112 protein-coding genes and 2 riboswitches (2 of these 114 only partly in view) are annotated in these 113,640 nt (G+C 63.7%); of the genes, 53 read left to right on the top strand and 59 right to left on the bottom strand.

What is annotated here, in order from left to right; translation table 11 throughout:
• Positions 1-951: the 3' portion of an amidase gene (locus tag AC1TQG_RS24110; protein WP_482140958.1), read on the top strand. 486 nt of this gene lie to the left of the window's left edge; only the last 951 of its 1,437 coding nucleotides appear in the window; the start codon falls outside the window, past its left edge; its stop codon occupies positions 949-951.
• A 91-nt stretch (positions 952-1,042) separates the two neighbouring features.
• Here the strand turns inward: AC1TQG_RS24110 and AC1TQG_RS24115 are convergent, their stop codons facing one another.
• The 5 genes from AC1TQG_RS24115 to AC1TQG_RS24135 all read right to left on the bottom strand — a co-directional run bounded on the left by AC1TQG_RS24115 (position 1,043) and on the right by AC1TQG_RS24135 (position 6,460).
• Positions 1,043-3,145 carry a RecQ family ATP-dependent DNA helicase gene (locus tag AC1TQG_RS24115; RefSeq protein ID WP_482140959.1) on the bottom strand — a complete coding sequence of 701 codons (2,103 nt, stop codon included), beginning with the start codon at positions 3,143-3,145 and terminating at the stop codon, positions 1,043-1,045.
• A 35-nt stretch (positions 3,146-3,180) separates the two neighbouring features.
• Positions 3,181-3,645 carry a hypothetical protein gene (locus tag AC1TQG_RS24120; RefSeq protein ID WP_482140961.1) on the bottom strand — a complete coding sequence of 155 codons (465 nt, stop codon included), beginning with the start codon at positions 3,643-3,645 and terminating at the stop codon, positions 3,181-3,183.
• Positions 3,646-3,895: 250 nt separating this feature from the next.
• The gene (locus tag AC1TQG_RS24125; protein ID WP_482140963.1) at positions 3,896-4,804 is read right to left on the bottom strand and encodes a DNA-3-methyladenine glycosylase family protein; all 909 of its coding nucleotides are present in this window, start codon (positions 4,802-4,804) and stop codon (positions 3,896-3,898) included.
• 6 nt (positions 4,805-4,810) lie between these two features.
• Positions 4,811-6,196 (bottom strand): dihydrolipoyl dehydrogenase, encoded by a 1,386-nt coding sequence (gene lpdA, locus AC1TQG_RS24130; protein ID WP_482140964.1) that lies wholly within the window; start codon positions 6,194-6,196, stop codon positions 4,811-4,813.
• Positions 6,197-6,292: 96 nt separating this feature from the next.
• Positions 6,293-6,460, bottom strand: a complete 168-nt coding sequence (locus AC1TQG_RS24135) for a hypothetical protein (RefSeq protein ID WP_482140966.1) — start codon at positions 6,458-6,460, stop codon at positions 6,293-6,295.
• Between the two features lie 179 nt (positions 6,461-6,639).
• Between AC1TQG_RS24135 and AC1TQG_RS24140 the strand changes: the two genes are divergently transcribed.
• Positions 6,640-7,833 (top strand): oxidoreductase, encoded by a 1,194-nt coding sequence (locus tag AC1TQG_RS24140; RefSeq protein WP_482140968.1) that lies wholly within the window; start codon positions 6,640-6,642, stop codon positions 7,831-7,833.
• Here the strand turns inward: AC1TQG_RS24140 and AC1TQG_RS24145 are convergent.
• Positions 7,826-9,643, bottom strand: a complete 1,818-nt coding sequence (locus tag AC1TQG_RS24145; protein WP_482140970.1) for an FtsX-like permease family protein — start codon at positions 9,641-9,643, stop codon at positions 7,826-7,828. The two genes, AC1TQG_RS24140 and AC1TQG_RS24145, sit on opposite strands and share 8 nt — an antisense overlap.
• Complete coding sequence (locus tag AC1TQG_RS24150; RefSeq protein WP_482140972.1) at positions 9,640-10,353, bottom strand: ABC transporter ATP-binding protein; 714 nt, start codon at positions 10,351-10,353, stop codon at positions 9,640-9,642. The genes AC1TQG_RS24145 and AC1TQG_RS24150 overlap by 4 nt, the downstream gene beginning before the upstream one ends.
• 107 nt (positions 10,354-10,460) lie before the next feature.
• Between AC1TQG_RS24150 and AC1TQG_RS24155 the strand changes: the two genes are divergently transcribed.
• Positions 10,461-11,747, top strand: coding sequence for a sensor histidine kinase (locus AC1TQG_RS24155; RefSeq protein ID WP_482140974.1), 1,287 nt, complete (start codon positions 10,461-10,463; stop codon positions 11,745-11,747).
• Positions 11,726-12,427 carry a response regulator gene (locus AC1TQG_RS24160; RefSeq protein ID WP_482140975.1) on the top strand — a complete coding sequence of 234 codons (702 nt, stop codon included), beginning with the start codon at positions 11,726-11,728 and terminating at the stop codon, positions 12,425-12,427. The genes AC1TQG_RS24155 and AC1TQG_RS24160 overlap by 22 nt, the downstream gene beginning before the upstream one ends.
• Positions 12,428-12,441: 14 nt before the next feature.
• Here the strand turns inward: AC1TQG_RS24160 and AC1TQG_RS24165 are convergent, their stop codons facing one another.
• Together AC1TQG_RS24165 and AC1TQG_RS24170 are read right to left on the bottom strand one after the other, a co-directional pair.
• Positions 12,442-13,653 (bottom strand): RNA polymerase sigma factor, encoded by a 1,212-nt coding sequence (locus tag AC1TQG_RS24165; protein WP_482141466.1) that lies wholly within the window; start codon positions 13,651-13,653, stop codon positions 12,442-12,444.
• A gap of 42 nt (positions 13,654-13,695) precedes the next feature.
• On the bottom strand, positions 13,696-14,064 hold the full coding sequence (locus tag AC1TQG_RS24170) for a YciI family protein (protein WP_482140977.1): 369 nt from the start codon (positions 14,062-14,064) through the stop codon (positions 13,696-13,698).
• A gap of 234 nt (positions 14,065-14,298) precedes the next feature.
• Here AC1TQG_RS24170 and AC1TQG_RS24175 point away from each other — a divergent pair, with 234 nt between their 5' ends.
• The 5 genes from AC1TQG_RS24175 to AC1TQG_RS24195 are packed head-to-tail and all read left to right on the top strand — an operon-like array spanning position 14,299 to position 20,613.
• Positions 14,299-16,341: a DNA/RNA non-specific endonuclease gene (locus tag AC1TQG_RS24175; protein WP_482140979.1), complete on the top strand. Its 2,043-nt coding sequence runs from the start codon at positions 14,299-14,301 to the stop codon at positions 16,339-16,341.
• Positions 16,342-16,355: 14 nt separating this feature from the next.
• Complete coding sequence (locus AC1TQG_RS24180) at positions 16,356-17,303, top strand: M43 family zinc metalloprotease (RefSeq protein ID WP_482140981.1); 948 nt, start codon at positions 16,356-16,358, stop codon at positions 17,301-17,303.
• Positions 17,300-17,560, top strand: a complete 261-nt coding sequence (locus tag AC1TQG_RS24185; protein WP_482140983.1) for a hypothetical protein — start codon at positions 17,300-17,302, stop codon at positions 17,558-17,560. The genes AC1TQG_RS24180 and AC1TQG_RS24185 overlap by 4 nt, the downstream gene beginning before the upstream one ends.
• 27 nt (positions 17,561-17,587) lie before the next feature.
• Complete coding sequence (locus tag AC1TQG_RS24190; RefSeq protein ID WP_482140985.1) at positions 17,588-18,580, top strand: M28 family metallopeptidase; 993 nt, start codon at positions 17,588-17,590, stop codon at positions 18,578-18,580.
• Positions 18,577-20,613 carry a prolyl oligopeptidase family serine peptidase gene (locus tag AC1TQG_RS24195; protein ID WP_482140987.1) on the top strand — a complete coding sequence of 679 codons (2,037 nt, stop codon included), beginning with the start codon at positions 18,577-18,579 and terminating at the stop codon, positions 20,611-20,613. The genes AC1TQG_RS24190 and AC1TQG_RS24195 overlap by 4 nt, the downstream gene beginning before the upstream one ends.
• Positions 20,614-20,634: 21 nt before the next feature.
• Here the strand turns inward: AC1TQG_RS24195 and AC1TQG_RS24200 are convergent, their stop codons facing one another.
• Positions 20,635-22,113, bottom strand: a complete 1,479-nt coding sequence (locus AC1TQG_RS24200) for a DUF2079 domain-containing protein (RefSeq protein ID WP_482140989.1) — start codon at positions 22,111-22,113, stop codon at positions 20,635-20,637.
• Positions 22,114-22,160: 47 nt separating this feature from the next.
• The gene (gene dinB / locus AC1TQG_RS24205; RefSeq protein ID WP_482140991.1) at positions 22,161-23,372 is read right to left on the bottom strand and encodes a DNA polymerase IV; all 1,212 of its coding nucleotides are present in this window, start codon (positions 23,370-23,372) and stop codon (positions 22,161-22,163) included.
• Positions 23,373-23,432: 60 nt separating this feature from the next.
• Here dinB and AC1TQG_RS24210 point away from each other — a divergent pair, with 60 nt between their 5' ends.
• On the top strand, positions 23,433-23,816 hold the full coding sequence (locus AC1TQG_RS24210; protein WP_482140993.1) for a hypothetical protein: 384 nt from the start codon (positions 23,433-23,435) through the stop codon (positions 23,814-23,816).
• A 25-nt stretch (positions 23,817-23,841) separates the two neighbouring features.
• Here AC1TQG_RS24210 and AC1TQG_RS24215 read toward each other — a convergent pair whose 3' ends face one another.
• The 3 genes from AC1TQG_RS24215 to AC1TQG_RS24225 all read right to left on the bottom strand — a co-directional run bounded on the left by AC1TQG_RS24215 (position 23,842) and on the right by AC1TQG_RS24225 (position 26,402).
• Complete coding sequence (locus AC1TQG_RS24215; RefSeq protein WP_482140995.1) at positions 23,842-24,663, bottom strand: hypothetical protein; 822 nt, start codon at positions 24,661-24,663, stop codon at positions 23,842-23,844.
• Positions 24,664-24,706: 43 nt separating this feature from the next.
• Entirely contained in the window at positions 24,707-25,675 is a 969-nt protein-coding gene (gene ppk2, locus AC1TQG_RS24220) for a polyphosphate kinase 2 (protein ID WP_482140997.1), read from the bottom strand.
• 163 nt (positions 25,676-25,838) lie between these two features.
• Positions 25,839-26,402 (bottom strand): DUF6764 family protein, encoded by a 564-nt coding sequence (locus tag AC1TQG_RS24225; protein ID WP_482140999.1) that lies wholly within the window; start codon positions 26,400-26,402, stop codon positions 25,839-25,841.
• 212 nt (positions 26,403-26,614) lie between these two features.
• Here AC1TQG_RS24225 and AC1TQG_RS24230 point away from each other — a divergent pair, with 212 nt between their 5' ends.
• Entirely contained in the window at positions 26,615-27,052 is a 438-nt protein-coding gene (locus AC1TQG_RS24230; protein ID WP_482141001.1) for an SRPBCC family protein, read from the top strand.
• A 5-nt stretch (positions 27,053-27,057) separates the two neighbouring features.
• Here AC1TQG_RS24230 and AC1TQG_RS24235 read toward each other — a convergent pair whose 3' ends face one another.
• From AC1TQG_RS24235 to AC1TQG_RS24245, 3 genes are all read right to left on the bottom strand, one after another.
• Positions 27,058-27,258 (bottom strand): DUF3263 domain-containing protein, encoded by a 201-nt coding sequence (locus AC1TQG_RS24235; RefSeq protein ID WP_482141468.1) that lies wholly within the window; start codon positions 27,256-27,258, stop codon positions 27,058-27,060.
• A gap of 158 nt (positions 27,259-27,416) precedes the next feature.
• Positions 27,417-28,052, bottom strand: coding sequence for a GntR family transcriptional regulator (locus AC1TQG_RS24240; RefSeq protein WP_482141003.1), 636 nt, complete (start codon positions 28,050-28,052; stop codon positions 27,417-27,419).
• On the bottom strand, positions 28,052-29,182 hold the full coding sequence (locus AC1TQG_RS24245; protein WP_482141005.1) for an LLM class flavin-dependent oxidoreductase: 1,131 nt from the start codon (positions 29,180-29,182) through the stop codon (positions 28,052-28,054). Before AC1TQG_RS24245 ends, AC1TQG_RS24240 begins: the two co-directional genes overlap by 1 nt.
• Positions 29,183-29,335: 153 nt before the next feature.
• On the opposite strand from AC1TQG_RS24245, the gene AC1TQG_RS24250 reads away from it, so the two are divergent.
• Positions 29,336-30,196, top strand: a complete 861-nt coding sequence (locus tag AC1TQG_RS24250) for a sulfurtransferase (protein WP_482141006.1) — start codon at positions 29,336-29,338, stop codon at positions 30,194-30,196.
• A gap of 29 nt (positions 30,197-30,225) precedes the next feature.
• Positions 30,226-31,068 carry a hydroxyethylthiazole kinase gene (gene thiM / locus AC1TQG_RS24255; RefSeq protein ID WP_482141008.1) on the top strand — a complete coding sequence of 281 codons (843 nt, stop codon included), beginning with the start codon at positions 30,226-30,228 and terminating at the stop codon, positions 31,066-31,068.
• Here thiM and AC1TQG_RS24260 read toward each other — a convergent pair.
• The 3 genes from AC1TQG_RS24260 to AC1TQG_RS24270 are packed head-to-tail and all read right to left on the bottom strand — an operon-like array spanning position 31,061 to position 32,778.
• Positions 31,061-31,489, bottom strand: a complete 429-nt coding sequence (locus AC1TQG_RS24260; protein WP_482141010.1) for a PPOX class F420-dependent oxidoreductase — start codon at positions 31,487-31,489, stop codon at positions 31,061-31,063. The two genes, thiM and AC1TQG_RS24260, sit on opposite strands and share 8 nt — an antisense overlap.
• Positions 31,486-31,887, bottom strand: coding sequence for a (R)-mandelonitrile lyase (locus AC1TQG_RS24265; protein WP_482141012.1), 402 nt, complete (start codon positions 31,885-31,887; stop codon positions 31,486-31,488). The genes AC1TQG_RS24260 and AC1TQG_RS24265 overlap by 4 nt, the downstream gene beginning before the upstream one ends.
• 6 nt (positions 31,888-31,893) lie before the next feature.
• Complete coding sequence (locus AC1TQG_RS24270; RefSeq protein WP_482141014.1) at positions 31,894-32,778, bottom strand: aldo/keto reductase; 885 nt, start codon at positions 32,776-32,778, stop codon at positions 31,894-31,896.
• A gap of 273 nt (positions 32,779-33,051) precedes the next feature.
• On the opposite strand from AC1TQG_RS24270, the gene AC1TQG_RS24275 reads away from it, so the two are divergent.
• On the top strand, positions 33,052-33,954 hold the full coding sequence (locus AC1TQG_RS24275) for a helix-turn-helix domain-containing protein (protein WP_482141016.1): 903 nt from the start codon (positions 33,052-33,054) through the stop codon (positions 33,952-33,954).
• Positions 33,955-33,976: 22 nt separating this feature from the next.
• On the opposite strand, the gene AC1TQG_RS24280 is transcribed toward AC1TQG_RS24275, so the two are convergent.
• Both AC1TQG_RS24280 and AC1TQG_RS24285 read right to left on the bottom strand, forming a co-directional pair.
• Positions 33,977-34,915: a pyridoxamine 5'-phosphate oxidase family protein gene (locus tag AC1TQG_RS24280; protein WP_482141018.1), complete on the bottom strand. Its 939-nt coding sequence runs from the start codon at positions 34,913-34,915 to the stop codon at positions 33,977-33,979.
• Positions 34,916-34,930: 15 nt separating this feature from the next.
• A complete protein-coding gene (locus AC1TQG_RS24285) occupies positions 34,931-35,392 on the bottom strand; it encodes a VOC family protein (protein WP_482141020.1) in 462 nt (153 codons plus the stop codon).
• 145 nt (positions 35,393-35,537) lie between these two features.
• On the opposite strand from AC1TQG_RS24285, the gene AC1TQG_RS24290 reads away from it, so the two are divergent.
• Positions 35,538-36,056, top strand: a complete 519-nt coding sequence (locus AC1TQG_RS24290; RefSeq protein ID WP_482141022.1) for a CGNR zinc finger domain-containing protein — start codon at positions 35,538-35,540, stop codon at positions 36,054-36,056.
• Positions 36,057-36,175: 119 nt separating this feature from the next.
• On the opposite strand, the gene AC1TQG_RS24295 is transcribed toward AC1TQG_RS24290, so the two are convergent.
• The 4 genes from AC1TQG_RS24295 to AC1TQG_RS24310 all read right to left on the bottom strand — a co-directional run bounded on the left by AC1TQG_RS24295 (position 36,176) and on the right by AC1TQG_RS24310 (position 39,698).
• On the bottom strand, positions 36,176-37,054 hold the full coding sequence (locus tag AC1TQG_RS24295; protein WP_482141024.1) for an aldo/keto reductase: 879 nt from the start codon (positions 37,052-37,054) through the stop codon (positions 36,176-36,178).
• 235 nt (positions 37,055-37,289) lie between these two features.
• A complete protein-coding gene (locus AC1TQG_RS24300; protein ID WP_482141026.1) occupies positions 37,290-37,619 on the bottom strand; it encodes an HNH endonuclease in 330 nt (109 codons plus the stop codon).
• Between the two features lie 48 nt (positions 37,620-37,667).
• Positions 37,668-38,423 carry a DUF222 domain-containing protein gene (locus tag AC1TQG_RS24305; RefSeq protein ID WP_482141028.1) on the bottom strand — a complete coding sequence of 252 codons (756 nt, stop codon included), beginning with the start codon at positions 38,421-38,423 and terminating at the stop codon, positions 37,668-37,670.
• A gap of 261 nt (positions 38,424-38,684) precedes the next feature.
• Positions 38,685-39,698, bottom strand: a complete 1,014-nt coding sequence (locus tag AC1TQG_RS24310; RefSeq protein WP_482141030.1) for an NADP-dependent oxidoreductase — start codon at positions 39,696-39,698, stop codon at positions 38,685-38,687.
• Positions 39,699-40,051: 353 nt separating this feature from the next.
• On the opposite strand from AC1TQG_RS24310, the gene AC1TQG_RS24315 reads away from it, so the two are divergent.
• On the top strand, positions 40,052-40,633 hold the full coding sequence (locus AC1TQG_RS24315) for a TetR/AcrR family transcriptional regulator (RefSeq protein WP_482141031.1): 582 nt from the start codon (positions 40,052-40,054) through the stop codon (positions 40,631-40,633).
• A 138-nt stretch (positions 40,634-40,771) separates the two neighbouring features.
• Here AC1TQG_RS24315 and AC1TQG_RS24320 read toward each other — a convergent pair whose 3' ends face one another.
• Together AC1TQG_RS24320 and AC1TQG_RS24325 are read right to left on the bottom strand one after the other, a co-directional pair.
• Positions 40,772-41,041 carry a WhiB family transcriptional regulator gene (locus AC1TQG_RS24320; RefSeq protein WP_482141033.1) on the bottom strand — a complete coding sequence of 90 codons (270 nt, stop codon included), beginning with the start codon at positions 41,039-41,041 and terminating at the stop codon, positions 40,772-40,774.
• On the bottom strand, positions 41,038-41,628 hold the full coding sequence (locus tag AC1TQG_RS24325) for a GNAT family N-acetyltransferase (protein WP_482141035.1): 591 nt from the start codon (positions 41,626-41,628) through the stop codon (positions 41,038-41,040). Before AC1TQG_RS24325 ends, AC1TQG_RS24320 begins: the two co-directional genes overlap by 4 nt.
• Positions 41,629-41,802: 174 nt before the next feature.
• Here AC1TQG_RS24325 and AC1TQG_RS24330 point away from each other — a divergent pair, with 174 nt between their 5' ends.
• Both AC1TQG_RS24330 and AC1TQG_RS24335 read left to right on the top strand, forming a co-directional pair.
• Positions 41,803-43,038: an LLM class flavin-dependent oxidoreductase gene (locus AC1TQG_RS24330; RefSeq protein ID WP_482141037.1), complete on the top strand. Its 1,236-nt coding sequence runs from the start codon at positions 41,803-41,805 to the stop codon at positions 43,036-43,038.
• Positions 43,035-44,381 carry an NtaA/DmoA family FMN-dependent monooxygenase gene (locus AC1TQG_RS24335; protein ID WP_482141039.1) on the top strand — a complete coding sequence of 449 codons (1,347 nt, stop codon included), beginning with the start codon at positions 43,035-43,037 and terminating at the stop codon, positions 44,379-44,381. Before AC1TQG_RS24330 ends, AC1TQG_RS24335 begins: the two co-directional genes overlap by 4 nt.
• 59 nt (positions 44,382-44,440) lie before the next feature.
• Here AC1TQG_RS24335 and AC1TQG_RS24340 read toward each other — a convergent pair whose 3' ends face one another.
• The gene (locus AC1TQG_RS24340; protein WP_482141041.1) at positions 44,441-45,112 is read right to left on the bottom strand and encodes a DUF4166 domain-containing protein; all 672 of its coding nucleotides are present in this window, start codon (positions 45,110-45,112) and stop codon (positions 44,441-44,443) included.
• Between the two features lie 110 nt (positions 45,113-45,222).
• On the opposite strand from AC1TQG_RS24340, the gene htpG reads away from it, so the two are divergent.
• Positions 45,223-47,175 carry a molecular chaperone HtpG gene (gene htpG, locus AC1TQG_RS24345; RefSeq protein WP_482141043.1) on the top strand — a complete coding sequence of 651 codons (1,953 nt, stop codon included), beginning with the start codon at positions 45,223-45,225 and terminating at the stop codon, positions 47,173-47,175.
• Positions 47,176-47,262: 87 nt separating this feature from the next.
• Here htpG and AC1TQG_RS24350 read toward each other — a convergent pair whose 3' ends face one another.
• On the bottom strand, positions 47,263-49,056 hold the full coding sequence (locus AC1TQG_RS24350) for a sigma-54-dependent Fis family transcriptional regulator (protein WP_482141045.1): 1,794 nt from the start codon (positions 49,054-49,056) through the stop codon (positions 47,263-47,265).
• Positions 49,057-49,240: 184 nt separating this feature from the next.
• Between AC1TQG_RS24350 and AC1TQG_RS24355 the strand changes: the two genes are divergently transcribed.
• From AC1TQG_RS24355 to AC1TQG_RS24405, 11 genes are all read left to right on the top strand, one after another.
• Entirely contained in the window at positions 49,241-50,902 is a 1,662-nt protein-coding gene (locus tag AC1TQG_RS24355) for an aromatic/alkene/methane monooxygenase hydroxylase/oxygenase subunit alpha (protein ID WP_482141047.1), read from the top strand.
• Between the two features lie 119 nt (positions 50,903-51,021).
• Positions 51,022-52,089: a 2Fe-2S iron-sulfur cluster-binding protein gene (locus AC1TQG_RS24360; protein ID WP_482141049.1), complete on the top strand. Its 1,068-nt coding sequence runs from the start codon at positions 51,022-51,024 to the stop codon at positions 52,087-52,089.
• Positions 52,090-52,147: 58 nt separating this feature from the next.
• Positions 52,148-53,284: an aromatic/alkene monooxygenase hydroxylase subunit beta gene (locus AC1TQG_RS24365; RefSeq protein ID WP_482141051.1), complete on the top strand. Its 1,137-nt coding sequence runs from the start codon at positions 52,148-52,150 to the stop codon at positions 53,282-53,284.
• Complete coding sequence (mimD, locus tag AC1TQG_RS24370; RefSeq protein ID WP_482141053.1) at positions 53,281-53,628, top strand: propane 2-monooxygenase effector subunit MimD; 348 nt, start codon at positions 53,281-53,283, stop codon at positions 53,626-53,628. Before AC1TQG_RS24365 ends, mimD begins: the two co-directional genes overlap by 4 nt.
• A 30-nt stretch (positions 53,629-53,658) precedes the next feature.
• Positions 53,659-54,729, top strand: a complete 1,071-nt coding sequence (locus AC1TQG_RS24375; protein WP_482141055.1) for an amidohydrolase family protein — start codon at positions 53,659-53,661, stop codon at positions 54,727-54,729.
• 2 nt (positions 54,730-54,731) lie between these two features.
• Positions 54,732-55,625: an iron-sulfur cluster assembly protein gene (locus AC1TQG_RS24380; protein WP_482141057.1), complete on the top strand. Its 894-nt coding sequence runs from the start codon at positions 54,732-54,734 to the stop codon at positions 55,623-55,625.
• Positions 55,622-56,647: an NAD(P)-dependent alcohol dehydrogenase gene (locus AC1TQG_RS24385; RefSeq protein WP_482141059.1), complete on the top strand. Its 1,026-nt coding sequence runs from the start codon at positions 55,622-55,624 to the stop codon at positions 56,645-56,647. Before AC1TQG_RS24380 ends, AC1TQG_RS24385 begins: the two co-directional genes overlap by 4 nt.
• Positions 56,648-56,701: 54 nt before the next feature.
• On the top strand, positions 56,702-58,351 hold the full coding sequence (gene groL, locus AC1TQG_RS24390) for a chaperonin GroEL (protein WP_482141061.1): 1,650 nt from the start codon (positions 56,702-56,704) through the stop codon (positions 58,349-58,351).
• A gap of 9 nt (positions 58,352-58,360) precedes the next feature.
• On the top strand, positions 58,361-58,897 hold the full coding sequence (locus AC1TQG_RS24395; protein ID WP_482141063.1) for a YbhB/YbcL family Raf kinase inhibitor-like protein: 537 nt from the start codon (positions 58,361-58,363) through the stop codon (positions 58,895-58,897).
• Between the two features lie 86 nt (positions 58,898-58,983).
• Positions 58,984-59,790, top strand: coding sequence for an alpha/beta fold hydrolase (locus AC1TQG_RS24400; RefSeq protein ID WP_482141470.1), 807 nt, complete (start codon positions 58,984-58,986; stop codon positions 59,788-59,790).
• The gene (locus tag AC1TQG_RS24405; RefSeq protein ID WP_482141065.1) at positions 59,790-60,989 is read left to right on the top strand and encodes a PP2C family protein-serine/threonine phosphatase; all 1,200 of its coding nucleotides are present in this window, start codon (positions 59,790-59,792) and stop codon (positions 60,987-60,989) included. Before AC1TQG_RS24400 ends, AC1TQG_RS24405 begins: the two co-directional genes overlap by 1 nt.
• On the opposite strand, the gene AC1TQG_RS24410 is transcribed toward AC1TQG_RS24405, so the two are convergent.
• Positions 60,986-62,185, bottom strand: coding sequence for an aminotransferase class V-fold PLP-dependent enzyme (locus AC1TQG_RS24410; protein WP_482141067.1), 1,200 nt, complete (start codon positions 62,183-62,185; stop codon positions 60,986-60,988). The genes AC1TQG_RS24405 and AC1TQG_RS24410 overlap by 4 nt on opposite strands.
• Positions 62,186-62,272: 87 nt before the next feature.
• Positions 62,273-62,385, bottom strand: a riboswitch (SAM riboswitch).
• A gap of 190 nt (positions 62,386-62,575) precedes the next feature.
• A riboswitch (SAM riboswitch) is annotated at positions 62,576-62,693 on the top strand.
• A 113-nt stretch (positions 62,694-62,806) separates the two neighbouring features.
• Here AC1TQG_RS24410 and AC1TQG_RS24415 point away from each other — a divergent pair.
• The 9 genes from AC1TQG_RS24415 to AC1TQG_RS24455 all read left to right on the top strand — a co-directional run bounded on the left by AC1TQG_RS24415 (position 62,807) and on the right by AC1TQG_RS24455 (position 73,062).
• Positions 62,807-64,498, top strand: a complete 1,692-nt coding sequence (locus AC1TQG_RS24415) for an ABC transporter substrate-binding protein (protein ID WP_482141069.1) — start codon at positions 62,807-62,809, stop codon at positions 64,496-64,498.
• Positions 64,495-65,505, top strand: coding sequence for an ABC transporter permease (locus AC1TQG_RS24420; protein ID WP_482141071.1), 1,011 nt, complete (start codon positions 64,495-64,497; stop codon positions 65,503-65,505). Before AC1TQG_RS24415 ends, AC1TQG_RS24420 begins: the two co-directional genes overlap by 4 nt.
• Positions 65,502-66,455: an ABC transporter permease gene (locus AC1TQG_RS24425; RefSeq protein WP_482141073.1), complete on the top strand. Its 954-nt coding sequence runs from the start codon at positions 65,502-65,504 to the stop codon at positions 66,453-66,455. Before AC1TQG_RS24420 ends, AC1TQG_RS24425 begins: the two co-directional genes overlap by 4 nt.
• A complete protein-coding gene (locus AC1TQG_RS24430; protein ID WP_482141075.1) occupies positions 66,452-68,134 on the top strand; it encodes a dipeptide ABC transporter ATP-binding protein in 1,683 nt (560 codons plus the stop codon). Before AC1TQG_RS24425 ends, AC1TQG_RS24430 begins: the two co-directional genes overlap by 4 nt.
• Positions 68,131-69,261 carry an N-methyl-L-tryptophan oxidase gene (gene solA / locus AC1TQG_RS24435; protein ID WP_482141077.1) on the top strand — a complete coding sequence of 377 codons (1,131 nt, stop codon included), beginning with the start codon at positions 68,131-68,133 and terminating at the stop codon, positions 69,259-69,261. The genes AC1TQG_RS24430 and solA overlap by 4 nt, the downstream gene beginning before the upstream one ends.
• Positions 69,262-69,263: 2 nt before the next feature.
• Entirely contained in the window at positions 69,264-70,166 is a 903-nt protein-coding gene (locus AC1TQG_RS24440) for a glutathione S-transferase C-terminal domain-containing protein (RefSeq protein WP_482141079.1), read from the top strand.
• Positions 70,167-70,175: 9 nt separating this feature from the next.
• Positions 70,176-71,351 (top strand): LLM class flavin-dependent oxidoreductase, encoded by a 1,176-nt coding sequence (locus AC1TQG_RS24445; protein WP_482141081.1) that lies wholly within the window; start codon positions 70,176-70,178, stop codon positions 71,349-71,351.
• Positions 71,336-72,052 carry a GNAT family N-acetyltransferase gene (locus tag AC1TQG_RS24450; protein ID WP_482141083.1) on the top strand — a complete coding sequence of 239 codons (717 nt, stop codon included), beginning with the start codon at positions 71,336-71,338 and terminating at the stop codon, positions 72,050-72,052. Before AC1TQG_RS24445 ends, AC1TQG_RS24450 begins: the two co-directional genes overlap by 16 nt.
• A gap of 263 nt (positions 72,053-72,315) precedes the next feature.
• Complete coding sequence (locus tag AC1TQG_RS24455; RefSeq protein WP_482141085.1) at positions 72,316-73,062, top strand: GAF and ANTAR domain-containing protein; 747 nt, start codon at positions 72,316-72,318, stop codon at positions 73,060-73,062.
• A gap of 393 nt (positions 73,063-73,455) precedes the next feature.
• On the opposite strand, the gene AC1TQG_RS24460 is transcribed toward AC1TQG_RS24455, so the two are convergent.
• The 6 genes from AC1TQG_RS24460 to AC1TQG_RS24485 form a co-directional block, all read right to left on the bottom strand.
• On the bottom strand, positions 73,456-74,151 hold the full coding sequence (locus AC1TQG_RS24460; protein WP_482141472.1) for a cation efflux transmembrane domain-containing protein: 696 nt from the start codon (positions 74,149-74,151) through the stop codon (positions 73,456-73,458).
• Positions 74,148-74,477, bottom strand: a complete 330-nt coding sequence (locus AC1TQG_RS24465; protein ID WP_482141087.1) for an ArsR/SmtB family transcription factor — start codon at positions 74,475-74,477, stop codon at positions 74,148-74,150. The genes AC1TQG_RS24460 and AC1TQG_RS24465 overlap by 4 nt, the downstream gene beginning before the upstream one ends.
• 803 nt (positions 74,478-75,280) lie before the next feature.
• Complete coding sequence (locus AC1TQG_RS24470; protein ID WP_482141089.1) at positions 75,281-75,940, bottom strand: DsbA family oxidoreductase; 660 nt, start codon at positions 75,938-75,940, stop codon at positions 75,281-75,283.
• A gap of 75 nt (positions 75,941-76,015) precedes the next feature.
• On the bottom strand, positions 76,016-77,008 hold the full coding sequence (locus AC1TQG_RS24475; protein WP_482141091.1) for an alpha/beta hydrolase: 993 nt from the start codon (positions 77,006-77,008) through the stop codon (positions 76,016-76,018).
• Between the two features lie 120 nt (positions 77,009-77,128).
• Positions 77,129-77,257 carry a hypothetical protein gene (locus AC1TQG_RS24480; RefSeq protein WP_482141093.1) on the bottom strand — a complete coding sequence of 43 codons (129 nt, stop codon included), beginning with the start codon at positions 77,255-77,257 and terminating at the stop codon, positions 77,129-77,131.
• Between the two features lie 503 nt (positions 77,258-77,760).
• Positions 77,761-79,179: a wax ester/triacylglycerol synthase domain-containing protein gene (locus tag AC1TQG_RS24485; RefSeq protein WP_482141095.1), complete on the bottom strand. Its 1,419-nt coding sequence runs from the start codon at positions 79,177-79,179 to the stop codon at positions 77,761-77,763.
• A gap of 65 nt (positions 79,180-79,244) precedes the next feature.
• Here AC1TQG_RS24485 and AC1TQG_RS24490 point away from each other — a divergent pair, with 65 nt between their 5' ends.
• Positions 79,245-79,490, top strand: a complete 246-nt coding sequence (locus tag AC1TQG_RS24490; RefSeq protein ID WP_482141097.1) for a hypothetical protein — start codon at positions 79,245-79,247, stop codon at positions 79,488-79,490.
• 199 nt (positions 79,491-79,689) lie between these two features.
• Here AC1TQG_RS24490 and groL (AC1TQG_RS24495) read toward each other — a convergent pair whose 3' ends face one another.
• Positions 79,690-81,315, bottom strand: a complete 1,626-nt coding sequence (gene groL / locus AC1TQG_RS24495) for a chaperonin GroEL (protein ID WP_482141099.1) — start codon at positions 81,313-81,315, stop codon at positions 79,690-79,692.
• Between the two features lie 255 nt (positions 81,316-81,570).
• Between groL (AC1TQG_RS24495) and AC1TQG_RS24500 the strand changes: the two genes are divergently transcribed.
• Positions 81,571-81,909 (top strand): hypothetical protein, encoded by a 339-nt coding sequence (locus tag AC1TQG_RS24500; RefSeq protein WP_482141101.1) that lies wholly within the window; start codon positions 81,571-81,573, stop codon positions 81,907-81,909.
• A 66-nt stretch (positions 81,910-81,975) separates the two neighbouring features.
• Positions 81,976-83,250, top strand: a complete 1,275-nt coding sequence (locus AC1TQG_RS24505; RefSeq protein ID WP_482141103.1) for an MFS transporter — start codon at positions 81,976-81,978, stop codon at positions 83,248-83,250.
• Here AC1TQG_RS24505 and AC1TQG_RS24510 read toward each other — a convergent pair.
• Complete coding sequence (locus tag AC1TQG_RS24510) at positions 83,213-83,995, bottom strand: DNA-formamidopyrimidine glycosylase family protein (RefSeq protein ID WP_482141105.1); 783 nt, start codon at positions 83,993-83,995, stop codon at positions 83,213-83,215. The two genes, AC1TQG_RS24505 and AC1TQG_RS24510, sit on opposite strands and share 38 nt — an antisense overlap.
• A 2-nt stretch (positions 83,996-83,997) precedes the next feature.
• Positions 83,998-84,717, bottom strand: coding sequence for a GntR family transcriptional regulator (locus AC1TQG_RS24515; protein WP_482141107.1), 720 nt, complete (start codon positions 84,715-84,717; stop codon positions 83,998-84,000).
• A 76-nt stretch (positions 84,718-84,793) separates the two neighbouring features.
• On the opposite strand from AC1TQG_RS24515, the gene AC1TQG_RS24520 reads away from it, so the two are divergent.
• Complete coding sequence (locus AC1TQG_RS24520; protein WP_482141109.1) at positions 84,794-86,020, top strand: benzoate/H(+) symporter BenE family transporter; 1,227 nt, start codon at positions 84,794-84,796, stop codon at positions 86,018-86,020.
• On the opposite strand, the gene AC1TQG_RS24525 is transcribed toward AC1TQG_RS24520, so the two are convergent.
• Positions 85,924-87,525 carry an ABC-F family ATP-binding cassette domain-containing protein gene (locus tag AC1TQG_RS24525; RefSeq protein ID WP_482141111.1) on the bottom strand — a complete coding sequence of 534 codons (1,602 nt, stop codon included), beginning with the start codon at positions 87,523-87,525 and terminating at the stop codon, positions 85,924-85,926. The genes AC1TQG_RS24520 and AC1TQG_RS24525 overlap by 97 nt on opposite strands.
• 207 nt (positions 87,526-87,732) lie before the next feature.
• Between AC1TQG_RS24525 and AC1TQG_RS24530 the strand changes: the two genes are divergently transcribed.
• Positions 87,733-88,179, top strand: a complete 447-nt coding sequence (locus AC1TQG_RS24530; protein WP_482141113.1) for a GNAT family N-acetyltransferase — start codon at positions 87,733-87,735, stop codon at positions 88,177-88,179.
• Positions 88,180-88,233: 54 nt separating this feature from the next.
• Complete coding sequence (locus tag AC1TQG_RS24535; RefSeq protein ID WP_482141115.1) at positions 88,234-88,572, top strand: hypothetical protein; 339 nt, start codon at positions 88,234-88,236, stop codon at positions 88,570-88,572.
• Positions 88,573-88,591: 19 nt separating this feature from the next.
• Here AC1TQG_RS24535 and AC1TQG_RS24540 read toward each other — a convergent pair whose 3' ends face one another.
• Genes AC1TQG_RS24540 through AC1TQG_RS24575 form a run of 8 tightly spaced genes read right to left on the bottom strand, consistent with a single transcriptional unit; the run spans position 88,592 to position 96,039 of the window.
• Positions 88,592-89,680: an MSMEG_0565 family glycosyltransferase gene (locus AC1TQG_RS24540; protein WP_482141117.1), complete on the bottom strand. Its 1,089-nt coding sequence runs from the start codon at positions 89,678-89,680 to the stop codon at positions 88,592-88,594.
• Positions 89,677-90,513 (bottom strand): carbon-nitrogen hydrolase family protein, encoded by an 837-nt coding sequence (locus AC1TQG_RS24545; protein ID WP_482141118.1) that lies wholly within the window; start codon positions 90,511-90,513, stop codon positions 89,677-89,679. Before AC1TQG_RS24545 ends, AC1TQG_RS24540 begins: the two co-directional genes overlap by 4 nt.
• Before the next feature lie 11 nt (positions 90,514-90,524).
• Positions 90,525-91,805, bottom strand: coding sequence for an MSMEG_0569 family flavin-dependent oxidoreductase (locus AC1TQG_RS24550; protein ID WP_482141120.1), 1,281 nt, complete (start codon positions 91,803-91,805; stop codon positions 90,525-90,527).
• Positions 91,802-92,119, bottom strand: a complete 318-nt coding sequence (locus AC1TQG_RS24555; RefSeq protein ID WP_482141122.1) for an MSMEG_0570 family nitrogen starvation response protein — start codon at positions 92,117-92,119, stop codon at positions 91,802-91,804. The genes AC1TQG_RS24550 and AC1TQG_RS24555 overlap by 4 nt, the downstream gene beginning before the upstream one ends.
• Positions 92,112-93,005: a carbon-nitrogen hydrolase family protein gene (locus tag AC1TQG_RS24560; protein ID WP_482141124.1), complete on the bottom strand. Its 894-nt coding sequence runs from the start codon at positions 93,003-93,005 to the stop codon at positions 92,112-92,114. Before AC1TQG_RS24560 ends, AC1TQG_RS24555 begins: the two co-directional genes overlap by 8 nt.
• A complete protein-coding gene (locus AC1TQG_RS24565) occupies positions 93,002-94,411 on the bottom strand; it encodes an MSMEG_0567/sll0787 family protein (RefSeq protein WP_482141126.1) in 1,410 nt (469 codons plus the stop codon). The genes AC1TQG_RS24560 and AC1TQG_RS24565 overlap by 4 nt, the downstream gene beginning before the upstream one ends.
• Before the next feature lie 2 nt (positions 94,412-94,413).
• A complete protein-coding gene (locus tag AC1TQG_RS24570; RefSeq protein WP_482141128.1) occupies positions 94,414-95,505 on the bottom strand; it encodes an MSMEG_0568 family radical SAM protein in 1,092 nt (363 codons plus the stop codon).
• Positions 95,506-95,514: 9 nt separating this feature from the next.
• Complete coding sequence (locus AC1TQG_RS24575; RefSeq protein ID WP_482141130.1) at positions 95,515-96,039, bottom strand: MSMEG_0572/Sll0783 family nitrogen starvation response protein; 525 nt, start codon at positions 96,037-96,039, stop codon at positions 95,515-95,517.
• A gap of 254 nt (positions 96,040-96,293) precedes the next feature.
• On the opposite strand from AC1TQG_RS24575, the gene AC1TQG_RS24580 reads away from it, so the two are divergent.
• Genes AC1TQG_RS24580 through AC1TQG_RS24590 form a run of 3 tightly spaced genes read left to right on the top strand, consistent with a single transcriptional unit; the run spans position 96,294 to position 98,891 of the window.
• A complete protein-coding gene (locus AC1TQG_RS24580; protein WP_482141474.1) occupies positions 96,294-97,106 on the top strand; it encodes an ABC transporter permease in 813 nt (270 codons plus the stop codon).
• Positions 97,106-97,864: an ABC transporter ATP-binding protein gene (locus tag AC1TQG_RS24585; protein ID WP_482141132.1), complete on the top strand. Its 759-nt coding sequence runs from the start codon at positions 97,106-97,108 to the stop codon at positions 97,862-97,864. Before AC1TQG_RS24580 ends, AC1TQG_RS24585 begins: the two co-directional genes overlap by 1 nt.
• Positions 97,865-97,877: 13 nt before the next feature.
• Positions 97,878-98,891 carry an ABC transporter substrate-binding protein gene (locus tag AC1TQG_RS24590; protein WP_482141134.1) on the top strand — a complete coding sequence of 338 codons (1,014 nt, stop codon included), beginning with the start codon at positions 97,878-97,880 and terminating at the stop codon, positions 98,889-98,891.
• Between the two features lie 91 nt (positions 98,892-98,982).
• On the opposite strand, the gene AC1TQG_RS24595 is transcribed toward AC1TQG_RS24590, so the two are convergent.
• The 9 genes from AC1TQG_RS24595 to AC1TQG_RS24635 form a co-directional block, all read right to left on the bottom strand.
• Positions 98,983-99,798 (bottom strand): ABC transporter ATP-binding protein, encoded by an 816-nt coding sequence (locus AC1TQG_RS24595; protein WP_482141136.1) that lies wholly within the window; start codon positions 99,796-99,798, stop codon positions 98,983-98,985.
• The gene (locus tag AC1TQG_RS24600; RefSeq protein WP_482141475.1) at positions 99,795-100,823 is read right to left on the bottom strand and encodes a FecCD family ABC transporter permease; all 1,029 of its coding nucleotides are present in this window, start codon (positions 100,821-100,823) and stop codon (positions 99,795-99,797) included. The genes AC1TQG_RS24595 and AC1TQG_RS24600 overlap by 4 nt, the downstream gene beginning before the upstream one ends.
• An 11-nt stretch (positions 100,824-100,834) precedes the next feature.
• The gene (locus AC1TQG_RS24605) at positions 100,835-101,836 is read right to left on the bottom strand and encodes a FecCD family ABC transporter permease (RefSeq protein ID WP_482141477.1); all 1,002 of its coding nucleotides are present in this window, start codon (positions 101,834-101,836) and stop codon (positions 100,835-100,837) included.
• Between the two features lie 38 nt (positions 101,837-101,874).
• Positions 101,875-102,891: an iron-siderophore ABC transporter substrate-binding protein gene (locus AC1TQG_RS24610; protein ID WP_482141138.1), complete on the bottom strand. Its 1,017-nt coding sequence runs from the start codon at positions 102,889-102,891 to the stop codon at positions 101,875-101,877.
• A gap of 179 nt (positions 102,892-103,070) precedes the next feature.
• The gene (locus tag AC1TQG_RS24615) at positions 103,071-103,853 is read right to left on the bottom strand and encodes an AraC family transcriptional regulator (RefSeq protein WP_482141140.1); all 783 of its coding nucleotides are present in this window, start codon (positions 103,851-103,853) and stop codon (positions 103,071-103,073) included.
• 14 nt (positions 103,854-103,867) lie between these two features.
• On the bottom strand, positions 103,868-104,674 hold the full coding sequence (locus AC1TQG_RS24620) for a class I SAM-dependent methyltransferase (RefSeq protein WP_482141142.1): 807 nt from the start codon (positions 104,672-104,674) through the stop codon (positions 103,868-103,870).
• Entirely contained in the window at positions 104,671-105,411 is a 741-nt protein-coding gene (locus AC1TQG_RS24625) for a hypothetical protein (RefSeq protein WP_482141144.1), read from the bottom strand. Before AC1TQG_RS24625 ends, AC1TQG_RS24620 begins: the two co-directional genes overlap by 4 nt.
• Positions 105,412-105,615: 204 nt before the next feature.
• Positions 105,616-106,782, bottom strand: coding sequence for an iron-containing alcohol dehydrogenase (locus AC1TQG_RS24630; RefSeq protein WP_482141146.1), 1,167 nt, complete (start codon positions 106,780-106,782; stop codon positions 105,616-105,618).
• A gap of 24 nt (positions 106,783-106,806) precedes the next feature.
• A complete protein-coding gene (locus AC1TQG_RS24635) occupies positions 106,807-108,303 on the bottom strand; it encodes a CoA-acylating methylmalonate-semialdehyde dehydrogenase (RefSeq protein ID WP_482141148.1) in 1,497 nt (498 codons plus the stop codon).
• 132 nt (positions 108,304-108,435) lie between these two features.
• On the opposite strand from AC1TQG_RS24635, the gene AC1TQG_RS24640 reads away from it, so the two are divergent.
• The 4 genes from AC1TQG_RS24640 to AC1TQG_RS24655 all read left to right on the top strand — a co-directional run bounded on the left by AC1TQG_RS24640 (position 108,436) and on the right by AC1TQG_RS24655 (position 112,379).
• Positions 108,436-109,320: a LysR family transcriptional regulator gene (locus tag AC1TQG_RS24640; RefSeq protein WP_482141150.1), complete on the top strand. Its 885-nt coding sequence runs from the start codon at positions 108,436-108,438 to the stop codon at positions 109,318-109,320.
• Positions 109,321-109,498: 178 nt separating this feature from the next.
• Positions 109,499-110,671: an acyl-CoA dehydrogenase family protein gene (locus AC1TQG_RS24645; protein ID WP_482141152.1), complete on the top strand. Its 1,173-nt coding sequence runs from the start codon at positions 109,499-109,501 to the stop codon at positions 110,669-110,671.
• A gap of 34 nt (positions 110,672-110,705) precedes the next feature.
• Positions 110,706-111,830, top strand: a complete 1,125-nt coding sequence (locus tag AC1TQG_RS24650; protein ID WP_482141154.1) for an acyl-CoA dehydrogenase family protein — start codon at positions 110,706-110,708, stop codon at positions 111,828-111,830.
• 93 nt (positions 111,831-111,923) lie between these two features.
• Positions 111,924-112,379, top strand: a complete 456-nt coding sequence (locus AC1TQG_RS24655) for an SRPBCC family protein (protein WP_482141156.1) — start codon at positions 111,924-111,926, stop codon at positions 112,377-112,379.
• 10 nt (positions 112,380-112,389) lie between these two features.
• Here AC1TQG_RS24655 and AC1TQG_RS24660 read toward each other — a convergent pair whose 3' ends face one another.
• Positions 112,390-113,178 (bottom strand): HAD-IIA family hydrolase, encoded by a 789-nt coding sequence (locus AC1TQG_RS24660; protein WP_482141158.1) that lies wholly within the window; start codon positions 113,176-113,178, stop codon positions 112,390-112,392.
• A gap of 91 nt (positions 113,179-113,269) precedes the next feature.
• Here AC1TQG_RS24660 and AC1TQG_RS24665 point away from each other — a divergent pair, with 91 nt between their 5' ends.
• Positions 113,270-113,640, top strand: partial view of a M20/M25/M40 family metallo-hydrolase gene (locus AC1TQG_RS24665; RefSeq protein ID WP_482141160.1) — the 5' end (the start) only. The gene runs 991 nt beyond the window's last position; the window shows 371 of its 1,362 coding nt (coding positions 1-371); its start codon is at positions 113,270-113,272; its stop codon lies off the right edge, out of view.

Genomic DNA, 113,640 nt, shown 5'->3' on the forward strand with positions numbered 1-113,640 from the left:
GCGGCACTCGTGGCCGCGGGCGTGGTGCCGATCGCGCATGCCAACGACGGCGGCGGCTCGATCCGAATTCCGGCTGCGGCCTGCGGATTGGTCGGCCTGAAGATGACGCGCGGCCGCGAGATCCAGTCGATACAGGGCAAGGCGATGCCGATCGACATCATCTCCAACGGCGCCCTGACCCGAACAGTGCGTGATACCGCCGCATTCGTTGCCGCCATTGAGAAGTACCGGCCCGCAAAGAAATTACCTCCGATCGGGTCCGTCCACGGCCCGTCGGACCGTCGGCTGCGGGTCGGTCTGGTCCTCAACTCCATCGTCGGGGATCCGACCGACAGCGAGACCAAGACTGCCGTCGTGCAGACCGCGGAACTGCTGGAGTCACTCGGCCATGAGGTCTCAGAGATCACCGTTCCCACCGACCAGAGCTTTGTTCGCGACTTCGTGCACTACTGGACGCTGATGGCGTTCTCCATGAAGTACTTCGGCAAACACGTCACCGGTGACAGGTTCGACAAAAGCGAGCTCGATCCGCTCACGGCGGGATTGGCCCGAGACTTCCTGCGACGCCCCTGGCTGACGCCGACGTCGATCCGCGGGCTCAAGCGCAGCGAGAAGCAATACCGGGCGGCATTCTCCGACCTCGACGTGGTGCTCTCCCCCGTGCTTGGCCACACCACGCCCGAACTCGGATTCCTCTCGCCTGCACTGGGATACGACGTGATGTTCCCGCGATTGATCAACTACGTCAGCTTCACGCCATTGAACAACGCCGCAGGCAGTCCGGCGATCTCACTGCCCATGGGACGTACCCGGACGGGCCTGCCCATCGGCGTCCACTTCTCGGCAGCCCACGGCGACGAGCGCACCTTGCTCGAGCTCGCGTTCGAACTCGAAGCGGCCAAACCTTTCGCCCGGATCCAGGACAAAGAGCGCTCGCGCCCACGGTCCTGATGCGGCTCGACCTGCGCTGATGGAGTCAGCCCGGCGACGAAACGGCAGGCAGGACGGTGGTCAGTGACCGAAGCAGTCGCTCAGATACGCCTCAGTTCGTGCTCGCCAGCGCGAACGGCAGTACCTCCGAGACTCCGGCGCGACGGAGTTGCCGAGCCGCCATGGTCAGTGTCCAACCGGTATCGGCAAGGTCGTCGACCAGGAGCACCGGTCCGGTGAGCGCGGCAACGGTCGCCGGGTCGGGATCACTCCATGCGTTTTCCAGGCCGGCCACCCGATACGCCGAGTTCGCGGCCGTCACCGATCGGTGTTCTGGTGAGTAACGCAACGTCCCGAGGTTCGTCAGACGTCCCAGTTCGGACAGCCGATCGACCACCGACCCGATCAGGATCGGATGCGAGTCCGAATCGAGCCCCATGATCGCGGTCGGTCGGGTCTGCCACGGCCACGCGGCGAGTACCGCAACCGCGGCGCGCACAACCTCTTCGGGAGCAGGCGCGTCGGGCTCATCGAGCAACCGACGCAATCGGTTTCCCCACCCGAGATCACTGAGTCGACCGATCACGCGGCCCGTCGAGGGTCCATCCGAGATCTTGCCCGACAGTTCAACACCCAGCTTCTTCATGCCCGTAGGCCACTGCTTGCGGGGTGCCAGTTCGACACCGGGACGCTGCAGCTGTTCGCGCGCCGCATCCAGCGACTTGCCGTCGACTGTTGCCGAATACCGCTGGCCCGCACAGTTGTCGCATCGCCCGCATTTGCTGTCGGCGATCAGATCGGGATCGTCCAGCTGAGCACGCAGGAACACCATCCGACAGTTGGGGGTGTTCTGGTAATCGAGCATCGCCTGCTGTTCGCGCTTTCGGGCCATCGCGAGCTTCTCGTAGCGGGCCTCGTCATACGACCACGGCTGACCCGTCCCGATCCAGCCACCCTTGACCCGCTTGACCGCACCATCGACGTCGAGGACCTTGAGAACCATCTCGAGTCGTGAGCGACCGAGGTCGACCAGCGGTTCCAGTGCCTGGGTGGACTGCGCCCGATCGGAATCCAGGACCTCGATCACCCTGCGTACCAACGTTTCCGAAGGAAAAGCCACCGACGCGAAGTATCGCCAGATCTCCTGGTCCTCGCTTCCCGGCAGCAAGATCACCTCGGCGCTGGCCGTCGAACGGCCGGCACGACCGACCTGCTGGTAGTACGCAATCGGCGACGACGGAGCCCCGAGGTGGATGACAAAGCCGAGGTCGGGCTTGTCGAAACCCATACCGAGCGCGGAGGTCGCGACCAGCGCCTTGACCCGGTTGGCCATCAGGTCTGCTTCGAGCTGCTCCCGCTCGCCCGAATCGGTGGCACCGGTGTACGCGGCGACCTTGTGTCCGAGGTCGGTGAGCAGGGTTGCGACGTCACGAGCAGCGGACACGGTGAGGGTGTAGATGATGCCCGAGCCTTCGATCGAATCGATATGGGCCGCAAGCCATGCCACCCGTTCAGCTGACGTCGGAACCTTCACCACCGACAGATGCAGCGATTCCCGATCGAGTCCACCGCGCAACACAAGTGTGTCGCCGCCACCGACACCGAGCTGCGCGGCCACGTCTTCGACAACCCGGTCGTTGGCGGTCGCGGTGGTGGCGAGCACCGGCACGTCGGTCCCGAGTTCGGCGACAAGCGTCCGGATCCGGCGGTAGTCGGGGCGGAAGTCGTGGCCCCAGTCGGATACGCAGTGCGCCTCATCGACCACCACCAAACCGGCATCTGCGGCCAGTGCAGGCAGGACATTGTCACGGAAGTCCGGATTGTTGAGCCGCTCGGGGCTGACGAGCAGAACGTCGAGATCGCCACTGTTCACGCGCTCATGGATGTCGTCCCACTCGGTGACGTTTCCCGAGTTGATGGTCGCCGCCTTCACCCCGGCCCGTTCAGCCGAGGCGACCTGGTTACGCATCAGTGCAAGCAGCGGCGACACGATGACGGTCGCGCCACGACCTTCGGCACGCAGCAGCTTGGCGGCGATGAAATACACCGCCGACTTGCCCCAGCCGGTCCGCTGCACAACCAGCGCCCGCCGTCGTTGGACCACCAATGCCTCGATGGCCGTCCACTGGTCATCGCGCAGTGTGGCGTCGGGGCCTGCCAGCTGCTCGAGGATGGTCTGAGCCTGCTCGCGGGTGGCGGTGATTCCAGTGGTCATGTGCCCATGGTGCCCTGCCGCCCCGACAAGGGTCGTCAGCGGCATGCGAGCGAACGACGGTCACCTGTCATGACCCGCCAGATCACGAGTCCGCAGATGCCGATCACGACGAATGACACGTTCGCCAGCATGCCTGCGGGGTGCACGGGCACGTCATTGGATACCGCGGACACGTCGAAGATCGAGGCGGTCACCCCGCGCATCACTGCAATTTCGCTTCCGACCAGCACCAACAGCGTCACCCGGCGATGCCAACGGCCGGTCAACTCCGCCAGGCAGATCACGACGCAGATAGCGGCCGAGGCGAACAGCAAGGCCCCGGTGACAACCTCGTAGGCCAGAAACAACGGCCGCCCCGCGAGCAGTGTGGCATTGACCGGCAGGCCGGTGCGCCACCCCGACGCCCACGCGAAGTGCAGACCGGCGAAGGCTGCGCACAGGATCGCCACCACGCACGCCAACACCCGGAACTCCACGGTGCTCTGAGGTCGTTTGATCACAGAACCAGGGTCACAAGCACAGTTGCCGAAAGACAACCGACAAATGGCTGGCCTTGACCAGGACATCGGCGTCGGGCCACTCCGGTCGCCAGCGGCTGGGATTCACCACCACCACCTCCGGTGGCGCGAGTTGTCGCGCCCGGGGCAGGTACATGAGATGAAACCACAACACCAGCAGCGGCAACGACAGAGCCGACCCAAGGACAGCCTGGAGCCGGGCGAGAATACCGTTTACTGCGACTGTCCCGATTCAGAGGTCTCGATAGTCGCGGGTCGGCATCCGGGGAGCCCGCCTGGCGGGCATCGGCATGTACAACTCGATCAACCGGATCACCCGATAGCGATGTCCGGCATAGGGTTCGAGAAGTTCGAGCATCCCGTCATCGTCGACCCGTTTACCGATGAGCGTGCCGCCGACCATGGACGGATAGTGAAAGTCGCCCACCGGCACCGCATCGGCGTCCCCGACCGCTCGCACCCTGGTCTGCGCCGCGGTCCACGGCCCGATTCCGCGCAGCAGATGCAGTCGATCGGCCTTGCGCTCCACGTCGTAGCCGGCTGCGGAGACGATCGTGCGGCGTCTCGCCGGTTCTGCACCACTGGCATGCCATTCCCATTGCGGAATCTCACGCCACACCTGTTGCGGTGGTGGCACTCTCATACTCGGCGCGCCCGGTGCCGGCTCCCCGAACTTTTTCAGGATGTACCGCCATGACCGCCAGGCCTCGGCACCGGTCACCTTCTGTTCGAGCACCCCCGCCGCCAGCGATTCCCAGACCCGATCGGTGCGTCCGATGCGCAGCCCTCGTCCCTGACGCGCGAGCTTGGCGATGACGTCGTGATGGGGGACAAACTCCTCCGGGCTGTCCTGGCTGCCGAGCATTGTCGGCATGTGTTCGAGCAACCACGGACCACCCGGACCCCAAGCCCGCCCCAACACCTCGGCTCCGTGATGCGAAACCGCAAGCGTTCCAGGACCATCTGGAGTGTGAATCGCGCGCCAGATCGAACCGTTCGGCGCGAATCTGGTGGACGGATCACCACTTCCGCGACGATGCAGACCCAACGTGGCCCGCAGATCCAGCGGTCCGGGCGGCGTCCACAGCCTGGAAATGAATGAAGGGCCCGGCGAATTGTCGCCGGGCCCTTCATCGGTCATGAAAATCTACAGGTTGATCATGTGACCGATGGCGCCATGGAAGGTTTCCTGCATGGCCTCACTCATCGTCGGATGGGTGTGGACGTTGCGGGCCAGTTCCTTGGCCGTCAGGTCCCACTTCTGTGCCAGCGTCAGCTCGGGCAGCATCTCGGAGACGTTGTCGCCGACCAGGTGTCCACCGAGCAGTTCGTCGTTGGTCTTGTCGGTGATGAGCTTGACGAAACCGGTGGGTTCGCCGAGGCCGTGAGCCTTGCCGTTGGCGGAGAACGGGAAGGTGGTGACCTTCACGTCGAAGCCCTCGTCATTGGCCTGATCCTCGGTGAGACCGAAGGAAGCAACCTGCGGCTGACAGAACGTCGCCCGCGGCATCATCCGGTAGTCATCGATGACCATCGTCTCGGCTCCGCCGATGGTCTCGGCTGCGATGACGCCCTGGGCCTCGGCCACGTGGGCGAGCATCAGCTTCGCGGTGACGTCACCGATCGCATAGATGCCGTCGACGTTGGTCCGCATGTGACCATCGATCGCGATCGCGCCGCGATCGGTCAGCTCGACGCCGGTCTTGTCGAGGCCGAAACCTTCGACGCGTGGGGCGAAGCCCACCGACATCAGGACCTTGTCGACCGTGAGCTCACCGGCGTTGTCCTTGGCGTCGACGTACTTGACCACGACCTTCGAACCCTGGTCATCGATCGACTGCACCTTGGTGGAGGTGAGGACCTTGATGCCGAGCTTCTTGTAGGCCTTGGCCAGTTCCTTCGACGCGTCCTTGTCTTCGTTCGGAAGCACACGGTCGAGGAACTCGACGATGGTGACGTCGACTCCGTAGTTGGCAAGCACGTAGCCGAACTCCATGCCGATGGCACCGGCGCCGACGATCACGATCGAGCCGGGGAGTTCGCGGGTGAGGATCTGGTCCTCGTAGGTGACGACGTTGTCGGACAATTCGACGCCGGGCAGAAGCTTGACCACCGAGCCGGTACTGATGATCGCGTTGTCGAACGTGATCTCCCGATCGCCGACCTTGATCGTCTTGGGCCCGACGAACTCGCCGAACCCGTCGATCTCGGTGATCTTGTTCTTCTTCATCAGGAAGTGGACACCCTTGACCATCCGGTCCGCGACCGAGCGACTGCGATCAAACGCAGCACCGAAGTCGAAGGTCACATCCCCCGACATGCCGAAGGTCTTCGCCTGATGGTTGAAGATATGTGCCAGCTCGGCGTTGCGCAGCAACGCCTTGGACGGGATGCAGCCCACGTTGAGGCAGACACCGCCCCAGTACTTCTCTTCGATTACGGCGGTTTTAGCCCCGAGTTGCGCCGACCGGATCGCGGCGACGTAACCTCCCGGACCTCCGCCAAGGACAACTGTGTCAAAGTGTTCAGCCACGCGCTCTACCCTACGTCGCTGCACTTCGGCGCGCTGACACATACCCCCTAGCCAGAGCGTGATTCACATGAACGACACGTAGCGACCGATCAGCGATCATCCAGCGGGGATCCACAACCACAGGTCCCGCGGCGACATCAGCGCGGCGTACCCGCCACCACCATCGGCGAACTCCTGGCCCTCGGGGTCGGCGGGCAGGGCGTCGAGCCAGTCGTCACGGCCCGAATCAGAGGGTCGAAGATGCCGCTTGTGCTGTGCTTTCATGTCAAGCCCCTTGCGTCTGCAGTTCGCGACCACGCCGCCGGTAGCGGCGTCCGTGCGCCGCGGCGAATCGGACCTCCACGCGCTATTCGTCACCCGACCCCGGCCGGATGGAATCATCAGATAGTCGGAACTAGAACCTGTTCTTGTTCGTCGTTCAATTGGGAGATACCCTCAGCAGGGTGCAGCCCACACCGTTTGCCCCCGCGTCGCTCGGTCCGCTCAAACTCCGCAACAGGATCATCAAATGCGCCACGTTTGAGGGGGCAACACCTGATGCCCTGGTGACACCCGAACTCATCGAGTTCCACCGAGAGGTTGCCGCAGGCGGTGTCGCGATGAACACCGTCGCCTACTGCGCGATCTCGCCCGAAGGCCGCACCGACCGCCACCAGATCTGGATGCGCCCGGAGGCCGTGCCCGGCCTGATCGACCTGACCGAGGCAATACACGCCGAGGGAGCCCTCGCCGCAGCTCAGCTCGGGCATGCAGGCCCGGTCGCGAACTCCATCTCAAATCAGGCCAAAGCCCATGCCCCGTCCCGCATTCCAGCTCCGATGGGCATGGCGCTGTGTAAAAAGCTCACCACCGACGACATCGCCGACTCTGTGCTGAAGTACCGGCGGGCCGCCCGGCTCGCGGTCGACAGCGGTTTCGACGGACTAGAACTCCACTTCGGTCACAACTATCTGGCCAGCTGTTTTCTGAGCCCATTGCTGAATCGCCGCCACGACGAGTACGGCGGATCGCTGGTCAACCGGGCGCGGTTCTGCCGCGAGATCACCGAAGCCGTCCGCGACGAGGTCGGCGACGATGTGGCGATCTGGGCCAAACTCAGCATGTACGACGGCTTCCCGGGTTCCTTCGGTGTCGACGAGGCGTGTGAGGTCGGCCGCATGTTCGAGTCCGACGGTTTTCTCGATGCCATCGAACCGACCGCGGGCAGTTCGCTGCTCAACCCGATGTACCTGTTCCACGGCGAGGTACCGCGCAAAGAGTTCTCCGATGCCTTCCACGGTGCGATGCGCTGGGGCCTCAAAGCGGTTGCCCCGTTCTTCCTGAAGAAGTACGACTACGAGCCCGCCTACCTGCTGCCCCTCTCGCGCCAGTTGCGTGAAGCGGTGTCGATGCCGCTGATCCTGTTGGGCGGCATCACCGATCGTGCATCGATGGATCTCGCGCTCGCCGAAGGCTTCGACTTCGTTGCCATGGGCCGGGCGCTCCTTCGCGAGCCCGACCTCATTCTGCGCATCGAGGCCGATCCGACAACGGTCTCCAAATGCGTGCACTGCAACCTGTGCATGCCGACCATCTATTCGCGTACCCGCTGCCCGGTCCGCACCGGCGAGGTCTCGGAAGCCGAAGCCGTCAGCTGACCTCACTGCGGATCTGATTTCTCGACGCGACGGTCGCCGCGCAGGTCGTCAGAAGACCGCCGACGAGGCCCAGTGCGACGAGCCCGAAGAACTCGGGCCGCAGGAACACCTCGAGTCCGTCGTGCAACACCATCTGACGGACGAACGCACCCATACCCACCCCGATCACCGCGCCGGCGATGCAGGCCGCCGCCACCGTGGCTATCACTTCGTAGCGGACCATCGCCACCACCTGGTCCGGTTCGAACCCGAGTCGACGTGCCAGCCGGAACTCCCCGCCACGCACCGAGGTCCGCATCATCACCGTGTTGACCATCGACAACAGCCCGTACAGGCAGGGCGGTACCAGCAAGACCGCCAGAACGATCGTGTTCTCGTCCCGGATCTCTCCGGTGGTCGCGGCAATCCACTCCTGCGGGCTCATCGCACCGGGAAAGTTCTCGACCGCCGCCTCTCCGCTGAGAAACGAGTACTCCACACCGGCCTGCGCATCGTGTGCCGCGACCTCGTCACGCGACATCACAAAGGGTGGTGCCACCCCGGCGTCGTCATTGATCAACGCCACCACGCGCAACTTCTGCTCAAAACCGTCGGGCATTCGCACGGTCAGCACCGACCCCACACCCAGCCCCCGATCGGACGCCTCGAACTCCCCGATCGCAACGGTCCCGGGTCCGAGTTCGTCCAAGGCGCCGGCGCGCCCGGCATCGCGCCACGTCTGCGCGTATGCCTGCGGGTCGATACCCATCACCCCAGCCGACGCGGTCATGTAATCACCGAACAGGGTGAACTCGGAGAGCAGCGGACTGTCGACCGAGATACCCGGCTGCGACTGCGGCACCACCGGACCGGACACCACAACATCGGCCATCAGATCCCGCTGCAATGCGCGTTCAGCGAGCACTTCGGACGTGTCGATCGTGAACGCCAACCCCCCGGAGATCGCGATCATGGCGATGACCGGTGCGGCCAGTGCCGCCACGGCGGGTGCCGAGGTCCGGGTATTGAGGCGCGCTGCGTATGCCACCGGATCGAACCTCGACGACGGCTGCAGCATTATCGCCGCCAACCGAGGCAGCAACCAGGGCGACCAGGCTACAACCATGGAGGTCAGCAGTGGTGGTGCACAAATGCCGACCAGCATCGCCTGCACCGGTGCATCCGGTCGGACGGCGGCGATCAGGGCGATTCCACTGATGCCACAGCATGTTCCGAGCACCAGCCGCCAGAGCGACCGCGGCTGCGTGTTCATGTCGGCAGCACGAAGCGCCGCCAACGGTGAGATCCTCGCGGCCCTGCGAGCCGGCAGATATCCGCCCAGCGCTGCCGCCGTCCCGCTGACGATGCCTGCAGACACGATGGCAGGCCAGACCCCCGTCACGGACAGGGTTGTCTCCGTCAGACCCCAATGATGTGCTGCGGCAAACAGGATCGGCGCTGCGGCCAGGGCCAGCAGGCTTCCGACCCCGGCGGCCACCAGCGCCAAAAGCAGCATCTGGGTCAACTCCCCCAGCACAATCCGGGACCCAGATGCCCCCAGCAGCCGGAGCAACCCGAGTTCGCGCCGTCGCAGTCGCACCATGAACGAGCACGATGTCATCACCACGCTGACCGTCATGAATCCGCAGATCATCGCCACGTAGCCCAGGAGCACGCCGAAGTCGCTGCTCCGGCCAGTCTGTTCTTGGTATTGCGCATCTGCGGACAGGCAGATCGTGGTGGCTGCCACCAACATTGATCCGAACACCAGCGAGATGAACAGACCGAGGTAGAGCAGCGGCTGCTCACGAATCGCGCGAACCCCGGTCATCGAATCGCGCCGGCCGCGCGAGGGTATTCCCTCGAGACGATGCGTCCGCCATCGAGGCGCAACACCTCGTCGGCCCACGCGGCCGCGTCTTCATCGTGGGTCACCATCACCAACGTCATCCCCAAGGTGTCGACGGCACGGCGAAGCAGTCCGAGTACGGCTGTGGCGGTGGGCCTGTCGAGAGCACCGGTTGGCTCGTCGGCGAACAGCACCCCGGGCGTGGCGATCATGATGCGGGCGATGGCGACCCGCTGTTGCTGACCACCGGACAACTCCATGGGCCTGCGACGTTCGAGACCACCCAGGCCCACCTCTTCCAAGGCATCGCGAACCTCTGCCGAATCATGGCGACGCCCGGACAACCGGCCCGGCAAAGTCAGGTTCTCGCCGACCGTCAGACCGGGCATGAGGTTGTAGTCCTGAAAAATGAAGCCGACGTGGTCGCGACGCATTCTGGTCAGGGCTCGTTCCCCCATGCCGTCGAGCCGCATCCCGCAGAGCGCGACGCTCCCCGTGCTCGGCTGTTCCAGTCCCGCCAGGCAGTGCAGCAGCGTCGACTTGCCACATCCGGACGGACCCATCACCGCGGTGAATGTGCCCGAGCCGAAAACATGATTGATGCCGGTCAATGCCGGCACCGGCTGACGGCGGGTTCCGAAGGACTTGGTGAGCGCATGTACGCGAACATCATTGAGTGGTTGTGTGGTCACCTTGTCGATTCCATCGGACCGGAGCGCTCCGGTCAGTAGCCTGTGCGTCCGAGATAAGTAGCGTGTGCGCTACCCCGGTCGTCATCGGCGTCGCATAGATTGACTTTGTGCCAGAGGCCATGACAACGGCCGGAGCGACCCTCCGTCGATACCCCCTGCGGTTCGCCGTGGGAGCGTGGCCGTGGCGTGCCCTTTTCTATGTGATCACCAGCGCCATCAGCGGTCTGGTCCTGATGCTCATACTCGGTTCGGTCCTGTTCATCGGTGTCGTCACTCTGCCGTTGATCGTCGGGTTCTTCGTGCTGCGCGAAGTGCCGCTACTGGTCAGTGCTGCCGCCGAGGTCGAACGCAAACGCCTTCAGCTACTCGACGCCGGCTCGGAGACGCGGTTGTTCCGGATCCGTAAACAGGAGCCCTTGTCCGCGCGCGAGTATCTGACGTTGCTCCGTTCGTGGCGACTGCAGTGGCGCGAGGTCGTGTTCGCGATGCTCCTGACGGCAACGTGGTTCGTCGACTGCGCAGTGTTGCTCCTCGGCCCAGTTCTGGGCGTGGCACTGCTGATTTCTCCCTGGGCGGTAGAGGATTCAGCTCCGGTCACCTTCGGTTCCTGGTCCGCTTCCACGGCTGGGGAAGCATGGATCCTCGCGGCGGTGGGGGTCATCTGGTTCGCCGCTTCAGTCCTGTACCTGATCCCGTCCTATGCGATCGTCAGAGCCGCACCGGCACGGATCCTGCTCGACCCCGATGACAGCGACCTCCGCTCGGAGATCAGCAGGCTCCGAGCGTCGCGACTTGATCTCGTGACCGCGTTCGCCACCGAACGCAGCCGGATCGAAGGGCAACTACACGACGGTGTTCAGCATCGCCTGGTGGCTCTGACGATGACGCTGGGACTGGCCGAGGTCAAGGCAGACGAAGGCCCGGTCCGTGACCTGATCATGCGGGCCCACCGCGAGGCAGATCTGGCCCTGAGTGATCTACGCGACGCGGTCCGCGGCATTTCGCCGCAGGTATTGGCCGCCCACGGACTCGACGCAGCGGTTCGCGAACTCGCCGGGCGCACACCGATTCCGGTGGCAGTGCAACTGGACACCGGTCGATCACGGCTTCATGAGGCCGTCGAGGACTGCTCGTATTTTGTTGTCGCCGAATCGATATCGAACGCTCTCAAGCACTCCGATGCCACGTCGATCACTGTCACCGGAACCGCGTCCACCGAACACTGGATGTTGCGGATCACCGACAACGGTGTCGGTGGGGCCGACCAGAGCGGCGGGCACGGCATCGCCGGGCTCGCGATCCGCTGCACCGCGATCGGCGGCACACTGGAGGTCGTCAGTCCCGACGGCGGCCCGACAGAGGTGAAAATACTGTGCCCGCTCACTCCGAATTGAACGCCGCCGGCGGACTGACCGTCGTGCTGGGCGAGGATTCGTTACTCCTGCGTGAGGGCATCGCAGCGATTCTGGCGCACGCCGGCCACGAAATCGTCGCCCAGGTCGGCGACGGTGATGCCGTGGTGTCAGCGGCACGGGCGCTGCGCCCAGACCTCGTCATCACTGACGTCCGAATGCCGCCGACACATACCGACGAAGGGTTGCGGGCGGCGGCCGCACTGCGTACAGAATTCTCGGATATGGGAATCCTGGTGCTCTCGCAGTATGTGGCGGCCGCATACCTACCCGAACTGATCAGTTCATCCACTGGTGGCGGGGTGGGCTACCTCCTGAAGGATCGCGTCGGACACGTGCAATCGTTTCTGCAATCGGTCACCGAGGTGGCAGGCGGGGCCACGATCATCGACCCCGATGTGGTGCGCCAGTTGGTGGGCAATCATGGTGCGGGCGGGCCGATCTCACAGCTGACCGGGCGTGAGCAAGAAGTGCTGTCGCTGATGGCCCAGGGCCGGACCAACGGGTCGATCGCAACCGAACTGTTCGTCAGTGAAGCCGCGATCCGCAAACATGTCGGGGCGATCTTCAGCAAACTCGACCTCGTGGCCGAACCGGGATCGGGCACAGACAGACGGGTGACCGCGGTCCTGACCTATCTGCGTGAGATCACCGATCAATAGCCGGCTACGCACGCTCATCGTGGTTCCAGCTCGCTGAGCCGACGGTCGAGATATCTGCGCTGCGCGGGATCGGTGGTCAGAGAGATGGCCTTGGCGAACGCATCCCGGGCCTCGGCTGTTCTGCCGAGTTGCCCGAGCAGGTGCGCGCGAGTGCTCCATGCCGGCTGAAAGTGGCCGGTCCGGTCCGCGATCTGCTCGAGTAGGTCCAACCCCACCGCCGGGCCGTCGACCTCCGATGTCACCGCGGCAAGTGCGACAGTGCTGCCCAGTGTCGGTGCGACCGTGTCGAGTACCCGGTACAGATCACGCAGGACCCACCAATCGGTGGTTCCCAGCTCGCGACGGGCGATGTGCACCGACTCGATCGCGGCTTCGAGTTGGAAGCGTCCGAGCACACCGCAACCGTGCGCGGTGCGTAGATGCGCCTGCCCACGTTCGATGAGCGAGCCATCCCACCGCCCGACATCCTGTTCGGCCAGCGGGACCAGGGCGCCGTCCGAGCTGTAGCGAGCCGGTAGCCGGGCATTGGACAGGCAGATCAGGGCCGCGAGTCCATGCGCCTCGGCCGAGATCTCCCGCCCTTCCGACGGCGCCAGTTCGGCCAGTGTTTCGGCCAGATACAGCGCCTCGGTGGTCAGACCGTCCCTGCGTTGGGTTCCGCTGCTGTGCCAGTCGATGGCAAAAGTGCCATAGACGGCTTCGGCGACCGCTGGCATCCTTTCCGCAAGCACGGTCCGGTCCGGAATTCGGAAAGGTATGCCCGCCTGTTTGATTCGGCGTTTGGCACGAACCAGACGCGCGGCCAGCGTCGCAGTGGGCATCGCCAGTGCCCGGCCGATCTGTTCGGCGGTGAAGCCGAGCACCGTGTTCAACATCAGCGGGGTGTGCACAGCCGGGTTGATGGCCGGGTGCGCACACACCAGCATCAGCGCCAGACGTTTGTCCCCGATGGCATCGGGGTCGACGCCATCGAGATGTACGCCGGCGTGGCGATCCGGTTCCAGCACAACCGAATTGCGGTAGGCCGCGGATTTCCAGCGGTCCCGTTGCCGATTGCGGGCGACCGCGAGGATCCATCCGTCCGGGTTGTCGGGCACCCCTACGCGCGGCCACCGCGTCAGGGCCCGCTCGAAGGCGTCGGCCAGCGCATCTTCGGCTGCCTGCACATCACCGTCGGCGGCGGCCAGCAGCGCCAGCAACCGTCCGTAGGACGTGCGCGCGGTCATCGCCGCACGCACGTCCACCTCGGTCCTGGGCTCGGGCACGGCTCAGACCCAGCGGCCGTCCACCAGCGAGATCCCGACCGGACGCACCTCGATCACGCCGTACTGGGTTCCCGGGCATTTCTCGGCCCACGCGAGCGCGGCGTCCAGGTCGGGCACGTCGATCACGAACACCCCCGCCAAAGCCTCCTTCGTGTCGGCGAACGGGCCGTCCTGGATCTGCAGGCTGCCGTCTCGCCGGGTCACCGTCGTCGTGGCCGCCACCGACTGCAGGATCTCCCCGGCAACCAGCACGCCGGCTGAGGCCAGCGCATTACCGTAGACGCCGAATGCTTCCTGCATCTGGGCGATGTCGTCGTCGGAGATCTCACCCTCTGCGGGCTCCTGGTTGTTCAGAAGTAGTGCGTATCGCATCGTCTGACTCCTCACATCTCATCCATTGTGGTCCGCATTCGGCGGTCCATCACGGTGATGACGATTGACGAGCCCCCAATTCGACACGTCCTCGATCGGGATCACGTAGTGCCGGGTCGCGGATTCGAGTAGCGGACTACGCGTGCGCCGACCGCGGGATCGCGGGATTCTCGAATCACGCCACCACCTCGACGCAAGCGAAGACCCTCAACCCGAACCCGACCAGGACATGCCATGACAATCGTCCAGCCGCAGTCCGATGAACTCACGCAATCACACCGCAGCGCATTCGACTCCGAAAACCGACTTCAGACCGACGCCGCCGCGCGAAGAATCGCGGAACGACAGGGCAAACGCAGCGGCAACGAGGACGCAGTGTCCCGCGGCCACCTCGCCGACGCCGATTCGGCGGCCCGGATCACCAATCGCCTGGCCCGGATCACCCGCTACTACGCTCCCGACTCAGCACCTCTCACACCCGAACCCACCATCGCCAGGGGTGTGGACCGGGCAGCAGATGTCCTCGACATGGAGGGTGCCGATCTCGAGAAGATCATCAACTCCCCCGACTTCCTCAGCGTCCGATACCTCGACGAAGGTGTGATTTCATCGCGGTCGGTTGGTCGCGTGAACATCGGTGTCAGGTCAGGTCGGCCAAGTGGCTACGGCACCGGATTCCTCGTCACCCCATCGCTGCTCTTGACCAATCACCATGTGCTGCCGGACGCAGACACGGCCCGGACGAGTCAGATCGAGTTCAACTACCAGGACGGGGCGGGCGGTGTTCCGCTGTCCGGCGCATCATTCAGCTTTGCACCCGACCGTTTCTTCCTGGCCGACCGCCAACGTGATTTCGCGCTGGTTGCCGTCGACGCCCCGGCACCGGAGTTGGCGACATTCGGATTCAACCGGCTCACCTCCGCACAGGGCACGGTCATCGTCGGCGAATCCGTCACCATCGTTCAACATCCCGGTGGCCGCAGGAAGCAGATCGTGTTGCGCGAGAACAAACTCGTCGACATCCCCGATGGATTTGTCCACTACTCCGCGGACACCGAACCCGGTTCATCGGGCTCTCCTGTTTTCAACGACCAGTGGGAAGTTGTTGCGCTGCATCATGCCAGCGTGCCCGCCCCCGAGCAGACGCGGTTCGGCGGCTACCTGAACGAAGGAGTCCGGATCAGCAGCATCCTGGCCCATCTGCGATCACAGCCCCTGACGGCCGCGCAGACGGAACTCGTCGGCGCGCTGCTCGGCGACGGGGTGTCATCGTCGCCGGCGCGCAGCCCGGGCGAGGGCGAACCGGGCCACGGCGAGGCGCAATCCGTGAACACCGCCACGACGATCCGGGTGCCGGTGGAGATCACCGTGCATCTCGACGGCACCGCCACGACGATCAGGGCCGATGTGGGCACCGTGAACACCGGCACCGGCACCGGCACCGGCACCGAGGCAATCTCGATCGACCCCGACTACACCACCCGCGATGGTTACGACCCCCGATTCCTGACCCGGCCGGTACCGCTACCCACACTCACCGATGCCGTCAAACCGGTTGCTTCTCAAGAACTTCGGTACCACCACTTCAGCGTGATGATGCATCGCCCACGCCGGATGGCACTGTTCACGGCCGTCAACATCGACGGCCGCCAGGCGAACGATCCACCCCGCGAATCGGACCGGTGGATTCGTGATCCACGTATCGCCGCCGGCGAACAAACCGACGAAGCCCTCTACCGCGACAACCCACTCGACCGAGGGCACCTGGTACGGCGCCTCGACCCGGCGTGGGGGCCGCAGGCGAAAGCCGCCAATGACGACACATTCCACTTCACCAATTGCACCCCGCAACATCATGATTTCAATGCGGGCAGCACACTGTGGGTGGGTCTGGAGGACTACCTCCTGCGTAGCGCCCAGAACAACGCACTCAAGGTGAACGTTCTGACCGGCCCGATATTCGCCGACGACGACCCGCCATATCGCGGATTCAAACTACCCAGACAATTCTGGAAAGTCGCGACGATGGTCAAGGGCGATGGCACACTGTCGGCCACCGGCTACCTCCTCAGCCAGGAAGCACTTCTGGACGAATTCGCCACCGCGCCTGAAGCTTTTGCCTTTGGCGCGTACCGTACCTACCAGGTTCCGGTCCGCAGGATCGCAGGAGCATCCGGCCTCGACCTGAGCGCCTACATCGGTTCCGATCCGCTGGAGCACATCGAAAGCTCGCACACCGCACGAGAACTCATCCGCACCGCAGACCTCATCCTCTGATCGGAGAACGCGTCATGACCACCATCGAACCCCCGACCACGCGCCTGTGCGGGGCCATGCCCGAACATCGTAGATTGCTCACCGAATCGGCGGACTATCGTCGGGCGCGGGCAGAACTCGAAACCACAACCATCGAACTCGAAGCCCTCGAACGACTCAGCACCGAGATCGTCCACATTCCCATGGTCGTGCATGTGGTTGCCCGCACCGACGCCGAGAACATCTCCGATGCTCAGATACACAGCCAGATAGAGGTTCTCAACCGCGACTACCGTGCCACCAACGACGACATCGATCGGGTCCCGGAGTTTTTCAAAGACCGGGTCGGCGACGCCCGCGTGGAGTTCTCGCTGGCCACCTCCGACCCGGAGGGCAACCCGACGACCGGTATCACCCGCACATCGACCCAACACGCGACGTTCAATACCGACAACGCGATCAAGTTCACCTCCAGAGGTGGCATCGACGCCTGGCCCACCGACCGGTATCTGAACGTGTGGGTCGGCCTCCTCGGTGGCGGATTGCTCGGATACGCGCAATTCCCCGGCGGACCCGCGGACACCGACGGTGTGGTGATCACCCACACCGCGTTCGGCACCACCGGAACCGCCACATCGCCGTTCGATCTCGGCCGCACCGCCACCCACGAGATCGGGCACTATCTCAACCTGTTCCACATCTGGGGCGACGACGGGAGCGGTTGCGGCGGCACCGACGAGGTCTCCGACACACCGAATCAGGGGTCGGAGAACACCGGGAAACCGTCGTATCCACACGTCAGTTGCAACAACGCCCCGCACGGCGACCTGTTCATGGACTACATGGACTACACCGACGACGATTCGATGGTGATGTTCACCGCCGGGCAGGTGAGCCGGATGCGCGCCAGCCTCGACACCGCCCGGTCAGCGCTGGTGACGGCCGGGAGTGCGGGCGTCGGCGCAGGCTCCCCGACCCCGTGACCGCCGTGGCCGACCAGCGCTGGTGGCATTCATTCGAAGAAGACCACGACGATGTGGCCGTCTACCGACCCGACGGTTTCGAGTTCCCGCCTGCCAGAGGCCGCCGTGGCCTCGAGATCGAGCCTGACGGATCGGTGATCGAGCTCGGTCTCGGCCGCGACGACGTACCCGGACAGCGGTTGCACGAATCGACCGGATCTCCGGCACCCGAGATCGTTCACCGCGACAGTCAGCGGATCGAGGTCCGACGGCCATAACGGGACCGGAACCGAAAGGAATCTGCCATGCATACCGAAGACACCATCGCAGTCCAGCGTGAACCGACCTGCCGACGAGCAGCGGCGCTGCGCATCGCGCCCACCATCGAACATCCGCCGATGGTCAGGGCCGTGCCGGATCCTGAGATCGCCGCCATTCTCTCGGCGTTGTCGGGCTCCCGCTACAGCCGGTTCCTGTCGACCATCACCACCCCGGTCACCCGGCATTCGCTGAGTCCGGAGTTCCGGTCCACCATGTATTTCGCGGCCACCGAACTCGAGGGTGCCGGATACCAGGTGTACCGCGCACCGGTCGCGGTCGGCGAGGGCTCGAGTGCGAACCTCATCGCTCACCTACCCGGAACCGGTCCCGAACCACGCGACCTGATCCTGGCCACCGCACACCTGGATTCTGTCAACGAGGCCGGACGCGCGCATCCGGCACCGGGCGCCGACGACAATGCATCGGGCTCGGCCGGAGTCCTCGAACTCGGAGCGGTTTTGGCCGGTCGTACGTGGCACCACGATGTGGTGCTCATCCTGTTCGGTGGTGAAGAGCAGGGTTTGCTGGGGAGCATCGATTACGTAGAGACGCTCGCGCCGGAAGTCCGCAACCGGATCGCCGCCGTCATCAACATGGACATGATCGGCCGCAAGAACTCGGCCACACCCGGCGTCATGATCGAAGGTGGGCAGAACTCGCAGGCGTTGATGAACGACCTGGTGGCGGCCGCCGGTACCTATACCCAGTTGTCGGTGTCCACGTCGTTGAACCCGTTTGCCAGCGACCACGTGCCGTTCATCGATGCCGGGATCCCCGCGGTCCTCACCATCGAAGCCGATGACCGGGCCAATACGGACGTGCACAGCGACCGCGACACCCTCTCGACCGTCGACTCCTCGCTGGCCATGGAGATCTTGCGCATGAACCTGGCAGTCCTGGCCACCCGCCTCGGCCCCCTGAGCACCGGACCGCTGGTGAACGTCGAGCGCGCCGGTGCGGCAGACTGGTCGGCGTGAGTTATTCCGACCCCTACCTCTGGCTCGAAGATGTGACCGGCGATGACGCCCTGACCTGGGTGCGTGAGCACAATCAACCCACCCTCGATCGCCTCACCACCGGAACCCGTTTTTCGGAACTGCAAGCCGCCGCCCTTGAAGTCTTCGACACCGACGACCGCATCGCGTATGTCCGACGGCGCGGCGACCACCTCTACAACTACTGGCGTGACGCCGCCAACCCGCGTGGTCTGTGGCGGCGCACCACGTTGGAGCAGTACCGCACCGATTCCCCCGAATGGGATGTGCTGATCGACCTCGACGCCGTCGCCGCCGTCGAAGACGAGAACTGGGTCTGGAAGAGCGCCCTGGTTCTGCGTCCGGCCCATGAGCGGGCACTGATCCTGCTCTCGCGTGGTGGGGCCGACGCCTCGGTCGTGCGCGAGTTCGACATGGTCTCGAGAAAATGGATCGATTCCGCCGACGGTGGGTTCACCCTGCCGGAAAACAAATCCGATATCGACTGGATCGACGACGACACCGTCTACGTCGGCACCGATTTCGGAACCCACTCCGACGGCAAACCGGCGCTCACCCACTCCGGATACCCCCGCGTCGTGAAGCGCTGGACCCGAGGAACGCCACTCGAATCAGCTGACACCGTATTCGCCGGATCTGTTGAAGACGTTGCAGTACAGGCGATGTACGACGACACACCCGGGTTCGAACGACATTTCGTTGTCCGGTCGACCGACTTCTTCCACCAGGAGTTCTATCTCGTCGGAGACGACGCGGAACCGACGCTGATCGATGTCCCCACCGATGCACACACCAGCGTTCACCGTCAGTGGTTGCTGGTGTTCACCCGCTCGCCATGGGAATTGAGCGAGTCTCAGACGTACCCAACCGGGACGCTGCTGGTCTTCGACCACGATGCGTACCTGACCGGGAATCGCGAAGCGACAGTACTGTTCTCACCCGACGACCACACGAGCCTCCAGAATTTCTCGTTCACGTCCAAGCATCTGGTTCTGGTGACCTTGCGTGACGTACAGACACAGGTCCGTCTGCTCTCGGTGTCCGACTGGTCGGTCTCCGAACTCGCCGGACTTCCGGAGTTGGCCACCATCTCGGTTCTGGACACCGATCCCGACCACAGCGACGAACTGTTCCTGTCGGCCAGCAGCTTCACCACCCCACCGAGCCTGCTGCACGGGTCGAGCACCGATGGCGTCGCCCCGATCAAGCAGTCACCCGCACTGTTCGACACGAGCAATGTGACTGCCTCCCAGTTCTTTTCGACGTCGGATGACGGGACCCAGATCCCGTACTTCGTGGTCAAACGCGACGACGTGGATTCGGGACCGACCCTGCTGTACGGCTACGGCGGATTCGAGAACTCGCTGACACCGAGCTACGGCGCGGTCTCCGGTCGCAGCTGGGTGGAGCGCGGCGGCATCTACGTCATCGCCAACATCCGGGGTGGCGGCGAATACGGACCGACCTGGCACACCCAGGCCCAACTCGCAGGCCGCCACCTCGTCTACGAGGACTTCGCCAGTGTCGCAAAGGATCTGATCGCACGCGGCCTGACCGCCAGTGAGCAACTGGCAGCGCAGGGCGGATCCAACGGCGGCCTGCTGATGGGCGTGATGCTCACCAGCTACCCGGAACTGTTCGGCGCCCTGGTCTGCCAGGTCCCACTGCTCGACATGAAGCGCTACCACCTGCTGCTCGCCGGCGCCTCCTGGGTCGCCGAGTACGGCGACCCCGACGACCCGGAGCAGTGGGAGTTCATCTCGAAATACTCTCCGTACCAACTACTCCGCAAAGATGCCGACTATCCCAAGCTCCTGATGACGACGTCGACCCGCGACGATCGCGTGCATCCCGGCCACGCCCGCAAGTTCGTCGCCCGGATGGAAGAACTGGGGCATTCGGTGAGCTACTACGAGAACATCGAGGGTGGCCACGGCGGCGCCGCCGACAACAAGCAGGCGGCCTTCAAATCAGCACTGGCCTATGAGTTCCTCTGGGAGAGCATCAGCGACTGAGTCCCTGCTGCACCGGCCCGATCAGCGCCGGTGCAGCAGCACCACGCCCCCACGGTCGTCGACCACACGGTACTGACCACCGGCTTCGATCTGCTCCAGTTCTTTGCGAACACCATCGGGACTGGTCGGGAACATGTTGTAGGTGTTCGTGTCGACCATGATCCACTCCGGGACGGAACGGTCACGATCCAACCGCGGGAACAGCGTCACCTCGTAGTCGGAAACAAGGCGCGGCGCAACGTTGTTGGTTGCGGCGACCGATTCACCGTCCGGGATCTCACGGGCGAGTGATTCCACCGACTGCGCAACTGTGGCCGGGGTGTAGAAATCGCCCTCGGCAAGTCGGTGCAGCGGGCCACCCGCGGCCAGCGCCACCGCGATCACCGCGGCCCCGGCGGCGAACCCGGTGACCACCCGCCGCGACCGGCCCTGCCTGCGCAATGACATCAGGGCATCGATCATCGCGACGAACATGATCGGCATCAAGATCGCGTCGTAGTGGTAGTCGTCGGACCAGTAGAGGTGATTGGTGCTCCAGAATCGCCATGCGATGGTCGGGACCGCTATCAGTGCGATCGGCGAACGCACCGCGAGGAACAGCGTGATCACCAGCAGCATGAAGGCGGTCGAGGCGCGCGCATCTCCGGCGGCAAATCCGAGGAGGAACTCCTTGACCCCCTCGGCAGGCGACTCGGCGAACTTCGTCCCATAGGAATAGTCGCCGCTGCTGAACGCGGGAACGAACACCTTTGTCGCCAGGACCGTCCAGAGCACACCCCAGACCGCGGTGGCGGCCGCCCAGCGGTAAGCCTGCGGACCACATCGCCACGCAACTACGGCCGCGAGCACGGCAACGGTCAACCCGAGATCTTCTTTGCAGAAGACCAACGGCAGCGCATAGAGCAACGCGGCGCGCCACCGCTCCTCGACGATGGCAACCATGCTGAAGGCCAGAAGTGGCACGGCCAGCGCGATCTCGTGGAAGTCGAAGGCCAGCGCGTGGGCGATACCCCAGGAAAGCCCGTACGCGAGCGCGATCAGAACACCCACGGCAACACCCAGCTGCCGGGTCGCCAATCGCACGATGGGTATCGCCGCCAGCGCAAAGAGCAACGCCTGGACCACCAGCAGCGTGATCGGCGTCGGAAAGACCCGGTAGATCGGCCCGATGAGGGCGATCCAGGGCTGGAAGTGGTCGCCCATCAAGTTGATGCCGGTGCCTTCGAGCGGCACGATCGGCGCTTCGAAGTGGCCGTAGGCGCGCACTGCCTGGGTGAATATGCCCAAGTCCCAACCGGTGTATCCGAGCCGCTCGAAGCGCCTGACCGAATAGACGATGTACACGACCGCCAACCCGGCGAACGCGGCGAACGCCAACACCCATGGCGCGTTCCAGCGCCGCGGATCGGCGAGTTGCTCTCGTTTTGTGCGGCGGGGCGACCGTTCGCCGAGCCCATCTCCGGTCACGTCACTGGTGTCCGCCACGATGGATGAAGGCATTTTGCCACCGTAGCGTGGCTCGATGCCCTATGCGTCGGGCAACAGAATCAGTCCGGCAGCATCGGTACCTGCATTCCGCTGTCGCGGCCGAGGAGCACCGCCCTGGTCACGGCCCCGGCGCCGAACCGATCCCGCAGGCTGTCGACCGTGATGTCCAGTTGCTCCTGATGGTGCTCTTCGAAGGGCAGGGCCAACTGCACGACCTCAGTGCCGGACAGGTTGGTGAGCGAGACACCCAGCAGCGTGCAACCCTTCTCCTCGATCATCGGCATGGCCGCGTCGAGGATCTTTCGCGACGCCGTCATCAAGACGTCGGTGCGGTCGGTGGATTCGTAGAGGGTGTGCGATCTGGTGGCCCGGGTGAAGTCGTCGAACCGCAGCCGCAGGACAACGGTGCGCGTGCGCCGGTCGGCTTTGCGGAGCCGCTTTCCGAGCCGGTCGATGATCCCGACAATGGTGGCCTCGAGTTCGTCGGCCGACTTTGCACGACGGCCCATGGCGCGCTGCGATCCGATCGACCGGCGGCGGCGCCCGACCTCCACCCGTCGTGGGTCTTGGGCCATCGACAGCGCATACAGATGCCGGCCCGCGCCACCACCGACGAGCGAACTCAGCAGCGCCTCGCCGACCGCGGCGAGGTCTCCCACTGTGCGCAACCCCGCGTTGTGGAGTTTCTCCGCGGTCACCGCCCCCACACCCCACAGCCTCTCGACCGGTAGCGGATGCAAGAACTCGAGTTCAGTACCGACCGCGACCTCGAGCAGTCCATCGGGTTTGCCCACCGCGCTGGCCACCTTGGCCAAGAACTTCGTGCTCGCGATCCCGACCGTGATCGGCAAGCCCACCTCGGTCGCCACCCGGGCCCGCAGGCGCGCGCCGATCTCCAGCGGCGAACCGCTGATCCGACGCAGACCGCCGACATCGAGGAAGGCTTCGTCGATCGAGATCCCCTCGACGATCGGCGTGGTGTCGCGGAAGATCTCGAAGACGGCCTTGCTCGCCTCGCTGTAGGCGTCGAACCGCGCCGGCATCACCACCGCCCGCGGGCACATCGCGAGCGCTTCTCTGCCGTTCATCGGCGTACGGATCCCGAAGGCCTTGGCTTCATAGCTGGCCGCGAGCACCACACCGCCGCCCACGATCACCGGCCGTCCGCGCAACTCCGGGTGGTCGCGTTGCTCTACCGAGGCATAGAACGAATCCAGATCGGCGTGCAGGATGCTCGCCTGGTCTCTTTGCTCGATCCGGGACACGAACATATGTTCGCATACGGGTCCGACAACGCGCCCCGTGTCCGATTCGCCGATAGGGTCATCGCCATGACACGAACCCGAATGTGCCTCGCAACACTGGCGGCCGCCACCGGACTGACCCTCGCGTTGCCGGCCACCGCCACCGCTGCCACCCCGGCGGACGTGAAGGTGTCCGTCGAGTCCCGCGGCGACGATTACGGGTTCAAGCTCTCCCTTTGCCCGGTGACCGCCACCAACGTCGGCGGGACCACCGCTTACAACGTGAAGGTCTCAGGATTCTCGCTTGACGGGACGCAGTTCACCATTCCCGAGCTCGCCCCCGGCGAATCGGAAACGCAGATCGTAGGGTGTGGACTGGGAATTCCGGTCTTCGGGATGGCCGTCCCGTCGGATTGGAACATCCTCAACAACTTCGCGGTTTCCTGGCGCCTACTGCCCAACCTGTCATGACGTAGGCGGCCTGCTCGTCGACCGTCTAACGCCGACGCTCGAGCGTCGCCGACACCACGATGCCGGCAATAACGACGACCACTCCGGCCCCGGCGGCGATCAGGCCGACGTTCTGCATGCTCTCGACCACCTTGTCGACGATGAGTTCGGCGACCTCTCGCGCCGAACCTTCGGCACCTGAGATCTCGTCGGTTGCCCGACGCTGGGCGAACTCGCCCAACAGCCAGGTCAGTACGCCTCCGACGATCACGCCGAATCCGATTGCGGCAACGACCAATCCGCGCCGCCGCGCCACCACCAGAGCGCCGAGTCCCGCGACCACCGCGACCACGAGCGACCCGATCGCGATGTACCCGATCTGGTCGCCGAGCTCGTGATAGCGACCGGCTTCCAGACCCGACCGCGCCGAATCACTGAGTGGCACCTCGATGGGCCCGGAGATCTCGACACCGCTCAGGAGCTGGTCGTTGATCACGCGGTTCACCATCGGCGTCAGATTCAGCGACATCACCTGCCCCTCTTCTTCGGGCGTGGCCTCTTCGAACAGCCAATCGTGCTGCTGATTCATCGCCTCGACGAAGTCGGGCTTGAAGTTGTCGCTACGGGTGTAAGCCTCCGCGAGCGGCCGGATCAGCGCAGACGGGACCAGCGGCGCAGCAGCTGACACCTGCGCGGTGATCTCATCGGCAATCTGTTCTTGGACCTTCGAATTGTCCGCGAGCGGAGAGACCATCTCACTGAAGCCATCGCGGTCGACGAGATTCGAGTTGACCCAGAACGCCGGCACCGCAATGGCAGCAGAGACGATCGCAACTAGACAGAGCACCGCAGCAAGGAAGGAACGCACCGACCCAGGTTACCGATCGATCGGCACAAAACCCGGCAAGGTCCTACTCACCGATGATGTCGCGGGCACGACCGACGATCAGAGGATCGGGACGTCCGACGATCTCGTCGTCCCGATCGTCGTAGTCATACAGGCTCAGAACGTAGCGCATGGCGCCCAGCCGAGCGCGCTTCTTGTCGTTGCTCTTCACCACGGTCCATGGCGCATGGTCGGTGTCGGTACCGGCGAACATCTCCTCTTTGGCCGCGGTGTACTTGTCCCACTTGTCCAGCGAGGCAAGGTCCATCGGCGACAGCTTCCACTGCCGGACCGGGTCGACCTGCCGGATCGCAAACCGGGTGCGCTGCTCCAGCGGTGACACGGAGAACCAGAACTTGATGAGTTTGATGCCGTCGTCGATCAGCATCTCCTCGAACAGCGGCGCCTGCCGCAGGAACTGGGCATGCTGTTCATCGGTGCAGAATCCCATCACCCGTTCGACGCCGGTCCGGTTGTACCAGGAGCGGTCGAACATGACGATCTCACCGGCCGCGGGCAGATGCTGCACGTAACGCTGGAAGTACCACTCGGTCGATTCCCGCTCGCTCGGCTTCTCGAGGGCAACCACCCGCGCGCCACGGGGATTGAGGTGCTCCATGAATCGCTTGATCGTGCCGCCCTTGCCCGCAGCGTCACGTCCCTCGAAGACCAGCACATGGCGCTGGTTGGTCACCTTGATCCACCTTTGGAGCTTGAGCAGTTCGATCTGCAGCAGACGCTTTTCCAGCTCGTACTGGTCGCGGCCCATACGTTCGTCGTACGGATAGTCCTCACGCCAGGTGTCGATGACGTTGCGACCCGGCAGGGTCAGCAGTCGTGGGTCATCGTCATCACGGTCGTCGACCAGGAACTGCGTCGTGTCAGCGAGGTCGACAATCTTTTGCAGGGCCTCACGACCGGCAACAACACTGAAGTCGGGCCCGACATCGGGATGATCGGGTCCAAAATCTGAAAGGCGCAGTATCTCGTTCACCGATTCAATCTAGTCTGATTTGTCCGCTGTCAGGTGTCCTCTTTGTGAACCCGGGGCCAACGACTCGAAGCCGACGAACTGCCGATACACGAAGAGCGGCACCGTAAGCGGCACCGCTCTTCGTCGGAGAGTGCGGGGAACAGGCGCCCGCACCGTGGTCTTGTTATCGGGGTGTCGAAAGCCAGATACCCCCGGCGCCGATGCAGCCTTGTCCGGTATTGGTGTCGACTGCGGCTGCGAAGCTGCCCGTGCACTGTGCCCCATAGCGTCCGGCATAGGCACTGCCGCCCCACCCGGCGATCGCGATCGACGTGCCGCCGTCGCGCGCCTGACTGACCGACATACCTCCGGGGCCGGTTGTCACCGCGTAGCCGGTACCACCGGATATCGCGCCCGCGAGGGCCGCGGCACCGGGCTGCAGGTTCAACGCGTTCGCGTTGCCACCGGTGTCCGCCGATGCCACAGCGGTGCCCGCACCGCTCTGATCTGTTGCCCGAGCTGTGCTGCCCGGACCCGCCTTGGCACCACAGCCGCCGTTGCCCTCGACGTGGATGACGTTGTGCCCGTTGGACACCTCGCATATCAACGGGTCGGCCGATGCCGTACCCAGCCCGCCAAATCCGGCCAAGGCCAACGCTCCGGCACCGATCAACCCGGCCACTGCAAGCCGGGATCGAGAGCGTGAGCAGACGCCAAAAATACTTGAATCAAACAAGTTTCGCCCCATCAAGACTGTCAAAGGAGATACAGGCCCCACCGATTCGAGGCCCAGGAAGAACCCGGCCGCCTCACTGCGCACCGACCACTGGGACAGACCATACTCCCCCGCCTGCGGTTCGCACCAAGATTCGATGGCAACGCTTCGGTCACAAAGAACGGGCGCCGACGCCGCGACCAAACCCGGCCGATTCCGAGGCGAATCAGTGTAATTTTCTCTCCATGGCAGTGAACGCAAAAACCGAATTCGACATCGATGCACCGCCGGCCGTGATCATGGAGATCCTGCTCGACGTGGAGTCTCTACCCGACTGGTCTGGTCCACACAAGAAGGCCGAAGTCCTCGAAGAGTATGACGACGGTTCCCCGAAGAAGGTGAAGCTCGAACTCCAGGCCTTCGGCATGACCGATCACCAGTTGCTCACGTACTCATGGACCGAGAACACCTGTACCTGGGATCTCATCGAGGCCGACCAGCTGTCCCATCAGCACGGGCAGTACACGGTGACGCCCAAGGGCGAGGGGTCACACATCGAGTTCGATCTCGATGTGGACCTGAAGATCAAGCTCCCCGGCCTCCTGGTCAAGCAGGCCCAGAAGACAGCGCTGAACACTGCCCAGAAAGGTCTCAAGGAAGAAGCCAAACGCAGACTCGCGTGATCGGGTTACTTCGCCATCCAGAGCCGCCTGCGCACGACTCCCCGCATCTGCTCGACCGCATTCGGTGAGAGCTGTTCAGGCGGACTCTGCCGCAAGAGGTCGTTCACGGACGCAAAGTAGTCGCGATCCGACATCCCGAAACGCTCATGAATCTGCTCAGACGGCCCACCGCCGAGGGGATACCACCGGACTTCGAAGTCCAGCATCTCCTGCGTATTCGGTACCAAGACCCACTCCCTTCAACATGTGACCAGCGCCACTGATCAGTGACTGTAGTCACAGGGTAGCGCGTCGCGCCAGTGGGTACAGCTGTTGAAATCTTAAGAATCGAAGAACGATTGGGGCGAGAGGACCACGACTCGAATTACGCGTGCCTCTGGGCTAATTGAGCGATCCGGTTGTCGCGGTCGGCGGCGTGGTGCGCCAGCATTGCCAGGCGTGCACCGTCCCGATCACGATCGCGCACCGCCGTGAGAATCTCGCGATGCTCGTCGATCGGACGCTCGAACGCACCGTCGGAATGCGAGGGCTTCCACGGTGCGCCGAGCTTGATCTGGGCGTCCAGCCGATCGAGCAGATCGGTCATCGTCCGGTTGTGCGCCGCCTCGCGCAGGGCGGTGTGCCACTGCCGCAACGCGAGGCGGATATCAACCGGGTCCGGCTGCGCCGTCGACCGATCCTGCGCGTCCTGAAGGCGGAGCAGGTCGACGTCGGTGCGACGCTCGGCCGCCGCCGACGCCACCGCGGCGTCGAGCACGGCCTGGGCTTCGAAGAGCTCGAGCAGTTCGTCGTCGCCACGCTGGGTGATCATGAATCCGCGGCGAACCGGTTCGATCAGTCCATCCTGCGCCAGCAATGCCAGCGCTTCCCGGACCGGGGTGCGAGAGACTGCGAAGTCCTCACTGAGCACCCCCGGGATCAACGGTTTGTCGACGGAGTAGGCGCCCGCCAACAGATTCTCGCGAAGTTTGCGATAGATCCCGTTTGCGTGGCTGTCCATCAGAGCTCGTCGAAACGGGGCAGCAGATGCTCGGCGACCTGCCGTGCCTCCTCGGCCAGCGGCCAGCCGGCCAAGATCAGCGACGTGATGCCGACGGCATCCTTCAGGCGACGTACGGTGCCGGTGATCGAGTCGGGGTCGCCGACGAAATAGAGAGCCGATGAGCGGGACCCGAAGATGTCCAGCGGCGACCATGCGGTGATGCCTGCGTAGAGGCCCTCATCGACCTGCAATTCGGAGGGCTCCGGAAAATGGTTGGCCCGCAATGCATCAACCCATCCCTGACGCTGCGCATCAGGCGCGGTGTATGTGAGCAGACTGTGCTCGCCACCGGTGCGCTTCTTGACCGCGACATCGAGGGTGTCGCGGACTGCGTCGATGCCCGCACCGGTGAACACCGTGTAGAACTTCTCGAGCGCGTCGGCAGCATCCGGGCGCACGATCACGCCACCGAGAGCACCGATGGAATCGAACTGTCGGCCTGCGGCCGAGACCGCCGTCTTTGCGGCCTCGATCCTGGGGGCCAGCTCATGCGCGGGACGCAGCATCGTCAGGTAGTTGTGGATGGTCGCTCCGGCGTGCTCGAGGCCGGCCGGCGAATCTCCGGTGCCCCACAGGTCGATCACGTCCTGGGTCGGCTCGATGCGGACCGGTGAATTGTGGAAGTTCGAGTCGGTTCCCGCGCGGTAGTGCTCGAGCACCTCGGCCCAGTACTTGGTGCTGCGGGTGTACCGATCGTCATGATCGGCCTTCACGCCGTAGGGGCCCACCCGGTCGTCGGTGCCGTTGATCACGTTGATGTCGAGGCGACCGCCGCTGAAGCGATCGAAGGTGAGTGCCTTTTCCGCGAAGGCCTTCGGCGGGATGACACCCGAATAGGTGGCGACCAGGAAGCGCATCCGACTGGTCACGGCTGCGGCGAACGACGCCGAGGTGAACGGATCATTGGGCCAGGTGGCGACCAGCGCCCCGTAGAAACCGCCGTCGTCGATGGCCTGGGCGAGTTCCCGGTAGTGCTCGAAATCCGGCGGGTAGAGCCGACCCGGAGTCCACGGATAGTCACCATTCGCCGTGGTCAAGTACCAGAGCGTGCGGAAGCCAGCGTTACCACTGGAGTCGTTCGAGGCCATTACTGCACAGATCCCTTCATTGCTTACAACGCTCCCGATTCTCTCGGTCGGAGCACCGATCGTCACCCATTCAAATCATCTGGATTTTAACGCGTGCACAATCATCCCGATGAATGTAGCTGTATACACATGCCGCAACCAGGCCCGGGAAGCATGAACACCGACCAGGACACCCCTGGGTTGTTCACGTCTGCGCAGTGGCTGAAGGAACATCGGGCCGACCCGAGGCTCGTGATCCTCGATGCCTGCGTCACCCGCGATGTCCATCCTGACGACACCAGCACCTATTCGACCGGGCTGCCCACGTACCGCGAGGGCCACCTGCCCGGTGCCGTCCACGCCGACCTCGTCGACGACTTCTCCGATCCCACGGCAGCGGCACCCTTCACCCGACCCACCCGGGAACAGCTGGCCGCCGCTCTCGGCCGCCACGGCGTCGGCGCGGATTCGACAGTGCTGGTCTACGACCACCTCAACGGGATCTGGGCCGCGCGACTGGTCTGGGTATTGCACAGCTACGGGTTCGCCGCCGCCTCCGTCCTCAACGGTGGGTTCGACACCTGGCGCGAGATCGGTGGCGCCATCGAGACCGGGGAGCGCACCCCGACACCGACCACTCCCCCGGAGCTCTTCGCCAAGCCCGGCTACTTCGCCGACGCCGACGACGTCCGGGCGCTGGGACCGGAATCAGAACTGATCAACGTTCTTCGGCCAGAGGTCTTTTCCGGTCAGGAAATGCCGTACGGCCGGGCCGGACACATCCCGGGAAGCGTGAACCTGCCCTTCGCCGACCTGGTCGACCCCGACGGAACCGAAATCGATCTCGACCGGGCACGTCGTGCAGCCGAATCACTCCACCCGGGACCGGTGGTGACCTACTGCGGTAGCGGCATCACCGCCTCCGGATACGCACTGGCGCTGCGCGCGTCAGGCCGCGACGACGTCCGCGTCTACGACGGTTCGATGTCCGAATGGGCGGCCGACCCCCACAATCCCCTCACCACATCACTGTGACCATCACTCCCTGAGACGAAGGACAGACCATGACCACCCTCGAACCGACCCGCGTACCCGACGTCGATGCGGTCATCGACGCGCTGCTCGAATTGCGTTCGCGGACACCGCTGGTGCACGCATTGACCAACTACGTGGCAGCCGGGTTCACCGCCAACGTCCTACTCGCCGCAGGCGCCAGCCCGGCCATGGTCGACAACGTGGAAGAGGCCGGCCTCTTCGCCGGAGTCGCCGACGCAGTGCTCATCAACCTCGGAACACCCCAGTCGGCCCTGCACGACTCATACGTCGCCGCCGCGACCTCGGCCCACGAATCCGGCACACCATGGGTACTCGATCCGATCGGCGCCGGCGGACTGCCCTGGCGCGGCGAGCTCGCCCGAGAACTGCTGGCCCAGCACCCGAGTGTGATCCGCGGCAACGCATCTGAGGTCATCGGCCTGCACGGCCTCGATGGTGGCGGCCGCGGCGTCGACAGCTCGGCCGATCCGGCCGCAGCAGTGGAAGCGGCTCGGGCCCTGCTCGCTTCCGCTGACGCCGTCTCGGCCTCCGGCCCTGTCGATCACGTTGTCGGCGCCACCGGCACCACCCACAACCTGGTCAAGGTGGGCGGCGGACATTCACTGCTGACCAAGGTCACCGGCACCGGATGCTCATTGGGCGCGCTGGTCGCGGCATATGCCGCAGTCACCCCCAACGGATTGACGGCCGCGGTGTCCGCGCACACCCACGTTGCGGTCGCGGCAGAGATCGCCGCCGAAAAGACCTCGGCGCCAGGATCCTTCGCGGTTGCCTACCTCGATGCACTCCACGATCTGGGCCCCGACGACATCCGGTCGCGAGCCCAGATCAGCGGAGCCCTGCTCAGCTGACCTGGCCGTAGAAACGTTCGGCGTATAGGCGGATCACCAGTCGACGTTCGTCCACCATCGCCTGGGCATACTCGTCCCAGTCGGGGTGTTCACCGGAGATGTCGCGGTAGAGGTCGATCAGTTCCGAGATCGTGTCGTCGTCGGTTGCCTGTGCGGCGACCGGGCTCAGTTCCACCCGACCCTCGGCGACCACATACGACCAACCGTCCTCGCTGCTGACCTGAAAACTCGCGCGCGGATCACGGCGCACATTGGCGACTTTCGCCCGTCCATCGGTGGACGAGATCCGGAAGACACGCTCGCGTGGGTCGAATGAGTAAGCCACCGTGGATAATTGCGGCACCCCGCTGCTCCGGATCGTGGCGAGGGTGCCGCGGCTGTGTTCGGAGATCAACTCGATGAGTGCCGGGTTGTCGGTCATACGTCGAAATACTCCTCATCGGTGACGTGTTCGAGCCAGGTCGTGGTCTCGGCCGGATCGTCGGCGTTGTCGAGCATCGCCAGATGTTCCATGAACGAATCCGGCGCAGCTCCGTGCCAATGCTCCTCGCCGGGAGGACAGTACAGCGTTTGCCCGGTCCGCGCCTCGATCTTCGGTCCGCCGCGCGACTGCACCCAGGCAATGCCCGAGGTGATGTGCAAGGTCTGACCCAGAGCGTGGAAGTGCCACGCGGTGCGGGCGCCGGGCGCAAACCGCACCATCGCGACGGTCATCCGCTGGCCGCCCTCGCGGGGTTTGGCAATCGGGTCGAGCCAGACGTCGCCGGTGAAGTACTCGGGTGGATTTTTGGTGGTCGGTATACGTGGATCGATGTCCATGGAGGATCAGGCCTCCGGGATGTTCATGCCAAAGGACTCACGAGTGATCGCCTCGGGTTCGGGGCCACCGCGTATACCGGTGTCGAGTGCGTCGATGGCGGTGAGTTCGTCGGCGGAGAGTTCGAAGTCGAAGATGTCGAAGTTCTCTGCGATCCGTGATGGTGTCACCGACTTCGGGATGACCTGCCGCCCTTGCTGCACATGCCACCGCAGCATCACCTGAGCTGCGGTCTTGTCATGCGCCTTCGCGATCGCGACGATGGTCGGGTCCTCGAGTGTCGAGCCTTTCGACCCGTCGCGGTAGAAGGTGATGCCGCCGATCGGAGACCACGCCTGCGTGAGGATCCCGTGCTCGGCGTCGGCTGCGAGCACATCGGGTTGCTGGAAGTAGGGGTGCACCTCGATCTGGTTGATCGCGGGCACAACCGATGTCGCGTCCAACAGGCGGGTGAGGTGCTCACGCATGAAGTTGCTGACACCGATGGCGCGAACCTTGCCGTCGGACAACAACTTTTCCAGCGCCTTGTACGCGTCGATCGTGAGATCGAACTCGCTCGGCAACGCCTGATGCAAGATCAGCAGATCGATCTGATCGACCCGGAGTTTGCCTGCGGCCTTGTCGAACGCATGCAGTGTCGCGTCATACCCGTAGTCGCTGATCCAGACCTTGGTCTCGATGAAGATGTCCGACCGGTCGAGGTCCGACCGGCTGATCGCTTCACCGACACCCTGCTCGTTGAGGTAGGCACCCGCGGTGTCGATGTGGCGGTAGCCGACCTCCAGCGCGGTGGACACTGCGGTAGTCGTCTCATCTGGCGGTGTCTGAAATACCCCAAAACCTATTGACGGCAGTGTGATTCCATTGTTGAGAACATAATTTGAAGGAGCCATGAATTCCACCGTAGCCTTCTACCGCACCGCCAGACAGTGACTGCGAGTACCTGGTTTCGGCGGTGCGGTCACGGCCGGAGCGCAACCTTCAATGTCTCTGGCGAATCCATCGCCGCATAGGTACGTCGATGACCCGGACATCTCCGGCACCGTACATATATGTGGCTTTCATACGCTCCGGTTGACCTCTGTCCTGCCGTTTTCTGGAGTCACAGTTGTGCCGGGTAACGCCAGTACCTCCCTTGGATTCGCGGCGATGCCTACGGTGGAGACATGAGTTCCGCCGAGCTGCGCACCGAGATCCGCGATTTTCTCAGCTCGCGGCGTGCGCGTATCACCCCCGAGCAGACCGGTCTTCCTGCCTACGGCGGCAACCGCCGGGTCAAGGGTCTGCGCCGCGAGGAGGTGTCCCTGCTGGCAGGCGTGTCGGTCGACTATTACGTGCGGATGGAACGGGGAAACCTCTCCGGTGCCTCCGACAGCGTCCTTGGTTCCCTTGCCGGCGCATTGCAACTGGACGAGGCCGAACGCGATCACCTGTTCGCGCTTGCCCGCCAGTCTCAGGAGAGTTCGGCGACCCGCCGCCAACGGACCCCACCGACCACCGTTCGCCCGGCGATCCAACAGGTGCTCGACGCCATCACGGATGCACCGGCCTGGGTTCGCAATGGCCGCCACGACATCATCGCGATGAACCAGCTGGCCCGCGCGCTCTACTCACCGGTACTGGCCGACCCCCGCCGCCCGACCAACACCACGCGATTTGTCTACCTGCAGCCCAGCGCTGCCGAAGAGTTCTTTGTCGACTACGACCAGATCGCCAGAGACGCCGCTGCCATGCTCCGGCTCGAAGCCGGCCGCAACCCCCACGACAAGGGCCTCATCGCACTCGTCGGGGAACTGTCCACACAGAGCGAATTGTTCCGCAAGCGTTGGGCCTCACAAGACGTTCGTTTCCATCGGAGCGGCCGTAAACGCTTGCGCCACCCCATTGTCGGCCAACTCGACCTGGACTTCGAAAGCATGGAGTTCCCTTCCGAACCGGGCCTACATCTCAACATCTACACCGCGGCCGCGGGCACACCCACCGCCGATGCACTCAAACTGCTCGCCTCCTGGGCGGCCGGCCATGAGCAGCTCGAAACCGAACACCAACCGGTGCGCAAACCTTCGTGAGTTCCCTTCCTGCTCAATAGATTCAGCGGAAAGAGGTGTCGGAGGGCTCGGCGGCAGGCGGGTTGGTGCGCGCCAGTGCCTCCAGGTACCAGCGGCCCCCGAGCGCTCCGGGCACTTCCACCGCATGGTCGAGGGCGAAGTCGACGATGCGCCGGGCGCCGGGGACCGCGGCGGCACGATCTGCAGACCAGTCGATGACCGCGGTTCCGGTCAGCTGGAGCACGTCCCCGGTATCCCAATTCACGAACAGGAGTCCGGCGTGCGGGTCGGCTTCGATGTTACCGAGAGTGTTGTACATCGAGTTGCCGCGGTAATCCGGCCAACTCAGGTGATGCTCGTCGACGACGGTGACGAATCCGGGATCACCTCCGCGGTGCGAGACGTCCGCGCCGAAACTCTGGTGGCTGGTGGCGACAAAGAACGTGTCGGCACGACGGATGAGATCTCTTTGCGGGTTGTCGATTCGGTCGAGGTGCCTGACCTGACGCTCACTCGAATCCGACTCTCCCAGAGGTCCGTCGGGCTCGCGGGTGCTGATGTATTTGGGGCAGTTGGCGTAGACCTGCTCCGTGTGTAGTTCCAGCACGCCGGCATTCATTCGGCCGATCCCATTGATGCGCATGCGCCGACGGGTCCCGGGTTCGATCGCGAGCAAGCCCAGCGCCAGCGGTCCCTCGGCCAGTGAACTCTCGAGGGGGTCACCGACCGACGGTTGAGCGTCCACCCGGACGGTGCGGCTATCCGGTGTGGAGATGAAGCCGGGACCACCAGCCAGGACGCTGGCCCATACTGCGCCACCGAGGGCGCGGTGCCCCACGAACAGCAGGCGTTGCTGTCCGAGGAACTCCGCCGCGACCTCGGGGATTTCTGGCTGGATCATTCCTCGACCGACCCGGGATGCGATCTCGAGTTCACCCGCCCGAGCCTGCACACGCAGTTCTCCGTCATGAAAAGTTGACATCGGAATCCTCGAAGGTCAGAAGAAGCCGCAGGTCGGTGCGGCGCCGGACGGCGCGAAGGCATGTTCACCCAGGCCGGAAGGGGTGTAAACCTCGAGCCGCGTTCCGTCTGGATCTTCGAAGAAGATGCCACCGGACGACGCTCCCTCGCCATGCAGGACGACGCCGTCGTAGTACAGCGCGGTGCCCAGCTCGCGGAGGCGCGTTTCGATCGCCCGAACCTGGTCGATATCTGTCGCCTGGAACGAGAGGTGGTGCAGACCGGGGGCGGCGGGGTTGAAACGACCCTCGCTCTGCTGCCACAGCGTGACAAGCAACGCGTTGTCGTCGCCGAGAAACACCCAGCGCCGATCACCGTCGGTGCCCTCGCCCTTCACGTCCCATCCGAAGACCTGCTGATAAAAGCTGGTGGAACGGTCGGCATCGGTGACGTTCAGGCCGACATGTCCGGTCGACAAGCGTGGTGTCGTCGTGGTCATCTGTTCCTCCAGGAGATTCGATGGCTATTCTGTCTTTATGAAGTTAGACGGTTACATAGAAGGCGTCAACAGCTACAACGCCGTTCGCGTTGGCGGAGCTAATTGCCCGACGACGGTTACGGCGGGTGGCGGATATACTTCCGAGGTGGTTAATCGACCGCTCACGGGGGAGCCATTGCCGTTGGACCTGGCCAACACGTTGTGGGTGATTTCCGGCGAGTCGCATGACGCCCTGGAGGACCCCGACTTCGTAACCGAGTGGATGGCATCTCATGGTGGTCCAGAGGTTCCCGACCTTCGGCGCGCCACGCAAGCACTTGTTTCAGCTCGCTGTGCCATTCGGACGGCGCTGACACGACCTTCCGACTCCGCCGACTACGACGCCCTCAATACGTTGCTGGCTCGCGGTCATCTCAGAGACAGGGTCGATGCCGCCGGCGTCCACAGCGTCACCGAAGTGGACGACCCTCACCAGTGGCTGGCATGGAACGCTGCGCACACGTTGGTCGATCTACTCAGAACGCAACCACACCGCATCAAGCCTTGCGGCGGATGCGTGCTCTGGTTTTTGGACACCACGCGCAGCGGCACGCGGAGATGGTGTTCCATGGAAGCCTGCGGTAACCGCGCCAAGGTCCGACGTCACCGCGACGGATCACTCTGAGCGCTTCGGAACCCGACTGGCACCCGAATCATGTTGAGGCACAGAGCTCTTCACGTTTCGGTCGTTCCGGATGCAGACTCCGCCGGTTTTCGAAGACTGAGAGGTGTGCCGGCCGGGGGTTACTCCGGCGCGCCGATGTTGAGCTCGTCGGGGTGTGCCCCCACACGGACGCCGTCGTCGAGGGTCGCGATGTCAGCGAGGTCTGCGTCACTGAGTTCGAAGTCGAATACGTTGATGTTCTGAGCAATTCGGTCCGGATTGACCGATTTCGGAATGACGATGAGCCCGTTCTGCAGATGCCAGCGGATGAGAACCTGCGCGGGCGATTTGCCGTACTGTTCCCCCACCCGCGCGATGATCGGGTCGGTGAGCAATGTGTTCGGCTTGGAGTTCGGTCCCCAACCAGAATTGCTGGTTCCGCCAAGTGGACTCCACGATTCGACCGCGATCCCGTGCTTTGCGGCTGCCGCCCGGACCGCCGGCTGAGGTAGGTGCGGATGGAGTTCGACCTGATCGACGGCGGGTAGTCCGCCGCGGCTCACCAGCAATTCCAGGTGATGCGGCTCGAAGTTGCAGACACCGATCGCCTTGGCACGACCCGATTCGGCGATGGTTTCGAGCGCATCCCAGGTCCGCAGCAGACGCGCGTCATCCTGCAGGGGCCAGTGGATGAGGTACAGGTCGACGTAGTCCAAACCCAAGCGCGACAAGCTCTTGTCGAACGCGCTCAATGCCGGCTCATACCCCTGGTCGGCATTCCACAGCTTTGTCGTGACGAACAGTTCTTCGCGCGGGACACCAGCATTCGCGATGGCCCGGCCGACACCCTCTTCATTGCCGTAAACCGCGGCGGTGTCGATGTGCCGGTAGCCGGCATCATCGATCGCCGACCGCACCGCCAGCTCGGTCTCGTCGTTGGTTGCCTGCCAAACACCCAGCCCCAGTTGGGGAATCGTGGTGCCCGAGTTCAATACGATGGTGGGTACTTGTGCGGCCATATGTCCACCTTACTGTCTTTCGCCCACGGCGATCGAACATAAAGCAGCTCAGCGCCAAACCGCCGGCCGCGGTGGTGCTGCCGCCCGGCCCGCCAGTGAAACTGGGGCAGACTTCCCGTGGGCAGCAGCACTACGCGTTTTCACACTATGGAGTTGTCAATATTCATGCGCGGTCCCGACGCTAGGTCGGGTGCGACAGAGTAAAGCGGTCGAGCGATCAATCGGGCTCGGTGAATCAGGCTGCGAGGGTGAGTGTTCTGCGGTTGTAGGCCGGTAATGGCCTTCGCTGCGGATCGATCGCTGCCGGCGGGATCAGCCAGGGATGTCCGTCCGATCCCATGATCACATCCCAATCGGTGTTGTGGACGGCCTGATGGCAGCTGCGGCACAACAGACAACCGTTCTCGAGGGTCGTGAGGCCACCGTCTATGAAATGTTGAATATGGTGACAATCAGCCCAGGTCGCCGGACCTCCGCACTTCACACAGCATGTATCGCGGATGATGATCGCCTTGCGCACGAGCCCGGTGAACAGGCGTTTGGGTGGGCTCAGATCAATCGGCACTTCTTCCCCATCGAGGGTGATTGAGGTGATCGGCGGGAATGGTGACCATCACTTCGGTCCGCGTGCCGATACCAACGTTTGGCCGCCGCCGCCGCAGTCCAGGAGTTGATGCAACGCGTCGGCGCGGCATTGGGTGGGGCTGCGATTGTCGTTACTGCCGTCGGGTTGGGGATATGGTTTGCTCCATAAGTCCAAGGCGGAGAACAACTTTTCCCCGATCACTGCATCGACATCAAACTTCCCGACGAGCCGCCCTTCAGAATTGGTCGCATAGTCGAGGCTGTTGAGTGTGCTGTCTTCGGCTGGCGGCAGACCGCCTGCGTCTTTCGCAATCTCGTTGCCGATACCGCGCGCGGTGGCGCTGATGGCGGCGGGTGTGGATCCGGAGATGGCATGACTCAACAGTTTCCGCTCATATTCGACGCTCTCTTCGGCGGTCGCCGGGTCGTCGGATCGGCCGGTTATGTGCGCGACCCCTTTGACCACCGCGTCCACATGTTCGGACGATAGGAATCCGTCGCGTGAATACCCGGCAGTCCGATCCAGGCCGGACAATCCCACGCCGATACGTATCCACCGATACGCCGATGATGGTGCTGAACCGTTGGCTTGCAACAATTTGGACGTTGTCGAACCGGTTTTGCGTGCGATACCCGACTGGTCGATCATTCCCGCGCAGACTGCGAGTTGATGTTCGGTCGCGTTGCGTAGGGTGATCAAATCTTTCACCACACCGACCACCAGATTCGGGTCAGCGGGTAGTGCCAACTCAACCAGGTCGTCGACCATATCTAGAAGTTGCATAACGGGACCTCCAGGCAGGAACCAATAAGACGTGACCAATTCTCCGGGGAAGTGTTTGCTCGCGACTCGCCATATCTGCATGAGCAACTGATTCCAAACTACCTGTTCGAACATGCATTCGCAAGGGCAATCGTCGATCAATCCGGTTGATACACAACAGTATTCGTTCGCAACACAAACGTTCATCGCTGGCCGAAGTCCGTCTTCGGCAATGTCGGCAGGGGCTCCGACGCGCAAAGGTTCGATAGGCCGAGCGGGCAATTAGTCGATGGTCAACACGATCTTGCCTTGGATATGCCCGCGGGCGGCCCGTACATGGGCCTGTTGCGCGTGCGCCAGCGGGAAGCTGCTGTCGATGGCGACTCGCAGAGTTCCGTTGGCCATCAAATCGGCGAGCTCGGCGAGCTGCGCACCGTTCGAGCGGACCTGGGTAGACGTGACCGTAATACCCAATTCCGCGTTCTCCTCGTCGTCGAACTCGCCGAAGTAGACCGGGTAGAGGGATCCACCACGTTTGAGGGTGCGCAGGAAACGTCGACTGTCGGGACCCCCGACGGCGTCCAGGACGAGGTCGACGCCCGCGGCGACTTCTTCGGGTCGGTCGGTGGTGTAGTCGATGAACTCGTCGGCACCGAGTTCGCGCAAAAAACTCTGGTGGGCGCCGGAAGCCACGGCGATGACGCGGGCTCCCTTCCACTTGGCCAGTTGGACAGCAAGATGTCCCACGCCACCTGCGGCGCCATTGACAAGGACGGTGGTATCGCTGTCGAGTGCCACCGGTCGGTGCCGAGCCTCTTGAAACGGGGACGGGTGGTCGTGCCCGAGCGCGATCAGGAACTGCCACGCCGTCAAGCCCGACATGGCCAGACCGGCGGCGTGCACGTGGTCGACGGCGGCCGGTTTGTGAGCAAGGTCTGACGCCGGCGCGGTGACGTACTCGGCGTATGCGCTGCTCTGCAAGGAGGTTGGGAACCGGAGGAGTCCGAACACGTCGTCTCCGACCGCGAAACCTTCGACATCGGTCGCGACGGCTTCTATGACGCCGGAGACATCGGTCCCCGGTATGAGCGGGAGTGTCATCGGGGGCTTGAGCTCGGGAGGCACGTTGGGCATCCCTTCACGCGCATACCAGTCGGGCGGGTTGATGCCGACCGCGTGGACTCGGATGAGCACCTCGCCGGACTTCGGCTCAGGAACGGCCACGTCGTCGTTGCGCAGAACCGCCGGGCCGCCGAACTCGTGCAGTCGGATCGCCTTCATCGTGCTTGTTGTCATCGTTCTCTCATTTCTACCGATCAGGTGCCATGCGTGACGCAGAGCTTGTTAGTGGGACGAGCCGTCAATACTGTTGTCGGACAACGACACTGTCGCTTCTTGGATCTCACTGAAGCGACCGTCTGCGTCGTGTCGAGCGAATAGGTAGACCTCGGTGCGAACGGGCGTTCTGTCCAACATCTGAATCTCGATTGTGTGGTGTCGGCGTAGAGCGAGCCATCGGTCAGCTCTTCGTGAACTCCGATGGTCCCGCTCGCCATTCATGTCAGGTCCTTGTTTCCGGCGTGGAGGGTAAGCTATCGGAGCACTGCTCCGAATATATGGAGCACTGCTCCGTTTGTCAAAGGGAGACCATGCGCGCCGACGCCAGGAAGAACTACGATCAGCTACTCGGGGTCGCGCGCACTGTCGTGACCGAGCAAGGGGCCGACGCGTCACTGCGCGACATCGCGCGCCGCGCCGAGGTTGGGCTCGGCACGCTCTATCGACACTTTCCGACGCGAGAGGCGCTGCTCGAAGCCTTGCTGCGCAAAAGCTTTCACGAGCTGACGGAACTGGCCGACAAGCTCGAAGCGTCAAGATCGCCCGCGGACGCACTCGTCGAGTGGTTTTGCGAGTGTGTCGCGGTCACGCACGAATATCGTGGCGCCATCACGCCGATGACGGCTGCCATCGAGGACCCCGGGTCTGCGCTCCATGCCTCGTGCGTGACGTTACGCGCGGCGGGCGCGCGACTGCTCTCCCGGGCGCAGGACACCGGCGTCGCGCGGACCGACATCGATGGCATCGATCTCTTTGCGCTGATCGCAGCACTCGCGTGGCTCAATGACCAAGCCGCGACGGCGCCGCGCGCCGACCATCTCCTGGGGATCATCACGGGAGCAATCCTCAAGGATTGCTCGCGTGGGGACGACACTCATGCACCGGTCACATAAACCGATTCCGGTTCAGATGGCACTTACTTTGGTGTCGACGCCGGGCTGATCTGACGTCACTCCGCGAATCCAGGCTCAGTGGTGCGTCTCGCCGCCGTTCGAAATGCCCTCGCAACCGTGACACCATCGCAAGCCGAATCAGCCTGCCAATTCGCCGACCGTCAGGCCACCCCAGATCCCGTACTTCTCGCCATATCGCTCGGCGTGCCTGCGGCATTCCCGCGCGACCGGGCAACTTCCGCAGATCCTCTTCGCGGCGGCTTCGCGACGTCGACGTTCCTTGGCGTATTCACGTCCTGCCGGCGGGAAGAAGATGTTCGAGTCGACGTCCTCGGTTCGGCAACTGCCCTGTACCCGCCAATCCCAGCCGGTTTCTCCCCCGACGTAGACGCCTCCGAATCCGGTCATGCCGTAAAGGCAAGCGGTGCGCGCACCGCCGCCAGATCTTTGGCCAACACGGCGGCTCCGGCCTCGGTTCCGGAGAGTGCCGTGCCCGACACCGGCTGGTACCCGGCCTGACGGAACAGCGCATGCACATCGGACTGATCCGAGCCGGTCTGCACCAGCACGCGGCGATGCCCACGGTCGGCGGCCTCTGCCTCGAGCCGGGCCAGGATCCGACTTCCGAGCCCGCGGCGACGCTGCGCCGCGGCAGTCCAGATCCGGGTGATCTCGGCGGTGTGGCCATCTGCGCGCCGATACTCGCCACCGGCAACCGGGACGCCGTCGGCAACCGCGACCAGAAAGGCGTCGCCCGGCCGGACCCGCAACTTCGCAAACCATCCACACGACGTGCCGCCATACCGGCGGCTGTTCTCGATCGCGACCTGCGACAACGCGGTGCGGGCCAGTCGGTCGTCACCGGCGACGCGCACGATCTCGACCTTTGACCGACATGCCTCGATCATCGGCAGTGCCGGCGGGGCCTCCGGATGGACTGCAGCCGCAGCCATCAGCAACTGGTCGACCGACAACAGCTTTCCGACAAACGACATGACTTTGCTCCCTCGACGGTGGTGAAACCATTCAGCCGCGAAATCGCGCGACGGGCGATGGTTAGAACCACGCTGATCCGATGAGCGCGGATCGGGTATCACCTTCGGCACGCTTGTCGTTGGCGCAGATGTACCAACTCTGACGGCCACCGATCACCGATGAAGGAGTCTTCGATGTCGACAACTGCGAGCCTGCATCTTGCAGTCGCGCTGGAAGGGGCCGGCTGGCACCCGGCCGCCTGGCGCGAACCCGATGCCAGACCGGCCGAACTCCTGTCGGCCAAGTACTGGGCCGACCTGATCGCCGACGCCGAACGCGGCCTGATCGACTTCGTCACCATCGAGGATTCCTTCGGACTGCGGCCCGCCACACTCGGCGGGCTCGACGCCCGGACCGACCAGGTCAGTGGCCGCCTGGACTCGGTGTTGATCGCCGCGCGGATCGCGCCGTCGACGTCGAATATCGGCATCATCCCCACCGCTGTCGTCACGCACACCGAACCTTTCCATCTGGCGAAGGCGATCGCCACACTCGACTTCGTGAGCACCGGGCGGGCCGGGGTCCGACTGCAGGTCTCTGCCCGGCAACACGAGGCAAAGCTGTTCGGCCGACGCGCCTTTCCCGAGATCTCGTACGCAGATCTATCCGGTCCGTCGGCACAGGCCCTGATCGCAGATCTCTTCGAAGAGGCCGGTGATTACGCCGAAGTGCTACGGCGACTGTGGGATTCATGGGAGGACGACGCCGAGATCCGAGATGCCGCAACCGGCCGTTTCGTCGACCGCGACAAGCTCCACTACATCGACTTCGAAGGCCGCTTCTTCAGTGTGCGTGGACCCGCGATCACCCCACGACCCCCTCAGGGCCAACCCGTGATCGCGGCGCTGGGTCATCAGCAGATCCCGTACGAGCTGATCGGCCAGTCGGTCGACGTCGGCTTCGTGACCCCGCACACCGGGGCACAGGCCACCGAGACGATCGCCGCGATCAGATCAGCTCAGGAAACCGCCGGACGCGCGGCGGAAACCGTTCACGTTTTCGCCGATCTGGTTGTCTTCCTTGATGATTCCGCGCAGGAGGCGGCCGACCGCCGGACCCGTCTCGATGAGCTCGCCGGTGCGGAGTATCAGAGCGATGCACTGATCTTCGCCGGTACCGCATCCGGTTTGGCAGACCTGATCGAGGAACTGGCGGCGAGCGGGATCACCGGATTCCGGCTGCGTCCCGGCGCGATCCCCCACGATCTGCAGGCGATCAGCGACGCTGTGGTTCCGGAACTGCAACGCCGCGGCCGGTTCCGCGAGAGCTACACATCGTCCACACTGCGCGGGAATCTGGGCCTGGATCTGCCGGCAAACCGCTACGCAACAGCCAACCATCACTCCTCAGGGGATCTGATCAACCGATGACCAAGCAGGTACACCTCGCGGCGCACTTCCCCGGGGTCAACAACACCACCGTATGGAGCGATCCGGCTGCAGGCAGCCACATCGAGTTCAGCTCGTTCACCCACTTCGCGCAGACCGCAGAGCGCGCCAAGTTCGACTTCCTCTTCCTGGCCGAGGGCCTGCGCCTACGTGAGCAGAACGGGCTGATCTACGACCTCGATGTCGTCGGACGTCCGGACACGTTCACGGTGCTGGCAGCGCTGGCTGCGGTGACCGACAAACTCGGGCTCACCGGGACCATCAATTCCACGTTCAACGAGCCCTATGAGGTCGCCAGGCAGTTCGCGAGCCTCGATCACCTCACCGCCGGACGCGCGGCGTGGAATGTGGTGACCTCCTGGGACGAGTTCACCGGACAGAACTTCCGTCGCGGCGGCTATCTGCCCCAGGAACAGAGATACCAACGTGCACAACAGTTCCTGGAGGTCGCCACCGAGCTGTGGGACTCCTGGAACGACGACGACGTGGTTGCCGATCGCGAGTCGGGTACGTACCTGCGCCGTCCCGACGTCGGCACCTTCGATCACACCGATGACCAGTTCGACATCGCGGGCCAGTTCAACGTGCCGCGCGGTCCGCAGGGGCGTCCGGTCATCTTCCAGGCCGGCGACTCCGAGGATGGTCGCGAGTTCGCCGCCGCGAATGCCGACGCGATCTTCTCGCGCCATTCCACCCTCGACGACGGACAGTTGTTCTACAAGGACGTCAAGGCCCGTCTGGCCACGTACGGCCGCCGGCCAGAGGACCTGCTGATCCTGCCTGCCGCGACCTTCGTCCTCGGTGACACCGATGCCGAGGCTGCCGAACGGGCTCACGAGATCCGCCTTCAGCAGGTCAGTGGCCAGACCGCGATCAAGTTCCTCGAACAGCTGTGGAACCGCGACCTGTCCGACCACGATCCCGATGGCCCGCTGCCTGCCGTTGATCCGGCACCCGGGGAGAACACGGTCGCGAAGGGCCGTGCCAGTGTGCGCATGCATCGGGACCCGCTGGCTGTCGCGGCCGAGTGGCGCGCCAGGGCCGAGGCCGAGAACCTGACCACTCGCGAACTGATCATCGAGGTCACCGGGCGCCAGGCCTTCATCGGTTCACCGGCAACGGTCGCCGCCGACATCAACAACTTCGTGCAGACCGACGCCAGCGATGGATTCATCCTGGTCCCGCACATCACCCCGGGTGGTCTCGACGAGTTCGCCGACACCGTGGTTCCACTGCTGCAGGAGCGTGGGGTCTACCGGACCGAGTACGAGGGCGACACCTTGCGCGATCATCTCGGCCTACCAACACCCGTCAACCCCCGATGATGTGGCCTTTTGGCGGTGCCGACCTGGGCTTTCACACGCCATAAGGGCACATCATCGGGTCAGCTCTCGCGCTCGACGAGGCGGTGCGGCCAGGCCTCGTCCGGGATGTCCCGCAATCGGCACGGGACATCCTGGGCGGTGAACCAGCCGCGATAGTGAATCAGCTCACCGATCACCGGATTGCGCACAGTCGCGTCCACTCGAAATCGGTTGTGTCGGGCGTCCCAGCCCTCGGCATAGAGCATCCGGGCTGCCATGAACCCACGCATGCCAACTTTGGGGCCTGCGGTGAGCAGCCGCATAGGTCCACTCTCGAACACCAGCGAGCCCTCCTGGTCGACGCTGGCATCCAGCGGCCAGAGCAGTTCCGGTCCATCGCCGAAGTAGTCGACCAGGCCCTCACGACCGTCCACCAGGAGAGAATTCAGCCCCTGGGCACCACTGGTGTAGTTCAGGGATCGCATCACCGCCAGCGACTCCCGGCCGAGTTCGTCTTCATAACAATAGTTGTGCATCGTGAATGGAACCAGGCGGCTAGATTTTGTCGGCATGGCGTTGCGTTTACCGAAGTGCCGCAGCGCGGTTGACACCAAGGGCGAACTGTAAATCGACTCCATAATTCCGGTGGCCGACTGCGCCAGGTGCGACTTCGAATCAATCCCGTAGCGCCACTGCAAGTTTGGATGCAGACTTTCGAACTCTTGACCCAAGACATTCTGGACCGAGCTCACTGCAACCCCCCGTTCCGACAATGCGGCATGAGGACTGAATGTACTACGAACGGCCTGCCTAAAATGTTAGGTCGGAGCACGTATTACCGCACAACACAGAGGAGCATCACGTGAGCACTCAGGTCGAAGAGATGGAGTTCGCTGCCGAGACGCGGCAGCTGCTGGATCTGATGATCCACTCGATCTACTCGAACAAGGATTCTTTCCTTCGCGAGTTGGTGTCCAACGCATCGGACGCCCTCGACAAACTGCGGATGGAGTCGTATCAGGACAAGGACCTCGACGCCGACACCTCCGATCTGCACATCCAGATCTCCCTCGATCCCGAGGCCCGCACCTTCACGATCGCCGACAACGGCATCGGCATGACGCGCGATGAGGTCGTCGACCTGATCGGCACGCTGGCGAAGTCGGGTACCGCCGAGGTCCGCAAGAAGCTGAAAGAGGCCAAGGACTCGGCCGCGTCCGAAGAGCTGATCGGCCAGTTCGGCATCGGCTTCTACTCGACCTTCATGGTGGCCGACAAGGTCACCCTGCTCACCCGCAAGGCCGGCCAGTCCCAGGCCACCCGGTGGGAGTCCGCAGGCGCTGGCAAGTACACGATCGAAGAGGTCACCGATGCCCCGCAGGGCACCTCGGTGACACTGCACCTCAAGCCTGTCGACGCCGAAGACGATCTGCACGACTACACGTCGGTGCCGAAGATCCGGGAACTGGTGAAGAAGTACTCCGACTTCATCTCGTGGCCCATCCGGATGGACGTCACCACCCCGGTACCGCCGAAGGCTGCCGACGACGAGTCCGACGAGGGCGAGGACGAGGCGCCCACCGAGACGACGGTGACCGAGACCCTGAACTCCCAGAAGGCGCTCTGGACGCGTCCGCGCTCGGAGGTCACCGACGAGGAGTACGCCGAGTTCTACCGGCACGTCAGCCACTCCTGGGACGATCCGCTCGAAACCATCCAGATGAAGGCCGAGGGCACTTTCGAGTACCAGGCCCTGCTGTTCATCCCGTCGACGGCACCGTTCGATCTGTTCATGCGCGAACACAAGGCCGGCGTGCAGTTGTACGTCAAGCGGGTGTTCATCATGGACGACTGCGAAGAACTCATGCCCGAATACCTTCGCTTCATCAAGGGCCTCGTCGACGCAGCCGACCTCTCGCTCAACGTTTCGCGGGAGATCCTGCAGCAGGACCGTCAGATCAAGGCCATCCGCCGACGGCTCACCAAGAAGGTCCTGAGCACCATCAAGGACATGCGGACGAACGACCGCGAGAAGTACGACACCCTGTGGTCGCAGTACGGCCGGGTCCTCAAGGAGGGTCTGCTCTCCGACATCGACAACCAGGCCGCCCTGCTGTCGATCATCTCGCTCAGCTCGACGCACTCCACCGACACCGCAACAACGCTGGCCGAATACGTCGAGCGGATGAAAGACACCCAGAGCCAGATCTTTTACGCCACCGGCGAGTCGCGGGAACAGCTCGAACGCTCCCCCCACCTCGAGGCGTTCAAGGCCAAGGGCATCGAGGTGCTGCTGCTCACCGATCCGATCGACGAGATGTGGATCGGATCGATCACCGACTTCGAGGGCAAGCCGCTGCAGTCGGTGGCCAAGGGCGAGGTCGACCTCAGTGGCGAGGCCGACAAGGAAGAGGACAGCAAGAAGGACGAGGAGTTCGGCGAACTCCTCACCTGGATGACCGGCGTACTCGTCGACGACGTCAGCGCGGTGCGGCTGTCGAGTCGCCTGACCGATTCGGCGGCGTGCATTGTCGGTGAGGCACAGAGCCTTTCGCCGGCACTGGAGCGGATGTACCGCGACTCGGGCATCCCGATGCCCGACAGCAAGCGGATCCTGGAACTCAACCCGGACCACCCGCTGACGGTCGGCCTGCAGAAGGCATTCGCCGAGCGCGGCGACGACACCGCACTGCGCCAGTCGGCCGAATTGCTGTACGGCGCGGCACTGTTGGCCGAAGGTGGCACACCCAAGCAGCCCGCCGCCTTCAGCAAGACGCTGGCTGATCTATTGACCCGGACGGTCACCGCCGGCTGACCCAACCCCCGATGATGTGGCCTTTTGGCGAACAAAAGCCCAGGTGGGCACCGCCAAAAGGGCACATCATCGGGGTCGGGGAGTTCGTCAGTGGATCCCGAACTCCTTGATCTTGCGATAGATCGTGGCGCGGGAAAGACCAAGTGCGGCTGCGGCTTCGGCCTTGTTGCCGTTGTTGTCCAACAGACTTCGCACGATCGCGTCGCGTTCCAGCGATTCGATCTGGGACAGTGTTCGCCGGATCGTGGTGCGACATTCCGCCGGGAGATGTTCGACGTCGATGACACCACCCCGTCGCACCGCCAACGTTTCGGTGAGGATGCGGCGTAGTTGGGCAACATTTCCGGGCCACGGATGCTTGCTCAGCGCGCGGGCCGCGGCCGGTGTGAGGCGTGCGGTCGACCCGGGATGGATCTGCTCGATCAGGTAAGGCACCAGGGCATGGAGGTCTTCGCTGCGATGCCGCAGCGCCTGCAAGGTCACCGTGTGTGAGAAGAACGGCAGCAGCGTTGCCTCGACTTCGCTGCGTTCGGTGTTTCCGCTGGTGGTCGCCGCAACCCACCCCGTCCCCTCCACCGACTGCAGCAGAAGAGCCACCGGATCCACCAACAGCGTTGGTAGCCTGTCGATATCGGCAAGCAGAACGTTGAAGGCATCACTCGATTCGAGCTCCGCGGACAGCAGGTCCAGGTACCTCTCGTGGTCGGCGGCATCACGGATCCCGAGCGCCAGCAGATGGGTGGCCGGGGCCAGTTTGTGCGCGGCCGCGGTCACCAGGGTGGACCGCCCGGTACCGGGTTCACCCTCGACGAGCACCCAGTGCCGGTCGGCGTAGCAGCGTCGCACCTGGTTGTAGCTACGCCGAAGCGAAGCGCTGTTTCCGACGAGTCCGGCCGGCAGGGGTTCTCCCTCGATCCAGGTCGGCGACGGAGACGGGGCAACCCAGGCGTCGGGGAAGTCGTCCACCGTCACGTGAAACACGATATTCACTGCACCGGAACGTATTTCGTCGCGATCGGCCACCGAGACCCGCGCGTTCCGTCCGCTCGGCAGCTGCGCCACCAGGGTTCGCGTCGCGGCGACGGCCTGCACGTCGAGCGCGTGTTCAAGCAAAGCCGTCTGGTCGCGTGCGTCCAGGGTCCGCCGCAGATAGGCATTCATCAGGACCATCTCACCGGCGACGGCGAGGACGCCGCGGCTGTAGCGGCGGGCCGTCGTGAGGTAGGTGGTCAGCAGAGCGGTCTCGCGTTCGTTGGCCTGGCTCAGCAACTGATTCTCGATCTGCCTGCTCGCCGACTTCGCGAGCGACAACAGCAGCGGATTGGCATGCTCGGCGCGACAGGTCATGTCGAGCACTCCGAGGAGCGCACCGGAATTCGGATGCCGGATCGGCACGCCCGCACACGCCAACGTCCCGAGCTCTCCGACGTAATGTTCGCTACCGAGGATGTACGTCGGCTGCCGGGTCTCGATGGTGGTCCCGATGCCGTTGGTACCGACAAACTGCTCGGCGTAGCTGTACCCCCTCGCCAGCTTCACCTCATCAAGGGTCCGGTTGATCCCGGCATCGGAGGAGAACCGCTCCAGGATAAGCCCCTCCGCCGACGTCAGGATCACGCTGACGGGCTGGCTCGCCATGTCATCGGTGATCGACTTCAACACCGGGCTCGCGGCGTTCATCAGCGGGGTGTCGAGGTCGGGTTCCCGAACGAACGGCAGTTCGACCCGGTCGACATGGATGTGCAGTGCTTGCGATCGCCGCCACGAATCCAGGACCGCAGGCCGCACCAGGTGGGCTCCTGGCCCATCTGCCGCCAGAAATTCCTCACGGGCCAGCTGCCGCTCCCCTGCTGACCAGCCACGATCGACGAAACTCGACATCCTCGCAGGTCACCTCCATGACCGGCTGTCAACTTCCGGTCTGCCGCAATCGTAGGAGCGTCTCGGAATGAGACGCGTCTCACATTGAGACGTACTAGCCATCGTAACGAGTGTGTCATCGGTCACAGGGAGCTTTGCGGCTCTCGCCATCGACCACCCGCGTGCTCGAACGAGGAGGACTGCGTTGAGCAGACAGAGTCTGAGCAAGGCACACAAGAAGATCACAGAACTGTCCTGGGAGCCGACCTTTGCCACGCCGGCCACCAGATTCGGCACCGACTACACGTTCGACAAAGCACCCAAGAAGGATCCGCTCAAGCAGATCCTCCGCTCCTACTTCCCGATGGAGGAAGAAAAAGACAACCGCGTCTTCGGCGCGATGGACGGCGCGATCCGCGGCAACATGTTCCGTCAGGTCGAAGAGCGCTGGATGGAATGGCAGAAGCTGTTCCTCTCGATCATCCCGTTCCCGGAGATCTCCGCGGCCCGGGCCATGCCGATGGCAATCGACGCGGTCCCCAACCCTGAAATCCACAATGGGCTGGCGGTGCAGATGATCGACGAGGTCCGGCACTCGACGATCCAGATGAACCTCAAGCGCCTCTACATGAACCACTACATCGATCCCGCCGGGTTCGACATCAGTGAGAAGGCGTTCGCCAACAACTACGCAGGCACGATCGGCAGGCAGTTCGGCGAGGGATTCATCACCGGTGACGCGATCACCGCGGCCAACATCTATCTGACAGTGGTCGCAGAGACCGCATTCACCAACACCTTGTTCGTCGCGATGCCGTCGGAGGCGGCCGCCAACGGTGACTATCTGTTGCCGACGGTCTTCCACTCCGTCCAGTCCGACGAGTCGCGGCACATCTCCAACGGCTACTCCATCTTGTTGATGGCATTGGCCGACGAGGACAACCGCCAACTCCTCGAACGCGATCTCCGGTACGCCTGGTGGAACAACCACTGTGTGGTGGACGCGGCGATCGGCACGTTCATCGAGTACGGCACCAAAGACCGTCGCAAGGATCGTGATTCGTACGCCGAGATGTGGCGGCGGTGGATCTATGACGACTACTACCGCTCCTACCTCATCCCGTTGGAGAAGTACGGTCTCAAGATCCCGCACGATCTGGTCGAGGAGTCCTGGAACCGCATCGTCAACAAGGGCTACGTCCACGAGGTCGCCCAGTTCTTCGCCACCGGCTGGCCGGTGAACTACTGGCGCATCGACGCGATGACCGACGACGACTTCGAGTGGTTCGAGTACAAGTACCCGGGTTGGTACAACAAGTACGGAAAGTGGTGGGAGGCCTACAACCGGATGGCGTATCCGGGCAAGAACAAGCCCATCGCCTTCGAGTCCGATGCCAACTACCAGTACCCGCATCGCTGCTGGACCTGCATGGTGCCCGCCCTCATCCGTGAGGACATGGTCACCGAGAAGGTCGACGGCCAATGGCGGACCTACTGTTCGGAAACGTGCGCCTGGACCGACATCAAGGCGTTCCGTCCCGAGTACGAGGGCAGGCCGACCCCGAACATGGGCCGCCTCACCGGTGACCGCGAGTGGGAGACCCTGCATCACGGCCGCGATCTGGCCGACATCGTCAAGGACCTCGGATACGTCCGTGATGATGGCAAAACCCTTATCCCGCAGCCACATCTGCACCTGGATGATCCGAAGAAGCTGTGGACACTCGACGACATCCGCGGCATCGAGTTCGGCAGCCCCAATGTCGCGTTGAACGAGATGTCCGATGCGGAAAGGGAGGCACACATCGCCGAGTACAAGGCCGGTGGCCCCGCCGGCCGTCCGGCGAAACAAGCTGCAGGCGTCTGAACCCCTCGCCGGGGTTCCCACAACCCGGCCAGGCGCCTGCTCAGAACTCGGGGGCAGTGTGGTTGCACGCGCCACGCTGCCCCTGGGCTCCATCCATCTCATTGCAAGGACCTCGACCCATGGGTGACACCCACAATGTTCGGTTCGAACCCGTCGACCTCGACATCGAAGTCGACGAGGACGAGACGATCCTCGATGCCGCTTTCCGCCAAGGTGTTTCGCTGATGCACGGCTGCCGCGAAGGGCAATGCTCGGCATGCAAGTCCTTTCTCCTCGACGGCGACATCCAGATGGACCGATACTCGACGTTCGCGCTGGCAGACTACGAGAGCGAAGAAGGCTACGTACTGCTCTGCAAGACGCACGCGTATTCGGACTGCGAGATCGAACTCATCAACTTCGACGAGGACGAACTGCGCAATGCCGTACCCCTGCAACACCTCAAGACCAAGATCGTCGGTCTCGACGACCTGACCCACGACATCGTGTCGGTCAAGCTGGAGCTGCTCGAACCCGAGACGTTCGTGTTCAAGCCGGGGCAGTACGCCGATCTGATGATCCCCGGTGCCGATGAGCACCGCTCGTTCTCCATGGCCACCACCCCCGCCATGGCCGGACGACTGGAGTTCATCATCAAGAAGTATCCCGGTGGCCGATTCTCCGGCCTGCTCGAGACGTCGCTGACCGTCGGCGACGAACTCGAACTCAACGGTCCGTACGGCTCTTTCACCATCAAGGAGTCATCTGTACGGCCCATCGTCTGCATCGCGGGCGGTGCGGGCATGTCCCCCATCCTGTCCCTGCTCCACCATCTCTCCGAACTGGAGGGCGCAGGCAACGCGCCGCTCCGTCCGGTGCACTTCTACTACGGGGCCAGGACCGCCAAGGATCTGTTCTATCTACACGAGATCAAGGAGATCGGTAACCAGTTGCCCGACTTCACCTTCGTCCCCTGCCTGTCGGAGGAGACCACGGCAGATTGGGAAAGTATGGGCGTGGCAGGCGATTTCGGGTTCGTTACCGAGGTGGTCGAGCGACGCGAGTCCGGAATGGATTCCGCGGACTTCTATCTCTGCGGTCCACCACCGATGGTCGACGCCGCGATGGCGCTACTCGACGGTGCCGGAGTGCCTCTCGATCAGGTCCATTTCGACAAGTTCACCACCACCGTTCCACAAGACAGTTGACTCTTCGTCCCCGACCGACATGCGCCGCGACCGCCCGCAACCGAAAGTGAGTTCAAAGATGAGCGCCCCAGCAGCCCCCAAACCCGATACCGGCGGCGAGAACGGGAAACCGGTCCGCAGCTTCCCGAAGCCCCACTTCACCGATGCCGAGGCCGGAGCTCTCGACTTCCCGAGTTCGAAGAGCCGGAGCTACAACTACTTCAAGCCTGCGAAGATGCGGGCCACCACATACGAGGACGTCACCTTCGATGTCCAGCCCGATCCGGAACGTTACCTCAGCCAGGGCTGGATCTACGGATTCGCCGACGGGCCCGGCGGCTATCCGAAGGACTGGACGGCGCTGAAATCAACTGACTGGCACCAGTTCCGTGATCCCAACGGGGAGTGGGAACAGACCATCTACCGCAACAACGCGAACGTGGTGCGGCAGATCCAGCAGAACCTGGACAACGCAAAACTGGTCGGCGCCTACGACTCCTGGACTCCGAGCTGGGCCACGTTCATCGAACGCAATCTCGGCGCCTGGATGCACGCCGAGAACGGCATGGGACTACACGTGTTCACCGCTGCGCAACGGTCTGCACCGACCAACATGCTCAACAACGCCATCTGCGTCAACGCCGCCCACAAGATGCGGTTCGCGCAGGATCTCGCGCTCTACAACCTCGACCTGACAGACACGATCGAGGGTTTCGACGGCGCGGTGCACCGCGATGTCTGGCAGGCCGACCCGGTGTGGCAGGGCGTACGCGAGAATGTGGAACTGCTGACCGCCGAGGGTGATTGGGCCGAAGCGGTGTTCGCCACGAACATCATCTTCGAGCAACTCGTCGGTGTCCTGTTCCGGTCGCTGCTGGTGATGCAGATCGCGGCCCGCAACGGGGACTACGTCACCCCTTCCCTGGTCGGATCCGGTGAGCACGACTACAACCGCGACCTCGGCTACACCCGGGCACTGTTGCGCATGCTGGTGACCGACCCCGAAGACGGTGAAGCAAATCGTGAACTGCTGGCCACCTGGTCCGACAAGTGGATTCCATTGAGTCTGGCCGCTGCCCGCGAGTTGCAGCCGATCTGGTCGCAGCCCTCCGAACGGCATGTGCCGTTCGCCGATTCGTTCGCCACCGCCAAGACCGGGCTACGAACTGTTCTTGAAGATCTCAACATACCTGTATCGAAGGAGCTGTCAGCATGAGCGAGATGACCTTTGGCACCGACGTCGGATCGTCCAACATGTGCGGTGTCACCCTGATGAACAACCAGAACGGCTACGTGGTCGCCGAGATCATGGGTCGCAAAGAGGGTGTCGAGATCGAAGAATTCCCGTCGATGATCCGCGTCGACGGGCAGAAGGTCCTCACCTTCGACTTCGACGAGATCACCAATGCGCTCGGCTCCGAGTTCGATCAGTCCGACTTCGAGGAGATCATGTCCACCCACTACGGGCGGATGGTCCACTTCGACGACCGGACGATGCTGTTCGCCAACCCCGAGGATGCCGCCGAGTTCATCGATTTCGACCTCAAGGTCGTCGAGTAACCCTATCCGTCACCAGTATTGGAGCAATCGATGTACAACAAGGATGGCGAGAGCTACTACATCGTGGACAGCCACATCCACTTCTGGAACGGTGGACCACGCAATCAGAAGAACCGGTACGGCAAGGGTTTCACCGGTTGTTTCTATGACTATCACGCGAATCTGTCCCCGGAATCAGAGAAGTGGACACTGGAGAAGTTCGGTAACTACACCGAAGACGACCTGATGCACGACCTGTTCGAGGTCGGGTATGTCGACAAGGGCATCTTCCAGCCCACCTACCTCTCCGACTTCTACATCGACGGTTTCAACACCACCGAACGCAACGGTGCACTGGCAGAAAAACATCCGGACAAGTTGATGACCAACGGCGCCTGGGACCCGCGCAACGGAGAGGCCGGACTCGAGGACCTGGAGAAGCTGGCCGCCCGGTGGAACCTGCAGGGCGTCAAGCTCTACACCGCCGAATGGAAGGGTAGCTCCAAGGGTTACAAGCTCACCGACGACTGGTCGTACCGCTACCTGGAGAAGTGTCAGGAACTGGGTATCAAGAACATTCACATCCACAAGGGACCCACGATCTATCCCCTCAACCGGGACGCGTTCGACGTGGCCGACGTCGACGATGTGGCAACGGCATTCCCGGAGCTCAACTTCATCGTCGAACATGTCGGGCTACCTCGCCTGGAGGACTTCTGCTGGATCGCCACGCAGGAGCCCAACGTTTATGGCGGCCTTGCCGTTGCGATGCCGTTCATCCACACCCGGCCACGGTATTTCGCACAGATCATCGGTGAGCTGCTGTATTGGGTCGGTGAAGACCGGCTGACGTTCGCCAGTGATTACGCCATCTGGAAGCCGGCCTGGCTCATCGAGAAGTTCGTCGACTTCCAGATCCCCGAGGACATGCAGTCCGAGTACGGCACGCTCAACACCCAGATTCGCAAGAAGATCCTGGGCCTCAACGCGGCCAAACTCTACGGTTTCGACGTTCCCGAGCAGGCCCGGATCCAGCCCGACGAGTCCGCACCTGCCGAGAAGCCGGTCGGCAGCAGTCCGGCGAAGCCGACCTCCTCATCATCGGCGTCGGTCACGGTATGACGGTGACAAATGGTCCGGACCGGACGGTGACAAATGGTCCGGACCGGACGGTGACAAATGGTCCGGACCGGACGGTGGCGAACAGTCCGGACCGGACGGTGATCAGCTGGCCCAGTTCAGTCGGTACCGCCACGGCAACGGCGGCGCGGCGGGTGTGGGATGCGCTGGGGACTGTGCGCGATCCCGAGTTGGACGAGCCCATCACCGACCTGAAGTTCGTGACGTCGGTCGACCTGGATACCGCGGGTTCCGGCATCGAGGTCGCGATCCGGCTACGCCTTCCGACGTACTTCTGTGCACCCAATTTCGCCTATCTCATGGTCGCCGACGCGTACGACGCGGTGGCAGCACTTCCGGAGGTGGACCGAACCTCGGTGCGACTGGAGGATCATTTCGCAGCCGAGGAGATCAATGACGGTGTCGCAGCGCGGGCCGGGTTCACCGGGTCCTTTCCCGGGCTGGCGGTCGATGAACTCGGCGAGCTCCGCCAGACCTTTCAGCGCAAGGCGTATCTGGCGGCACTCGAGCGGATGTCACGTCGGTTGGCCGCCGATGGTGTTGGTGTCGAACGGTTCTCGACCCTGACCATCGGTGATCTACCCTCCGGTCACGAACTCGATTCGTTGTTGCGTCGGCGGGCCGAGGTCGGTTTGCGATCGGGGCCCTGCGAGCTGGTCATGGTCGAACACGACGGGCAGCCGATAGGTGCGGACATCCTTCCCAAGCGACTGCGCTTTGCCAAGTCCGTGCGGGTGAGCATCGAAGGCAACGGCATCTTCTGCCGCGGCCTGCTGACAACCCGCTACGGCGATGACACCACCCCCGGAACCGGCAGCAGCGTAGGTGAATTGGCGGGCACCGATCTGGGGATGCCAACGATGAGGAGCGAGTCATGAAAGCGGTGCAACTGGCGGCCTATGACACCAAGCCCGAGCTGGTGGATGTCCCTGATCCCAAGGCGGACGGCGCCCTCGATGTGGTGGTCAGGATCGGTGGTGCCGGTGTCTGCCGCACCGATCTGCACATCATCGAAGGGCAGTGGGAACAGAAGTCCGGTGTCACACTGCCGTACACGATCGGACACGAGAATGCCGGATGGGTACAGGAGGTCGGTAGCGCGGTCACCTCGGTCAAACCCGGCGATCCGGTTATCCTGCATCCACTGGCAACGTGCGGATTGTGTCGGGCCTGCCGCGCCGGCGACGATGTACATTGCAGCGCTTCGGCTTTCCCGGGCATCGACAGCAACGGCGGGTACGCCGAATACCTCAAGACCAACGCCCGCGCCGTGGTCAAACTCGATTCGTCGCTACAGCCCGCCGACGTTGCGGCCCTGGCCGACGCCGGCCTCACCGCCTACCACGCGGTGGCCAAGGCGGCCCGATTCCTTCGTCCCGGGGACACCGCGGTGGTGATCGGCGCCGGTGGTCTCGGCCATATCGGGGTACAGGTGCTCGCGGCACTGTCAGCAGCCCGGATGATCGTGGTGGACCGGTCCGAGCCGGCGCTCGAACTCGCCGCCGAATTGGGCGCCCATCACACGGTCGTCGCGGACGGCACCCAGATCCAGCAGGTTCTCGACCTCACCGACGGCAACGGCGCCGAAGCCGTCATCGACTTCGTCGGTGAAGGTGGCGCCATCGAAGACGGTGTCGGGATGTTGCGCCGGGCAGGCAACTATTACGTGATCGGATACGGCGGCACCTTGTCGATTCCGACAATTGACATCATCTCCACCGAGATCAATTTCATCGGCAACCTGGTCGGCTCCTACAACGACCTCGTCGAACTGATGGTTCTCGCGGCGCAGGGCAAGGTGTCGCTGCACACCAGCACCTATCCGCTGGCCGACTTCGCCACCGCGCTGTCCGATCTCGACGCCGGGAACGTGCGGGGGCGAGCCATCCTCATTCCCTAGATCACCTACACCACATAGCTTTTCAATTCGTCTACACATGAAGGTGCGTGCACAATGGCAAAAGATCTGCGCTTCGGTTCGGACGCTCGGGCTCGATTGGAGATGGGGGTCAATGCGCTTGCCGATGCGGTCAAGGTGACCCTCGGACCCAAGGGCCGCAACGCGGTACTCGAAAAGCTGACCGGCCCTCCGACCATCACCAACGACGGTGTGACCATCGCCAAAGAGATCCAGCTCCGCGACCCCTACGCCAACATGGGGGCGCAGCTGGTCAAAGAGGTTGCCACCAAGACCAACGGGGTGGCCGGCGACGGCACCACCACCGCAACGGTTCTCGCCCAGGCGATGGTGCGCGAAGGTCTCCTGGCCGTCGACAACGGCGCAAACCCGATGCAACTCAAGCGCGGCATCGAGAAGGCGGTGGACGCGGTGGTCGCTCTGCTGCAACAACGTTCCCGTGAGGTGACCGGCGAAGAACAGCTCCGGCACGTGGCGATGCTCTCGGCCAACAACGACCCCGACATCGGCGACGTGATCGCCACGGCCATGACCCACGTGGGTGTGGGCGGTGTGGTCAGTGTCGAGGAATGGCCGCAGTTCGGACTGGGACTGTCGTTTGTGGACGGTGTCGAGTTCGACCACGGCTACATCTCCCCCTACTTCGTCACCGACAAAGACCGGATGGAGTCACAGCTCGACGACGCCTATGTGTTACTCACCAATCAGAAGATCACCACGGTGCAGACCCTGATGCCGGTGCTCGAGCAGGTGCAGCGCAGCAAGCGGCCGCTGCTGATCCTCTGCGAGAACATGGACGGACCGGCGCTGTCGATGCTCATCACCAACAACATGCATGACACGTTCCGCTCGGTGGTGGTGCGGGCTCCCGGCTTCGGTCATCGACGCGTTGCCGAATTGGAGGACTTTGCAGCCATTTTGGGCGGCCGGGTCGTCAGCGCCGATTCCGGCCTGTCCCTCTCCGATGTACGTCTCGAACACCTCGGCCGGGCGAAGAAGATCACCGTGACCGAGCTGTCGACAACCATGGTCGACGGCGGTGGTGACGTGTCGGAGGTGCGGGCCCGCATCCATCAACTCGAACAAGAGCTGGCGCGGACCGAGAACGAACACGACCAGGACAACCTGCAACTGCGCATCGCCAGGTTGTCCGGCCGGGTGGCGATGATCCACGTCGGTGCCGCCACCGGCGTCGAACTCAAAGAGAAGCAACACCGCGTCGAGGACTCCCTGTCGGCAACCCGGGCCGCGATGGAGGAAGGCATCGTCGCAGGTGGTGGCACCGCCCTGATCCAGGCACAGGCGACACTCGACCTTCTCGAACTCACCGGCGACGCCGCCGAGGGACGTGAAATCGTCCGTCGCGCAGTGGAAGAGCCACTCCGCTGGATCTCGATCAACGCCGGCTACGACGGTGACGAGGCTGTGCAACGGGTCGCCGACCTTCCGGAAGGGCACGGGTTCAACGCGGTGACCGACACCTATGGCGACATGTTCGCCGCCGGGATCATCGACCCGCTCAAAGTGACCCGCTCGGCATTGCAGAGTGCCGCGTCGATCGCGGCGCTGCTCCTGACCACCGAGACCCTGGTCGTCGAGGAGGTGATCCAGAATCCCGGCGCCATCATCGCTCCCGGATTCGGTGACCTCGCCGAGGGCATGGTCCGGCCGTCGAACATCTACTGACGCAACGCGATGACCACCTATTCCGTCGCGACGACGCCAACGGTGCCGGCCCGGACCCGACTGGTGCTGGGCTCGCATGAGGTCGTCGACGGCGGGCGCCTGCGGACGGCCCAACGCAGTGGACTACTCGGCGGCGGCGGGCTCGACGTGTCACCGTCATTGCACTGGTCGGGTGCCCCGATCGGAACGCTGTCCTATGCGGTGACAGCGCACGACTCGGGTGGCCGGTGCCATTGGGCAGTCGCCGACGTCAGTGGTGGTGTGACCTCACTGGTGGTCGACGCCGGGAATGGGAACGATGATCGATTACCCAGTCTGGCAAAGCAATTGCCCAACGACTACGGAATCGCACGCTACGTCGGTCCGTCGCAGGCCCCACCCGGCCTGCCGGGGCGGTTCACATTCACCGTGCACGCCGTGGATATCGGCAGGCTGCCACTCGGCATCCTCGCCGGACCAACTCAACTGCAAGAGGCGCTCCGCATTCACAGCCTCGGCCGCGCGACACTGACCGCAGCCCACGGGTGGACGCCGCCCGTCCACTGAATGCGCCGAACCCCGGGCGGGTGCACCGAACGTGCTTCGGCACGGCCCGCCCACGGGAATGCACATCAGGTGCGAGGATGAAGCACGTGAATGTGCGCGCGAAGAACAACGTCAAGATCCTCGGGCGCGAAGATGGACCGACGATCATGTTGGCCCACGGATTCGGATGCGACCAGAACCTATGGCATCGGGTGACCGGGCGGTTGGTTCCGGATCATCGGGTGGTGCTGTTCGACCACGTCGGTGCCGGCGCCTCCGATCCGGCCGCGTGGGACGCCGAGCGGTATTCGAACCTCGAGACCTATGCGCAGGATGTGCTCGACATCGTCGACGAACTCGATCTGCACGACGTGGTGTTCGTGGGTCACTCGGTCGCGTCGATGATCGGCGCCCTCGCCGTGGCCAAAGAACCCGACCGGTTCGCCAAGCTGGTGTTGCTGACCCCGTCACCGCGTTATGTCGACGACGAATCCGATGGATATCGGGGTGGCTTCACGCGTGATGACATCGACGAACTTCTCGAGTCTCTCGAGAGCAACTATCTGGGTTGGTCGGCGTCGATGGCGCCGAACATCGCCAGTAACCCGGAGCGACCAGCGCTCGGCGGCGAGTTGACCGAATCCTTCTGTCGAACCGACCCGGAGAAGGCGTTGGTGTTCGCCCGCGCCACCTTCCTGTCCGACAACCGCACCGATCTCGCGCGTGTCACCGTGCCCACCCTCGTGATCGAGTGTGCGCGAGACTCACTCGCACCCCGCCACGTGGGCGCGTACGTGCACAACCAGATCGAGGGCAGCGAACTCGTCACGCTCGACGCCAGCGGTCACTGCCCCCAGCTCAGCGACCCCGTGCCCACCACCGAGGCCATCGTGGCCTTCGTCGGTGGCCGTTGATGAGCAAGGACCACAGCGACATCGGGTCACCGGGCGTACTCGACGAGAATCTGGAAGACCTGTACGAGAACGCGCCATGCGGGTATCTGTCGACGTGGCCGGACGGGCTCATCGCAAAGGTCAACACCACTCTGACGGTGTGGCTCGGACAAGACCGAACGTCATTGCTGGGCAGACCTTTCAGCGATCTGCTCACCGCAGGCGGGCGGATCCACTACGAAACCCACTTCGCACCGCTGCTGCAGCTGGAAGGCGTACTGAGCGGAATCACCGTCGACCTCGTCGCGGCCGACGGCCGACGACTGCCCGTCTTCGTCACCGCGAACGTGAAGATCGGTGCCGATGGAACCGCCGTGCTCGTCCGCATCACCGCACAGGACGCACGTGACCGACGCGCATACGAGAAACAGCTGCTCGAGGCGCGGCGCCATGCAGAAGAAGAACGTGCGCGCATACAACTGCTCGCCTCGACTCTTCAGCGCTCGCTGCTTCCACCGTCGTTACGACCTCCCGATGGCATGGAGGCAGCGGCCCACTACCACGCCGCGTCGATCGACGATGTCGGCGGCGACTTCTACGACGTGTTCGCCCTGTCGGCGCACAAGTGGGGGTTCTTCCTCGGCGACGTGTGCGGCAAAGGGGCCACCGCGGCAGCGGTGACCTCGCTGACCCGCTACACGCTGCGCGCTGCGGCGGTGTACGACGACGATCCGATTGCGGTGTTACGCAACCTCCACACCGTGTTGCATGCGAATCACCAGGGTGACGAACCACGGTTCTGCACAGTGATCTTCGGTGTGCTCACCCGCCGCGACAACGGATTCGACGTCCACCTCGCCAGTGGTGGGCACCCACCCGCCCTACTGCTCACCGCCGCCGGTCAAGCGCAGTACGTGAGCACCGAAGGTGGGCAACTGGTCGGCATCCTGCGCGACCCTGAGTTCGTCTCGAAGCGGATCCACCTCGATGCCGGCGACACCCTCCTGCTCTACACCGACGGGCTCACCGAGGCGCGGACCGGACCTGGTCCCGAGCGGTACGACGACAACGGTGCGCTGCTCGAGTTCGCCGCGGCACACACGCCGACGTCCGCAGGCCAGATCATCGAGGACGTGCGGGCATTGCTCGACAGTTTCGGTGCCGGGCTCGAAGACGACACCGCGCTCATCGCACTGAGTGTCCCCCACCCCGGGGTCTAGAGGGTTCGGAGGGCGGCGAGCAGAAGGTCGACGTCCTCGGAGGTCGAACCGAGGCCGAGGCTGGCGCGTACAGCCCCTGAGCCGTGGCCCAGACGGTCCAGAAGCGGGTGGGCGCAGAATCGTCCATCGCGCACCCCGATGCCGTGTTCGGCCGAGAGATGGGCTGCCACCTCAGATGCCCGATGCCCGTCGACGACAAAGCTGACAACGCCAACGGCATCGGTGCTGTCGGTGAAGATCTTCAGGGCATGCACGCCCGGGATCTCCGCCAGACCATTGCGCAACCGGTCGGTGAGTGACGTTTCATGGGAAACAACAGCCTCCCCGAGGGATTCGATCTCGACGCAGGCCGCCGCGAGCGCAGCCGCACCCAGGACGTTGGGCGAACCGCCTTCATGACGGGCAGGCGCGGGCGCCCACTTCACGTCCTGCTCGGTGACATTGAGTACGGCACCGCCGCCTGCGAGGTACGGGTCGGCCGCATCCAGCCAATCCCGCAGTCCGACAAGCACTCCGGCCCCGAAAGGCGCGTAGGTCTTGTGTCCTGAAAAGGCCAGGTAGTCGATGCCGCCTGCAGTGATGTCCACCCTGCGGTGCGGAACCAACTGCGCTCCGTCGACAGCGATCCGAGCGCCGTTGCGGTGCGCAAGATCTGCCAGTTCACCGATCGGCAAGATCTCGCCGGTGACGTTGGAAGCACCGGTGACCGCCAGCAACGCCGCACCGGTCTCTATCAGTGCGGTCTCCACGCGAACGATCGTCGCGGCCAGCGTATTCGCGGCACGGACCACGTGAACGTCACTCCACGGCAACAGATTTGAATGATGTTCCAGATCGAGGACGACGACCTTTCCCGGCACACAGCGGGCCAGGAGGTTCAGCGAATCGGTGGTGTTCCGCGTAAAGATCAGGCAGTGCTGCTCGCCGGCACCGACAAAGTCCGCGACCTGCTCACGGGCGGTCTCGTACGCCTGCGTCGTGACCTGCGATGCGTAGCCCGCGCCCCGATGCACGCTCGAGTAGGTCGGAAGCAATTGTGTGATTCTCTCGACCACGCTGCACAACGCCGGTGCACTCGCCGCGTAGTCGAAGTTGACGTATCGCGTGGTCGAGCCATCCCGCAATGGCGCCTGGGTGTCCGAACCTTCTATCGCTGCAAGAGCATTCAGGGTTCGATTCAGTGTTGCAGTGCTCATATCTCACACCAGCTTCCGGTGTCAGGGATTCCGCACGCACCAAGTTTCGAACCTGCCGATGGAGCAGTTCGGAACTCGGACGTGGGGGGTCCGCGCTTGCCTGTTCGGGTTCGAACAGGCCAGGTCTTCACCCGGAGCACCCCGCCGCGATGGAGGGTTGCTGACCAGCAAGCCGGGGCTATTCGCTGGTACTCGTGACCGACGCCGACGCTAACAGACTTTTACGGCGTCGTCCATACCCATGTGCTTTAACTTCTCGGCGATCGGAACTCCGCGCATCCATCGGATTTCCGCAGGAGCGTGAGTATGGTTCTGTCCAACAGTTGAAATCCCCTGCCCGGGCATACCCACATGATGCCCGGATTCGCTTGGTGGACAACAACTGCCCTGTGTCAACGAGTATCAGCGCCAAGTTCCAGCTTGCTGGTCGGCAACCCTCCACCGCGGCGGGGTGCCCTGGATGACAGACACGGCCCCAGCCTTCACCGGCATGGGGCAAGCGCGGGGTTCACGCAAGCGAGCCCGAAGAGATTTCCGGAAGCTTGATGACCTTGTTCAACGCACCACGCGATCGAATCCTGAGCACCTGCCACGCCCATTGCATTCACGAGGAGAAAACCGATGTCCCGAACACCTGCTGCCGGCCGATTGAGACGGGTGCATCCCGGACCGGGTCATCTGAGCAAGGCCACGATTCTTACGGCTCTCACGGTCGGACTTGTCGCCAGCGCCTGTGGCTCCGGCGACAGCAATAATTCCGCGACGGCCACCGGTGATCCCGTCGACGGCGGCACCCTTCGGTTTGCCATCAACAGCAGTCCCGGCGGCTGCATCGACCCCCATCAGAGCCCTGCCGACGTCGCCGGCTTCTTCTCCCGCCCGATCCTCGACTCTCTTGTCGCCCTCAACACCGACGGCAGCCTCGACCCCTGGCTCGCCACCGAGTGGAGCGTGTCCCCCGACCAGCTCACCTACTCCTTCACCCTCCGCGACGACGTCACCTTCTCCAACGGAGAAAAGTTCGACGGCAACGCAGTCAAGGCCAACCTCGACCACATCGTCGACCCCAACACCAAGTCCCAACTCGCGGCCAACACCATCGCCACCTACGCCGGCACCAACGTCATCGACCCGACGCACGTGGAAGTCACCTTCTCCGAGCCGAATTCGGCCTTCCTTCCCTCCGCGGCCTCGGCATACCTCGGCATCGAGGCCCCCTCCACCCTGACTCAGGGAACAGATGCCCTGTGCAGCAAGATCGTCGGCACCGGGCCGTTTGTCAGTGAAGCCGGCTACACCCCGAACAAGGGCATCGACTACACCCGCAACGAGGCCTACAACTGGGGTCCGGGCAACGCCGACCACTCCGGCAAGGCACACCTGGCAGCCATCAGCATCCAGGAGATCCCCGAAGACTCCTCTCGCTACGGCGCTTTGACCAGCAATCAGGTCGATGCGATTGCCAGCGTCCCGCCGGTCAACGTCAGCGCGCTCAAGGACACACCCGGCTATTCCGTCGAGACGGTCCAGGCTCCGGGCGGAAACTACAACTACTACCCCAACACACAGGCCGGCGTCTTCTCCGACATCAAGGTCCGCGAAGCCTTCCGGGCCGGAATCGACTGGGACACCATCGTCGACAAGCTCTACTTCGGCGTCTTCCAGCCCGCGAAGAACACCTTGAGCCCCGCCACGGTCGGCTACAACAAGGCCAGTGAGTCGGCGTACGTCTACGACGAGGACAAAGCCAATCAGCTTCTCGACGAAGCCGGCTGGACCGCACGCGACGGCGACGGCTACCGCACCAAGGACGGAAAGCGTCTGACCGTCGTGCATCCCTTCCTCAAGGAATACGCTCGCGAACAACGCGACACCCTGCTCGAGCAGGTGCAGTCGTCCGCCAAGAAGATCGGTGTCGACTACCAGATCAAGAACACCACCATCGACGACTACTACACCGCCCTTTTCACCAACGGCTACGACGTCCTCGACATCAGCTGGCAGCGGGCGTCACCGGATGCACTTCGCACGCTCGATCATTCGTCGAACATTCCGGTGGACAGTTTCGGAACAAACGTGGCCAAGTACTCCAATCCCGCTGTTGATTCCGACTTGATCGCAGCGCTTGGCGAAACCGATCTGACCAAGCAGTCGGAGATCTACGCTCGCGCCCAGCAGCAGATCGCCGACGACGCCGCAGTGTTCCCGGTCTACGTCTTCAACTACGTGCTCGGCCGCAGTAACAACCTGCAAGGCGTGAAGTTCGAACCGCAGGCCTACCCGACGTTCTACGACGCCTGGGTGAGCAAGTGACCGTGATCGACACGGTGGCAGGCCCGACCGAGGTGGCGCGCACTCGCTCCCTCGGTCGGGCGGTCGCCAGCCGATTGCTGGTGTCGCTGCTGGTGCTGTGGGGCGCGATCACTGCCACCTTCCTCGTCCTGCATTCCGGCAAAGGTGAGCCGATCAACGCGATCATCGGCACCGCGCAGGTGTCCCCGGAGGTCCGGGCGCAGATCATCAACGACTACAAACTCGACGATCCGTTGATCGTCCAATACTTCGATTACCTGTGGCGACTGCTTCACGGCGACCTCGGACGGTCCTACGCGCTGCGAATGCCAGTCACCGAGGCCATCGGTCAACAGATTTGGCCCACACTGCAATTGGTGATCGTCTCGGCGATCCTCGCGCTGGTCGTCGCACTGGTGGTGGGGCTGGCCACGGCCAACCGGCCAGGATGGCTACGCGGCCCGGCCACCTCGCTGGAGGTCCTGACCGTGGCAGTCCCGACATTCTGGCTCGGCATCTTGCTGCTGACCATCTTCTCGTTCCAGCTCGGCTGGTTCCCCTCGGTCGGCTCGGATGGCGTGGCTTCGCTGGTATTACCATCCATCGCGCTGGCGGCCGCACCCGCGGCGCTGCTGTCACAAGTGCTTCGGCACGGTGTCGAACGCACGCTCGACGAAACATTTGTTGTCACCGCGCGGACCCGCGGGATCAGCCAGACCGCGGTCCTGCTCCGCCACGTGCTGCGCCACGCCGCGATGCCGGTGATCACGTTGTGGGGCTGGATCGTCGGCGCACTCATCAGCGGCGCGGTGATCGTCGAGCAGGTCTTCTCCCGAGAAGGTCTGGGCCGCTTGACCATCGCCGCGGTCACCAGCAAAGACCTACCACTGGTCCTCGGGGTCGTCATCATCGCCGCCACGTTCTACACCATCGTCAACACCCTCATCGACGCCGCATACGGCTGGCTTGATCCGCGGGTTCGGGCCGACGGGCCCACAACCTCTGCAACCGAGAAGGTAAACGCATGACCACCGACACCCGGCCCGACCCGGCGCCGCGGAGACGTAGCGCAGCGGAGCTCGACCCTTTACTGCGGAGACGTAGCGCAGCGGAGCTCGACCATCGAGCGGTCCGTTTCGCTGTCGGACAGACTGTTGTTCAACGTATTCGGCGACTGCGATTGTCGGTGATCCTCAGCGCGATCTTCCTGGTGTTCATCACCTTGGCGGCGTTGTTCCCCAGCCTGTTCACCGGCAGAGACCCCAACGCCGGCGAACCACTCGACATGCTGCTGGCCCCGAGCGTCGATCACCTGTTCGGCACAGACCAGAATGGTCGCGACATCTACGCCCGAATCATTTACGGTGCGTGGCCATCCCTGCTGATCGGTGTGAGCGCCACCGTGTTCGCCCTGGTGGCCGGCACACTGATCGGCGTCTTCGCCGCCCGCGGCGGACGTGCAGGCGACTGGGTCGTCTCGCGCCTGCTCGACGTCTTCCTGTCCATCCCCGGACTACTGCTGGTCTTCCTCATCGTCGCCGCCCGCGGTCCCGGCACGTTCACCACCATCATCGGCGTCGCCGTGGTCACCCTGCCCAGCTACGCCCGCCTGGTCCGCGGCGAAGTCATCCGTCTGCGCGGGGCGGTGTTTGTCGAAGCCGCCAAGGCGCTGGGCTGGACGCAGACCAATATCGTTGTCCGCCACATCGTCCCGAACGCGATCGGACCCGTCTTGGTCCTGGCCACAATCGGTATCGGAGCAGCCATCGGAGTCGGTTCCTCACTCAGCTTTTTGGGTCTGGGCCCGCAACCCCCCACCGCCGAATGGGGCAGCATGCTCTCGGCCAGCCGCTCATACTTCTCCGTCGCCTGGTGGCCGGCGGTATTCCCCGGCCTTGCCATCACCTTGACCGTTCTCTCGGTGACTGTTGTCGGCCAATACCTGCAACGACGAACCGAAGGTCGGGTGGCGCCATGACAACCCTCACCAAAGACGCAGCACCGCAGGCACCGCTCGTCGATGTACAGAACCTGCGGGTGGGATTCCCCTCCGGCGCCCGCACGATTTGCGCCGTCGACGGTATTTCATTCGCCATCAACCGCGGCCAAAGCGTGGCCATCGTCGGTGAATCCGGTTCGGGCAAAAGTGTCACCGCCCGAAGTCTGGTCGGATTGGCCGGCCCCACAGCACAAGTCACAGCAGATCGACTACAGGTCAACGGATCGGACACCCGACGGTTCTCCGAACGGCAATGGCGCCGCCTGCGTGGCCGCGACATCGGATTTGTCCTGCAGGATGCCTTGACGTCCCTCGATCCCCTACGCACGATCGGCGCCGAAATCGGTGAAGTCCTGCGAACACACAAGGTCGTGAGCAACAACGCCATCGACGATCGCGTCCTCGAACTACTCACCGAGGTCGGTATCCCCAACCCCACCCTGCGCGCCGGACAGTATCCACACCAGCTCTCCGGCGGACTGCGCCAACGGGCGCTCATCGCCTCTGCGATTGCCGCCGATCCGGCCCTCCTCATCGCCGACGAACCCACCACCGCACTCGATGTCACGGTCCAGGCGCAGATCCTGCGACTACTCGAACAACGCAAGGCCGACGGCACCGCGCTGTTGCTGATCAGTCACGATCTGGCGGTGGTCTCGCAGGTCTCCGACTACGTCTATGTGATGAAGGACGGGGTGTTCGTCGAGCACGGCCCCACCCGCGAGGTCCTGAACAATCCACAGCACGCCTACACCCAGCAGCTCCTCGACGCGATCCCGGTCGCACACGCCCGCGGCACCCGCCTGTCCTCCCGCGACGGCGTCCAGACCCTGCAGCGCGCCCCCATCTCCGATGATGTTGTGCTGCAGACACACAACCTCACCAAACACTTCACACTCACCGGCAACCGCCGCCTGCGCGCCGTCGACGATGTCAGCCTGCACGTACACGGTGGCGAAACCCTCGGCATCGTCGGCGAATCCGGCTCCGGCAAATCCACCGTCGCCCGACTGCTCTTGAACCTCGAAGTCCCTGACACAGGATCCGTCGAGATCGCGGGCACCGACTGGAAAGCCCTGTCGAACAAAGAGGTCCGCACCCGACGCCAACGCATCCAGGTCATCTATCAAGATCCATTGAGCTCCTTCGACCCGCGTCACACCGTCGGACGGATCGTCGAAGAACCGCTCCTGGCCACCGGTGGCATCAGTCGGACCGAGCGCCGCAAGCGTGTCGCCGAACAGCTCGAACTGGTCGGACTGAGCACCGACCACCTCGGCCGTCGGCCACACCAGCTTTCCGGCGGCCAACGCCAACGTGTCGCCATCGCCCGCGCCCTGGCAACCAAACCTGAGATCATCATCTGCGACGAACCCGTTTCGGCACTGGATGTTTCAATCCAGGCCCAGATCCTCGACCTCCTGGCCGATCTGCAGGCCGAGCTCGGAATCGCTTACGTCTTCATTTCGCACCACCTCGGCGTGATCTACCACGTCGCCGACCGAGTCCTGGTCATGAAAGACGGTCAGGCTGTCGAAACGGGCACCGTGGAAGAGATTTTCAATGACCCGCAGAACGACTACACCAAGGCCCTGTTGGCATCGATACCAACACTCGAAGGGCTAACCGAACACAACAGAGTTGAGGTCACGATATGAGTTCCGTCGAGGTCGACACCGTGGTTGTCGGGGGTGGCGCGATGGGTTCGGCCGCCGCCTGGCAGCTGGCACGCCGGGGTGTAGAGACCGTGCTGCTCGAACGATTCACCCCCGGCCACGCCAACGGCGCCTCGCATGGCGCCTCCCGCATCTTCCGCACCTCGTACGCCGACCGCACCTACGTCGCGCTCGCGAGGGAAGCGGAAGCACTCTGGGCCGACCTCGAATCCGAGTCCGGGACGCAACTGCTCACCGTCACCGGCGGCGTCGAACAGGGATGGACTCCATACCTGTCCCAGATCTCCGAAACCCTCACCGACCTCGGACTCGTCCATCAATGGCTCGAGCCCGACGAGGCCTCGCAGCGGTGGCCAGGAATCAGATTCGACGGCCGCGCGTTGTATTACCCCAACAGCGGACGGCTACATGCTGACAATGCTGTCAGTGCACTACAACGCAGCGCAGCATCCCTCGGCGCAGAAGTTCGACACGAATCGCAGGTGATCTCGATCGACGTCACAGACGACAACTCGGTCACCGTGCGCACCGATGACCAGAAGTACGTGGCTCGACGTGTGGTGGTGGCGGCAGGCGCCTGGGCGACGAAGCTGTTGTCGGGCATCGCACCGCTGCCGCAGATCACCGTCACCCAAGAGCAACCCGCACACTTTGTACCGCGTGACCAGGATGCCGAATGGCCCAGCTTCGGGATCTTGCATGACCCCGACGGACCGAACGCGCCCGAATTCGGTGGCGTGTACGGCCTGTCCTCAGGCGCGGAAGGCGTCAAGGTCGGCTTCCATGGAACCGGACCGGTCGTCGACCCCGACCACCGCGATTTCACGGCGGAACCACGGCAACTCAAGGCCCTGCAGGAGTACGTCCGCCATTGGGTGCCCGGCGTCGATGCCGACGCACTGACCCCGATCAGCTGCACGTACGCCACCACACCCGACTCCAACTTCGTCATCGATCGCCGCGGTCCGGTTGCGGTTGCCGCCGGATTCTCCGGACACGGGTTCAAGTTCGTGCCCGCCATCGGTCGCCTCCTCGCCGACCTCACCATCGACAAGAACGCACCCGAGCTCTTCTCCTTCCGCTCCCACTCCGCAGAAAAGGTTGTCTAGCCATGTCGAAGTACGCCAGCCCTGTCGATACCGAAACCCACGGCGAGTACGCAATCACTCGCGCACCGGATGACACCCGGCCGGTGTATCGATTCGCCGGACGTATCAGCGGCGACGGATCCACGCCGTACCCGGCCGTCGCTGATCGCTATCACGTCTATTCCGGCTGGTTCTGCCCGTGGGCTCAGCGGGTCACACTGGTCATCGAGCTGGCCGGCCTCGCTGATGTGATCAGTGTCAGCTACGTCGACGGTGCGCGCGATGCCCGCGGGTGGGCATTCCGCGAGACCCACGGCCCCGACCCGGTGAACGGCTTCACCCTGTTGCGCGATGCCTATGACGCCACGGAACCCGACTTCGACGGCCACGTGTCGGTCCCCACCCTGTGGGATCGCGAGACAAAGCAGGTGGTGAGCAACACTTTCGATACGCTCGACGCCGATCTCGCGTCGCAGTACCGGCGTCAGATCACCGGCGAGTTCGACCTCTACCCAGAGGATCTGCGCCCGCAGATCGACGAGTTGGAAGCCTGGTTGCGAGCCACGGTCAACAGCACCGCACACGTGGCCACCGGAACCGGTTCGGCCGCCGAGGAAGCCGCGGCCACGGTCTATCAGGCATATTCAGAACTCGACTATCGGCTCGCCGAGAATCGATACCTTCTGGGCGACAACGTCACCCTGGCCGACGTCCGGCTCTGGGTGACACTGGTCCGATACGACGCTGCGGCCGCCAAGGCCGGTACCCGGCGCCTTGCCGACTTCTCGAATCTGTGGCGCTACGCCCGAGACCTGTACTCATTGGACGCATTTCGTGTCACCACCGATTTCGCGTCGTTCGGCGCATCAGAGGCCGTGGCCGACGACTGGCAGTCGCCGATCACGTCATCCGCAGCGGCTCACTAGGAGTTCGAAATGGCCCCGCCCATCCCCCTGTCGGTTCTCGATCTTCTGCCCCGCTCCAGCGGGTCGGACTACAGCACCGCAATACGCAACACCATCGACCTGGTCCAGCGCGCCGAACAGTTCGGATACGACCGCTATTGGTTCGCCGAGCACCACACGAATCCGGGGGTCCTCGGGTCGTCACCCGCCATCGAGATCGCACTGATCGCAGGTTCCACCTCGACCATCCGGTTGGGTTCGGCCGGAGTGCAATTCGGTCATCGGACACCACTCGCGACGGTCGAGGAGTTCGGCCTGATCAACACGCTGTACCCGGGTCGCCTCGACCTCGGTATCGGACGATCCATTTCTCGCCCCGCCCCGGAGACGACAACGGGATCGGAATCGGTGACCGAAGTCGCAGCAAAGAACTATCTGTCCGCCCGCGGCGGAGCGGCCCACACCGAAGACACGTACACCCCCAACGGTCTGCTCCTGCCCAAGATCTACAACATCGCCGGCGCGTTTGCGAGTAAGTCCATCACTCACCTACTCGACCTGCTCCAGCAACCCGGCGCGTACGCCCCGAGCTATGACGAGCAGATCTCCACTGTTCTTGCCCTTCTCGACGACACATATGTCAGCCCACAAGGGCTTCCCGCTCATGCCACCCCGGGAGATGGTGCCGACGTGCAGGTCTGGATCCTCGGCGCCTCCGGTGGATCCAGCGCTGCCGTCGCAGGGTCAAAGGGTCTACGCTTTGTTGCCAGTTACCACCACAGTCCGAGCACGGTCATCGATGCGGTTGAGGCGTACCTGGCAGCATTCCAACCGTCCGCGGATGTCCCGGAACCGTATGTGGCGGTGTCGGTGGATGCGGTTATCGCCGAAACCGATGACGAAGCAGCCGAATTGGCGAGCGGATATGCACCTTGGGTCCGCAGCATCCGGCGCGGCGAAGGCGCGATCCCGTACCCGAGTCCGGCCGAAGCAGCTGCGTTGGAATGGACCGACGACGACCGCGAACTGGTCCGCGACCGGGTGCTGACGCAATTTGTCGGATCGCCGTCCACCGTTGCCGACAAACTCGAGATCCTCCGGGACGCCACCGGCGCCGCCGAGCTCTCGATCACTACCATCACACACGACCACGCGGCGCGGGTGCGCTCGTACGAACTCATCGCAAAGGAATGGTTCAGCCGGTGACAGCTCAGACCACACCGGACACCGGTGTACTCGATAATGCCATGTGGGAGAGCCTGATCGGCGCCCATCTGCACCTGAGCGAGGGCACCACCCGCGCTCGCCGCTACCTCCCGACGATCTCCCCGTTTGTCGGGGTCGGCGATCTGAGCGATCCGCAGACGTGGACTGATCTCGCCGAGTTGATCGGCCCCGGACAAGAAGTCGCGCTGCCGGTCGAGGTGACCGACCTACCCGATGGCTGGGAGGTTGCCATGAGCGGCCCGGGCGTCCAGATGGTTGCCACCGACACGCTGAAGCCGAGGCCCGAACCCGAGGCAATCCAGCTCGGCGCCGACGATGTCCCCGACATGCTCGCATTGATCGGCCGCACCAAACCCGGGCCCTTCAGCCCCGAAACATACCGACTCGGAACATATCTCGGGATCCGGCGCGAGGGCCGGCTCATCGCGATGGCCGGCGAGCGCCTCCATCCACCGGGATGGACCGAGATCAGCGCCGTCTGTACCGACGCCGAGTTCCGCGGCGAAGGCCTGGCCACCCGCCTGGTACTCGCTGTCGCCCACGGCATCTACGTCCGCGGTGAGACTCCGTTCCTCCACGCTGCGGCCGACAACACCAACGCCATCGAGCTCTACAAACACCTGGGCTTCCGCCTGCGAACCAACATCACCTTCACGGTCGTGCGCTCCCCCGGCAACTGATCAAGGCATCGAACACCCGCCGACACAAGCGTCTGGGTTGTCGACGGGGGCCGGCTGTACGATCCTTGTCGGGGTACTGTCCAGCTCCAGGCGTTCACCCTGTGACCGCTGACAAATGATGACGTGGAGGTTCCTCTGGAACGGGGGCTCCCACGTCGTCGGGCTTCACGGTATCCGGCGCCTTGTGGCGGCGGATTTGTTTGGGGCAGGGGCCTACCGACTTGAACTTCACCACCCTGCAAGAGGCGTAATGGAGTGAGCAGATGGACAGTCCACAAGATCATGTCGAGTCCGGCATTCATGACCAGATCGCGCAAATGGCACGCGATCTGCATGGGTCGCGGGATCACCCGATAACCGCAGATCAGGTACTCCAGGAGGTTACCGAGGCATCGGTGGCGCTGCTACCGAGTGTTTCTCATGCCGGGATCACCTTGATCAGGAAGACCGACCCCGGCAGCGAAGCCGTACTCGAATCAGTTCTGGCCAGTGGTCCGGTTCCCGCGCAGGCCGACGCGTTGCAGCACGAGCATGGTGAAGGCCCCGCGCTCGACGCGATTTGGGAGCAGTACACAGTTCGGATCAACAATGTCGAGACGGAACAGCGATGGCCGAAACTGATGCCGGCTCTGTACCACCAAACTCCGATTCGATCGGTCCTATCACTTCAGCTCTATACCAAGGGACACGAACTCGGAGCTCTCACCCTCTATGCCGAGGTTGCGGATGCGTTCGACGCCGACACCGAAGACCTCGCAGTCGACCTCGCCACGCACGCTGCCATCGCGTTGGGCGCTGCCCGCAAGGGCAATCAGTTCCGCAGCGCACTGGCCTCGCGAGACATCATCGGCCAGGCCAAGGGCCTCATCATGGAACGCTACGACCTCCATGCGGTGCAGGCCTTCGCGCTCTTACGCAAGCTCTCGCAAGATTCCAACATCCGCGTCGTCGACGTAGCTGCCCGGCTGGTGGAGCAAGACCATCCATTGCCGTTTGGAGTGACTGAGTAGAGGCCTACGCACAGCATCGCCCTTCGGGCTTTTGTGCGCGGGGCTAAAGGTTTGCGACTCGGTTGACTGGGTAGCTAATCGGTAGGTCGGGGTTTCAGCCTCAGGCTCCGATTTAGATATCCGGGTTAAGCAGGAGCCGGGGTGTCGCTTGGGGGCCGGTTGACCTGAGTTTCAACGCCTGCTGAGTCAGCTTCCGCCGGTCCGGCAGCTCTGTCTCTCGCTTCGCGAAGACGTCCGCGCAGATCCGGATCGATCGAATAGCGCTCCTGTGAAGCGAGCGCCAGGGAACGGACGGCCGAAGTACTCTTCGAGAAGCTTCGCGCCGGGCATCGGATCGTCGACTTCAAGCTGAGGTGGCAGGCGCATCACGACAGTATCGACATGGGCGGCGTGTCAGTCGCAGCAGTCGCACTCGTCACCCGCGGCGATACCGCCCCGGTTCGTCGGCGCAGGGCAGCAGGTTTCGCCTTTCCAGGCGTTCACGCCTTCCCTTACCGCGATGGCGGCGATGACGAGCGCAGCAATGGGGTCGGCCCATGACCAGCCGAACAAACTGTTGACGAGCAGTCCGACGAGCAGGACCGCAGACAGGTAGGTGCACAGCAGTGTCTGCTTTGAATCCGCGACCGCTGACAACGACCCCAGTTCGCGGCCGGCCCGGCGCTGAGCCCACGACAGGACGGGCATGATGGCCAAACTCACTGCGGCCAGCACGATCCCGACAGTCGAATGCCTGGCCTCGCCAACCCCGAACAGAGATCGAACCGCGTCGATCGAGACGTACACTGCGAGCCCAAAGAACGAGAATGCGATGATCCGCAAGGCAGTCTTTTCGCGTGACTCGGGGTCCTTCCCGGCGAACTGCCAGGCCACTGCTGCAGCGGAAGACACCTCGATGACCGAGTCAAGGCCGAAGCCAATCAACGCCGTTGAGGACACACGGACGCCCTCGCTGAGAGCGATAATGGCCTCGATGACGTTGTAGGTGATCGTCGCGGCAACGAACCAGCGGATGCGACGTGCCAGCAGCTGCCGTCGTTCCCCGCTCAGATTAGGTCGCAGGTCAGGCAATCCGAGATCGGCCATCAACAGCACCCATCGGCTTGCGAATCAGGGCAGCACGTCGGATCGACTGCGAGAACCAGGCCTAGCAGGTCGTCGAGAGCCCGTCCGATTCGCTGGTCGGACAGCTCGTACCGGGTGCGTCGACCCTCCGGTACGGCGACGACGAGACCGCAACCTCGCAGGCACGCAAGATGATTCGACAGAATCTGCCGAGACACCCCGATACGATCAGCGAGGTCTGACGGGTAGCTCGGTGCCGTTCGCAAGCTCAACAGAATTTGTGTTCGGGTTGCGTCAGACAGCGCGTAACCGAACCGTGCCAGCGCCTCGCGGTGGACCATCGTCTCCATGCTGCCGACTGTACATGCAATTCTGTATTCAGTAATCCCTGTATCCGATAACCCCGGGTGTCATGTGCGGGTCAGATGTCGGAGAGGCCCTACTGCCAGTCGCGTGGCGGAACGTCGACGCCGCCATAGACCGTGTCTCGCTGGTTTGTCAGACCCAAGAGAAGTTCCTGGGCGGTGGTCCGGACCGAGCTGGTAAGGGTGAGACGACAACGCGGGTCGCCGCGCCGGCGAGTGGTGCTGGGTAGACCACCCGAGGCCGCCTTCATGCGCGAGCGCTCGCTCGCGGTCGCGCAGCTGTTGTGAGCGCCGCCGTCTGACGCCGATCTGGCCCAGCAAGCTGTGGGACCTCGCGGTGTCGTGCACCAGCACTCGAATCACGACGGCAATACGTTTCGCCTCGCTGTGGTGCCCACTGGCATCGGCTCCGCGCAGCTCGTCTTCATGAATTGCATCTGCTCGTCGAGGTCTGCGTGGTGCCGTCCGCGTTCCATGTGTACGTGGTCGTGACGCCACCCTCGGTCGAGGTGGCCACCGTGCCATCACTGTTGTAGGTGATGCCGTCCGGGACCAGATCGATCGGGGCATAAGTAGTGGACTCAATCGGAAGAACTCAGTCAACGACCACACCGCCAGAAGTCCACGGCCAAAAGAGGTTCCGACATTGTTGAAGCCTCGACGACGGGACGGTCTTCGGCTAGCTGTCGACACCTTCTGGAGAGGCTTCCACCGGAACCACACATACCCCGTCGACGCACGATCCTGCATCGATGTCGCCGACGAGTTCGAATGGGGTGAGTGCGGATTCAGACATTGCTGGACTCTTCGGCCTGAACCTTGTCGAGCACACCGGTGAACGTCTCGGCTGACTGTGCGCCGGAGACGCCGTACTTGCCGTTGATGACAAAGAACGGGACACCGGAAATACCGTAGGCACGAGCCTGATCGATATCAGCGTCCACAGCGTCGGCGTATTCACCTGATTCCAGGACCGCCAGCACGGCCTCCCTGTCGAGGCCGACGTCGGCGGCGAGGTCGGCGAGTTCCTCGCTGCGGCCTACGTGGCGACCCTGCTCGAAGTACGCCTTGAACAACCTCTCTGCGTACTCCAGTTGCTTGCCCTGAGCCTTCGCGTAGTGCAGTACCTGGTGAGCTTTGAGAGTCTTGGTCTGCAGGACGGAGTCAAAGTCGAAGTCGAGGCCCACCTCGGCGGCGATCCCGGTGACATTGCCGAGCATCTGCTTCACCTGATCAGCAGGCATTCCCTTTTTCTCGACCAAGTAGTCGACCGAGGACCCGGCAAAATCTTCCGGGGTATCCGGGGACAACTCGTAGCTGTGGTACGTGACTTCGACGTCGTCGCGGCCCTCAAACTCGGCCAGACCGGCCTCAAACTTCCGCTTACCGATGTAGCACCAGGGGCAGGCGATGTCGGACCAGATGTCGACAGTGATGGGGTTAGGCATTCAACTTTCAACAACCGCTGCGTGCGAGCCATTCCCCTCGCGAGTTGCCGACCGGCCAACCGTCCGACGTGCGCGTCACGCGCCCAGCGCAGCTCGCAACGTCGGCATCGAATTGACCAGTTCGCTCCGCCAGAATGGCCACAGGTGCATGCCGACCGGTTGCGCACTGCGGGTCACCGACACACCCTTGGCGCGCAGCGCACCAGTGAGCTGATCGGTGCACAGATTCGAGCCGAACTCGAGGGCCATTGCTGTCGGCGGCATCGGAATACCCTCTCCAGGACCGGGAAGACCGCTGCCCGAAGATAAATAGACCGATGTGCCCTGCAGTCGAGCCGCATTGGCGAAGATGTCGTGAGCCTTCCATTCCGGGCTGCCTTGCGGCCCCCACATGAGCTGCGACGACCCTCCCGAACCGATCACCGTGAGATCGGTGAGCGTAGTCCCCGCCAACCCCTCGGTGAAGTAGCACCCGCTATAGCCCGCCACAGCTCGATAGAAGCCCGGGTTTCGCTGCGCGAGCATCACCGCGCCCTGTGCACCACTGGATATCCCACCGATCGCCCGGTCACCACTTGCGCCCAGGTACGGCTCCAACGCCTGCGGAAGCTCCTTGGTCAGGAACGTTTCCCATTTGACCACACCGAACTTGGGGTGTTGTTCGATCCAGTCGGTGTACAGGGTTCCTGTACCACCCACCGGCAGAACCACATTGACGTTCTCATTTGCAAAGACTGGTGCGATGTTGCCTTTGTCGGCGGCGAGCCAGCTATTCGATTCCGCCTGGCCCGAGTTGCCATCGAGGAGGTACAGGGTTCCGCGGGGGCGACTACGGTCTGCCGGCAGCAATACGGTCACCGGAATGTCGCGGCCCATCGCCGCACTGTACACAGTCAATTGGAGCGTGCGATCGTTTGCCGTTCCTTGCTGCACCACAACAGCTTCGGATACGCCAAACGCTCCACCGTTCGCCGGATCGGCGGCAGCCTGCACCGGCAAGGTCATCAAAACCGTTGCAACAGACGCCAACAACGCCGTCACACCACGACGAATCAACAACTCGCTCACCGCCACCACCTACCCACTTTTCAACGCCCGACACGGTCAGTCGGTTGACGACTTGGAGAACCGCAAAACACACGCAGCCGTGGCCCACACCAGTCGGTGCGGGCCACGGCGGGCGTTAATCTACTTGGGAACCTTGACTGTTCCGCCGCTCAGCGCAGCTAGCGCCTCGAGTCCGCGAACCGCCAAATCGGTTATCGGCACAGCGATCGTTCCAACAATTGTTCCGACAACGTCACCAACACTGCCCATTTCAATCTCCTTATTCTAGTTTCTGTTGCCGTAGAGGGGGATGTTCAACTGGCGGTCACCGTCAGCCGGCAACCGATCCGACGAAGTTCCCGAGCAGGTTGTCCAACCCCAACATGATGGTGATGATGTTCGGCAGAAGGGTGTCACCGCCGGCCAGGAAAAATGCTTCGATAGATCCCATGTGTTGCGCCTACTTTCTTGCTAGTAACCGAGAAGTCGGCAGGGCTCTACACAAGAGGCCAACGACCACTCGAATGGGGAGGTACATCGCATTAAGGCTTAGATGTGATGTGTAGAACACGTTATCGTTACATTCCCAAAATTGGACCGAAATGCGAAATTCTCTCGAAAATATTTTTCACGGGCCTTGCGGCACAGCATCTTTGAGCTGAACAGTCGCACAAGAATTCGATGCGGCTTCATTCGAATGAAATTCGGCAACCTACCGAGGCGTACAGGCGGAAACTTCGCTACACCTCAGAAAATAACGACGATCAACGATGTCAATTGACTCTTACCGCCGCCGCTTGCGACAGGTCTTCCAGACTCGTTCGAAGAAGACGCACATAGCTATCAGGATCCGGCAGAGCAGCTGATGAGCTGAAGAAATTGAGGATCAATTTCCCGTCGGCAGCGGCCAGCAGATAGTGCCGAAGGGCGTCCCCATCAACCGGTGGTTGCCCACCAACAATCGCCACGGCCGGGGATCCGGCGAATGTACAACCATCCACCGTCACCGGGATATTACTGACCGTCGAGTGTGACTGGCGCCCGCGATCGGAATCGTGCGGATAGTGCCGAACCGCAAAGCCGGTGAGCCGCAGCAACCATGCCGGCGCTGTCTCCACCCGCTTACCTTTGGCGCGAACCGCGGGATAGTCACTGCGTTGCTTCGCCGCCGCGGCAGCAGATGCAATTTTCGCCAGACGGACCAGTGGGTCACGTTCGTCGACGTTGAGGTCGATCGTCAAGATCGCCAACTGGTTTGCCGACTCCCACTGCTCGATACGACGCATCGACCGCGGAACCATGGCGCACACGGGATCCCGGGGCTCTTCCCCACAGCTGTCGAGGTACGCGGCCAGCGCGCCGGCGACGATGGTGAGGTAGACATCGTTCAAACTCGCGCCCGGCACCGCGGCCTGAATCGCCTTGGCCTCATTGATCGTCAAAGTCATGAAATCGACGGAGACTTCGCCCTGCAGAGACCGATTGAACCGAGTCGCCGCCAAATCGTCTCGGATCGAGACGATCTCGCCGGATTGCTCGGCTTCCTTGACCTCCACGCCCGCCCGACCGGTCGTCGAGAGACCTTGAAAGAATCGAAACGACGTGCCGGGGAACGAGACCAGGGCTCGAGACAGCTGTGCCGCCCGGCTCATCGGTGGCGTTGCGCCCTGCACAGCGGGCGCATGGGTCGTCGAGAACAGCGCCCGAGTCAGTTCTCGGGTGGCGAGTCCGTCCATCGCACTGTGATGGATCTTGAGCGTGACCACCGTGTATCGGCCGGTCAGATCGTCGAGACCGTGTACGCCGCACAACACATGCATCTCCCACGGCGGCCTGGTCATATCCAACTTCCGCGCCAGCAGCACGCTCAGATACGACCGAACCGGCGCCCAGCCCCCGGCACCCACCTGTTGCACGGTCACGTGGTGATCCATGTCGGGGCCGTCGGCGGGTACCCACCGCGGGTAGTCCAGGTCAAATGGAGTTCGCTGCAACCGCGTGGTGAACAGGGCGGCATATCCGAGCCGAGCGGTTATCCAAGCGACGGCCTGCTCTTTGGTGACTTCCGCGCAGGATCCTTGATCAGCATCGAAGAAATAGCTGACCATGAGATGCCCGGCGTGCGTGTCACTTTCGTTGTAGACGAACTCGGCATCGCGTGGTGCCAGCTGGGAGATTGGTGTCGGGGGCACCCTGCTGAACATCACGCTCCCTCGGAGAGACTGACTACTAGTGTTGGGCACCGTATCTCGCGGAGATGAAGTTCGTTGTCGATTTCGCTCAACTCGTGGGTTGGCGCCGGATGATCACCTACCATCAGTCGATGACCGCGCTCGATGTCGGCGTCATCGCCGTAGCCATACCCACCGTCGGCGTCGCCACCTGGGCCATCGGCATGTACTTTCTCGGGCGAGTTGCCCGGGCTCGCCGCAAGTCCGGGCGCATTACCTACCGAGCAAAGACTCAGCCGAGCTCCGACCACGGCACGAGCCTCACCATGTAACGGATCCATCCACAGCCTGTGGATGGGCAGATGCGTGGGAGGCACTTTGACGCAACAGTATTCGAGTAGGGATGTACGAACTCACCGTCGGCCCTGCGACATCGACTTGTGTGCAAGGCGCGCCCGCAAAACAGAAACCGGCCCACCCCCGAAGGAGTGGGCCGGTCTCAGAAGAGAACGTAGAGCTAGAAAGCGTGGGCTAGAAGCCCATGCCGCCCATCTCGTCGCCGCCCGGCATAGCCGGTGCGTTGTTCTTCTCAGGCTTGTCAGCAACGACGGCCTCGGTGGTGAGGAACAGAGCCGCGATCGAGGCTGCGTTCTGCAGCGCCGAGCGGGTGACCTTCACCGGGTCGTTGATGCCGCGGGCCAGCAGGTCCTCGTACACGCCGGTGGCGGCGTTGAGGCCGGTTCCCAGCGGGCTGTGACGGATCTTGTCGGCAACAACACCGGGCTCGAGGCCGGCGTTGATGGCGATCTGCTTGGCCGGAGCCTCCAGAGCAACACGGACGATGTTGGCGCCAGTGGCCTCATCGCCTTCCAGGGTCAGCGCGTCGATTGCGGACTCCGACTGCAGCAGAGCCACGCCGCCGCCGGCGACGATGCCCTCTTCGACAGCAGCCTTGGCGTTGCGCACGGCATCTTCGATGCGGTGCTTGCGCTCCTTGAGCTCGACCTCGGTCGCAGCGCCTGCCTTGATGACAGCAACGCCACCGGCCAGCTTGGCCAGACGTTCCTGCAGCTTCTCACGGTCGTAATCGGAGTCGCTGTTCTCGATCTCGGAACGGATCTGAGACACGCGACCGGCGATGGCCTCGGAATCTCCGGCGCCCTCGACGATGGTGGTCTCGTCCTTGGTGACGACGACCTTGCGTGCGGTGCCCAGCAGCTCGACGCCGGCGCCCTCGAGGGACAGTCCGACCTCTTCGCTGATGACCTCGCCACCGGTGAGGATGGCGATGTCGGCCAGCATGGCCTTGCGACGGTCACCGAAGCCCGGAGCCTTGACGGCAACAGACTTGAAGGTGCCACGGATCTTGTTGACAACCAGGGTCGAGAGGGCTTCGCCTTCGACGTCCTCGGCGATGATCAGCAGCGGCTTGCCGGCCTGGATGACCTTCTCCAGCAGCGGCAGCAAGTCCTTGACGGTCGACACCTTGCCGGAGACCAGCAGGATGTACGGATCTTCGAGGACGGCTTCCTGGCGGTCTGCGTCAGTGACGAAGTAGCCCGAGATGTAGCCCTTGTCGAAGCGCATACCCTCGGTCAGTTCGAGCTGCAGGCCGAAGGTGTTCGACTCCTCGACGGTGATGACGCCTTCTTTGCCGACCTTGTCCATGGCCTCGGCGATGAGGTCACCGATGGCCGGGTCGCCTGCGGAGATACCGGCGGTGGCAGCGATCTGCTCCTTGGTATCGATCTCCTTGGCGGACTTCAGCAGCGACTCGGTGACGGCTTCGACAGCCTTCTCGATGCCGCGCTTCAGGCCGAGCGGGTTCGCGCCGGCAGCGACGTTGCGCAGGCCTTCGCGGACGAGGGCCTGAGCCAGGACGGTGGCGGTGGTGGTGCCGTCGCCAGCGACGTCGTCGGTCTTCTTGGCGACCTCTTTGACCAGCTCAGCGCCGATCTTCTCGTAGGGATCCTCCAGCTCGATCTCCTTGGCGATGGAAACGCCATCGTTGGTGATCGTGGGGGCACCCCACTTCTTTTCGAGCACGACGTTGCGACCCTTGGGTCCCAACGTCACCTTTACGGTGTCAGCGAGGGCATTGAGGCCCCGCTCGAGGCCGCGACGGGCCTCTTCGTCAAACGCGATGATTTTGGCCATTACGAAGTGATCCTCCGATAGGGGGTGACACTGAAGTTCGTGGTTGGTTTCGGTGCCCGCGACGGACGAACGGTCGTGTCATTAGGACCGATCTCACCGTTCCAACCTGGCACTCACGGTTGGCGAGTGCCAGATCCCATTTTTAGCACTCACCGGGGTCGAGTGCAAGGTATGCCGGTCAGAAGGCTCGGCAAACTCGGGCAACTTCCACTCTCGGCGCTTATGGTTGTGGCCTCGTCTGACCAAAGGACTCCGATGTTCGGTAAAACCTGGGTACCCGGAACCGCGACCATCGTGGCCGTCAACATCGTGCGGATGAGCAGCGACGGCCAGACCCCGACCCGCGAGTTCGCCGCCGATATCGTCGTACCGGGCATCGATCCGTTCCGCGCAAAACTCACCGAGCCCCGCTGGACGGCCGACTTCTGGCCGCCTGCGGCCCGTGAGGTCCGGGGCGTTCTCCGGGATGCCAAATCGGGTGCCGTCCGCTTCGACATGAAAGACCCCCGGAACAGCTTCAAACAGCACGGCGCGGCGACGGACGCCGCGTTCCTGGCAACACTCGAGCAGCCACCGAAACCGCCCATCAACTGACCCGCCCGAACTAGTTCTTCGCGGGGCTAAGGAATATTCGGGCGTCGTGGCTGCTTGAGTACAGGAATGCCACGACAACAGATCGGCCAGGTCTCGGCGTTCACGGTGATCGCGGCGACCACCATCGCGATGATGTTCTCGTCGTCGGCGCCGTCTCCCCTGTACCCGATCTATCAGGATCTCTGGGGCTTCTCCTCCTTCACCTTGACCGTCATCTTCGCGGCGTACGTGGTCGCGTTGCTTGGCGGTCTCCTCACCGTGGGATCGCTCTCCGACCACGTCGGACGGCGCCCGGTCCTGTTCGGCGGCCTGGCCCTGATCATCGCCTCCATGGTGATGTTTGCCGTCGCCGACGGAGTTCCGATGCTGCTTGCGGCGCGCGTACTGCAAGGCCTGGCCGCCGGCGCCCTGACCGGAACGCTCAGTGCCGCGCTGGTTGATCTGCAGCCCAGCGCGCGCGTCGGCTCCATCACGAACTCGGCCTCGATGCTGGGCGGGTTGGCCTTCGGCGCAATCGCGGCGGGCGGTCTCATCCAATATGCGCCGATGCCCCGCGAACTGGTGTTCCTGATCTTGATCGCCGCGTTCGCCCTGTCCGCGGTGTGCATCGCGTTCATCCCCGAGACCTCCGCACGCACCGGTTTCGCCTCTCGCAGGCACCTGTGGCAGGTGGTGCGTCCCAGCGCCGGCCTGCCGCGGTCGGTCCGTGGGGTTTTCGTGATGGCCGCCTTCGGGTGCCTGGCCACCTGGTCGCTCGGCGGATTGACGCTCTCGCTGGGATCGTCGATCGTGCTGCGCATCTTCGGGGTCGAGAACCACATGATCACCGGCCTCATCCTCGGAACGTTCTTCACCTTCGGCGCGGTGGGTTCGATGGCAACGTCCAGGTGGACGGCGAATCTGAAGTTCGGGATCGGACTCGCTGCGCTGGGTATCGGGCTGGTCATCAACCTGACCGGAACGATCTCGGCGGTGCTACCGCTCTATCTCGTCGGCTCGGCGATCGCCGGCTTCGGGTTCGGGTCGACGTTCGCCGGCGTGATGGCCACCGTCATCGCCGCCACCGCGCCCGAACAGCGGGGTCAGGTCTTCTCCACCCTGTACGTGGTCAGTTACACCGGATTCAGCCTTCCGGCGGTGATCGGCGGAATTGCGGTCGGACACTTTGGATTGCGGCCAACGGCCATCGGCTACAGCCTGTACGTCCTGTGCCTGGTGGCCATCGCTGGGAGTGTGGCCATCCTGCGCGTTCGCACTGAACGCCGGGTGGAACTCGCGCCGGTCGAGACCGCGCAAACCCTGGTCACGGCGGCGGCTGACACGTCGGGCACCAATAGATGACCCGTTCGAGGTCTGTGCCCCCGCCGAGATCTCCTGATCGGATGATGGTCCCGCATCGCCTGCACGGGCGTTTGGCCCGGCCATAGACCCAGGTGCGCTCACCGGCGCGGTCGACGTTGGTGACCCGGATCGTACGGTTGCGGTTGAACTCCAACATCTTTTTCGCCAGGTCCACCCATTCGCGGAGGTCGCCTGAATCGGCAACCGGCACTGCCGGGTGGGTCCGCCGCAGAAAGCACATCTCACAACGGAATACGTTGCCGATCCCGGCAAGCACTCGCTGGTCGAGTAGGGCCAGGCCGATCGGCCGCGCCGGGTCCGACGCGAGATTATCGACCGCGACATCGGCGTCCCAGTCGGCTCCGAGGAGGTCGGGACCGAGATGACCGACGGCTGTGTCTTCGTCCGCGCGGCGGAGGATTTCGAGTTTTCCGAGCTCGAATCCGACCGTCTGCACCGGACCTGCCTCCAGGATGATCCGGGCCTTGAACGCCGGCCGCCGCCAACGGGCACCCTTTGTGTATATCTCCCAGCGGCCCTCCATCTTCAGGTGCGAGTGCACAGTGTGCTCACCCACGCGGATCAGGAGATGTTTACCCCGGGCGACGACCTCGTCGACCCGCCCGCCGGACAGATCCACCGTCGCGTACCGCGGAACCCGAACATCGCAGCGGGTCAGCGTCTTTCCGGCCAACGCGCGATGCAGTCGCGCCGCGGCCTGGAACACGGTGTCACCTTCGGGCATATCTACTTGATACCCGCCTTGAGGCTCGCCGATTGCGGTCGCCCGCGGAAGTAGGCCTCGATGGTGTCCGCCGCGGAACCGATATGTTGGCGCAGCACCGCCACCGCGTCATCGACCTCACCGCGGGCGGCATGATCGACCAGCTGCCGATGTTCGGTCTGGGCCAACTGGTCCGAACCCAACTCGGCCAGATGAAAACGCAGGTAGCGGTCCTCGTCGTCGAGTTCGGCAGCAATCAGCTTCAACAACTTCGCATTTGGATGCCGCCGGTAGAGCGCAAGGTGGAAGTCGGAGTTCAGTCTGCCCAGGTCTACCAGCTCGGGGTCGTTCTCCATGGCACCCAGGATGCGACGGGCCTCGTCGATGTCAGCGGGCTCCAACCGCGGAATCGAGCCGGCCAGCGCTTCCGGTTCCAGCAGCAGCCTGATCCGATAGGTGTTGACAACATCGTCCGGGTCGACGCCGACCACCACCGCACCCTTGTGTGGCACGTGATCGACCAGGCCGCGGGCTTGCAGCGACAGAAGTGCTTCGCGAACCGGCATCCGGCTGACCCCGAACACCTGCGCGAGTTCGGCCTGCCGAAGTGCCGTGCCGCTGGCCAGTGAGCCGTCGAGGATCGCGTCGGCGAGTGTCGATTCGATGACCGTCCGAGCGTGCTGCACCGCGGTCGGACGAAGTCCGAGGGTGTCGAGGACCTGCGTGGAACGTGTCGGCGGCATACTTCTTCCTATAATTGGATCCAAGATCCAATCTACTCTACGCTGGTCCCTACTGCCCCGACCCGCGGAGGTTCGTGTGTCGCTCATCCAGCCGATCACCGCCGGTGTCGTTGCCTCGCTGGTGGGATTCACCAGTTCCTTCGCCGTGGTCCTGACCGGCCTGCGAGCCGTCGGCGCATCGCCCGAACAAGCCGCATCCGGCCTGTTTGCCCTCTGCTTGGCCATCGCCGTCGGCGTCGGCTTCCTGGCGACCAGGTACCGGATGCCGATCACGTTGGCCTGGTCGACGCCGGGTGCGGCACTGTTGGCAGGCACCGCAACACCAGATGGCGGCTTCCCGGTCGCCGTCGGAGCATTTGTCCTTGTCGGCGTGATGGTCGTCGCCACCGGACTGTGGCCACGCCTGGGCTCACTGGTGCAGGCCATCCCGACGCCGATCGCCCAGGCGATGCTGGCCGGGATCGTCCTGCCCCTCTGCCTGGAACCGGTGCGTGCGGTAGCTGCGGAACCGTTCGCCATCGCTCCGGTCATCGTCGTCTGGCTGATCTTGATCCGGTTTGCCAAGCGGTGGGCGGTGCCCGCGGCATTTGGTACCGCGGCCATTGTCATCGCGGTCGTCCTGTTGACGTCCGACAAGGGCGTGACCGCCGATTCACTGATTCCCCGAATGGATCTGGTTGTCCCGCAATGGTCTCCGCAGGCCTGCGTCGGCATAGCGGTGCCCCTCTACATCGTCACCATGGCATCGCAGAACCTGCCGGGTACCGCCGTCATGGCCAGCTTCGGCTATCGGATCCCTTGGCGCCCCTCGATGTTGGTGACCGGCGCCCTGACCTCGCTGGCGGCACCGGCAGGCGGGCACGCGGTGAATCTGGCGGCGATCAGTGCCGCCCTCACCGCCGCCCCCGCCGCCGAGCCCGACCCGCGTCGGCGCTGGATCGCGGCCGCCACCGTGAGCCCGGTCTATCTCGTCATCGGCATCAGTTCAGCGGCCGTCGCCGCGCTGGTCACGATCGCACCGGCCGGACTGGGGGAAACGGTGGCCGGTCTGGCCCTGCTCGATACCCTGGCCGGCGCGCTCGCGGCCAGCCTGCGCGACGAAAAGTCCAGAACCGCAGCAGTTCTGACCTTTGTGGTGGCTGCAGCCGGAATCTCTGTCGCCGGGATCGGATCGGCATTCTGGGCGCTGATCGCCGGACTCGTCGTCTACGCGGTACTGAAGAGTTCGCCGGACTCCACACCACCGTCGACGAGCACCAGTGACCGTGAGATACCCAGCCGGGCCAAGAATCCATCATCGTGACTGACCACAAGCATCCCGCCCCGATACACCGACAATGCCTCCACTAGCTGATCGACGCTGTCGAGATCGAGGTTGTTGGTCGGCTCGTCGAGAACGAGCAATTGCACCGGCGGAGTCGCCAGTAGCAATCGGGCAAGGGCCACCCGAAACCGTTCGCCGCCAGACAGTTCACCAACCAGCCGGTCCACTGCGTCGCCGCGTAGCAAGAACTGAGCCAGCCGGGCCCGCACCAGGTTCGGCGCAACATCGGGTACCGCGGACCGCACGTTGTCGAGCACGCTGGCGGCATCGTCGAGATCATCGAGACGTTGTGCCAGGTAACCGATGTGGTCGGTGTGCGCGACCGCATACGGACTGATCTTCGGCGGCTCCGGATCCCACAGTGTTCGCAGCAGGGACGTCTTGCCGGAGCCGTTGGCTCCGGTGAGCGCAACACGTTCCGGACCGGCGATCACGATCGTCGAATCCCCACTGCGTATCTCGGCCAAACGTCGTCCCGCAGGGACATCCGGGTCGGGCAACTCGATCCGAATGTGTTTGTCGTCGCGGATCAATTCGGTCGCACCCTCGACTGCCTTGCGTGCGTCGTTGATCTTGTTGTCGCCTTCGGTGCGCAATCGGCCCGCAGTCTCCTGGGCGTTGCGCTTACGCGCGCCCAGCAGAATCTTCGGCAGGTTGGTGTTCGCCTTCCCGTACCGACCCCGCCGGGCAACCTTCGTTTCGGTCTCCACACGTTGCCGCTGTTGAACTTTCAGATCCTGCTGCGCCGACCGCAGATCCTGCTGCGCGGACTCCTGTTGGGACCGTACATAATCGCGATACTCGCTGAGCGGTCCGCCGAACACCGTCACCGTGTTGTCCCGCAGTTCGGCTGTGGTGTCCATCAATTCGAGAAGCTCGGTGTCATGGGACACGACAAGCAAGGTGCCCGGCCAGTTCCGGATCAGCGTAGCCAGACGCGCCCGGGCGTCTCGGTCGAGATTGTTGGTCGGTTCGTCGAGCAACGTTATCGGCGCGCCGCGCAGACGCAGACCCGCGATCGCGGCCAAGGTCACCTCACCACCGGAAAGGGTGCCGACATTGCGGTCCAGACCCAATTTCGCGATGTCGGCCTCGGCGAGGACTTGCCGCGCACGGGCTTCGACGTCCCAGTCGTCGCCGAGGATGTCATAGTCCCCCGGCTCCGTGGATCCGGCCTCGATCGCCAGCAACGCATCGACCCGGGCGCGGATACCGAGTAGGTCCGCGACCGTGGCGTCGCTCTGCAGGATGAGATCCTGTGGCAGATAGGCGGTTTCTCCGGTTGTCGTGACCGATCCCGAGGTGGGGGCGATGTCCCCCGCAATGATCTTGAGCAGTGTCGATTTTCCTGACCCATTGGCGCCGATGACACCGATGTGGCCGACACCAAAAGACACCGTCAGGTGTGAGAGGGCCGAAGAACCGTCCGGCCAATCAAGGCTGACGTCTCGGAGAGAAATTGCAGATTCAGAATGCGCAGGCATACGGACTCCCAGGAAGAATGAAGACGAAAGTGCGCCAACAACTCATCCCGCCGCGGCATGCGGCAATCGAACGGTGTCAGCGCGCTAGGACGCGGAGCCGTCGATGATCTTCACTGGGGAACCTGACTATCGGGAACAGAACGTCGTCCAGTGTGCACAACAATTCGGAGCCTCGCAAGTACTTTGTTCTGCGAGCAGAATGGTGCGATGGTGCTCATCCGATCCGCAGTGCGCGACGACGTCGCTGCCGTAACCGACCTGATCTCTGCGGCGTTTTCCCACTACACCGAACGTATCGGCACCGAACCCGCGCCTATGCACACCGACTACGTCAGCCTGATCGACACCGAAACCGTGTGGATCGCGGAAGACAACGGTGCGATCGTCGGGACCATCGTGCTCACGCCAGGGGCCGATCACCTGCAACTCGACAACCTCGCGGTCGCTCCTGACACCCAGGGGCGCGGCATCGGGGCGCAACTTCTTGACTTCGCGGCAGATCAGGCCCGCGTACTCGGTCTACGCCGCCTGGATCTCTACACCAACGAGCTCATGACCGAGAACCTCCACTACTACCCGCGGCATGGATTCACAGAGACGCATCGCGCCGCAGAAGACGGGTTCTGCCGGGTCTTCTTCACAAAGCCCTTGTGAGCAACTGGCCCGAGACTACAATCGAACAGCGCTGACACGACCCGGAGAAAGCCGATGTACCTGCAAGAGTTCACTGCCAACGGTTCATTGAATCACGATGCCGCAGAGCGGATATCGTGGAAGACAGCCGATTACTCGCCACGGATTCACCTCGTGGTCAACGGGCGCAGGCTGTACGCCCATTGCCTGCCGCTCTGTTGGGATGAATTGGACATCCGAGACGGAACACCCATCTCGATCACCGTCGACGGCGGCATCGGCAGGACCGACGACACCGACGAGCGGCGCGCGCTGGTCGAGATGGTCGACTACATCCAGCGCATGACCGCACCCGACCCTCCGGATCGGAGATTTGGGTCCACCCGACGGCGATTCTGGCACGGTCGACGGTGACGTCGGCACGCTCGCGGGATCAGAGGAGCGAACGATAGAACTCGAGATGACGCTTCGCAGCGAGTTCCCAGGTCAGGCTGGACGCCAAGTCCCGACCACGTGACCGCATTGCGGGATCGACGGTCATTGCGGCGGTCAGTTGTCCGGCCAGGTCCTCGGGGGTTCGGGCATAACGCACGGCATCACCGAAGACCTCCCGCAGCACCGGTAGGTCGCGGGCCACCACCGGGGTGCCGGCAGCCAGTGCTTCCATCGCCGCCAGACCGAAACCCTCTTTGGTCGATGGGAACGCAAGTGCCGCAGCTTCGGCAACCAACGCCGGCAGGGTCTTGTCGGGGACGGAACCCAGGACGATCGGCGTGATATCGAGATCCTCTGCCCGGCTGTTGAATTCGGTGCGGTAATCGCGATAGTCGAACAGCGTTTCGCCACCGGCGAATACGAGTTGGAGTCCAGGATCGCGCAGCCTCAGGAGTGCATAGGCCTCCAGCAGATCGATACTCCCCTTCCGGGGTTCGATCCCACCAACCGCAAGTACGTACCTCCCGAGTCGATCACCCCACTGTTGCCGCGCTGCAACAGATTCCGGATCACTGCTGGCTGCGGCCGCAAACCGCTCCGCCTGGACGCCATTGGGAATCACAGTCGGCTCGAACCCCCAACCCTGCCGAACCTCCCGCGCCACCGCGGACGACACACAGATCCGGGCGTAGGGGTCCACGATGGCCTTCTCGTGGCACGCGGCGAGCACGGGCGTGGTGAATTGGTCGAGGTGGTGGATGGTCCGGACGCACCGGCCAACGGCGTTGGCACTGATGCAGTCCTGGGCATGCACGATATCGGCTGCAGCCGAGTCGAACTCAGCACCGAGCACCTGGATGGACCGGACGATCCGGTCGGTGACCGTATCGCCTTCGCGGTCCTCGAACCGGGCCAGGCGCACCGTCACGGCAGGATCAACCGTCCGGAAGAATCCTGGGTCGCCGCCGCGCGCCAAGGACCAGATGGTGACCTCGGCGCCTGCCTTCGCCAGCGCCTCGGCGAGATTGAGCGTATGTACAACTCCGCCACGCGGTTTGGTGGAGTAGGTCAGTAGTGAAACTCTCACAGATCGTCCTGCCAGTACGTGTCGGTGCGCCGCTCGGCGAGGTGGTGCAGCACCGTGCGGGCCCGGTTGATCTCGGCATCGATGTCGATGTCACACACCGCCATTCCACCCTTGGCCCACGTCTTCGCGAGCACTTCACCGCCAGGCCCGACCACCTTGGCCTGTCCCAGGAATCGCAGTTTGCCCATCACCCCGGTCTGATTCGACGACACCAGCACCACCTGATTCTCCGCGGCTCGGGCCGCGTCGTAGAGGTCGAACAGCCGCGACTGACGATCGTTGGGTAGCCGTGAGGCACGGTCGGTGACGCTGGCCGGCCACGCCGAGAGTGCGGCGATGATCCTCGCCCCGTCGAGCGCAAGGGTGCGGGCCGATTCCGGAAACGTCTTGTCGTAGTCGATGAGCATGCCGATCCGGCCGACCGGGGTGTCGAAGGCCGCGAAGTCGTCACCCGCCGCATAGGCGAGCGATTCACCGGCCGGTTGATGAACTTTGCGGTGTAGACCCAAGATCCCGTCGCCCGACAGACATACGGCGGTGTTGTACCGCTTGCCTTGCGCGGCTTCGGTGAATCCCACGCAAACCGTCATCGGCCCCGCCGCCTCGGCGATCCTCGCCAGTTCCGGACCGTCGGTGTCGACCGTCGGTGGAAGGTGATCGATGTCCGGCGACCGCAGGTCACCGATGTATCCGCCCAGCGACGCGTCTGGCAGTACCAACAGATTGATGCCGTCGCGCGAAGCCGCCTCGATGATCCCGACGATCTTGCTCACCGCGCGCTCGACATCCCTGCCGAAATGGGCTGCGAGTGCGGCAACACGGATGGGTGCCATAGCCGATCAGCCTAGTGACTCGATGTGGCCTGCGCGGTCGGAACAAGCCCTGCGGTCAATTGATCGGCCAGATACTCGGCGTCACGAGCGATGGCAGCGAATCGTCCGGAGCCCCAGGTGTGCTGCCACGGAAGGCCGAGGAAGTAGACGCCGGGTGTCGAGGTGACGCCGCGATTGTGGGTCGGCATCCCCTCTCCGTCAAAGACTCCGACCTTGAGGAAGCGGTAGTCGGTACGGAAACCGATCGACCACACGATGGCCGACACATCCGAAGTCTCCAGATCCAGTTCGGTCACTTCGGTTTCCGGCGTCCACACCGGGACATACCGCGGTTCCGTCGGTGCGTCGATGCCGGTTCGATCGATGTAGGCATCGATGTCGTCTTTGATCGCGTCGCTGACGGCGTCGGCGGCGTCGAGGTTCTTCGCCAGATTCGGCGCGAAGGTCAGGGTCGTCCCGATTAGCCCGGTGGACCGGCCGTGCAGCTGCATACCGTCGCGGGCGAAGGCACGCAGGTCGATGTCCCGCCCGCCGTCGCGGCCGGTCACGTAGTGATTTGTCTTCTCGCGCTTGGACAGACCGCCGGGGTGCTCGTCGATCGAGACGTCGTAGACACCCATGTCGTGCAGCCAGGCGACGCAGTCCCGACCCCGGTAGAAGCGGGCCACCCGTGGGGCACTTCCCGTGGCCAGGTGTACTTTTCGACCGGACAGGTGCAGATCCTCGGCGATCTGCGCTCCGGACTGCCCGGAACCGATCACCAGCACTGCTCCCTCGGGGAGCTGGTCGGCGCCGCGGTACTGCGACGAATGTATCTGCGCGATCCGATCCGGAAGCTTCTCTGCGAAACGCGGGATCACCGGTGTGTGATAGCCGCCGACCGCAACCACCACCTGCTTCGCGTGCAATGGCCCGGCTGTGGTGGCGATGTCGAATCCACCGCCTGCGCGTTGGCTCACGGATATCACCGAAACATGTTCGCGTACCAGGGGATCAAAGGTCTTTGCGTAGTCGCAAACCCAGGCATACACCTCGTCGCGGCTCATGAAGCCGTCCGGATCGTCGCCGGAGTACTCGTAGCCCGGCAGATTGCACTGCCAGTTGGGCGTGACGAGGGTGAAGTTGTCCCAGCGTCCATCCCGCCATTCGTGGGCAATGGTGTCGCGTTCGAGCACCACATGGGCGACACCGCGTCGGGTGAGATGCCAACTGACAGAGAGCCCGGCCTGACCGGCGCCGATGACCACCACCGGCACCTCCTCGATCGGGGTACTCACTGAAGATTCGTTCATGATGTGTGTCCTGCCTGTGTCGGCGTGATCAGGTCTCCACCGCTCATCGTCAATATCTGGACCTGCCCGTCGGGCATCTGGCGCGCCGCTGCCTCGATGTTCTCGAGTTGAGCGGCCGCCGACGTGCAGGCGAACCCGAACTTCGCGCGTACGCGGTCACTGGCGATGGTCAGGGCTTCGGTGCTGCGGGATACGAACTCCCCCACCGAGTACTCTGCGCCCGGCTCCAGGAAGTCGTGCATGACCAGTGAGGGTGAATAGCATTGTTGCTCTGAGCCGTCCGGCCAGCGCACGGTGAACGTCATTTCAGGCATAGGTGAGCTCCTCGACTCGGTTTGGCTCGGTGACACTGCCGTAGATCTCGGGTCGACGATCACGCAGGTTGTACATACCGCCACCGCGGGCGGCTGCCATCGCTGCCTTGACATCGAGCGTCGCGGTCGCCAGGCCTTCCTGGGTGCCGGTGTCTGCGAGGATCTCCCCGCCCGGTCCGACCACCTTTGCGCTGCAGACGAATCGCAGGGAGCCAAAGGTTCCGGCCTGATTCGATGCCACCCAGATCAGCTGGTTCTCCAACGCCCGGGCCCGGTCGTAGATGTCGAAACGCTGCTTCCAGCGGTCGTCTTCCATGTTCGGTGTGGTGTTGGTCCGCGACGTCGGCCACGCCGACAGGGACGCGACGATCTCCGCCCCACCGAGCGACAGCGCCCGGGCAGCCTCTGGGAATGCCTTGTCGTAACAGATCTGCATCCCCATCCGCCCGACCGGAGTATCGAAGGTCGGGTACCCCGAACCGGCTGAATAGCAGAGGTTTTCACCCAAGGGTTGATGGACCTTCCGGTAGGAACCGAGAATCCCGTCGCCGCTGAGGGTGACAGCCGCGTTGTAGCGTGTGTCGCCATCGGCCTCGCAGAAGCCCAACGTCACGGTCATGTCGCCGGCCATCTTGATGACCCGCTCCAGTTCCGGGCCACCGAGTTCGAGAGCGGGAGGCAGACTTTCGAGTCGCCGTTGCCGCGCCTCCGGACTCTCGTCAGCTCCGCCGAGGCTGGGCAGATAGCCTCCCAGCGCAGCTTCCGGAAGGACCAGTAGGTCGCTGCCCCGCTGCCGCGCCAGTTCGATGAGCGCACCGATGGTCCGGTATGCGTCCTCCATGTCGCGGCCGAACTGCGCCGACGCGACAGAAATTGTGGTGCTCATGCTTTCCCCAATCCTGTGACGGTGCCGTGCACCGCTTGTGTGATCGTGCCGTCGGGCCAGCGCAAGCTGACGCCGTCGCCTTTGATGAGTCGTCCACAGACCACGCTGGTCGCCGGTCCCGCATCGGGGACCTCTCGGCCCGGCGCGTCTGCCGTGATCATGGCGAATCCCGGGAAGGCGGTGACCCACTCGCCCATCGCCACGCCCGAAGGTCGTGGGATGGTGGCCATGTCGAGCAGCGCACCGGTTCCACTGGCTTCGGCCAGCATGCCGGTGGTTCCGACCAGCCCGGCCATGCTGACGTCTTTTGCCGCAGCCGGAGCTGCCCGCTGCACGAATGTTCCCATCCGTACCAGATCTTGAGAATTGCGCGTGGATGTGGAATCCCACTGTTGCCCTGCGTATCCCGGACGCCAGTTGCCTCCGAGGTCTGCGGTGAGCCGAAGGTCGTGGCCTACCTGCCCACCCCCGGCCGGGACCGGTGTCGCGGTACGACCCAGCGCGGTCACCGACAACGACGACGGAACACCGGCCTGTGTGTGGCCGCCGAGGACCGGAACACCCCATGCAGCAGCTGCTCTGGCCATCCCGCGAACGATCCGGGTCAGTTGTGATCGGGTGGGTGCGCCCACCGCGTCGAGCAGTCCCACCGGGGTGGCGCCCATCGCGGACAGGTCGTTGAGATTGACCAGCACGCCACACCACCCGGCCCATTCCGGATCGCGCTCGACCATCGACGGGATGATCGCGTCGCAGGCCGCGATCAGATCGCTACCGGGAACCGGTGTGCCGTCGTCACCCCGGAAGCCGCTCGGCCCCAATCCCATCGACTGCTCTGCCAGTGGTGCCAGCACGTCGGCGAGCATCGCCTTGGTGGCCGTGACAAGGCGCTCGATCTTGTTGATCGGCCAGCGCATCGCCGCGTGGGTGACCCCTGCGACGTCGACGTCGGCGGTGTACTGCCATCCCAATGAGGTGAACATCGGCTGGTATCGCTGCTGCACGGCGGCGTCGAATCGCAGGACCCCGGAACTCTCGGCATACGCGCTTGCCGCTCGTACCAGTGCCGGACCGACTCCTCGTGCCTGTTCGGTCGGTGCCACCACCAACCGGCTGCCAGCCCACCACCCGATGTCATCAGTTGTCGCCGGCGCGAGCCGCACCCCACCGAGCACCGTGCCATCGGGAGCCATCGCGCAGAGCACAACGGTGCGAGGGTCGTCGTCGACATCATCGTGGTCGGATCCCCTGAACAGCTCTTGCTGCACCACAAACGCTTCGTGGCGAAGGGTCCGATACCGGTCGAGTTCCCTTGTGTCCAGGGCCGGCTGGATGATGAAGGCGGCCGGTGATGCGGCGCGGCGGGGCCCGGTCAGAATGGCCAGGTCAGGGATACCGGCGTGCATGATCAACCTCCGACATTCTGCAAGACACTGCATGCACCACAGGCGGCACATCCGGCTTTCTGATCGGCGCCGAGCATCCCCGCGGCAGCCAACTCTTTCGCGACCCGCCGGGTGACGTCCTCGACGACGTCGCTGCGTGGGGCGACGGCACGGTCCACGTCGACGGCGAGCGATCCCTCATGTGGACGGAACGGCACCACAAAGGGATACACGCCCATGTCGATGAGTTCACGTGCGCCTGCGACCAATTCGTCGGGGTCTTCACCCAATCCGACCAGCAGGTACGTCGACACCTGATTGCGACCGAACACCCGTACCGCCTCGGCCCACGCCGCCCGGTACTCGTCGGTGGACACCGTCGCCTTGCCCGGCATCCAGCGCTTGCGCACGGCGTCGTCGAGCGACTCGATGTGGATGCCGATCGATTCGGCACCGGCGTCCTTCAATTCGGTGAGCGTGGCCAGGTCACCGGGCGGTTCGCACTGGACCTGGATGGGTAGATCGGGCACCACCGCTTTGACTGCGCGGACGCAGCGCGCCAGATGTTTGGCGCCCCGGTCCTTCGCCGCGGAGGTACCGGTGGTCATGACCATCTGCTTCACCCCGTCGAGGCGGACGGCCGCCTCGGCGACCTCGGCCAACTCTGCAGGCTTCTTCACCGCCACGGTCGCACCGGACCGCAGCGACTCCTCGATGGTGCAGAACCTGCAGCGCTGCGACTCGTCATAGCGGATACAGGTCTGCATCACCGTGGTGGCCAACACGTCCCGGCCGTGGAGCTTGGCGATCTTCTCGTACTCGATGCCCGTATCGGTGCGCAGGTCGTAGAAGGCCGGCCGTTCGATGGCCGTGACCTCCAGACCGGTGTCGGCTCCGTCGAGCAACACCTGACCGCCGTCGAGTACATAAGGACTCAACGGATTGCGCGGTATCGCGGCGCTGAGGCCGTCGATGATCAGGTGACCGTCGTCGCTGGGACCTGCACCTGCGGATCGGCGCAGCGGCGGTGAGCCGCGGACACCGAGCAGCGCAAGATCTACGCGTGCCGATACGGTCGGCTCTGGTCGAGCTCCGCTCCGCTTCGTCTCCAGCATCTCTTCACGTCAGACCATGTAGGTGGAGTTGATGATGGCGCCCTTGCGCGAATAGTGGATCAGCGCATCCTGCACATCGAGCGGATGCGCCGGGATGACCCCTTCGATGAGGTCTTCTTCGCGGCCGCCGTGCAACGCCAGACCGAAGCGGCAACAGAACACCGTGCCGCCTTCGGAGATGAACGTCGCGAGCGAATCGTTGATGTTCTGCTCACCCGGGAAGCCCGAGTCACCGGTGGTCGGAAAGCCGCGGGTGGCCAGGCAATTGATGGCTCCGGGTCCGTAGAAGTACATTGCCGATTCGAATCCCTTGCGCAGTGCGCGGGTCGCCTGCAAGACCGCCACAAAACTCACCGACGATTCGTGGGCGATGCCGTGGACCAAGGTAAAGTAGGACTCGCCCTCCTGTGCCTTGTAATCGGGGAAGATCTTGGTGCCGCCGTAGATGTTGGTGCCCTTCGGCAACGATGGATGTGGGATCTCGGCGATGGACTTCTTGATATTATCGGCGATGGACTGATCGATCTCGGACATAGAGTCCTCCTGATAGGACGGAAGGTTGAGGTCGCTGCGGCTGCTTTGCCGCTAGGCGAGGAGCCGGAACCGGCTGCGATTACCAGTACAAAAGTTCCCGGTTTCAGGCTGGTTATCGCAGGACTAACAGTGCAGTTCCAAGAGCTCACAGCGGTAACACGGAGGAAATAGGCCACTTTCGCAACTTTCGCTCTGCGCGATTCAAAAGGTTCTCGGGGCACCACGAGCCCCATAGCGTCTCTCTGGTGACCCAGATCGCACCTGCCTCCATCGCGAAACCACCTCGCGTATCGAACCGCGGCTCACACCGTTTCTGGACGGTCGTTCGGTGGCTCTCGCCGCTCTTTGTCCTACTGCTCTGGCAACTGGGTAGCGCCATCGGGCTGATCCCCCAGGACGTGGCGCCTGCGCCCTCACTGGTCTTCGAAGCCGGCCTCGAGACCATCGAATCGGGAGAACTCGCCGACGCCCTGACCGCATCGGGATGGCGCGTGATCCAGGGACTGCTTCTCGGCGGCCTGATCGGTGTCGCGCTCGGCGTACTCGTCGGCCTGTCGCGGATCGCCGACTCCCTCCTCGACCCGTCACTGCAGATGGTTCGCGCGCTCCCCCACCTTGCGTTGATCGCCCCGTTCATCCTCTGGTTCGGAATCGGTGAGACCCCGAAGATCCTGATGATCGCGCTCGGAGTGATGTTCCCGCTCTACCTCAACACCATCTCGGCGATCCGCCAGATCGAGCCGAAGCTCCTCGAAACCGGCCGGGTGCTGGGATTTGGTGCTTGGCAACGCTTTCGGATCATCATCCTGCCCAGCGCCGCACCGCAGGTCCTTGTCGGACTGCGCCAGTCGCTGGCCATCGCCTGGCTGACACTGATCGTGGCCGAACAGATCGCCGGCGGCGAAGGCATCGGCTTCATGATCAACAACGCGCGCGACTTCCTCCGGATGGACATCATCTTCTTCGGTCTGGTCATCTACGCGTTGCTCGGCTTCACCACCGACGCCGCCGTCCGCCAGCTAGAGCGTTACGCATTGCGCTATCGACCCAACAATGAGGACGTGTGATGACACTTATCTCTGACCCTCGGGCGACGGCCAAGCCCACCGACAAGGCGGATGTAGCCGCCGAATTGAACGCCGTATCACTGCATTACGGCGACAATCAGGTCCTGGACAATCTGAGCCTGAAGGTACGCCACGGCGAGATCGTGGCCCTGATCGGCCGCAGCGGCTGTGGCAAGTCCACGACCCTGCGCGTGCTCGCCGGGCTCACCGACAACTACACCGGCGACACCTCGGTTGCCGGCGCCCCCGCCGTTGCCTTTCAGGAACCACGGCTGTTCCCCTGGCGATCCGTCGCCCAGAACGTCGGCTACGGGCTCAACCGGGTAAAGGTCGCAAAGTCGAAGACCCAGGGCCGCGTCGTCGATGCACTGACCCAGGTCGGTCTCGACGACAAGGCCGACGCTTGGCCGCTGACCCTGTCCGGCGGTCAGGCACAACGTGTTTCACTGGCACGCGCCCTGGTGGGCGAGCCGGAGCTGTTGCTGCTCGACGAGCCGTTCGGGGCGCTCGACGCACTGACCCGACGGACCATGCACGACCTGCTGCTCACCGTGTGGAAGCGGCACCAGTTCGGCGTCCTCCTGGTGACACATGATGTGCACGAGGCGGTCTCGATCGCCGATCGCGTCGTGGTGCTCGATGAAGGCCATATCAAAGATGAAGTTGTGATCGACCTGCCCCGCCCGCGCGAGGCAGGACACCCAGAGCTGGCCGAGGCGGCACAGCATCTGTTGAAGAGTTTGGGAGTTGTCGAATGAAGCGAGTTGTTGAATGAAGCTCAGTGGTGCCATCGGGTCTGCGGCCCTGACTCTCTCGTTCGCGTTGATCGCGACCGGATGTGTGTCGCAGGATGACAAAGGCAGCGAGGACGTCGCCAACACAACGGTGTCGGTCGCCGAGCTCAGCGGCGCGACCCTGAAAGTCGGTGACCAGAAGGGCATCACCGAGCCGCTTCTCGCCGCGGCCGGCGAATTGGACGACCTGCCGTACAAGATCGAGTTCTCGATGTTCACCTCCGGGCCTCCCCAGGTGGAGGCGGCAACCGGCGACAAGATCGACTTCGCCGTCACCGGCAACACACCGCCCATCTTCGGAGCGGCCAACAACGCCAACATCAAGGTCGTCGCCGCCTACCAGGCCTCCGGGAAGGGTGACAAGATCCTGATCCCCAAGAACTCGACGCTGACCTCTGTGTCCGAACTCAAGGGCAAGAAGATCGCTGTGGCCAAGGGAAGTTCGGCACACGCCAACGTCCTGGAACAGCTCGACGCCGTCGACGTGAGTGTCGACGACGTGGAATTGGTCTTCCTGCAGCCCGCCGACGGACTGGCAGCCTTCCAGCAGGGCTCCGTGGACGCCTGGGCGATCTGGGATCCGTTCACCGCCATCGCCGAGGCCCAGACCGGCGCAAAGACGTTGGTCAATGCCGAGCAGAGCTATGCCTTCGGAATCGCCTCAGCGAAGGCACTCGCAGATCCCAAGCGCAACACCGCGCTTGCCGATCTGGTCCAGCGCATCGCTCGGGCCACACAGTGGGCGCAAGCGAATCCGCAGGAATGGGCCAACCACTACGCACAGTCGGTCGGTGTCGCCCCCGAGGTGGCGCAGATTGCCCAAGAGCGCAGCATCAAACCGGCGGTCCCCCTGACCGATGAGGTCGTCGCATCCGAGCAACTGTTGGCCGACCTGTTCTACGATTCCGGTCAGATCCCGGCGAGCCCGGACTTCGACACCTTCGTCGACCGCCGCTACAACACCGTGCTGGAGCCGTACTTCGGAACCTAGACAGCGGACGCTGGATCCGGGACAAATGCACCTGTTCCAGTCATTTACACACGTTGTAACGTGTGTAAATGACTGGAACAGGTGCGTTTGTCTACTGACTCGGTTCGGTGAGTACGTGATGACGGCCGAGCGGTAGCATCAGCGGCTTGCCCGATGTCGGGTCGAGGATGACCTGACTGTCGAGGCCGAACACCGACCGGACGTTGTCCTCCGTCAGGACCTCCGCGGGTTCGCCTGCGGCATGGACGTTTCCACCGGCCAAGGCGATGAGGTGGTCGGAGTACCGGGCCGCGAGATTGAGATCGTGCAACACCATCACGATCGTGGTGCCACGGTCGCGGTTGAGGTCGGTCAACAGGTCGAGAACCTCGATCTGGTGACTGACATCGAGAAATGTCGTCGGTTCATCGAGCAGCAACACGTCGGTCTGTTGCGCGAGAGCCATTGCTATCCAGACTCGTTGGCGCTGTCCACCGGAGAGTTCATCCACCGGTCGATCGGCCAGCGCCGAGGTCTCGGTGGCCTCTAGCGCAGCGGCCACGGCTTCGTCGTCTTCGCGGGTCCATCGAGAAAACAGCCCCTGATGCGGATGCCGTCCGCGTCCGACGAGATCGGCGACCGTGATTCCTTCAGGGGTGATCGGCGACTGCGGCAACAGACCGAGGGTGCGCGCCAACTGTTTGGCCGGCGTCTTGTGTACCTCGGTGCCGTCGAGCAGCACCCGGCCCGAGCGCGGGGTCAATAGTCGCGACATCGACCGCAGCAGAGTCGATTTACCGCACGCATTCGCACCCACGATCGCGGTCACCTTGCCCGGAGGCACCAGAAGGTCCAGCTCTTCGATGACGGTGTGTTCGCCATAGCCGAGAGTCAGGTTCTCGACAAGGAGTTGGTGTGTGGTTGTCACAGCGAGCCTCCGGCGCGGTTGGTACGAACGATCAGATAGATGAGGTACGGGGCGCCGAGCACACCGGTCACGACACCCACCGGGTAGCGGGTGCCGAAGGCGAACTGTCCGACGAAGTCGGCAACCAGCACCAGCAGAGCTCCGACCAGCGCGGCCGGCACGAGCAACGAGCCGTTCGGTCCGACCAGGCGCGCGGCGATGGGACCGGCCAAGAACGCCACAAATGCGATCGGCCCCGAGGCTGCGGTGGCGAAGGCAAGAAGTCCCACGGCAGCGACGATCACGAACAGCCGGGTTCGGTTGACCCGCACCCCGAGTGCCGATGCGGCGTCATCGCCGAGCTGGGACATCTCGAGATTGCGTGACTGTCCGAGCAGCACCGGTGCCAGCACGACGAGTGCGAACAGAACCGGGATCGCCTGGGTCCACGACGCGCCGTTGAGGCTGCCGGTCAGCCACCGCATCGCCTCCTGCTGATCCCATTCCGCGGCCTGGTCCAGCAGATAGTCCGTGATGCTGTGGAGCATCGCCGCAATACCGATACCGATGAGGATGAGACGGGTTCCGACAACGCCGCCGCGGAACGAGAGCGCGTAGATCAGCACCGAAACAGCAAGTGCGGAAACAATGGCGAAGATCGACACCTGGGTCGCACCGAGCGAAAGCGTGACGATCGCGAAGGTGGCCGCAGCACTGGCACCCGCACTGATCCCGATGATGTCGGGGCTGGCCAACGGGTTGCGCAGCATGGTCTGAAAAGTGATGCCGGCCAGCCCGAAACACAAACCTGCGGCGACAGCCAGGACCGCGCGTGGGATCCGCAGGCGACCGACGGTGAAGGTCGCACCCTGGACCTGCTCCCCCAGAATCACTTTCAGAATATCGCCGGGTGGGTAGAACGTCTTGCCGAACATCAGGGTGATGGCAAAGGCAGCCGCGATGAGCACCACCAGGATCGCGATCACCCAGCGACGGCGGCCACCTCGGATCTTGCGGTTCCGGGCGATGGTCTGCGCCGTCACCATGGTTTCCGAACTCACAGTGCACCGACCTTCTGACGACGGACGATGTAGATGAAGAAGGGTGCGCCGATCAGCGCGGTCAAGATGCCCACGTCGATTTCGGCGGGGCGCGCGACGATCCGTCCGATCACGTCGGCCACGGTGAGCAACACCGCGCCGGTGACGGCCGAATACGGCAGCAACCACCGATAGTCCACACCGACGATCAGTCGGCAGGCATGCGGGACGACCAGTCCGACAAAGGCAATGGGGCCTGCGACCGCGGTCGCCGCGCCACAGAGAATGATTGCTCCCAGGGCGGCACCGCCGCGGACGAGCGCTACCCGCTCACCGAGTCCGGCGGCGAGATCGTCACCCAACGCGAGTGAGTTGAGGCCACGCGCCGACAACATCGAGATGATGAATCCGACCATCAAGAAGGGCAAAACTTGCTCGATGCTGGAATAGGTCGCTCCACCGACGCCGCCAACGCGCCACGATTGGACGGTATCGGCGACATCGTTGCGGCCCAGAATGATTGCGGTGACGAAGGAGACGAGCGCCGCCGAGGTGGCGGCACCGGCGAGCGCGAGTTTGAGCGGTGTGGCACCACCACGACCGAGTGAGCCCACGCCATAGACGAACACGGCGGCGGCCGCGGCACCGATGATCGCAACCCAGATGTAGGTGGACGCCGCGGCCAGGCCGAAGTAGCTGATACCGATGACCACGGCGAGCGATGCGCCCATGTTCACACCGAGTATGCCCGGGTCGGCGAGCGGGTTTCTGGTCACGCCTTGCATGACCGCACCGGATACGCCCAGCGCGGCGCCGACGATGATCGCCAGAAGCGTTCTCGGTATCCGCTTTTCAACCGCGGCCTGGTTCATTCCCTCGGAGTCACCGCCGAGTACGGCAAAAACATCCGACCAGTCGACACCGCGAGAACCGACCTTGATCGACAAGATCGCCACCACAACCAAGACTGCGGCGACGATCAGGAACCCAAGTGCCCGCACCCGTCTCGGGCGTCGCACGATGGCGACACCCGAGGCGGACTGCGAAGTACCTTGTGTCACTTGGACTTGTCTGCTGCTTCCGCGAGCAGCGCGACGTAGTCGTCGAGCACCCAGGAGATCGACAACGGAGTCGGGTTCGCAGCGGTTCCCAGCGGAGTGCTGGGCAGGGCCACGATGGCACCGTTTGCCACTGCCGGCATCTGGGACAGCAGCGGGTCGGCCTTGAGGGTCGCGACCAGCGCCTCGTCGCCGTAGGTCACGATGATGTCGACGTCACTGAGGCCGTCGATCTGCTCGGCACTGCGTGTCGCCGAGAACTTTTCCGTCTCGGCTGACGCCGCGGCGATGCTGCCGGGGGTCTGCAACCCGAGGTCCTCGAAGAACAGTGCGCGGGTGTCGTGGGTGGTGTAGAAGCTGACCTCGCTGAGATCAGCGGCGTCTACGTGTGTCAGGAACATGATCGACTTGTCCTGCAGCTGCGGGTATTTCGTCCCGGCAGCGGCGACCTCGGCCTCGAGGCCTGCGATGAGCTCGGCGCCCTCGGCCTCCATGCCCATACCCTTGCTGTTCAGCTCGATCATCTGCTGCCAGGGGGTGCCCCACGCGGTTTCGGGGTAAGCCACCACCGGCGCGATCTCGCTGAGGGTGTCGTAGTCCTCCTGGGTCAGGCCGGAGTAGGAAGCGAGGATCACATCGGGGTTGGTGTTGGCGACGCTTTCGAAGTCGACACCGTCGGTCTCGTCGAACAGCACCGGGGCTTCGCCGCCGAGCTCATCGAGCCGCTCGCTGACCCACGGCAACATGCCGTCGCCGTCGTCGTCGCCGAAGTTCGCGGCCGCCATGCCCACGGGAACGATACCCAGCGCCAACGGCACTTCGTGGTTTGCCCAGTTCACGGTGGCCACCCGCTCAGGCTTTTCGGTGATGGTCGTGGTTCCGAGCGCGTGCTCGATGGTGATCGGGGCTAAGTCACCGTCGCCGCCGTTGTCGTCCGAGGACGACGAGCAGGCCGCGAGCCCGACCGCGAGCAGCGCTGCCGCCGCGAATGCCACCAACTTGGGTGCGCGAGACATTGTTCCCTTTCGGTTCGTGAAACAAAAAGACGCATTCACCGGCGGGCCCACCGGCGACCGATCAACATCGGTAAGGATTACCTAACAGAGGCTAGATCGCGATGCTTGCGATTGCAATCAAGCAAATGTGACAGGGTTTGTCGCGAAACGGACAAGTGGTGGGTCGCCGCCCACACCCCTCACAGCTCGCGGAACCGGCCCGGGCTCATTCCGGTGACCCGGCGAAATGCCGTTCCGAAGGCGCTCACCGAGCGATAGCCGACTCGCCCGGCAACATGGTCGATCGGGTGCCCCTGGGCCAGCAACGTGATCGCATGCTGGACGCGCGCGGTGACCACCCACCGGGTGAAACCGATGCCTGTCTCGGAATCGAATGCCCGCGTGATCGTGCGGGCGCTGACGCCGAGGCGGCTCGCCCACTCCCCCAACTGCGTCTCGTCGGAGGGGTCGGCCTGCACGGTGGCGACAATCGGCGCCAGCAGCGCCGACTCCGGAACCCGCAGCAACAACTGATGTGGCGCCGGGGTCAACACGTCGAGAACCATGGCCTCCGTGGTCGACCGCGATACATCGTCGAGATCATCGGCACCGAGCCGGTCGAGCAACAACCGCAACAGCGGAGAGACCTCGACGGCCACCGGCTCATCCGAAATGGACGGGACCTCACGAATACTGAAATGCACTGAGCTGAGCGCTGTCCCGGCCGGTGTCCATCCCGAATGCAGGACCCCCGCGGGAATCCACAAGCCGATCGTCGGCGTGATCGTCCAGACCCGAGGGCCGACGGTGGTCGACGACGACCCCTTGGCACTCCACAGCAATTCATGCGTCGGGTGGGAGTGTTCTTCCCACTGGGTGTCGCGCGAGATGACCTCGTACACACCCGCGATGACAAACGGGACCTCGATGGCGCCTGCCTCATAGACGGGCAGGCTCCGCGTGTCGGCCACCTCGATGCTCACCCGACCACCATAGGTCAGCGAACGCGGCGCAGCCCCACCACAGTCGTCTGTCGGTCGCCGCCGCCCGGCCATTCCAGGCTGTAGCCGACCTTCGCGGCGCGAGATATCGCGTACGCAACTTGGTCCGCATTCATCTCGATCAGAACGCAACCGTTGTCCGACAACCACTCCGGAGCATCCTCGATCAGACCGCCGATGTGGTCCAGTCCGTCCGGACCACCGAACAGGGCGTGGTGCGGCTCGTGGTCCAACGCCTCTCGTGGCAAGAATTCCGAGGCGGTGGTCGGGACATACGGCGGCACGGCTGCGATCACGCCGATCCGCCCCCGCAACAAGTCGGGCAGGGCATCAAATCCGACACCCCGATGGACCATCGCAGTGCCGCCCAAATTGACGGCGGCATGCTCCAGTGCGCCGGCATCGATATCGGCGGCATGGATCTCGAGCCTGGGCAAAGCCCGTTTCACCGCGGACGCGATCGGCGCGACACCACAAAACGCTTCCACCACAATCGGATCCCGGCCGGCGCGTGCCGCTGCGATCGTCGCCCGCGCCAAGAATCGTGAACGCTGTCGTGGCACAAAGACACCCGGACCGACGGACAGTCGGAGATCGTCGAAGGACACGTGCCCGACGATGTGCTCAAGCGGCTCACCGGTCACGCGTCGCCTGCACAACATGTCGAGTTCGGCAGGGCTGCGGGCGAATTCCCTGAGAATGGCCGCTTCCTCGGTCGCGAAAACGCAACCCGCTCGACCGAGCCGAACGGCGATCGGGTCCGGGATCGCGCATGCCTGCCGAATCATCTCGGCATCGGTCATACCGGATACTCGACGATCACGAATCCGTCGTCGATGGCGGACAATCGGGCCCCCACCCCGTGCATCGCCGTCGCCGCCGCCGCGATTCGGCGATACGCCTGCGCTGCCGCAGGCAATGTGGTCGCGCGGTCGGCCGCGTGCCGGTGGCCCAGAATCTCAACGGTCCGCACCACAACGCCGCCAACCACCGCGTGCTGCCGAAGCCGACTGTGTTCGGCAATCAGATCCATCGATGGACCGATCCGGGCCGAGACCAATGCCCACCTGCGGTCGGCGGTCTCCCCGGGCCCGAACTGAGCTCGCACCTGCGCCATGGTGCCGTCATCGACGGCCGGGCCGCTGCACTGCGACAACTCACCACCACGCTCCACCAGCCACGGAGTTGCGCCGGACGCCTCAACGGTGAGCTGCGCGCCGGGTTCGTCGAGAACCTCGTCGATGATCCGAAGCCGCCACCGAAGGCCCGGGGCCAGGACGCCCACGGGAACATCGACACCGCCGACAGGTTCGAGACCACGCCTGCGACGGGACGGCCGACGTGCGTGCAGCCGCCCGTCCCGCATCGGCGATACCAATGTCCAGCCGGCGACATGTGCGGCCATCAGTTGCTCACCCACTGCGGCAAGTTTGTCCGCCACCTCCGGCAAGGACCCGGCATCGTCGAGTTCCCAGTCGAAGAGCGCCGAATACTCGGATCCCGGCCACGGTGAAGGTGCTCGGTTCGTTTGTACAGTCATCTGTGCCACCTGGTTCTCAGTCGACAACGAAAGGGTCGACCGCGGGGACTCGGCGGTCGATTCCACCAACCCATCGCGTTCGGCAGCTCACCGCGCCAATTCAGTTGAAGAGAACGGGGTCCCTCACAAATGAGGTCCGGCGTCAGCCACAAAGTATAGCCACGGAACATGCACAGAGCACGCGATGTCCGTTACGCCGAGGTTTTACGCTCCGGCGTAGATCGTCCGGTAAATGTCACAGATCTGATCCGCGTCAGGCACCAGCGGGTTGTTGGCCGGCGATCCCGATGCCAGCGCCTGTTCCGCCATCAACGGCAGGAGGCCGTCCCATGCCGTGCGTTCGATGCCGTACGCCGCCGGTGTCGGGACCTCGACGTCGGCGCACAACCGCTTGAGTTCCTCCACCAGGGCGCTCGCCGCGATCGGATCCGATGTCGCGTCGCCGGCAACCCCGAGAGCCCGCGCGCATTCTGCATAACGCAGAGGAGCACCGGAGATCGAGAATTCCGTCACCGCCGAGAAGAGCATCGCATTCGACAACCCATGCGCCACATGGAAGTGCGCACCGATCGGCCTGCTCATGCCGTGCACCAGCGCCACACTCGAGTTCGAGAACGCCATCCCCGCCTGCATCGACGCCAGCATCATGGCCTCCCGCGCGCGCCGGTCCTGCCCATCACGGTAGGCGGAACGCAGGTGCTTGCCCACCGTGTTGATCGCGGTCAGGCACAGACTGTCGGTGTAGGGGTTCGCCTTACGGCTCACGTAAGCCTCGATCGCGTGGGTCAGTGCATCCACGCCGGTGTCGGCGGTCAGTCGCGGTGGCATCGACAACGTGAGTTCATAATCCACGATCGCAGCGACGGGGAGAAACGAGGTCCCCGGGCACAGCATCTTCTCGTCCGAGGTGCTGTCGGTGATGACCGTGAATTTCGTCGCCTCCGAACCGCTTCCGGCGGTTGTGGGAATCGCGATGATCGGGAGCGCATCACCCGAATACTGGCGCGGCGCCCTGAAGTCCCGCATCTCACCTCCCGACACGGCAAGCACGGCCAGCGCTTTCGCGGTATCCATCGGACTACCGCCACCGAATCCGATCACCGAGTCGGCCCGATGCCCTCGCACGGCATCGAGCCCGGCCTGCAACGACTCCGTGGTGGGGTCGGGCACGGTCTCGGCGAATACCGCAACGTCCACACCGGCGGCGGTGAGGATCTCCGACGCCCTCGCCACCACACCCGATCCGACGAGGTAGGAGTCGGTGACGATCAGCGGGCGGGTGACACCAAGGGCGGCAACGATCTCACCAACTGCACTGAGTGAACCTCCTCCGAGTCGCAGCAAACGCGGCAGTGCGATATCCGTTGTCATGAAATCTCCCGGCACCGAAAGGACTCAGCTGTTCTCAGGGAATCCGAGGTTGATGCCGCCGTGACTCGGATCGAGCCATCGACTGGTGATGGCCTTGGTACGCGTGAAGAAGTGCACGCCTTCCATGCCGTGTGCGTGGCTGTCCCCGAACAGCGAGGCCTTCCAGCCACCAAAGCTGTAGTAGGCCATCGGAACCGGGATGGGCACGTTGATGCCGACCATTCCCACCTCGACCTCGTTCTGGAAACGCCTGGCCGCACCGCCGTCGTTGGTGAAGATCGCGGTCCCGTTTCCATAGGGGTTGGCATTGATCAAGTCCAATGCCTCGTCATATGTTTCAACGCGCACAACCGAAAGGACCGGCCCGAAGATCTCATCGGCGTACACGCTCATCTCGGGGGTGACGTGATCGAGCAGCGTCGGCCCGAGCCAGAACCCATCAGCCGGTCGATCAGGATTCTCGGTGATCGTGCGTCCATCCACCACGACCGTGGCGCCCTCCGCTTCACCGGCGTCGACATAACCGCGGACCTTGTCACGGTGCGCAGCGGTCACCAGCGGCCCCATGTCCGAATCCTTGGTGCCATCACCGGTTTTCAACGGCCGGGTGCGATCGACGATCTTTCCGACGAGTTCGTCGGCGATGTCACCGACAGCGACCAGTACCGATATCGCCATGCAGCGTTCACCGGCTGAGCCGAATCCGGCATTGACCATGGCGTCGGCAGCCAGATCCAGGTCGGCGTCGGGCAACACGATGGCGTGATTCTTGGCGCCGCCGAGCGCCTGCACCCGCTTACCCGCAGCGGTCCCGGTGGCGTAGACGTACTGCGCGATCGGCGTGGAGCCGACGAATGAGACCGACTTGATCGACCGGTTGGTCAGCAGCTCGTCCACCGCCACCTTGTCACCCTGCAAGACGTTGAACACCCCCTCGGGCAGCCCTGCCTCGGCCCACAATTGCGCCATCCACAAGGCCGCCGACGGATCCTTCTCACTCGGCTTGAGCACCACGGTGTTGCCTGCGGCAATCGCGATGGGGAAGAACCACATCGGGACCATCGCCGGAAAGTTGAACGGCGAGATGATCGCAACCGGTCCCAGCGGCTGGCTCACCGAGTACACGTCGACGTTCGTCGAAGCGTTCTCCGTGTAGCCACCCTTGAGCAGGTGCGGTATGCCACAGGCAAATTCGACGACCTCCTGGCCCCGGCCAACCTCGCCGAGCGCGTCGGAGACGACCTTGCCGTGCTCGGCCGTGATGATCTGCGCCAACTCGCCTTTGCGTTCGTTGAGCAGTTCCCGGAACTTGAACATGATCGAGGTGCGCTTGGACAACGAGGTATCGCGCCAGGCCGGGAACGCGGCAGCGGCGGCTGCGATCACAGTTCTCGCGTCTTCGACCGACGCCAGCCGCACCTGCCCACTCACCACACCGGTCGCCGGGTTCGTCACGGGCGCAAGCACATCGGATGAGCCGGTAAACGGCTTCCCCTCTGACCAGTGGGCGATCTCGAACATCTGCACTCTCCTTGAAACATTGGTGGTCACTTGAACGTTGGCGGTTACCCCAAGGCTGCCCTTGCATCAACGCACGGTCAACAGCCAATACTGCATTTGCATCTGCATAAATGCACACGACAGAATGAGGGCATGCCGAGTGCCGACCACCTGAGATACCTGCTGGAGCTGTCCCGAACAGGGCGACTCATCGAAGCCGGTCGCCGCCTGGAGGTCGACCACACCACCGTGAGCAGGCGAATCGCAGCCCTCGAACGCGAGACCGGCGAGCGACTCTTCGATCGGCACACCTCCGGCTGGCAGCTCACGGCCGCCGGACAACGCATGCTCCCCCACGCCCTCGCCGTGGAGGCCGCAGTGGCTGCCGCCTACGCCACCACCACCCCAACCGACGAGCTCACCGGATCGGTTCGCATCGTCGCTCCGGATGGCTTCGGGGTGTATGTGTTGGCGCCTGCCCTGCTGCAACTCCGTTCAAGCCATCCGGAGCTGACCGTCGAAGTGGTGACCGCAACCAGCCACGACCTGCTCACAGTCCGCGATTTCGACGTGGCGATCACGCTGGAGCGCCCGAATCGCCGTTCCAGCCTGATCACCAGATTGGGTAGTTACACCCTCGGCCTGTACGCGGCGCGCGACTACCTCGAGTCACACGGTCCGGTGACCGAACTCGGTGCGCTGAACGAGCACACCATCATCTGGTACGTCGATGCGCTACTCGATGTCGAGCCGTTGCAGATCCTCGACCATCTCGGACCCGGGATCACGGCCCGGGTGCAGATGAACAACATTGCCGGACATCACCAGGGGGCCCGGACAGGTCTTGGCATCGCACCGCTGCCGACCTACGTCGGCGAGGCCGATCCCGCACTGACTCGAATACTGCCGCAACACTTCTCGGTCGAACGCGTCTACTGGCAAGTGGTCGCACGAGATACCTCGCGTTCACGACGGGTCCGAGCGGTCACCGACCTCCTCGGCGAAACCGTCAGCGGACATCAGTACCTGTCCGTGTGAACTGTGAGGTCACATCGCAAGGACATGGCGGCTACGTTCACGCCCGCGACCATCTGAATTGCGGAGAGATCATCATCGTGCTGATCGGCGACGATGTCCGGGCCTACAGTGTTCCGTGGATCAGGCGATGTGCGTAGATCGCGACGCGACCCCACGCGAACGGGAGTATCAAGGAACCATGCACCTCAAACTCAGCGACGAAGACGTTGCCTTCCGCGAGGAACTGCGCACCTTCTTCACCACCGAAATACCCAAAGAACTCCGCGAGCGTGCCGCGGCCGGCACCTCGATATTTCCCGACGACATGATCGCCGTGCAGCGCAAACTCAATGAACATGGCCTGGCAGTACCGAAGTGGCCGGTCGAGTGGGGTGGCAAAGACTGGACGCCGGTACAAAAGCACATCTGGCAGAACGAGATGAACCTCGCCTCCGTCCTGGAACCGCTGGCTTTCAACGCCGACATGGTCGGGCCGGTGATCGCCAACTTCGGCTCGCAAGAACTCAAGGAACGGTTCCTCCCGCCAACCGCCAACCTCGACATCTGGTGGTGCCAGGGCTTCTCCGAACCCGAAGCCGGCTCCGACCTGGCATCCCTCAAGACCCGGGCTGTGCGCGACGGTGACCACTATGTGGTCAACGGCCAGAAGACCTGGACCACGCTGGCGCAGTTCGCCGACTGGATCTTCGCACTCGTCCGGACCAATCCGGATGCTCCAAAACGACAGGCGGGCATCAGTTTTCTGCTCATCGACCTGAAGACCCCTGGCATCACCGTCCGTCCGATCCAGCTGATCGACGGCGGCTATGAGGTCAACGAGGTCTTCTTCGAAGACGTGAGGGTACCGGTCGGAAATCTTGTCGGCGAAGAGAACGCCGGATGGAGCTACGCCAAGTTCCTGCTCGGCAACGAACGCGCCGGGGTCACCCGGGTTGGTATCACCAAGAACCGGCTGGCCCGCGCCAAGGAACTCGCCGCGACGATCCCCTCCGGCAACGGAACCCTTCTTGGAGATCCCCTGTTCGCAGCTCGGCTCGCCGAACTCGAAAATGAACTACTGGCACTGGAACTCACGCAGATGCGGGTGGTCGCCTCATCGGCGAACGGAAAGCCCGACCCGGTCTCGTCAGTCCTCAAACTTCGCGGCAGTGAGTTGCAGCAGGCTTCGACGGAACTACTTGCCGACATCGCAGGCGTCGATTCGCTTGCCGTCAAGGCTGCCGACATCGGCTCTCCCCATTGGGCGCAGGAGACGGTCCCGACCTACCTCAACTACCGGAAGGTGTCGATCTACAGCGGCTCGTCAGAGGTTCAGCGCACCATCATCGCGTCCTCCATCCTCGGGCTGTAGTCGCCCCCGCACCTGTAAAGGACCACCGAACACCATGGATTTCGAATACAGCGAAGAGCAGACGATGCTGCGTGACACCACGCGCGATGTGCTGTCCAAGTTCTACGATCTCGAAAAGCTCCGCGCAGTCACCGATACCGACCTCGGCTGGAGTCGCGACCTCTGGAAGTCATTGGCAGAGATCGGGATTCTCGGCCTGCAATTCAGCGAGGACGATGGCGGAATGGGTGCAGGCCCCGAAGAGGTCGGTGCCGTCCTCGGCGAGTTCGGCCGCGCCCTGGCACCCGAACCGCTCCTCGACGCGGTGATCATCCCCGGCGGGATCATCGCCGACACCGGCAGCGCCGAGCAGAAGTCGAAGTACCTGCCTGCGCTGGCCGCCGGTGAAGTGCTGGCCGCCTTCGCCCATATCGAGCCCGGCGATCGCTGGCCGAACGCGGCGGTCGCGACAACCGCGACCCCATCCGGCGACGGCTACACGCTGACCGGCATCAAGAATCCGGTGCTGCACGGCGACTGCGCCGACGTCATCGTCATCACCGCCCGCCTCGACGACGCCGTCCGGCTGTTCCTGGTCGATTCTGCTGACCGTGGTGTCACGCGCACGCCGTTCCGGACGCATGACTCCCGGCGCGGCGCCCAGATCGACCTGCAGGACGCTCCGGCGGCCCTGCTCGATTCCGGTGACACCGCTGCTGCGCTGATCCGCAGCGAGGTACTCGCGCAGGTCGGGTTGTGCGCCGAGGCTGTCGGTGCCATGGACGAAACCCTGCGCCTGACGGCCGAGTATCTGAAGCAGCGCAAGCAGTTCGGAGTGCCGCTGGCCACGTTCCAGACGCTGACGCACCGGGCCGCGGACCTGTACGTCCTTGTCGAGCTGGCCCGCAGCATGAGCCTGTATGCGACGGTGTCGCTCGCAGACGGCGACATCGATCCGGTCATCGCCTCGCGAGCCAAACTGCAGATCTGCCGGTCGGCCCGCAAGGTCGGCCAGGAAGCCATTCAGATGCACGGCGGCATCGGAATCACCGCGGAGTATCCGGTCGGTCACTACGCCAGTCGCCTACTTGCCATCGAACACACCCTCGGCGGTAGCGCGGAACATCTGCGGACCCTGTCCGATCGCATCGCAGACTATGACAAGATCCTGATCGGATAGTGACAACGTACATTGACGAAGTCGGGTCCGCGGTTCATTGATGAAGCCGTACCGACGAGTTCGTTCATGACGTAGAACCGCGACAGGAGAAACATGGCTGCCCCATTGCTCGAAGCGTCCACCGAGATCAAAGCCTCCCCGGAGCAGGTCTGGAAGGTGGTGTCCGACCTGCAACGGATGGGCGAATGGAGCCCGCAGTGCCGCAAGACCATCGTGCGCGGCGGCGGACCGGTCACCCTCGGAACCAAAACCATCAACATCAACAAGCGCGGGCTGCTGGTGTGGCCGACCAGGTCGAAAGTGGTGCGGTACGAGCCGAACAAGGAGATCGCCTACAGGATCGCCGAGAACAACAGCGTGTGGAGTTTCACCATCACGCCCACCGCCGACGGCGTGAAGCTGACGGAACGCCGCGAGGCACCCAAAGGGACCAGCAAGGTCTCCCAGGTCCTCATCAATGCCGCGATGGGCGGCGAGAAGCCGTTTGACGCCGAGCTGGTCGACGGGATGAATCAGACGCTGACGAAGATCAAGCTCGCCATCGCCTGATCACGGTGGATCAGAGTTTTTCCAGTAGCGCGGGCAGGTCTGCGACCGAGTCGATGACATGGTCGGGGACCTGCCCGAACTCGTCTGCCTGCAATACCTCCAGCTGTTCGGGCCGGAACTTTCCGGTGCGAACCAGAACCCCGACCATGGCAGCTTTTTGCGCGCCGAGAACATCGCTGAATATGTCGTCGCCGACCATGACCACCTCGGCCGGGTCAGCGACTCCGAGCATCTCGATCGCTGACCGAAATCCCAGTGGAGACGGCTTCCCGATCGCGGGGATCTTCTTGCCGGTCGCCTTCTGCAGGCCTTCCAAGTAGATACCCGTGTCGATCTTCGGCCCCGACGCGGTCGACCATGACAGCGACCGGTGCATCGAGATGGCGGGTACGCCGTCGATCATCCAGCCCAGTGCCTTCGAGAGCAGCTCGTGGGTGAATGAGGGCCCGGCACCGCCGAATACCACCACATCCGGGTTGTCCTCGACCAGATCGATCCCGTCCATGTCGTCGGAGACCTGTCCTTCGTTGAGGACCACCACCCGCTTGCCCGGGTGCTTGGCACGCAGGTATTCGGCCGTGAGCACCGCGGCGGTCAGCACCTCATTGTCATCCACTTCGAATCCGACTCGGGTCAGCGTTTGCGCGATCTGACTCCTCGACTTGGATGTCGTGTTGGTCAAGAACATCCGGGGCATCCCCGATGCGGAGATCGCCTCCAACGCTTCGACGGCACCGGGCAGAGGTTCCCACGAGGTGACGATCACCCCGTCGATGTCGAGTAGCAACCCTTCAGCCATGACTCAAAAGCTAGTCCTGCCCCTAGGCGGCCGCACGGCGGGATGGCCGCCTTGCTGACAGGTGCCCTTCCGTTCCGGCATGCTTGGCGTCATGGCCGATCAACGCGCACCCCAGTTTTCCGCACTGTCCAAACGAGTCGCCGGCCTCATGACACGCGCGCATTCTGACCTCGCCGATGTGGTCGCACTGCCGTCGGTGCACCTCGATCCGGCCAAACGCAGCGACTGCCGGGCCAGCGCAGCCTGGGCCCGCGGAGCGTTTTCCGACGCAGGCATCGACTCCCTGGTGATGGACACCGTCGACGGGAGCCAGACGATCCTGGGGTTCGTGCCCGGCCCGGCCGGTGCGCCGACGGTTCTGCTCTACTCGCATCACGATGTGCAACCGTCCGGCCCAGAGGAACTGTGGGACAGCGCGCCGTTTTCGCTGACCGAACGTGCTGGTCGATGGTTCGGACGGGG

Source organism: Williamsia sp. Y844, assembly GCF_056786475.1.

What these genes read in the sequence shown, in the direction of transcription:
- AC1TQG_RS24305 (WP_482141028.1), bottom strand. Translation starts at nt 38,423, where the DNA reads ATGCAACTTCTAGATATGGTCGACGACCTGGTTGAGTTGGCACTACCC.
- AC1TQG_RS24235 (WP_482141468.1), bottom strand. Translation starts at nt 27,258, where the DNA reads ATGCTGGACTTCGAAGTCCGGTGGTATCCCCTCGGCGGTGGGCCGTCT.
- AC1TQG_RS24530 (WP_482141113.1), top strand. Translation starts at nt 87,733, where the DNA reads ATGGTGCTCATCCGATCCGCAGTGCGCGACGACGTCGCTGCCGTAACC.
- AC1TQG_RS24470 (WP_482141089.1), bottom strand. Translation starts at nt 75,940, where the DNA reads ATGCCTAACCCCATCACTGTCGACATCTGGTCCGACATCGCCTGCCCC.
- AC1TQG_RS24210 (WP_482140993.1), top strand. Translation starts at nt 23,433, where the DNA reads ATGACACGAACCCGAATGTGCCTCGCAACACTGGCGGCCGCCACCGGA.
- AC1TQG_RS24330 (WP_482141037.1), top strand. Translation starts at nt 41,803, where the DNA reads ATGTCGACAACTGCGAGCCTGCATCTTGCAGTCGCGCTGGAAGGGGCC.
- AC1TQG_RS24555 (WP_482141122.1), bottom strand. Translation starts at nt 92,119, where the DNA reads ATGCCTGAAATGACGTTCACCGTGCGCTGGCCGGACGGCTCAGAGCAA.
- AC1TQG_RS24645 (WP_482141152.1), top strand. Translation starts at nt 109,499, where the DNA reads ATGCACCTCAAACTCAGCGACGAAGACGTTGCCTTCCGCGAGGAACTG.
- AC1TQG_RS24265 (WP_482141012.1), bottom strand. Translation starts at nt 31,887, where the DNA reads ATGGACATCGATCCACGTATACCGACCACCAAAAATCCACCCGAGTAC.
- AC1TQG_RS24600 (WP_482141475.1), bottom strand. Translation starts at nt 100,823, where the DNA reads ATGGTGACGGCGCAGACCATCGCCCGGAACCGCAAGATCCGAGGTGGC.
- AC1TQG_RS24115 (WP_482140959.1), bottom strand. Translation starts at nt 3,145, where the DNA reads ATGACCACTGGAATCACCGCCACCCGCGAGCAGGCTCAGACCATCCTC.
- AC1TQG_RS24295 (WP_482141024.1), bottom strand. Translation starts at nt 37,054, where the DNA reads ATGGCCGCACAAGTACCCACCATCGTATTGAACTCGGGCACCACGATT.
- thiM (WP_482141008.1), top strand. Translation starts at nt 30,226, where the DNA reads ATGACCACCCTCGAACCGACCCGCGTACCCGACGTCGATGCGGTCATC.
- AC1TQG_RS24455 (WP_482141085.1), top strand. Translation starts at nt 72,316, where the DNA reads ATGGACAGTCCACAAGATCATGTCGAGTCCGGCATTCATGACCAGATC.
- AC1TQG_RS24325 (WP_482141035.1), bottom strand. Translation starts at nt 41,628, where the DNA reads ATGTCGTTTGTCGGAAAGCTGTTGTCGGTCGACCAGTTGCTGATGGCT.
- AC1TQG_RS24240 (WP_482141003.1), bottom strand. Translation starts at nt 28,052, where the DNA reads ATGGACAGCCACGCAAACGGGATCTATCGCAAACTTCGCGAGAATCTG.
- AC1TQG_RS24630 (WP_482141146.1), bottom strand. Translation starts at nt 106,782, where the DNA reads ATGACAACGGATATCGCACTGCCGCGTTTGCTGCGACTCGGAGGAGGT.
- AC1TQG_RS24320 (WP_482141033.1), bottom strand. Translation starts at nt 41,041, where the DNA reads ATGACCGGATTCGGAGGCGTCTACGTCGGGGGAGAAACCGGCTGGGAT.
- AC1TQG_RS24200 (WP_482140989.1), bottom strand. Translation starts at nt 22,113, where the DNA reads ATGCCTTCATCCATCGTGGCGGACACCAGTGACGTGACCGGAGATGGG.
- groL (WP_482141099.1), bottom strand. Translation starts at nt 81,315, where the DNA reads ATGGCCAAAATCATCGCGTTTGACGAAGAGGCCCGTCGCGGCCTCGAG.
- AC1TQG_RS24180 (WP_482140981.1), top strand. Translation starts at nt 16,356, where the DNA reads ATGACCACCATCGAACCCCCGACCACGCGCCTGTGCGGGGCCATGCCC.
- AC1TQG_RS24560 (WP_482141124.1), bottom strand. Translation starts at nt 93,005, where the DNA reads ATGAGCACCACAATTTCTGTCGCGTCGGCGCAGTTCGGCCGCGACATG.
- AC1TQG_RS24190 (WP_482140985.1), top strand. Translation starts at nt 17,588, where the DNA reads ATGCATACCGAAGACACCATCGCAGTCCAGCGTGAACCGACCTGCCGA.
- AC1TQG_RS24165 (WP_482141466.1), bottom strand. Translation starts at nt 13,653, where the DNA reads ATGACCGCGCGCACGTCCTACGGACGGTTGCTGGCGCTGCTGGCCGCC.
- AC1TQG_RS24655 (WP_482141156.1), top strand. Translation starts at nt 111,924, where the DNA reads ATGGCTGCCCCATTGCTCGAAGCGTCCACCGAGATCAAAGCCTCCCCG.
- AC1TQG_RS24590 (WP_482141134.1), top strand. Translation starts at nt 97,878, where the DNA reads ATGAAGCTCAGTGGTGCCATCGGGTCTGCGGCCCTGACTCTCTCGTTC.
- AC1TQG_RS24440 (WP_482141079.1), top strand. Translation starts at nt 69,264, where the DNA reads ATGTCGAAGTACGCCAGCCCTGTCGATACCGAAACCCACGGCGAGTAC.
- AC1TQG_RS24585 (WP_482141132.1), top strand. Translation starts at nt 97,106, where the DNA reads ATGACACTTATCTCTGACCCTCGGGCGACGGCCAAGCCCACCGACAAG.
- AC1TQG_RS24570 (WP_482141128.1), bottom strand. Translation starts at nt 95,505, where the DNA reads ATGCTGGAGACGAAGCGGAGCGGAGCTCGACCAGAGCCGACCGTATCG.
- AC1TQG_RS24415 (WP_482141069.1), top strand. Translation starts at nt 62,807, where the DNA reads ATGTCCCGAACACCTGCTGCCGGCCGATTGAGACGGGTGCATCCCGGA.
- AC1TQG_RS24270 (WP_482141014.1), bottom strand. Translation starts at nt 32,778, where the DNA reads ATGGCTCCTTCAAATTATGTTCTCAACAATGGAATCACACTGCCGTCA.
- AC1TQG_RS24650 (WP_482141154.1), top strand. Translation starts at nt 110,706, where the DNA reads ATGGATTTCGAATACAGCGAAGAGCAGACGATGCTGCGTGACACCACG.
- AC1TQG_RS24640 (WP_482141150.1), top strand. Translation starts at nt 108,436, where the DNA reads ATGCCGAGTGCCGACCACCTGAGATACCTGCTGGAGCTGTCCCGAACA.
- AC1TQG_RS24510 (WP_482141105.1), bottom strand. Translation starts at nt 83,995, where the DNA reads ATGCCCGAAGGTGACACCGTGTTCCAGGCCGCGGCGCGACTGCATCGC.
- AC1TQG_RS24620 (WP_482141142.1), bottom strand. Translation starts at nt 104,674, where the DNA reads ATGACCGATGCCGAGATGATTCGGCAGGCATGCGCGATCCCGGACCCG.
- AC1TQG_RS24480 (WP_482141093.1), bottom strand. Translation starts at nt 77,257, where the DNA reads ATGGGCAGTGTTGGTGACGTTGTCGGAACAATTGTTGGAACGATCGCT.
- AC1TQG_RS24375 (WP_482141055.1), top strand. Translation starts at nt 53,659, where the DNA reads ATGTACAACAAGGATGGCGAGAGCTACTACATCGTGGACAGCCACATC.
- AC1TQG_RS24170 (WP_482140977.1), bottom strand. Translation starts at nt 14,064, where the DNA reads ATGCGATACGCACTACTTCTGAACAACCAGGAGCCCGCAGAGGGTGAG.
- AC1TQG_RS24450 (WP_482141083.1), top strand. Translation starts at nt 71,336, where the DNA reads ATGGTTCAGCCGGTGACAGCTCAGACCACACCGGACACCGGTGTACTC.
- AC1TQG_RS24500 (WP_482141101.1), top strand. Translation starts at nt 81,571, where the DNA reads ATGTTCGGTAAAACCTGGGTACCCGGAACCGCGACCATCGTGGCCGTC.
- AC1TQG_RS24245 (WP_482141005.1), bottom strand. Translation starts at nt 29,182, where the DNA reads ATGGCCTCGAACGACTCCAGTGGTAACGCTGGCTTCCGCACGCTCTGG.
- AC1TQG_RS24385 (WP_482141059.1), top strand. Translation starts at nt 55,622, where the DNA reads ATGAAAGCGGTGCAACTGGCGGCCTATGACACCAAGCCCGAGCTGGTG.
- AC1TQG_RS24260 (WP_482141010.1), bottom strand. Translation starts at nt 31,489, where the DNA reads ATGACCGACAACCCGGCACTCATCGAGTTGATCTCCGAACACAGCCGC.
- AC1TQG_RS24395 (WP_482141063.1), top strand. Translation starts at nt 58,361, where the DNA reads ATGACCACCTATTCCGTCGCGACGACGCCAACGGTGCCGGCCCGGACC.
- AC1TQG_RS24360 (WP_482141049.1), top strand. Translation starts at nt 51,022, where the DNA reads ATGGGTGACACCCACAATGTTCGGTTCGAACCCGTCGACCTCGACATC.
- AC1TQG_RS24565 (WP_482141126.1), bottom strand. Translation starts at nt 94,411, where the DNA reads ATGCACGCCGGTATCCCTGACCTGGCCATTCTGACCGGGCCCCGCCGC.
- AC1TQG_RS24535 (WP_482141115.1), top strand. Translation starts at nt 88,234, where the DNA reads ATGTACCTGCAAGAGTTCACTGCCAACGGTTCATTGAATCACGATGCC.
- AC1TQG_RS24335 (WP_482141039.1), top strand. Translation starts at nt 43,035, where the DNA reads ATGACCAAGCAGGTACACCTCGCGGCGCACTTCCCCGGGGTCAACAAC.
- AC1TQG_RS24350 (WP_482141045.1), bottom strand. Translation starts at nt 49,056, where the DNA reads ATGTCGAGTTTCGTCGATCGTGGCTGGTCAGCAGGGGAGCGGCAGCTG.
- AC1TQG_RS24660 (WP_482141158.1), bottom strand. Translation starts at nt 113,178, where the DNA reads ATGGCTGAAGGGTTGCTACTCGACATCGACGGGGTGATCGTCACCTCG.
- AC1TQG_RS24410 (WP_482141067.1), bottom strand. Translation starts at nt 62,185, where the DNA reads ATGAGCACTGCAACACTGAATCGAACCCTGAATGCTCTTGCAGCGATA.
- AC1TQG_RS24550 (WP_482141120.1), bottom strand. Translation starts at nt 91,805, where the DNA reads ATGAACGAATCTTCAGTGAGTACCCCGATCGAGGAGGTGCCGGTGGTG.
- AC1TQG_RS24225 (WP_482140999.1), bottom strand. Translation starts at nt 26,402, where the DNA reads ATGGGGCGAAACTTGTTTGATTCAAGTATTTTTGGCGTCTGCTCACGC.
- groL (WP_482141061.1), top strand. Translation starts at nt 56,702, where the DNA reads ATGGCAAAAGATCTGCGCTTCGGTTCGGACGCTCGGGCTCGATTGGAG.
- AC1TQG_RS24575 (WP_482141130.1), bottom strand. Translation starts at nt 96,039, where the DNA reads ATGTCCGAGATCGATCAGTCCATCGCCGATAATATCAAGAAGTCCATC.
- AC1TQG_RS24275 (WP_482141016.1), top strand. Translation starts at nt 33,052, where the DNA reads ATGAGTTCCGCCGAGCTGCGCACCGAGATCCGCGATTTTCTCAGCTCG.
- AC1TQG_RS24430 (WP_482141075.1), top strand. Translation starts at nt 66,452, where the DNA reads ATGACAACCCTCACCAAAGACGCAGCACCGCAGGCACCGCTCGTCGAT.
- AC1TQG_RS24515 (WP_482141107.1), bottom strand. Translation starts at nt 84,717, where the DNA reads ATGCCGCCGACACGTTCCACGCAGGTCCTCGACACCCTCGGACTTCGT.
- mimD (WP_482141053.1), top strand. Translation starts at nt 53,281, where the DNA reads ATGAGCGAGATGACCTTTGGCACCGACGTCGGATCGTCCAACATGTGC.
- AC1TQG_RS24175 (WP_482140979.1), top strand. Translation starts at nt 14,299, where the DNA reads ATGACAATCGTCCAGCCGCAGTCCGATGAACTCACGCAATCACACCGC.
- AC1TQG_RS24625 (WP_482141144.1), bottom strand. Translation starts at nt 105,411, where the DNA reads ATGACTGTACAAACGAACCGAGCACCTTCACCGTGGCCGGGATCCGAG.
- AC1TQG_RS24230 (WP_482141001.1), top strand. Translation starts at nt 26,615, where the DNA reads ATGGCAGTGAACGCAAAAACCGAATTCGACATCGATGCACCGCCGGCC.
- AC1TQG_RS24465 (WP_482141087.1), bottom strand. Translation starts at nt 74,477, where the DNA reads ATGGAGACGATGGTCCACCGCGAGGCGCTGGCACGGTTCGGTTACGCG.
- AC1TQG_RS24365 (WP_482141051.1), top strand. Translation starts at nt 52,148, where the DNA reads ATGAGCGCCCCAGCAGCCCCCAAACCCGATACCGGCGGCGAGAACGGG.
- solA (WP_482141077.1), top strand. Translation starts at nt 68,131, where the DNA reads ATGAGTTCCGTCGAGGTCGACACCGTGGTTGTCGGGGGTGGCGCGATG.
- dinB (WP_482140991.1), bottom strand. Translation starts at nt 23,372, where the DNA reads ATGTTCGTGTCCCGGATCGAGCAAAGAGACCAGGCGAGCATCCTGCAC.
- AC1TQG_RS24610 (WP_482141138.1), bottom strand. Translation starts at nt 102,891, where the DNA reads ATGTCTCGCGCACCCAAGTTGGTGGCATTCGCGGCGGCAGCGCTGCTC.
- AC1TQG_RS24545 (WP_482141118.1), bottom strand. Translation starts at nt 90,513, where the DNA reads ATGGCACCCATCCGTGTTGCCGCACTCGCAGCCCATTTCGGCAGGGAT.
- AC1TQG_RS24635 (WP_482141148.1), bottom strand. Translation starts at nt 108,303, where the DNA reads ATGTTCGAGATCGCCCACTGGTCAGAGGGGAAGCCGTTTACCGGCTCA.
- AC1TQG_RS24315 (WP_482141031.1), top strand. Translation starts at nt 40,052, where the DNA reads ATGCGCGCCGACGCCAGGAAGAACTACGATCAGCTACTCGGGGTCGCG.
- AC1TQG_RS24125 (WP_482140963.1), bottom strand. Translation starts at nt 4,804, where the DNA reads ATGACCGATGAAGGGCCCGGCGACAATTCGCCGGGCCCTTCATTCATT.
- AC1TQG_RS24425 (WP_482141073.1), top strand. Translation starts at nt 65,502, where the DNA reads ATGACCACCGACACCCGGCCCGACCCGGCGCCGCGGAGACGTAGCGCA.
- AC1TQG_RS24310 (WP_482141030.1), bottom strand. Translation starts at nt 39,698, where the DNA reads ATGACAACAAGCACGATGAAGGCGATCCGACTGCACGAGTTCGGCGGC.
- AC1TQG_RS24445 (WP_482141081.1), top strand. Translation starts at nt 70,176, where the DNA reads ATGGCCCCGCCCATCCCCCTGTCGGTTCTCGATCTTCTGCCCCGCTCC.
- AC1TQG_RS24490 (WP_482141097.1), top strand. Translation starts at nt 79,245, where the DNA reads ATGAAGTTCGTTGTCGATTTCGCTCAACTCGTGGGTTGGCGCCGGATG.
- AC1TQG_RS24525 (WP_482141111.1), bottom strand. Translation starts at nt 87,525, where the DNA reads ATGCCTGCGCATTCTGAATCTGCAATTTCTCTCCGAGACGTCAGCCTT.
- AC1TQG_RS24285 (WP_482141020.1), bottom strand. Translation starts at nt 35,392, where the DNA reads ATGACCACGACGACACCACGCTTGTCGACCGGACATGTCGGCCTGAAC.
- AC1TQG_RS24145 (WP_482140970.1), bottom strand. Translation starts at nt 9,643, where the DNA reads ATGACCGGGGTTCGCGCGATTCGTGAGCAGCCGCTGCTCTACCTCGGT.
- AC1TQG_RS24135 (WP_482140966.1), bottom strand. Translation starts at nt 6,460, where the DNA reads ATGAAAGCACAGCACAAGCGGCATCTTCGACCCTCTGATTCGGGCCGT.
- AC1TQG_RS24280 (WP_482141018.1), bottom strand. Translation starts at nt 34,915, where the DNA reads ATGTCAACTTTTCATGACGGAGAACTGCGTGTGCAGGCTCGGGCGGGT.
- AC1TQG_RS24505 (WP_482141103.1), top strand. Translation starts at nt 81,976, where the DNA reads ATGCCACGACAACAGATCGGCCAGGTCTCGGCGTTCACGGTGATCGCG.
- AC1TQG_RS24250 (WP_482141006.1), top strand. Translation starts at nt 29,336, where the DNA reads ATGAACACCGACCAGGACACCCCTGGGTTGTTCACGTCTGCGCAGTGG.
- AC1TQG_RS24405 (WP_482141065.1), top strand. Translation starts at nt 59,790, where the DNA reads ATGAGCAAGGACCACAGCGACATCGGGTCACCGGGCGTACTCGACGAG.